The 115343-nt window shown below is 71.1% G+C and carries 101 protein-coding genes, 3 pseudogenes and 2 riboswitches; of the genes and pseudogenes, 69 read left to right on the forward strand and 35 right to left on the reverse strand.

Annotation, left to right across the window (positions count from 1 at the left end):
• Positions 1-41 precede the first annotated feature (41 nt).
• Together ACWGJ5_RS22765 and ACWGJ5_RS22770 are read right to left on the reverse strand one after the other, a co-directional pair.
• The gene (locus ACWGJ5_RS22765; protein ID WP_453311515.1) at positions 42-1673 is read right to left on the reverse strand and encodes a hypothetical protein; all 1632 of its coding nucleotides are present in this window, start codon (positions 1671-1673) and stop codon (positions 42-44) included.
• 102 nt (positions 1674-1775) lie between these two features.
• Positions 1776-1997, reverse strand: coding sequence for a hypothetical protein (locus tag ACWGJ5_RS22770; RefSeq protein ID WP_453311516.1), 222 nt, complete (start codon positions 1995-1997; stop codon positions 1776-1778).
• A gap of 184 nt (positions 1998-2181) precedes the next feature.
• On the opposite strand from ACWGJ5_RS22770, the gene ACWGJ5_RS22775 reads away from it, so the two are divergent.
• Complete coding sequence (locus ACWGJ5_RS22775) at positions 2182-3156, forward strand: carbohydrate kinase family protein (protein ID WP_453311517.1); 975 nt, start codon at positions 2182-2184, stop codon at positions 3154-3156.
• 67 nt (positions 3157-3223) lie between these two features.
• On the opposite strand, the gene ACWGJ5_RS22780 is transcribed toward ACWGJ5_RS22775, so the two are convergent.
• A complete protein-coding gene (locus tag ACWGJ5_RS22780) occupies positions 3224-4600 on the reverse strand; it encodes an aminotransferase class V-fold PLP-dependent enzyme (protein WP_453311518.1) in 1377 nt (458 codons plus the stop codon).
• A 304-nt stretch (positions 4601-4904) separates the two neighbouring features.
• Here ACWGJ5_RS22780 and ctaC point away from each other — a divergent pair, with 304 nt between their 5' ends.
• From ctaC to ACWGJ5_RS22800, 4 genes are all read left to right on the forward strand, one after another.
• Entirely contained in the window at positions 4905-5864 is a 960-nt protein-coding gene (gene ctaC, locus ACWGJ5_RS22785) for an aa3-type cytochrome oxidase subunit II (protein WP_453311519.1), read from the forward strand.
• On the forward strand, positions 5861-7594 hold the full coding sequence (ctaD, locus tag ACWGJ5_RS22790) for an aa3-type cytochrome oxidase subunit I (protein ID WP_453311520.1): 1734 nt from the start codon (positions 5861-5863) through the stop codon (positions 7592-7594). Before ctaC ends, ctaD begins: the two co-directional genes overlap by 4 nt.
• Positions 7591-7989 (forward strand): cytochrome c oxidase subunit 4, encoded by a 399-nt coding sequence (locus ACWGJ5_RS22795; RefSeq protein WP_453311521.1) that lies wholly within the window; start codon positions 7591-7593, stop codon positions 7987-7989. Before ctaD ends, ACWGJ5_RS22795 begins: the two co-directional genes overlap by 4 nt.
• 169 nt (positions 7990-8158) lie before the next feature.
• Positions 8159-9418, forward strand: coding sequence for an Ig-like domain-containing protein (locus tag ACWGJ5_RS22800; protein ID WP_453311522.1), 1260 nt, complete (start codon positions 8159-8161; stop codon positions 9416-9418).
• A 107-nt stretch (positions 9419-9525) separates the two neighbouring features.
• Here the strand turns inward: ACWGJ5_RS22800 and ACWGJ5_RS22805 are convergent, their stop codons facing one another.
• Complete coding sequence (locus ACWGJ5_RS22805) at positions 9526-9930, reverse strand: response regulator (protein WP_228626903.1); 405 nt, start codon at positions 9928-9930, stop codon at positions 9526-9528.
• 166 nt (positions 9931-10096) lie between these two features.
• Here ACWGJ5_RS22805 and ctaE point away from each other — a divergent pair, with 166 nt between their 5' ends.
• The 7 genes from ctaE to ACWGJ5_RS22840 all read left to right on the forward strand — a co-directional run bounded on the left by ctaE (position 10097) and on the right by ACWGJ5_RS22840 (position 18091).
• Positions 10097-10717 (forward strand): aa3-type cytochrome oxidase subunit III, encoded by a 621-nt coding sequence (ctaE, locus tag ACWGJ5_RS22810; protein ID WP_361251881.1) that lies wholly within the window; start codon positions 10097-10099, stop codon positions 10715-10717.
• 63 nt (positions 10718-10780) lie between these two features.
• Entirely contained in the window at positions 10781-11593 is an 813-nt protein-coding gene (qcrC, locus tag ACWGJ5_RS22815; protein WP_453311523.1) for a cytochrome bc1 complex diheme cytochrome c subunit, read from the forward strand.
• Positions 11590-12648 carry a cytochrome bc1 complex Rieske iron-sulfur subunit gene (gene qcrA, locus ACWGJ5_RS22820; RefSeq protein ID WP_453311524.1) on the forward strand — a complete coding sequence of 353 codons (1059 nt, stop codon included), beginning with the start codon at positions 11590-11592 and terminating at the stop codon, positions 12646-12648. Before qcrC ends, qcrA begins: the two co-directional genes overlap by 4 nt.
• Positions 12645-14282, forward strand: coding sequence for a cytochrome bc1 complex cytochrome b subunit (qcrB, locus tag ACWGJ5_RS22825; protein ID WP_453311525.1), 1638 nt, complete (start codon positions 12645-12647; stop codon positions 14280-14282). Before qcrA ends, qcrB begins: the two co-directional genes overlap by 4 nt.
• Positions 14283-14400: 118 nt before the next feature.
• The gene (trpD, locus tag ACWGJ5_RS22830) at positions 14401-15465 is read left to right on the forward strand and encodes an anthranilate phosphoribosyltransferase (protein WP_453311526.1); all 1065 of its coding nucleotides are present in this window, start codon (positions 14401-14403) and stop codon (positions 15463-15465) included.
• A gap of 75 nt (positions 15466-15540) precedes the next feature.
• A riboswitch (SAM riboswitch) is annotated at positions 15541-15657 on the forward strand.
• Positions 15658-15815: 158 nt separating this feature from the next.
• On the forward strand, positions 15816-17177 hold the full coding sequence (locus tag ACWGJ5_RS22835) for an aminotransferase class V-fold PLP-dependent enzyme (RefSeq protein ID WP_453311527.1): 1362 nt from the start codon (positions 15816-15818) through the stop codon (positions 17175-17177).
• A gap of 443 nt (positions 17178-17620) precedes the next feature.
• Complete coding sequence (locus tag ACWGJ5_RS22840) at positions 17621-18091, forward strand: hypothetical protein (protein WP_453311528.1); 471 nt, start codon at positions 17621-17623, stop codon at positions 18089-18091.
• A 144-nt stretch (positions 18092-18235) separates the two neighbouring features.
• On the opposite strand, the gene ACWGJ5_RS22845 is transcribed toward ACWGJ5_RS22840, so the two are convergent.
• Together ACWGJ5_RS22845 and ACWGJ5_RS22850 are read right to left on the reverse strand one after the other, a co-directional pair.
• A complete protein-coding gene (locus ACWGJ5_RS22845; protein WP_453311529.1) occupies positions 18236-18517 on the reverse strand; it encodes an Lrp/AsnC family transcriptional regulator in 282 nt (93 codons plus the stop codon).
• Complete coding sequence (locus tag ACWGJ5_RS22850) at positions 18514-19257, reverse strand: rhomboid family intramembrane serine protease (RefSeq protein ID WP_453311530.1); 744 nt, start codon at positions 19255-19257, stop codon at positions 18514-18516. Before ACWGJ5_RS22850 ends, ACWGJ5_RS22845 begins: the two co-directional genes overlap by 4 nt.
• Before the next feature lie 155 nt (positions 19258-19412).
• Here ACWGJ5_RS22850 and ACWGJ5_RS22855 point away from each other — a divergent pair, with 155 nt between their 5' ends.
• From ACWGJ5_RS22855 to ACWGJ5_RS22875, 5 genes are all read left to right on the forward strand, one after another.
• Positions 19413-19652: a hypothetical protein gene (locus ACWGJ5_RS22855; protein ID WP_352348351.1), complete on the forward strand. Its 240-nt coding sequence runs from the start codon at positions 19413-19415 to the stop codon at positions 19650-19652.
• Between the two features lie 42 nt (positions 19653-19694).
• Positions 19695-21038 (forward strand): NYN domain-containing protein, encoded by a 1344-nt coding sequence (locus tag ACWGJ5_RS22860; protein ID WP_453311531.1) that lies wholly within the window; start codon positions 19695-19697, stop codon positions 21036-21038.
• A gap of 220 nt (positions 21039-21258) precedes the next feature.
• On the forward strand, positions 21259-22293 hold the full coding sequence (locus tag ACWGJ5_RS22865) for an NlpC/P60 family protein (protein WP_453311532.1): 1035 nt from the start codon (positions 21259-21261) through the stop codon (positions 22291-22293).
• A gap of 247 nt (positions 22294-22540) precedes the next feature.
• Positions 22541-23587 (forward strand): NlpC/P60 family protein, encoded by a 1047-nt coding sequence (locus ACWGJ5_RS22870; RefSeq protein WP_453311533.1) that lies wholly within the window; start codon positions 22541-22543, stop codon positions 23585-23587.
• A gap of 28 nt (positions 23588-23615) precedes the next feature.
• On the forward strand, positions 23616-24809 hold the full coding sequence (locus tag ACWGJ5_RS22875) for a hypothetical protein (RefSeq protein ID WP_453311534.1): 1194 nt from the start codon (positions 23616-23618) through the stop codon (positions 24807-24809).
• Positions 24810-24833: 24 nt separating this feature from the next.
• On the opposite strand, the pseudogene ACWGJ5_RS22880 reads toward ACWGJ5_RS22875, so the two are convergent.
• Positions 24834-25175, reverse strand: a pseudogene (locus ACWGJ5_RS22880) (PadR family transcriptional regulator); the annotation flags it as partial.
• A gap of 2 nt (positions 25176-25177) precedes the next feature.
• On the opposite strand from ACWGJ5_RS22880, the pseudogene ACWGJ5_RS22885 reads away from it, so the two are divergent.
• Positions 25178-25666 (forward strand): annotated as a pseudogene (locus ACWGJ5_RS22885) (MATE family efflux transporter); the annotation flags it as partial.
• 291 nt (positions 25667-25957) lie between these two features.
• Here the strand turns inward: ACWGJ5_RS22885 and ACWGJ5_RS22890 are convergent.
• Positions 25958-27193 carry a glycosyltransferase 87 family protein gene (locus ACWGJ5_RS22890; protein WP_453311535.1) on the reverse strand — a complete coding sequence of 412 codons (1236 nt, stop codon included), beginning with the start codon at positions 27191-27193 and terminating at the stop codon, positions 25958-25960.
• A gap of 117 nt (positions 27194-27310) precedes the next feature.
• Here ACWGJ5_RS22890 and ACWGJ5_RS22895 point away from each other — a divergent pair, with 117 nt between their 5' ends.
• On the forward strand, positions 27311-28453 hold the full coding sequence (locus tag ACWGJ5_RS22895) for a glycosyltransferase family 4 protein (RefSeq protein WP_453311536.1): 1143 nt from the start codon (positions 27311-27313) through the stop codon (positions 28451-28453).
• 177 nt (positions 28454-28630) lie between these two features.
• Positions 28631-30253: a GMC oxidoreductase gene (locus tag ACWGJ5_RS22900; RefSeq protein WP_453311537.1), complete on the forward strand. Its 1623-nt coding sequence runs from the start codon at positions 28631-28633 to the stop codon at positions 30251-30253.
• A 19-nt stretch (positions 30254-30272) separates the two neighbouring features.
• On the opposite strand, the gene ACWGJ5_RS22905 is transcribed toward ACWGJ5_RS22900, so the two are convergent.
• The gene (locus tag ACWGJ5_RS22905) at positions 30273-32069 is read right to left on the reverse strand and encodes an AMP-dependent synthetase/ligase (protein ID WP_453311538.1); all 1797 of its coding nucleotides are present in this window, start codon (positions 32067-32069) and stop codon (positions 30273-30275) included.
• Positions 32070-32365: 296 nt separating this feature from the next.
• Here ACWGJ5_RS22905 and ACWGJ5_RS22910 point away from each other — a divergent pair, with 296 nt between their 5' ends.
• From ACWGJ5_RS22910 to ACWGJ5_RS22940, 7 genes are all read left to right on the forward strand, one after another.
• Positions 32366-33163, forward strand: coding sequence for a metallophosphoesterase family protein (locus ACWGJ5_RS22910; RefSeq protein WP_453311539.1), 798 nt, complete (start codon positions 32366-32368; stop codon positions 33161-33163).
• 133 nt (positions 33164-33296) lie between these two features.
• Positions 33297-33737 (forward strand): SRPBCC family protein, encoded by a 441-nt coding sequence (locus ACWGJ5_RS22915; protein WP_228622765.1) that lies wholly within the window; start codon positions 33297-33299, stop codon positions 33735-33737.
• A 132-nt stretch (positions 33738-33869) separates the two neighbouring features.
• Positions 33870-35045: an ArsA family ATPase gene (locus ACWGJ5_RS22920; protein WP_453311540.1), complete on the forward strand. Its 1176-nt coding sequence runs from the start codon at positions 33870-33872 to the stop codon at positions 35043-35045.
• A 60-nt stretch (positions 35046-35105) separates the two neighbouring features.
• Positions 35106-35606 carry a DUF5304 domain-containing protein gene (locus ACWGJ5_RS22925; protein ID WP_453311541.1) on the forward strand — a complete coding sequence of 167 codons (501 nt, stop codon included), beginning with the start codon at positions 35106-35108 and terminating at the stop codon, positions 35604-35606.
• A 67-nt stretch (positions 35607-35673) separates the two neighbouring features.
• Positions 35674-36627, forward strand: coding sequence for an ROK family glucokinase (locus ACWGJ5_RS22930; protein WP_453311542.1), 954 nt, complete (start codon positions 35674-35676; stop codon positions 36625-36627).
• A 69-nt stretch (positions 36628-36696) separates the two neighbouring features.
• Positions 36697-37452, forward strand: a complete 756-nt coding sequence (locus ACWGJ5_RS22935) for an endonuclease/exonuclease/phosphatase family protein (protein ID WP_453311543.1) — start codon at positions 36697-36699, stop codon at positions 37450-37452.
• Positions 37453-37555: 103 nt separating this feature from the next.
• Entirely contained in the window at positions 37556-38920 is a 1365-nt protein-coding gene (locus tag ACWGJ5_RS22940) for a serine hydrolase domain-containing protein (RefSeq protein ID WP_453311544.1), read from the forward strand.
• Between the two features lie 50 nt (positions 38921-38970).
• Here ACWGJ5_RS22940 and ACWGJ5_RS22945 read toward each other — a convergent pair whose 3' ends face one another.
• Genes ACWGJ5_RS22945 through ACWGJ5_RS22955 form a run of 3 tightly spaced genes read right to left on the reverse strand, consistent with a single transcriptional unit; the run spans position 38971 to position 41045 of the window.
• Positions 38971-39663, reverse strand: coding sequence for a TetR/AcrR family transcriptional regulator (locus tag ACWGJ5_RS22945; RefSeq protein ID WP_453311545.1), 693 nt, complete (start codon positions 39661-39663; stop codon positions 38971-38973).
• 40 nt (positions 39664-39703) lie between these two features.
• Positions 39704-40273 (reverse strand): hypothetical protein, encoded by a 570-nt coding sequence (locus ACWGJ5_RS22950; RefSeq protein ID WP_453311546.1) that lies wholly within the window; start codon positions 40271-40273, stop codon positions 39704-39706.
• Entirely contained in the window at positions 40266-41045 is a 780-nt protein-coding gene (locus tag ACWGJ5_RS22955; RefSeq protein WP_453311547.1) for an alpha/beta hydrolase, read from the reverse strand. Before ACWGJ5_RS22955 ends, ACWGJ5_RS22950 begins: the two co-directional genes overlap by 8 nt.
• Positions 41046-41219: 174 nt before the next feature.
• On the opposite strand from ACWGJ5_RS22955, the gene ACWGJ5_RS22960 reads away from it, so the two are divergent.
• The 4 genes from ACWGJ5_RS22960 to ACWGJ5_RS22975 all read left to right on the forward strand — a co-directional run bounded on the left by ACWGJ5_RS22960 (position 41220) and on the right by ACWGJ5_RS22975 (position 45025).
• A complete protein-coding gene (locus ACWGJ5_RS22960) occupies positions 41220-41960 on the forward strand; it encodes a lysophospholipid acyltransferase family protein (RefSeq protein WP_453311548.1) in 741 nt (246 codons plus the stop codon).
• 25 nt (positions 41961-41985) lie between these two features.
• Complete coding sequence (macS, locus tag ACWGJ5_RS22965) at positions 41986-43191, forward strand: MacS family sensor histidine kinase (RefSeq protein ID WP_453311549.1); 1206 nt, start codon at positions 41986-41988, stop codon at positions 43189-43191.
• Complete coding sequence (locus ACWGJ5_RS22970; protein ID WP_351609962.1) at positions 43188-43865, forward strand: response regulator transcription factor; 678 nt, start codon at positions 43188-43190, stop codon at positions 43863-43865. Before macS ends, ACWGJ5_RS22970 begins: the two co-directional genes overlap by 4 nt.
• A 131-nt stretch (positions 43866-43996) precedes the next feature.
• Entirely contained in the window at positions 43997-45025 is a 1029-nt protein-coding gene (locus tag ACWGJ5_RS22975; protein WP_453311550.1) for a 6-phosphofructokinase, read from the forward strand.
• A gap of 47 nt (positions 45026-45072) precedes the next feature.
• Here ACWGJ5_RS22975 and ACWGJ5_RS22980 read toward each other — a convergent pair whose 3' ends face one another.
• Both ACWGJ5_RS22980 and ACWGJ5_RS22985 read right to left on the reverse strand, forming a co-directional pair.
• The gene (locus ACWGJ5_RS22980; protein WP_453311551.1) at positions 45073-46950 is read right to left on the reverse strand and encodes an anthranilate synthase family protein; all 1878 of its coding nucleotides are present in this window, start codon (positions 46948-46950) and stop codon (positions 45073-45075) included.
• A 93-nt stretch (positions 46951-47043) separates the two neighbouring features.
• Positions 47044-47100, reverse strand: a complete 57-nt coding sequence (locus tag ACWGJ5_RS22985) for a trp operon leader peptide (RefSeq protein WP_073894098.1) — start codon at positions 47098-47100, stop codon at positions 47044-47046.
• A gap of 107 nt (positions 47101-47207) precedes the next feature.
• Between ACWGJ5_RS22985 and ACWGJ5_RS22990 the strand changes: the two genes are divergently transcribed.
• Both ACWGJ5_RS22990 and ACWGJ5_RS22995 read left to right on the forward strand, forming a co-directional pair.
• Entirely contained in the window at positions 47208-48560 is a 1353-nt protein-coding gene (locus ACWGJ5_RS22990; protein ID WP_453311552.1) for a class II 3-deoxy-7-phosphoheptulonate synthase, read from the forward strand.
• Between the two features lie 148 nt (positions 48561-48708).
• Complete coding sequence (locus tag ACWGJ5_RS22995) at positions 48709-48933, forward strand: (2Fe-2S)-binding protein (RefSeq protein ID WP_385314758.1); 225 nt, start codon at positions 48709-48711, stop codon at positions 48931-48933.
• Here ACWGJ5_RS22995 and bfr read toward each other — a convergent pair.
• Positions 48930-49409 carry a bacterioferritin gene (bfr, locus tag ACWGJ5_RS23000; RefSeq protein ID WP_453311553.1) on the reverse strand — a complete coding sequence of 160 codons (480 nt, stop codon included), beginning with the start codon at positions 49407-49409 and terminating at the stop codon, positions 48930-48932. The genes ACWGJ5_RS22995 and bfr overlap by 4 nt on opposite strands.
• Before the next feature lie 185 nt (positions 49410-49594).
• Here bfr and ACWGJ5_RS23005 point away from each other — a divergent pair, with 185 nt between their 5' ends.
• Positions 49595-50227 (forward strand): sulfite oxidase-like oxidoreductase, encoded by a 633-nt coding sequence (locus tag ACWGJ5_RS23005; RefSeq protein WP_228622748.1) that lies wholly within the window; start codon positions 49595-49597, stop codon positions 50225-50227.
• A 15-nt stretch (positions 50228-50242) separates the two neighbouring features.
• Here ACWGJ5_RS23005 and ACWGJ5_RS23010 read toward each other — a convergent pair whose 3' ends face one another.
• The 5 genes from ACWGJ5_RS23010 to thiO form a co-directional block, all read right to left on the reverse strand.
• Positions 50243-51136 (reverse strand): deoxyribonuclease IV, encoded by an 894-nt coding sequence (locus ACWGJ5_RS23010; protein ID WP_453311554.1) that lies wholly within the window; start codon positions 51134-51136, stop codon positions 50243-50245.
• 502 nt (positions 51137-51638) lie between these two features.
• Positions 51639-53555, reverse strand: a complete 1917-nt coding sequence (pknB, locus tag ACWGJ5_RS23015) for a Stk1 family PASTA domain-containing Ser/Thr kinase (RefSeq protein ID WP_453311555.1) — start codon at positions 53553-53555, stop codon at positions 51639-51641.
• Positions 53556-54308: 753 nt separating this feature from the next.
• Positions 54309-55103 (reverse strand): thiazole synthase, encoded by a 795-nt coding sequence (locus ACWGJ5_RS23020; protein ID WP_228622744.1) that lies wholly within the window; start codon positions 55101-55103, stop codon positions 54309-54311.
• Between the two features lie 3 nt (positions 55104-55106).
• On the reverse strand, positions 55107-55325 hold the full coding sequence (thiS, locus tag ACWGJ5_RS23025; RefSeq protein ID WP_453311556.1) for a sulfur carrier protein ThiS: 219 nt from the start codon (positions 55323-55325) through the stop codon (positions 55107-55109).
• Complete coding sequence (gene thiO, locus ACWGJ5_RS23030; RefSeq protein ID WP_453311557.1) at positions 55322-56494, reverse strand: glycine oxidase ThiO; 1173 nt, start codon at positions 56492-56494, stop codon at positions 55322-55324. Before thiO ends, thiS begins: the two co-directional genes overlap by 4 nt.
• A riboswitch (TPP riboswitch) is annotated at positions 56492-56603 on the reverse strand. Its footprint overlaps the gene before it by 3 nt.
• A gap of 53 nt (positions 56604-56656) precedes the next feature.
• Here thiO and ACWGJ5_RS23035 point away from each other — a divergent pair.
• The 6 genes from ACWGJ5_RS23035 (at position 56657) to ACWGJ5_RS23060 (ending at position 61517) form a co-directional block, all read left to right on the forward strand.
• Positions 56657-57007: a hypothetical protein gene (locus ACWGJ5_RS23035; RefSeq protein WP_453311558.1), complete on the forward strand. Its 351-nt coding sequence runs from the start codon at positions 56657-56659 to the stop codon at positions 57005-57007.
• A 32-nt stretch (positions 57008-57039) separates the two neighbouring features.
• The gene (locus ACWGJ5_RS23040; RefSeq protein WP_453311559.1) at positions 57040-58272 is read left to right on the forward strand and encodes an NAD(P)/FAD-dependent oxidoreductase; all 1233 of its coding nucleotides are present in this window, start codon (positions 57040-57042) and stop codon (positions 58270-58272) included.
• Positions 58273-58337: 65 nt separating this feature from the next.
• Entirely contained in the window at positions 58338-58703 is a 366-nt protein-coding gene (locus tag ACWGJ5_RS23045) for an Rv2175c family DNA-binding protein (RefSeq protein ID WP_030742629.1), read from the forward strand.
• A gap of 96 nt (positions 58704-58799) precedes the next feature.
• Positions 58800-59447: a thiamine phosphate synthase gene (gene thiE / locus ACWGJ5_RS23050; protein ID WP_453311560.1), complete on the forward strand. Its 648-nt coding sequence runs from the start codon at positions 58800-58802 to the stop codon at positions 59445-59447.
• A 145-nt stretch (positions 59448-59592) separates the two neighbouring features.
• Entirely contained in the window at positions 59593-60516 is a 924-nt protein-coding gene (gene metF, locus ACWGJ5_RS23055; RefSeq protein WP_453311561.1) for a methylenetetrahydrofolate reductase [NAD(P)H], read from the forward strand.
• A 56-nt stretch (positions 60517-60572) separates the two neighbouring features.
• The gene (locus tag ACWGJ5_RS23060) at positions 60573-61517 is read left to right on the forward strand and encodes an SCO2102 family sporulation regulator (RefSeq protein WP_453311562.1); all 945 of its coding nucleotides are present in this window, start codon (positions 60573-60575) and stop codon (positions 61515-61517) included.
• 47 nt (positions 61518-61564) lie between these two features.
• Here the strand turns inward: ACWGJ5_RS23060 and ACWGJ5_RS23065 are convergent, their stop codons facing one another.
• The 4 genes from ACWGJ5_RS23065 to ACWGJ5_RS23080 all read right to left on the reverse strand — a co-directional run bounded on the left by ACWGJ5_RS23065 (position 61565) and on the right by ACWGJ5_RS23080 (position 67049).
• Entirely contained in the window at positions 61565-63076 is a 1512-nt protein-coding gene (locus tag ACWGJ5_RS23065) for a phytoene desaturase family protein (RefSeq protein ID WP_453311563.1), read from the reverse strand.
• 373 nt (positions 63077-63449) lie between these two features.
• Complete coding sequence (locus tag ACWGJ5_RS23070) at positions 63450-64079, reverse strand: TetR/AcrR family transcriptional regulator (RefSeq protein WP_453311564.1); 630 nt, start codon at positions 64077-64079, stop codon at positions 63450-63452.
• Positions 64080-64126: 47 nt separating this feature from the next.
• Positions 64127-66211 carry a YhgE/Pip family protein gene (locus ACWGJ5_RS23075; RefSeq protein WP_453311565.1) on the reverse strand — a complete coding sequence of 695 codons (2085 nt, stop codon included), beginning with the start codon at positions 66209-66211 and terminating at the stop codon, positions 64127-64129.
• Positions 66198-67049: an ATP-binding cassette domain-containing protein gene (locus tag ACWGJ5_RS23080; protein WP_453311566.1), complete on the reverse strand. Its 852-nt coding sequence runs from the start codon at positions 67047-67049 to the stop codon at positions 66198-66200. The genes ACWGJ5_RS23075 and ACWGJ5_RS23080 overlap by 14 nt, the downstream gene beginning before the upstream one ends.
• Before the next feature lie 165 nt (positions 67050-67214).
• Here ACWGJ5_RS23080 and ACWGJ5_RS23085 point away from each other — a divergent pair, with 165 nt between their 5' ends.
• The 3 genes from ACWGJ5_RS23085 to ACWGJ5_RS23095 all read left to right on the forward strand — a co-directional run bounded on the left by ACWGJ5_RS23085 (position 67215) and on the right by ACWGJ5_RS23095 (position 69379).
• A complete protein-coding gene (locus tag ACWGJ5_RS23085) occupies positions 67215-67778 on the forward strand; it encodes an SAV_6107 family HEPN domain-containing protein (RefSeq protein WP_385314789.1) in 564 nt (187 codons plus the stop codon).
• A gap of 166 nt (positions 67779-67944) precedes the next feature.
• Complete coding sequence (locus ACWGJ5_RS23090; RefSeq protein ID WP_453311567.1) at positions 67945-68715, forward strand: methyltransferase; 771 nt, start codon at positions 67945-67947, stop codon at positions 68713-68715.
• 277 nt (positions 68716-68992) lie between these two features.
• On the forward strand, positions 68993-69379 hold the full coding sequence (locus tag ACWGJ5_RS23095; RefSeq protein WP_453311568.1) for a DUF3040 domain-containing protein: 387 nt from the start codon (positions 68993-68995) through the stop codon (positions 69377-69379).
• An 88-nt stretch (positions 69380-69467) separates the two neighbouring features.
• Here ACWGJ5_RS23095 and ACWGJ5_RS23100 read toward each other — a convergent pair whose 3' ends face one another.
• The 4 genes from ACWGJ5_RS23100 to ACWGJ5_RS23115 all read right to left on the reverse strand — a co-directional run bounded on the left by ACWGJ5_RS23100 (position 69468) and on the right by ACWGJ5_RS23115 (position 75055).
• On the reverse strand, positions 69468-71855 hold the full coding sequence (locus ACWGJ5_RS23100; RefSeq protein ID WP_453311569.1) for a transglutaminase TgpA family protein: 2388 nt from the start codon (positions 71853-71855) through the stop codon (positions 69468-69470).
• Positions 71852-73213 (reverse strand): DUF58 domain-containing protein, encoded by a 1362-nt coding sequence (locus ACWGJ5_RS23105; protein ID WP_453311570.1) that lies wholly within the window; start codon positions 73211-73213, stop codon positions 71852-71854. Before ACWGJ5_RS23105 ends, ACWGJ5_RS23100 begins: the two co-directional genes overlap by 4 nt.
• A complete protein-coding gene (locus ACWGJ5_RS23110; RefSeq protein WP_453311571.1) occupies positions 73213-74253 on the reverse strand; it encodes an AAA family ATPase in 1041 nt (346 codons plus the stop codon). Before ACWGJ5_RS23110 ends, ACWGJ5_RS23105 begins: the two co-directional genes overlap by 1 nt.
• 253 nt (positions 74254-74506) lie before the next feature.
• Positions 74507-75055 carry a beta-class carbonic anhydrase gene (locus ACWGJ5_RS23115; protein WP_453311572.1) on the reverse strand — a complete coding sequence of 183 codons (549 nt, stop codon included), beginning with the start codon at positions 75053-75055 and terminating at the stop codon, positions 74507-74509.
• Between the two features lie 421 nt (positions 75056-75476).
• Here ACWGJ5_RS23115 and rsmH point away from each other — a divergent pair, with 421 nt between their 5' ends.
• The 18 genes and pseudogenes from rsmH to ACWGJ5_RS23205 form a co-directional block, all read left to right on the forward strand.
• Complete coding sequence (gene rsmH, locus ACWGJ5_RS23120; RefSeq protein WP_453311573.1) at positions 75477-76433, forward strand: 16S rRNA (cytosine(1402)-N(4))-methyltransferase RsmH; 957 nt, start codon at positions 75477-75479, stop codon at positions 76431-76433.
• A gap of 72 nt (positions 76434-76505) precedes the next feature.
• Complete coding sequence (locus tag ACWGJ5_RS23125) at positions 76506-77147, forward strand: septum formation initiator family protein (protein WP_453311574.1); 642 nt, start codon at positions 76506-76508, stop codon at positions 77145-77147.
• 214 nt (positions 77148-77361) lie between these two features.
• Entirely contained in the window at positions 77362-79323 is a 1962-nt protein-coding gene (locus tag ACWGJ5_RS23130; protein ID WP_453311575.1) for a penicillin-binding transpeptidase domain-containing protein, read from the forward strand.
• A gap of 28 nt (positions 79324-79351) precedes the next feature.
• Positions 79352-81007, forward strand: coding sequence for a UDP-N-acetylmuramoyl-L-alanyl-D-glutamate--2,6-diaminopimelate ligase (locus ACWGJ5_RS23135; protein WP_453311576.1), 1656 nt, complete (start codon positions 79352-79354; stop codon positions 81005-81007).
• Between the two features lie 28 nt (positions 81008-81035).
• On the forward strand, positions 81036-82442 hold the full coding sequence (locus ACWGJ5_RS23140) for a UDP-N-acetylmuramoyl-tripeptide--D-alanyl-D-alanine ligase (protein WP_453311577.1): 1407 nt from the start codon (positions 81036-81038) through the stop codon (positions 82440-82442).
• Positions 82439-83512 carry a phospho-N-acetylmuramoyl-pentapeptide-transferase gene (gene mraY / locus ACWGJ5_RS23145; RefSeq protein ID WP_365191056.1) on the forward strand — a complete coding sequence of 358 codons (1074 nt, stop codon included), beginning with the start codon at positions 82439-82441 and terminating at the stop codon, positions 83510-83512. The genes ACWGJ5_RS23140 and mraY overlap by 4 nt, the downstream gene beginning before the upstream one ends.
• Entirely contained in the window at positions 83494-84930 is a 1437-nt protein-coding gene (gene murD / locus ACWGJ5_RS23150) for a UDP-N-acetylmuramoyl-L-alanine--D-glutamate ligase (RefSeq protein ID WP_453311578.1), read from the forward strand. Before mraY ends, murD begins: the two co-directional genes overlap by 19 nt.
• 95 nt (positions 84931-85025) lie before the next feature.
• A complete protein-coding gene (gene ftsW, locus ACWGJ5_RS23155) occupies positions 85026-86393 on the forward strand; it encodes a putative lipid II flippase FtsW (protein ID WP_453311579.1) in 1368 nt (455 codons plus the stop codon).
• A gap of 6 nt (positions 86394-86399) precedes the next feature.
• Positions 86400-87488: an undecaprenyldiphospho-muramoylpentapeptide beta-N-acetylglucosaminyltransferase gene (murG, locus tag ACWGJ5_RS23160; protein ID WP_453311580.1), complete on the forward strand. Its 1089-nt coding sequence runs from the start codon at positions 86400-86402 to the stop codon at positions 87486-87488.
• 26 nt (positions 87489-87514) lie between these two features.
• Positions 87515-88309, forward strand: coding sequence for a cell division protein FtsQ/DivIB (locus tag ACWGJ5_RS23165; protein ID WP_453311581.1), 795 nt, complete (start codon positions 87515-87517; stop codon positions 88307-88309).
• A gap of 279 nt (positions 88310-88588) precedes the next feature.
• Positions 88589-89794, forward strand: coding sequence for a cell division protein FtsZ (ftsZ, locus tag ACWGJ5_RS23170; RefSeq protein ID WP_453311582.1), 1206 nt, complete (start codon positions 88589-88591; stop codon positions 89792-89794).
• Positions 89791-90519, forward strand: coding sequence for a peptidoglycan editing factor PgeF (gene pgeF / locus ACWGJ5_RS23175; protein ID WP_453311583.1), 729 nt, complete (start codon positions 89791-89793; stop codon positions 90517-90519). Before ftsZ ends, pgeF begins: the two co-directional genes overlap by 4 nt.
• A gap of 6 nt (positions 90520-90525) precedes the next feature.
• Positions 90526-91245 (forward strand): YggS family pyridoxal phosphate-dependent enzyme, encoded by a 720-nt coding sequence (locus tag ACWGJ5_RS23180; RefSeq protein ID WP_453311584.1) that lies wholly within the window; start codon positions 90526-90528, stop codon positions 91243-91245.
• Between the two features lie 129 nt (positions 91246-91374).
• Positions 91375-92016 (forward strand): cell division protein SepF, encoded by a 642-nt coding sequence (locus ACWGJ5_RS23185; RefSeq protein WP_228622713.1) that lies wholly within the window; start codon positions 91375-91377, stop codon positions 92014-92016.
• Between the two features lie 61 nt (positions 92017-92077).
• Complete coding sequence (locus ACWGJ5_RS23190; RefSeq protein WP_055707297.1) at positions 92078-92365, forward strand: YggT family protein; 288 nt, start codon at positions 92078-92080, stop codon at positions 92363-92365.
• Positions 92366-92420: 55 nt separating this feature from the next.
• Positions 92421-93617, forward strand: a complete 1197-nt coding sequence (locus ACWGJ5_RS23195) for a DivIVA domain-containing protein (protein WP_453311585.1) — start codon at positions 92421-92423, stop codon at positions 93615-93617.
• 134 nt (positions 93618-93751) lie between these two features.
• Positions 93752-94135 carry a hypothetical protein gene (locus ACWGJ5_RS23200; protein WP_453311586.1) on the forward strand — a complete coding sequence of 128 codons (384 nt, stop codon included), beginning with the start codon at positions 93752-93754 and terminating at the stop codon, positions 94133-94135.
• A 406-nt stretch (positions 94136-94541) separates the two neighbouring features.
• A pseudogene (locus ACWGJ5_RS23205) lies at positions 94542-94766 on the forward strand (IS30 family transposase); the annotation flags it as partial.
• 77 nt (positions 94767-94843) lie between these two features.
• Here the strand turns inward: ACWGJ5_RS23205 and ileS are convergent.
• The gene (gene ileS / locus ACWGJ5_RS23210; RefSeq protein ID WP_453311587.1) at positions 94844-97987 is read right to left on the reverse strand and encodes an isoleucine--tRNA ligase; all 3144 of its coding nucleotides are present in this window, start codon (positions 97985-97987) and stop codon (positions 94844-94846) included.
• 604 nt (positions 97988-98591) lie between these two features.
• Here ileS and ACWGJ5_RS23215 point away from each other — a divergent pair.
• The 6 genes from ACWGJ5_RS23215 (at position 98592) to ACWGJ5_RS23240 (ending at position 104575) form a co-directional block, all read left to right on the forward strand.
• Positions 98592-99857, forward strand: coding sequence for a TraR/DksA C4-type zinc finger protein (locus ACWGJ5_RS23215; RefSeq protein WP_453311588.1), 1266 nt, complete (start codon positions 98592-98594; stop codon positions 99855-99857).
• Positions 99858-99916: 59 nt separating this feature from the next.
• Positions 99917-100549 carry a signal peptidase II gene (gene lspA, locus ACWGJ5_RS23220; protein ID WP_453311589.1) on the forward strand — a complete coding sequence of 211 codons (633 nt, stop codon included), beginning with the start codon at positions 99917-99919 and terminating at the stop codon, positions 100547-100549.
• A 73-nt stretch (positions 100550-100622) separates the two neighbouring features.
• Entirely contained in the window at positions 100623-101567 is a 945-nt protein-coding gene (locus tag ACWGJ5_RS23225) for an RluA family pseudouridine synthase (protein WP_228622708.1), read from the forward strand.
• Positions 101564-102031 (forward strand): GNAT family N-acetyltransferase, encoded by a 468-nt coding sequence (locus tag ACWGJ5_RS23230; protein WP_453311590.1) that lies wholly within the window; start codon positions 101564-101566, stop codon positions 102029-102031. The genes ACWGJ5_RS23225 and ACWGJ5_RS23230 overlap by 4 nt, the downstream gene beginning before the upstream one ends.
• A 96-nt stretch (positions 102032-102127) precedes the next feature.
• Positions 102128-103714, forward strand: coding sequence for a Na+/H+ antiporter (locus ACWGJ5_RS23235; protein ID WP_453311591.1), 1587 nt, complete (start codon positions 102128-102130; stop codon positions 103712-103714).
• A 120-nt stretch (positions 103715-103834) separates the two neighbouring features.
• On the forward strand, positions 103835-104575 hold the full coding sequence (locus tag ACWGJ5_RS23240; RefSeq protein ID WP_453311592.1) for an SDR family NAD(P)-dependent oxidoreductase: 741 nt from the start codon (positions 103835-103837) through the stop codon (positions 104573-104575).
• Here the strand turns inward: ACWGJ5_RS23240 and ACWGJ5_RS23245 are convergent.
• Positions 104531-105619 carry a mechanosensitive ion channel family protein gene (locus ACWGJ5_RS23245; RefSeq protein ID WP_453311593.1) on the reverse strand — a complete coding sequence of 363 codons (1089 nt, stop codon included), beginning with the start codon at positions 105617-105619 and terminating at the stop codon, positions 104531-104533. The two genes, ACWGJ5_RS23240 and ACWGJ5_RS23245, sit on opposite strands and share 45 nt — an antisense overlap.
• Positions 105620-105723: 104 nt before the next feature.
• Between ACWGJ5_RS23245 and ACWGJ5_RS23250 the strand changes: the two genes are divergently transcribed.
• Positions 105724-106302 (forward strand): dienelactone hydrolase family protein, encoded by a 579-nt coding sequence (locus ACWGJ5_RS23250; RefSeq protein WP_453311594.1) that lies wholly within the window; start codon positions 105724-105726, stop codon positions 106300-106302.
• Positions 106303-106386: 84 nt separating this feature from the next.
• On the opposite strand, the gene ACWGJ5_RS23255 is transcribed toward ACWGJ5_RS23250, so the two are convergent.
• From ACWGJ5_RS23255 to ACWGJ5_RS23275, 5 genes are all read right to left on the reverse strand, one after another.
• Positions 106387-106746: a hypothetical protein gene (locus ACWGJ5_RS23255; protein ID WP_453311595.1), complete on the reverse strand. Its 360-nt coding sequence runs from the start codon at positions 106744-106746 to the stop codon at positions 106387-106389.
• Between the two features lie 86 nt (positions 106747-106832).
• A complete protein-coding gene (locus ACWGJ5_RS23260; RefSeq protein ID WP_453311596.1) occupies positions 106833-108503 on the reverse strand; it encodes an alkaline phosphatase D family protein in 1671 nt (556 codons plus the stop codon).
• A 94-nt stretch (positions 108504-108597) separates the two neighbouring features.
• Positions 108598-109407 carry a thioredoxin domain-containing protein gene (locus ACWGJ5_RS23265; RefSeq protein WP_453311597.1) on the reverse strand — a complete coding sequence of 270 codons (810 nt, stop codon included), beginning with the start codon at positions 109405-109407 and terminating at the stop codon, positions 108598-108600.
• 80 nt (positions 109408-109487) lie between these two features.
• Complete coding sequence (locus tag ACWGJ5_RS23270; RefSeq protein WP_453311598.1) at positions 109488-110177, reverse strand: hypothetical protein; 690 nt, start codon at positions 110175-110177, stop codon at positions 109488-109490.
• A 68-nt stretch (positions 110178-110245) separates the two neighbouring features.
• Positions 110246-111571, reverse strand: coding sequence for a DUF2252 domain-containing protein (locus ACWGJ5_RS23275; RefSeq protein ID WP_453311599.1), 1326 nt, complete (start codon positions 111569-111571; stop codon positions 110246-110248).
• Between the two features lie 200 nt (positions 111572-111771).
• Here ACWGJ5_RS23275 and dnaE point away from each other — a divergent pair, with 200 nt between their 5' ends.
• Positions 111772-115311, forward strand: a complete 3540-nt coding sequence (gene dnaE / locus ACWGJ5_RS23280) for a DNA polymerase III subunit alpha (RefSeq protein ID WP_453311600.1) — start codon at positions 111772-111774, stop codon at positions 115309-115311.
• The last annotated feature ends 32 nt before the right edge of the window (positions 115312-115343 follow it).

Genomic DNA, 115343 nt, shown 5'->3' on the forward strand with positions numbered 1-115343 from the left:
CCCCTGCGAGGGGGCCGCCGCCTTCGTCGTGTCCCGGGAGGCTAGCGGGCCTGTGCCGAGAGGTCCGGCCGGAGGGCGCCCGGCTTGGCCTGGGGGATCCGGTTGCCGTCGGCGCCGACCACCGCCCGTCCGTCCAGCGGCGCAGCCAGCCGTACGGTCTTCACGTACTCCTTGGCGATCAGCACGCACACCTTGTCCGGCCAGGGGTGCTCGGTCACGGTCACGGTCACCCGCTCGCCGCTCTCCTTCGCCGCCACCGTGTAGTCGGCGCACACCCCGCCGTAGAAGCTCACGGTCAGGACCCGGCCCTCGGCCATGTAGCCGGTCACCTTCACGTTCCGGGCCGCCGCGGACGCGCTGGGCGCCGAGGGCGTGGCCGCCGACGCCAGGTAGCGGGGGTCGACCGCCGGGTACGACACCGTCGACGCGCCCTGGCCGGCCGGCCCCTGCACCTCGAACAGCCAGGACGGCACGAGCGTCTGCCGCCCGGCGACGGAGTGCGCGGCCAGCCCGAACACCGCCTTCTCCACGGTGACCGTGTCCCTTCCCGCGTCCGCCCCCAGCTTCGGCACCCCCGCGGACGCGCCCGCGGTCGCACCGCACGGCTGCTCCAGCCGGTCCTTCATCGGCACCGGACTGGCGCAGCCGCCGATCCCCATGCGGTGGTCGCTCCTCGGCGCCGCGTTCATCAGCTTCAGCGTCTTAGCGGCGCTCAGCACGGGATACGTGTCGCCCTTCACCGGCGCGCCGAGCAGCCCGTGCCCGCCGACCAGCTCGCCCTGCCGGTCCACGGTCAGGCCGGTCGTCCAGCCGTCCGTCGGCAGCCCGCCGACCACCGGGTCGGCGTTCACGACCCGCGCGCTCCCCATGGCCTGGCTCGCGTCGATCTTCGCGTCGTCCAGCCCCGCCGCCTTCAGTACCGGCGCGGCCGCCTCGGTCGCCTTCCGCACGCTCACCGGGGCGCCGGTCGGGCCCATCGGGTCGTGCGTGCACAGGACTCCCTTCCTGCAGTCGTCGGTGCCCGGCGCGTACCGGCTGAACGTCCAGCTGCCCGGGGCGTCCCGGTTCACCGTCAGGCTCGGCCCGGAGCCGTCCCTGCCGCCGCCGACCCGCCAGATCCGGCCCTCGGGCACCGGCGTGCCGTCGATGCCCAGCGCCTTGGCCAGCCGGGCCACCGCGTCCTTGCCGACCTCGCCTTTCGGCACGTACACCGGCGCGGCGCCGGGTCCGGCCGGCAGCTCGCCCCGGGCGACGTACGTGGCGCCGTACGGGTCCGGCTCGCCCGGAGCGATGCCGCCCGTGCCGGTCCAGCCGTCCAGCCGGAGCGGCGGGGGAGTGGCGCCGGAGTCGGCCGCGCCCCCTCCGCCCGTACGGCCGCCGGTGTCGCTGCTCGCCGCGAGGTAGGCGCCACCGCCGCCGACCAGCAGCACGGCGGCGGCGACGGAGACGACGGCGAGCCGCGACCGCCGCCGGCCCGCCTGCCCGTCCTCCGTGTCGTCGGCACCCTCCGCCGCGGCGGGCACCGGCTCAGGCTTCCCCGGGTCCTCGACACCCTCCTGGCTCCCGGCGTTCCCGGCGCTCTGGACGCTCTCGGTGCTCTCGGCGTGCTCGGTGCTCTCGGCGTGCTCGGAGCCCTCGGGGTGCTCGCGGTTCTCGGGTCGCTCGGTGTTCACCGCATCGCTCCTCGCTGGTCGTATCCCGCATCCCCCGCCTGGGGGACGGCGATGGGACGCGGGAGGGGAGCGTGCGGTTCCCTGCCGAATGCGCCCCGCGTGTCAGTCGCCGTAGTCGGACATCGCGTCCAGCAGCCGCGCGGACCGCGTCGGCACGGTCACCCCGTGGATCAGTGACGGCGGCACCGGCCGGGGCTCGGCGTGCTCGGTGACCGCCCAGTGCGGAGCCATCCGGGCGCAGTCGCCGCGCAGCGCGGCGAGGTCGCCCTCCAGGTCACTCCCGAGGTCGGCGGGGGCGGTGTGGCGGAACTTGAGGTTCGTCATGACCGCACGGTAGGCCTGCTCCGGGTCGCGAAGAAAGATCTACTATCGGGTAGTTTCGCCAGCTACAGCGTGAGCGGCCGAGCGGGTAGCGTGAACTGTCAACCCGCCCTCCCGTCTCCCACCACCACCCTTCCCACGAGCGCTAACGCGCGCACCTTCTTATTTCCGCAGGAGAGTCCCCGTCGTGCGCATCGCAGTCACCGGCTCCATCGCCACCGACCACCTCATGACCTTCCCCGGCCGCTTCGCCGACCAGTTCGTCGCGGACCAGCTGCACACGGTTTCGCTCTCCTTCCTCGTCGACAACCTGGACGTCCGCCGGGGCGGCGTCGCCGCCAACATCGCCTTCGGCATGGGCCAGCTCGGCACCAGGCCGATCCTGGTCGGTGCCGCCGGCTTCGACTTCGACGAGTACCGGGCCTGGCTCGACCGGCACGGCGTGGACACCGACTCCGTCCGGATCTCCGAGACCCTGCACACCGCCCGCTTCGTGTGCACCACCGACGCCGACCACAACCAGATCGGCTCGTTCTACACCGGCGCGATGAGCGAGGCCCGCCTCATCGAGCTGAAGACCGTCGCCGACCGCGTGGGCGGCCTGGACCTGGTCCTCATCGGCGCCGACGACCCGGAGGCGATGCTCCGCCACACCGAGGAGTGCCGCTCCCGCGCGATCCCCTTCGCCGCCGACTTCTCCCAGCAGATCGCCCGGATGGACGGCGAGGAGATCCGGGTGCTGCTGGACGGGGCGACGTACCTGTTCTCCAACGAGTACGAGAAGGGTCTCATCGAGACCAAGACCGGCTGGAGCGACGCCGAGATCCTCGCCAAGGTCGGCCACCGCGTCACCACGCTCGGCTCGCGCGGCGTACGCATCGAGCGGGTCGGCGAGGACCCGATCGAGGTCGGCGTCCCCGAGGAGGAGCGCAAGGCCGACCCCACGGGCGTCGGCGACGCCTTCCGCGCGGGGTTCCTGTCGGGGCTGGCCTGGGGCGTCTCGCACGAACGCGCCGCTCAGGTGGGCTGCATGCTGGCGACGCTCGTCATCGAGACGGTGGGTACGCAGGAGTACCGGCTGCGGCGGGGGCACTTCATGGATCGGTTCGTGAAGGCGTACGGGGACGAGGCCGGGGAGGAAGTGCGGGCTCACCTCGGCTGAGGCCGGCTCGACCACTCGTCCGCCTCGGCTTCACTTCGTCGACTGCGGGTGCGTGGGGGCAGGGTGCTCAGCTCACCCGGCGGATCAGGTACGCCGTACCCCTCTCCGCCGGTTCCTCCCCCACGTACTCCTGCCCCCGCATCTCGCACCACGCCGGAATGTCCAGGCGGGCCGCCTCGTCGTCGGACAGCACCCGCACCGTCCCGCCCACCGGCACGTCACCGAACACCTTCGCCAGCTCGATGACCGGGATCGGGCACCGCTTGCCGAGGGAGTCGACGACCAGTTCCTCGGCCTGGACGGCCGTCTCGGGCACCGGTGCGCCCAGTTTCTCCCGGATCCCCGCCACCGCCCCCGGCAGCACCTCCAGGAACCGCTCCACGTCCTCCTCGGCCGTCCCCGCCGGCAGGGACACCCGTACGTTCCCCTCGCTCAGCACGCCCATCGCCTTGAGCACATGGCTGGGCGTCAGCGTGCTGCTCGTACAGGAGGAACCGGAGGAGACGGAGAAGCCCTCCCGGTCCAGCTCGTGCAGCAGCGCCTCGCCGTCGACGTAGAGGCAGGAGAAGGTGACGATCCCGGGCAGCCGGCGCCCGGGGTCGCCGACGACCTCCACGTCCGGCACCAGCCGCGGCACCCGCGTCCGGATCCGCTCCGTCAGCTCCCGCAGCCGTACCGCTTCCTGGGCCGCCTCGGCCCGCACCGCCCGCAGGGAGGCCACGGCCGCCACGATCGCCGGGAGGTTCTCGAAGCCGGGCGACCGCCCCGACTCCCTTTCGTCGGCGGGCCCTTGGGCGGCGAACCGCACCCCCTTGCGCACGACGAGCAGCCCGACCCCGGACGGCCCGCCCCATTTGTGCGCGCTGGCCGTGAGCACCGACCAGTCGCCCCCGACCGGCCCCCACCCCAGCGACTGCGCCGCGTCCACCAGCAGCGGCACCCCGGCGGCCCGGCACACCTCGGCCACCTCGGCGACCGGCTGCACGGTCCCCACCTCGTGGTTGGCCGACTGCAGACACGCCAGAGCGGTGTCGGGGCGCAGGGCACCCGCATAACCCGACGGCTCCACGGCACCCGCCCGGTTCACCGGCACCTGGGTCACCGTGCCGCCGTCGGCCTCGAACACCTCCGCCGAATGGAGCACGGAGGAGTGTTCGACGGACGACACGATCAGGTGGCGTCCGACCCGGCGCCTACCGGCCAACGCCCCAGCGACGCCCGTGTGTACGGCCCGCGTCCCCGAGGAGGTGAACACCACCTCGTCGGCCCGGCAGCCGACGGCCTCGGCAGCCGCCTCCCGGGCGGCGTCCAGCAGCATCCGGGCCTTGCGCCCTTCCCGGTACAGGCGAGCAGGATCGGCCCATCCTTCGTCCAGGGAGGCCAACAGGGCTTGACGGGCTACGGGATGCAGGGGAACGGCGGAGGCGGCGTCAAAGTAGGACACAGGGCAACGTTAGAACCTGGTGAGGGGCAGCGGACCTCAGGGGCGCGGGGAACTGCGCGAGAACCTGTCGAGCACCCGCACCCGCCACTCAAACCCCCACAACCCGAGCTATTGGGCGCCCGTTCCAACCCCAACCGAGTGACAGGCGACGCGTATGCCCCCCTCCCCGCGAACCCCCGGAGGGCGTCGGCTAGGGTTTGGTCCGCATAAACATCCAAACCCCTGCCCGACGCAGGGCGGCGACCGACCAGCGAGAAGACGGCCGCAGCCGACCGCGCGGGCGAGACTCTCGGGAAGGCGCTACGTGAGTCCCAACGGCTCCGACCGCTCGCCGCGGCGCCCGATGCGGCGGAAGCTGCTGCAGGCACTGACCGCGGGCCTGGTCCTGGCGACCGCAACCGGTTGCACATACAAGGACTTCCCCCGCCTTGGCATGCCCACCCCGACCACGGAAGAGGCTCCGCGGATCCTCTCCCTGTGGCAGGGCTCCTGGGCTGCCGCGCTCGCCGTCGGCGTGCTGGTGTGGGGCCTGATCCTGTGGAGCGCCATGTTCCACCGGCGCAGCCGCACCAAGGTCGAGGTACCTCCGCAGACCCGGTACAACATGCCGATCGAGGCCCTGTACACGGTGGTCCCGATCATCATCATCTCGGTGCTCTTCTACTTCACGGCCCGGGACGAGACGAAGCTCCTCAGCCTCGACAAGAAGCCCGACGTCACGATCAACGTGGTCGGCTTCCAGTGGAGCTGGGGCTTCAACTACGTCGAGAACGTCCCCGGCGTCTCCGGCAACGCCAAGACCGACGCGAACCTGAACGCCATTCCGGACCGGTTCAAGAACCAGTTCCCGGCGAACGCCGGTGGTGTCTACGACGTCGGTACGCCGGCCACGCGGAACCCGCAGACCGGCAACCCCGGTCCGACGCTCTGGCTGCCCAAGGGCCAGACCGTGCGCTTCATCCTCACCTCGCGTGACGTCATCCACTCCTTCTGGGTGGTGCCGTTCCTGATGAAGCAGGACGTCATCCCGGGCCACACCAACGCCTTCCAGGTGACCCCGAACCATGAGGGCACCTTCCTCGGCAAGTGCGCCGAGCTCTGCGGCGTCGACCACTCGCGCATGCTGTTCAACGTGAAGGTCGTATCCCCGGCGGCGTACCAGAAGCACCTCCAGGACCTCGCCAAGAAGGGGCAGACCGGTTACATTCCCGCCGGCATCGCGCAGACGAGCCACGAGAAGAACCGGGAGACGAACAACCTGTGAGCATCCTCAACGAACCCCAGGGTGCCGCGGCAGCTGAAGGCGCGTTCGCGGACGAACTGCCGGTCAGGCGCAAGCAGCCCGGCAGCGTCGTGGTCAAGTGGCTGACGACCACCGACCACAAGACGATCGGCACGCTCTATCTGGTCACCTCGTTCGCGTTCTTCCTGATCGGTGGCGTGATGGCGCTGCTGATGCGCGCCGAGCTGGCCCGTCCGGGCCTGCAGATCATGTCGAACGAGCAGTTCAACCAGGCGTTCACGATGCACGGCACGATCATGCTGCTGATGTTCGCGACGCCGCTGTTCGCCGGCTTCACGAACTGGATCATGCCGCTGCAGATCGGCGCGCCCGACGTGGCGTTCCCGCGGCTGAACATGTTCGCCTACTGGCTCTACCTGTTCGGCTCGCTCGTCGCGGTGGGCGGCTTCATCACCCCGCAGGGTGCGGCCGACTTCGGCTGGTTCGCCTACTCCCCGCTGTCGGACGCCGTCCGCAGCCCGGGTGTCGGCGCCGACATGTGGATCATGGGTCTGGCCTTCTCCGGCTTCGGCACCATCCTCGGCTCGGTCAACTTCATCACCACGATCATCTGCATGCGTGCCCCGGGCATGACCATGTTCCGCATGCCGATCTTCGTGTGGAACGTGCTGCTCACCGCGGTCCTGGTCCTGCTGGCCTTCCCGGTCCTGGCGGCCGCGCTGTTCGCCCTGGAGGCGGACCGCAAGTTCGGTGCCCATGTCTTCGACGCCACCAACGGCGGCGCACTACTGTGGCAACACCTCTTCTGGTTCTTCGGCCATCCAGAGGTGTACATCATCGCGCTACCGTTCTTCGGCATCATCTCCGAAGTGATCCCGGTGTTCTCCCGTAAGCCGATGTTCGGCTACATGGGTCTGGTCGCCGCGACCATCGCGATCGCCGGTCTGTCCGTGACCGTGTGGGCGCACCACATGTACGTCACCGGTGGTGTGCTGCTGCCGTTCTTCTCCTTCATGACGTTCCTGATCGCCGTACCGACCGGTGTGAAGTTCTTCAACTGGATCGGCACGATGTGGAAGGGCTCGCTGTCCTTCGAGACACCGATGCTCTGGGCGACCGGCTTCCTGATCACCTTCACGTTCGGTGGTCTGACCGGTGTCATCCTGGCCTCGCCGCCGATGGACTTCCACGTCTCCGACTCGTACTTCGTGGTGGCCCACTTCCACTACGTGGTCTTCGGTACGGTCGTCTTCGCGATGTTCTCCGGCTTCCACTTCTGGTGGCCGAAGATGACCGGCAAGATGCTGGACGAGCGCTTGGGCAAGATCACCTTCTGGACGCTGTTCGTCGGCTTCCACGGCACCTTCCTGGTCCAGCACTGGCTGGGCGCCGAGGGCATGCCGCGCCGTTACGCCGACTACCTGGCGGCCGACGGCTTCACCGCCCTGAACACGGTCTCCACCATCTGCTCCTTCCTGCTCGGCCTGTCGATCCTGCCGTTCCTCTACAACGTCTGGAAGACGGCCAAGTACGGCAAGCCGGTCGACGTGGACGACCCGTGGGGCTACGGCCGTTCGCTGGAGTGGGCGACCTCCTGCCCGCCGCCCCGGCACAACTTCCTCACCCTGCCGCGGATCCGCAGCGAATCCCCGGCGTTCGACCTGCACCACCCTGAGATCGCCGCGCTCGAGCAGCTCGCGCACAGCGGTCACGGCACCGCCATCGCGGGCAGCAAGGAGGCCGGCAAGTGAGGATCCAGGGTCGGATGTTCGTCTGGCTGAGCGTCTTCATGCTGATCATGGCCATCGTGTATGGCGTGTGGTCGAAGGAGCCGGCCGGTACCACCGCACTGTTCCTGGCCTTCGGCCTGAGCATCATGATCGGCTTCTACCTGGGCTTCACCGCCCGGCGGGTCGACGCGGGCGCCCAGGACGACAAGGAGGCCGACGTCGCGGACGACGCGGGCGAGCTGGGCTTCTTCAGCCCGCACAGCTGGCAGCCGCTGCTGCTGGGCTTCGGCGGTGCGATCGCCTTCCTCAGCATCGCTGTCGGCTGGTGGCTGATCTACTTCTCCGCCCCGTTCATCGTGGTCGGTCTGTTCGGCTGGGTGTTCGAGTACTACCACGGTGAGAGCCGCACCCAGTAGCACACGAGCAGTACGCACCGGCAAGCCCGGACGCTCCCTCAGGGGCGTCCGGGCTTGCCGGTTTTTTTCCACAGGACGTCCGAATGCGGTCGTTCCTTTGCCGCAGTGTCGGTCGCTCGTACGGGTTACCCACCGCGCCAATGGGCTCAGCGCCTCATAGCGTGATCGTATGAACCACACTCCGCGGACCCGCACCGTCGTCAGCTGCACCCTGCTGGTGACCGCGCTCGGCGCGGGCGTCACCGCCTGCGGTTCGGACGGCAACCCCCTGTCGGCCAAGCCGTACGACGCGGCGGGCGAGATCTCCGTCAACGGCCCGGCCGAAGCGGGGGAGCGGGCCGACCCGGACAAGCCCCTGGAGATCACCGCCACCGGTGACGACCGCATCACCGACGTCACCGCCCAGGACTCCGCAGGGCGCTATGTGGCGGGCGAACTCGCCGCCGACGGCAGCAGATGGCACAGCACCGCCCCGCTGGCCGCCAACGCCCACTACACGGTCACGGTGAGCACCGAGGACGACGGCGGCGCGCCCGGCCGCAAGGTCCTCACGTTCGACACCAGCAAGCCCACCAGCAAGAAGCGACTGACCGTGACCCTCGGGCCGAAATCGGGCCAGTACGGCGTCGGACAGCCCATCACCGCCCAACTCGACCAGGAGGTCAAGGACAAGGCGCAGCGCGCCGTCGTGGAGCGCGGCCTCCGCGTGGACTCCACGCCGGCGGTGGAGGGCTCCTGGTACTGGGTGAGCGGCAAGGAACTCCACTACCGGCCCAAGGAGTACTGGCCCGGCCACGCCACCATCACGGTGCACAGCAACCTGGACGGCATCAGGATCGGTGACCGGCTGTGGGGCGGCCCGTCGAAACCGCTGAAGATCACCACGGGTGACCGGATCGAGGCCGTCACGGACGCCGCCGCGCACCAGCTGACGTTCTACAAGAACGGCGAGGCGCTCAAGCGGATCCCCGTCACCACCGGCAGGCCCGGGTACGACACCCGCAACGGCATCAAGGTCGTCCTGGAGAAGGCGTACGTCGTCCGCATGCGCGGCACCACGATCGGCATCGCCGCGAGCAGCTCCGACTCGTACGACCTGTCGGTCTACTACGCCACCCGGGTGACCTGGTCCGGTGAGTACGTGCACGCCGCGCCCTGGTCCGTGGGCTCACAGGGCTACGCCAACGTCAGCCATGGCTGCACGGGCATGAGCAACGGCAACGCCGCGTGGTTCTTCGACAACATCCATCAGGGCGACATCGTCAGGGTCGTCAACTCCCACGGCCACCAGATGGAGGACTTCGGCAATGGCTTCGGCGACTGGAACGTCGACTGGAAGAAGTGGGGCAAGGGCAGCGCCCTCGTCAACGGCAAGCCCGACGGCCCGTCCGAGGCGGACACGGTGAAACTCCAGCCGGCGGCACTGTAAGCGTGCCCCGTAGGGGCGCGGGGCCGAGTCCGGCATGCGGCTACCGCCGCGTGGGCGCGAAGAGGACCCACCGGCCCGCACTCGCGCCCGAGACCACGCGCCCCGCGCTACTGGGCGCCCACCAACCGCCTCTGACGCAGCAAGGAGGCCAACGCGGACGAAAACTCCACAGGATCCACCGGAAGAGTCACAGCAGCGTCAGCCCGGCTCCACGTGGCCAGCCACGCATCCTGCGGTCGCCCCATCAGCACCAGCACCGGCGGACAGTTGAACACCTCGTCCTTGATCTGCCGGCACACCCCCATACCCCCCATCGGCACGGCCTCGCCGTCCAGCACGCACACATCGATCCCGCCCCTGCCCAGCTCACGCAGCACCGCGTCGGGTGTCGCGCACTCCACGAACTCGACAAGGGGGACGTCGGGAGCGGGCCTGCGGCCGGCGGCCAGCCGTACTTGCTCGCGGGTGTTGGAGTCGTCGCTGTAGACCAGCACCGTGGCGGTCGGCTGCATTGTTCCTCCGGGACGTCGGCGTCGTACGGACGGGACGGACAAGGCCGTTCGGGCGGAGCTTACTCCCGTGGAAGTCCCCATGAACACCACGTCAACACCGGTTCGGCGGGTGGCAACACTCCGAACGGCACCCCCCGGAGTGAGGGCGGGATAAGCGACCGACATAATGTCGGTCGTGGCGACAGCAACGACAGTAGAAACCGGGCACGCGCACCCGTCGGTCAACCGGCCGAACCTCACCAGCGTCGGAACCATCATCTGGCTGAGTTCCGAGCTGATGTTCTTCGCGGCCCTCTTCGCGATGTACTTCACCCTGCGATCGGTGACGGGTCCGGCGCACTGGAAGCACATGGCCGACGCGCTCAATGTGCCCTTCTCCGCGACGAACACCACGATCCTGGTGCTCTCCTCGCTCACCTGCCAGCTCGGCGTGTTCGCGGCCGAGCGCGGGGACGTGAAGAAGCTCCGCGGGTGGTTCATCCTCACCTTCATCATGGGTGCGATCTTCATCGGCGGTCAGATCTACGAGTACACGAGCCTGGTGAGGGACGACGGCATCTCGCTCTCCTCCGACCCGTACGGCTCGGTGTTCTACCTGACCACCGGTTTCCACGGCCTGCACGTGACGGGCGGTCTCATCGCCTTCCTGCTGGTCCTCGGGCGCACCTACATGGCCAAGAGGTTCACCCACGAGCAGGCGACCGCCGCCATCGTCGTGTCCTACTACTGGCACTTCGTCGATGTGGTCTGGATCGGCCTTTTCGCCACGATCTACCTGATCAAGTAGCCGGGACCGGCTCCCGCACATCCAGAACCACCGACGCAGAAGATCCTGACACCGGGGTAATCCGTGAAAAAGCTCTCCGCACGACGACGCCATCCGCTGGCGGCGGTCGTCGTCCTACTCCTCGCGCTGGCGGCCACTGGGGGGCTGTACGCCGCGTTCGCACCCGCGGGCAAGGCGCAGGCCGATGATTCCGCCCAGTCCCTGACCATCCAGGAGGGCAAGAAGCTCTACGAGGTCGGCTGCGCCAGCTGCCACGGCACCGGTGGCCAGGGCTCCTCCGACGGGCCGAGCCTGGTCGGTGTGGGTGCCGCGGCCGTCGACTTCCAGGTCGGCACCGGCCGTATGCCGGCCGCCACCTCGCAGGGCGCCCAGGTCCCGCGCAAGAAGGTCGTCTACAACCAGACGCAGATCGACCAGCTCGCCGCGTACATCGCCTCGCTGGGCGCCGGCCCGAACGTGCCCACCAAGGACCAGTACGGCCCCGCCGGCGCGGACATCGCCAAGGGTGGCGAGCTGTTCCGCACCAACTGCGCGCAGTGCCACAACTTCACCGGCAAGGGCGGTGCCCTGACCAAGGGCAAGTTCGCTCCCACGCTGGAGGGTGTCGACCCGAAGCACATCTACGAGGCCATGCAGACCGGCCCGCAGAACATGCCGTCCTTCCCCGACACCACGCTGTCCTCGAAGAACAAGAAGGACATCATCGCGTACCTGCACGCGGTCGACAGCAGCGATACGACGAACCCCGGCGGTCTGGAGCTGGGCGGCCTCGGGCCGGTCAGTGAAGGTCTGTTCGCCTGGATCTTCGGTCTCGGCGCGCTGATCGCGGTCGCCGTCTGGGTCGCCGCTCGGACCGCAAAGGCCAAGAAGTCATGAGTAGCCAAGACATTCCAGAAGAGAACCTGCCCGCTGAGCAGGACCACGCGCACGGCGCGGTAGGGGTCGCGGACGAGGTAAACCCGTTCGCGGACCCGGGGCTGCCGCCTCACGAGCACCGCATCCAGGACATCGACGAGCGGGCCGCCAAGCGGTCCGAGCGCGCGGTCGCCCTGCTGTTCACGGTGTCGATGCTGGCCACCGTCGGCTTCATCGTCTCGTACGTGACGATCCCGCACGACAAGAGCATCTTCGTCTTCCCGATCGGGCACCTCAGCGCGCTGAACTTCGCGCTGGGTCTGACCCTCGGCGCGGCCCTGTTCTGCATCGGCGCGGGCGCGGTCCACTGGGCCCGCACCCTGATGTCCGACGTGGAGGTCGCCGACGAGCGGCACGCCATCGAGGCACCGGCCGACGTCCGCGCGAAGGTCCACGCGGACTTCCGTCAGGGTGCCGCCGAGTCGGTGCTCGGCCGTCGCAAGCTGATCCGCACCACGATGTTCGGCGCGCTGGCCCTGGTGCCGCTCTCCGGCGTCATGCTGCTGCGCGACCTCGGTCCGCTGCCCGGCACCTCGCTGCGGCACACCATGTGGGCCAAGGGCAAGCGTCTGGTGAACACGAACACCAACCTGCCGCTGCGCCCCGAGGACGTCGCCGTCGGCTCCCTCACCTTCGCCAAGCCCGACGGGCTGGAGGAGACGAGCGAGGACTTCCAGACGGAGATCGCCAAGGCCGCGCTGATGATCGTCCGGCTGCAGCCGGGCAACATCAAGGACAGGCGCGAGCTCGACTGGTCGCACGAGGGCATCGTCGCGTTCTCCAAGATCTGCACCCACGTCGGTTGCCCGATCTCGCTGTACGAGCAGCAGACGCACCACGTGCTGTGCCCGTGCCACCAGTCCACCTTCGACCTCTCCGACGGTGCCCGAGTGATCTTCGGCCCCGCCGGCCACGCCCTGCCGCAGCTGCGCATCGGTGTGGACAGTGAGGGTTACCTCCAGGCGCTCGGCGACTTCGAGGAGCCCGTCGGTCCTGCATTCTGGGAGCGCGGATGAGTACTGCAGCGAACGAGACGCCCCGCTCGCGCGGGAAGGCACCGGCCGGCGAGCGGATCGCCGACTGGGCCGACGGCCGGCTCGGGATCTACTCCCTGGCCAAGTCCAACATGCGCAAGATCTTCCCCGACCACTGGTCGTTCATGTTGGGCGAAGTGTGCATGTACAGCTTCATCATCATCATCCTGACGGGTGTCTATCTGACGCTGTTCTTCCACCCGTCGATGAACGAGGTGGAGTACCACGGCAGCTACGTCCCGCTCCAGGGGCAGCTGATGTCCGAGGCGTTCAGCTCGACCCTGCACATCTCCTTCGACGTGCGCGGTGGTCTGCTCATGCGGCAGATCCACCACTGGGCCGCGCTGATCTTCCTCGCCGGCATGTTCGTGCACATGATGCGCGTGTTCTTCACCGGCGCGTTCCGCAAGCCGCGTGAGATCAACTGGCTGTTCGGCTTCCTGCTGTTCGTCCTGGGCATGTTCACCGGCTTCACCGGTTACTCGCTCCCGGACGACCTGCTCTCCGGCACCGGTGTCCGCTTCATGGAGGGCGCGATCCTGTCCGTGCCGATCGTCGGCACGTACCTGTCGTTCTTCCTCTTCGGCGGGCAGTTCCCCGGCCACGACTTCGTCGCCCGGTTCTACTCGATCCACATCCTGCTGCTGCCGGGCATCATGCTCGGCCTGATGGTGGGCCACCTGATCCTGGTCTTCTACCACAAGCACACGCAGTTCGCGGGTCCGGGCAAGACCAACAAGAACGTCGTCGGCATGCCGCTGCTGCCGGTCTACATGGCCAAGGCCGGAGGCTTCTTCTTCCTGGTCTTCGGTGTCATCGCGGTCATCGCGGCGGTCGCCCAGATCAACCCGATCTGGGCCATGGGCCCCTACCGTCCGGACCAGGTGTCCACCGGCGCCCAGCCCGACTGGTACATGGGCTTCTCCGAGGGTCTGATCCGCTTCATGCCGGGCTGGGAGATCAACTTCTGGGGTCACACGCTCGTCCTGGGCGTGTTCATCCCCCTGGTGATCTTCCCGCTCGTCCTGGTGGCGATCGCGGTCTACCCGTTCATCGAGTCCTGGGTCACCGGCGACAAGCGCGAGCACCACATCCTGGACCGCCCGCGCAACGCCCCGACGCGCACCGGTCTCGGCGTCGCCTGGATGACGCTGTACCTGACGCTGCTGGTCGGCGGTGGCAACGACCTGTGGGCCACGCACTTCCACCTGTCGATCAACGCCGTGACCTGGTTCGTCCGGATCGCCTTCTTCGTCGGCCCGGTCATCGCGTTCCTCGTCACCAAGCGGATCTGCCTGGGTCTGCAGCGCCGCGACCGCGACAAGGTGCTGCACGGTCGCGAGACCGGCATCATCAAGCGTCTGCCGCACGGTGAGTTCATCGAGGTGCACGAGCCGCTCAGCCAGGAGCAGCTGCACACCCTCACGGCTCACCACCAGTACGAGCCGGCCGAGATCGGCCCGACGGTCGACGAGAACGGTGTCGAGCGCAAGGTGCCGGCCTCGGAGAAGCTCCGGGTGAAGCTGTCCAGCGCCTACTACGGCGAGGACAACCAGATCCCGAAGCCGACCGTCGACGAGTACAAGGAGATCACGAGCGGCCACGGCCACCACTGATCCCCGCGTCGCCACGCCACACCGAAGGGCCCCGTCCGGGTTACGGACGGGGCCCTTCGCCCTGCCCGGGGCTGGATAGGCTGGGATCACACTGTTCTCACGACACCAGGAGCGGCTGATGAGCGCTGTGACCCCCGCTGGAGGCGACACCGCGGCGGGCCGTTCCTGGCCCGCGGTACTGAACGCCCTGCTGGAGGGCCGCGACCAGAGCGCGGACGCCACGGCATGGGCGATGGACCGGATCATGCGCGGAGAGGCGACGGACGCGCAGATCGCGGGATTCGCCGTGGCCCTGCGGGCCAAGGGTGAGACGGTGGAGGAGATCACCGGGCTCGTCCGCGCGATGTACGAGCACGCGAACGTCATCGAGGTGCCGGGGGAGACCGTCGACATCGTCGGCACCGGTGGTGACGGGGCCAAGACGGTGAACATCTCCACCATGTCCGCGATCGTCGTCGCCGGCACCGGCGCGAAGGTCGTCAAGCACGGCAACCGGGCCGCTTCCTCGGCGTCGGGCGCGTCGGACGTACTGGAGAAACTCGGCGTCAATCTGAACCTCCCGCTGGAGCGGGTCCCGCTGGTCGCCGAAGAGGCCGGGATCACCTTCTGCTTCGCGGTGAAGTTCCACCCGGCACTGCGCCATGTGGCCGCGGCCCGTGGCCAGTTGGGCATCCGCACGACCTTCAACGTCCTCGGTCCGCTGACCAATCCGGCGAAGGTCCGCGCCCAGGCCGTCGGCGTGGCGGATCTCCGGATGGCCCCGATCGTGGCCGGCGTCCTCGCCGAGCGCGGCAACTCCTCGCTGGTCTTCCGCGGCGACGACGGCCTGGACGAGCTGACGACGACCGCCACCTCGCGGGTGTGGATCGTCCGGGACGGCAAGGTCGCCGAGGAGACCTTCGACCCGCGGGACGTCGGCATCGACCTCGTCCCCGTGGAGGCGCTGCGCGGCGCGGACGCGTCGTACAACGCGGAGGTCGCCCGCCGCCTGCTCGACGGCGAGAAGGGGGCCGTACGGGACGCGGTGCTGCTGAATTCGGCGGCGGCACTCGTGGCCCTGCACCCGACGGACGCCCCGCTCGCCGACCAGCTGCGGGCCGGCATGGCCAGGGCCGCCGAGTCCATCGACTCCGGCGCGGCGAAGCGGGCGCTGGAGCGGTGGGTGGCGGCGAGCAACGCCTAGCGGTCACCGACGGTCGTCCCGCGATCCGGACGCGGGTTGCGGGACGGCGATCTTTTCCCGTACGTTCCTGAACCAGGTCATGAGTGACAGCCATTCGGCCCCGGCCGGCTGTCCGGCAACCCTCCGTCCGTGGCGGGGTGCCCCGGGTGAGGACCAGGCCGTAGGCAGCGAGGTCTACGGCAAGCGCGGACCCCTCGCGTGCTTTTCGAGAGCGCGGGACCAGGGGTCCTGGTCATCGAGGGAGCCTTCCGTGAGCAAGCGAATGCGATAGGGCCGCCGAGCCCCGTCTCCGCGCACCCTTTTCTCTTCTTCCTGCGCCCTCCGGGCGTATGTCCTCACGGGAGTTCCCCATGTCCGTCTTCACCGCTGCCGCCGACCAGTCTGTTTGTGCCCCGCTGCCCGTTCTGGGCAGGGATGTCACCGTCCCGCTCGTGACCGGCGGCGAGGTCACCTACGCGGCCCTCGACTACGCGGCCAGCGCCCCCGCCCTGCAGCGCGTCTGGGACGACGTGGCCGCCTACGCGCCGTACTACGGCAGCGTCCACCGGGGCGCCGGCTACCTCTCCCAGCTCTCCACCGACCTGTTCGAGAACGCCCGCAGGACGGTCGCCGACTTCCTCGGCTGCCGCGCCGACGACCAGGTGATCTTCACCCGCTCGACCACGGACTCCCTGAACCTCCTGGCCCGTGCCCTCCCGGCCGACTGCCAGGTCTTCGTCTTCGAGACCGAGCACCACGCCTCCCTGCTGCCCTGGCAGGACGCCCGTGTCACCTACCTGAACGCACCGCGCACCCCGCAGCAGGCCGTCACGACCCTGGAGCGGGCCCTGGCCGGCCGCGACCCGTACGGACCGGCGCTGGTCTGCGTCACCGGCGCCTCCAACGTCACGGGCGAGTTGTGGCCGGTACGGGAGCTGGCGGCGGCCGCGCACGCGCAAGGCGCCCGCATCGTCCTGGACGCCGCCCAGCTGGCCCCCCACCACCCCGTGTCCCTCCGCGACCTGGACGTCGACTGGGTCGCCTGCTCGGGCCACAAGCTGTACGCCCCCTTCGGCTCCGGCGTCCTGGCCGGCCGTGCCGACTGGCTGCGCGCGGCCGAGCCGTACCTCGCGGGCGGCGGCGCCAGCCGCAGGGTGACCCGGCGTCAGGACGGCGGTGTGGACGTGGAGTGGCACGAGAGCGCCGCGCGGCATGAGGCGGGGTCGCCCAACGTGATCGGCGCGTACTCCATCGCGTCGGCCTGCAACGCGCTGACCGAGGCCGGCTGGGACGCCCTGGTGGCCCGCGAGCAGCACCTGGTCGCCAGGGTCCGCGCGGGCCTGGCGGAGGTCCCCGAGGTGAAGATCCTCTCGCTCTTCGGCGACGACGCCCCGCGCGTCGGTGTCATCTCCTTCGTCGTCGAGGGCTGGAACAGCTCCCACTTCGCCGCCGCGCTCTCCGCCGAGTACGGCATCGGCGTCCGCGACGGCCTCTTCTGCGCCCACCCCCTGGTCCGCACACTCCTCGGCACCGACCCCCAGACCCAGGGCGAGTGCGGCGCCCCCGAGGCCGCGCCGGGCGAGAAGTCCCTCAACGCCATCCGCGTCAGCTTCGGCGCGGGCACCCCCGACGAGCATGTCGACCGGTTCGTCACCGCGGTGCGCGAACTCGTCACCGAGGGTGCGAAGTGGACGTACCGGACGGAGGACGGCCGCTGCGTACCGGCGGTGTGATCAGCCCCTGAGGTGCGGCGGCTCACGGATTCCGGGGAACGGCACGTGTTCCCGGCGCCGAAGAGGTACCCGTCCCGGTGACGATCCCGCGCGACGGCGCGTTCTTGCGGGGCCGTCGAGGCACTCGGGTCGGTGGCGATCGCGCGCGTCGGTGCGGTCTTCTGGTGTCCGTCGAGGCACCGGGGCCGTTGGCGATCGCGCGCGTCGGCGTGTTCTTGCGGGGCCGTCGAGGCACTCGGGTCGGTGGTGATCGCGCGCGTCGGTGCGGTCTTCTGGTGTCCGTCGAGACCCCCGGGCCGGTGGTGATCGCGCGCGTCGGTGCGGTCTTCTGATGTCCGTCGAGACCCCCGGGCCGTTGGCGATCATGTGCGACGGCGTGTTCTTGCGGGGCCGTCGAGGCACCCGGGGTCGGTCACGATCGCGCGCGTCGGTGCGGTCTTCCGGTGTCCGTCGAGGCACCCGGGCCGTTGGCGATCCCGCGCGACGGCGGGTTTCCCGGTGTCGTCGATGCGTCCGGGGCGGTCACGACCACGCGGCGGCAGCGCGACGGCGGCGGCACCGGCTCCCCGGATGCCCCCTGCCGCACACACCTCCGGCGCCGGAGGTCCGGCTCGGCGACGAGGTCGACCCGGTCCTGCGTGGGCGGCTTGCGCGCCGACGACGCGCGCAGGCTGATCACGGTGAGCCCGCCGGGCAGCCCGCAGCGGACCCGCACGCCCGGCACCCGGAACCGAGCCGCGCCGGTCCTGCCGGGCGCCGACGTGTCCGTGTCGACCGGCAGCCCGGACTCGGGCGGGCTGCGCCGCCGCGCCGCCGACGGCAGTACCCCGGGCCCGCCGTCACTCCCGTCGTCGCGGGGCGCCCGGGACGGGGCGCGGACGTGGCAGGTGGCCGGGGCGCCGATGCGCCGGTGACGGTTCTGGCGGGCACCCCGGTTCACCGGCTCGGCCGCCCTGTGCGGTGGCGGCCGGCGCAAGCGTGCAGGGACGTCTCGGATCAGTTGCGGACCCCGGACCCGCGCCCCCCGGCACCGGTATCGCCGCGGTCGAACCGTCCGTCTAGTTGTCCAGGCCGATCGAGAACGCCGCTTCCAGGTCGTGCTGGGAGTAGGTGCGGAACGCGACGTGCGTGTCGGTGGCCTCCACGCCGGGGATCTTGCTGATCCGGCCGGGGATGACATCGGCCAGGTCCTCGTGCTGCTGGACCCGGACCATGGCGATCAGGTCGTAGGTGCCGGTGACCGAGAAGACCTCGCTGACGCTCTCCAGCGCGGCGATCTGCTCCGCGATCTCGGGGATCCGGTCCACGCTGGTCTTGATGAGGACGATCGCGGTGATCACGGCTGGTTCTCTCCCTCGGGTGCCGGAGCTGGGGCGCACTTCACTCTAGTCGTACGGCCGTACCGGACCCACGCGTAGCCGAAGCCCAGGCCGAAGCCGACGAGGTGGGCCAGATACGCCACCCCGGGACCGTTGGAACTCTGCTCCGCCGCCGCCCACTGCAGCGCCGCCCAGAACGGCAGCACGACCCACGCCGGGAACCGCAGTGGCAGGAAGAACAGGAACGGCAGAAGACTGGTCACACGGGCCCGGGGGAACAGGTAGAGGAACGCTCCGAGGACCGCCGAGATCGCCCCGGAGGCGCCCACCAGCGACTGCTCGGAGGCGGCGTTGGCGGCCGCGTAGCCCAGCAGGGCGAGACAGCCGCAGCCGAGGTAGAAGAGGGTGAACTCGACCCGGCCCATCCGTTCCTCGGTCATCGTGCCGAAGACGAAGAGGAAGAGCATGTTGCCGAGCAGATGCACCCAGCTGCCGTGCACGAACAGGGCCGTGGCGGGAGTCAGGGCCGCGCGCACCGGCCTGGCGAACAGCTCGGCCGGCACCACCCCCCAGCGCCGGAAGTACGCCCGCTGCGCGGCCAGCAGGCCGTCCCCGGAGCCGTATCCCGGTGTGAGCCCCGAGGCCGGGCCCAGGACGAAGAGCAGACAGCACAGGGCGATGAGGCCGTACGTCACGGGCGCCGGTGCGCTCCGGACCGCTCTGAAGGCCCTGCCGGCCGCCGTGCTCCACTCGCTGATCATGAATACAGAGCATGACGTAACGGGACGCAAGCTCACAGACCGCCTCGCCGCCTTGGAGGGACCAGCGGCGAGTCGTCGCCAGGCCGTAGGGTTACGGCCACACCCGTCCGCCCGCGGCGCGGTGAGCGACTACGAGAAGGAAGCGGACAGCCACGATGACGGTTCCCCTGCCGACCGCCACCACCCGATGGCGCTGCACGCTGTGCGGCAACCTCACCCGGTTCGACGTGACGCGTTCCTCGAAGGTCGTCGAGTACGTCCACCTCGATCTGGCCGGCGAGCCGAGCGTGGAGGAGCGCGAGGTGGTCAGTGAGACCATCGAGTCGGTGCGGTGCCGCTGGTGCAACGCGGTGGACCAGGTGGAACTCGTGGACAGGCCGGGTGCCGGCTCCTGAGCGGAGCGGCCCCGAAGAAGTCGAAGTAGTGGGGTGTGACGGATGGCGGAGACCGCAGGCGGGGGGCCGGGCGACGGCACCGCTGAGGTGCTTGACCGTCCGCTGCCCGACGGAGTGCGCCGCCGGGTCGTCCAGATCGTCTCGGACGGCTTCGGCAGCCTGACCGTGGCGGAACTGCCCGCCCAGCTCAGGCAGTACGCCCGGTTCGCCCCCAACCGCCGGGCGAAGTTCGCCGGGAACGCGATGGCGGCGGCACTGGAGACCGACGCGCTGTTCCGGCAGCGGATCGGGGAGAAGTTCAGAGAGGCGGAGCCGGAACTCGCCGGCGCCCTCGACTCCGGCTCGCCGCTCCCGGCCGCGGACCCGCTCGACGTGGCGGCCGCGGCCTATGTACTGCGCCCGGCGGGCTGGGTGAAGCTGGTCACGGCGGCCGGCGAGGAGGTCCAGCGCGCGGACGCCGAGCGCGCCGACGAGGAGAGCCGGGCCGAGCTGGAGCGGCTGCGCGCCGAGCTGGCCCAGGCCCGCGAGCACACCCGCGCCGAGACCGAACGGCTGCGTACGGAGCTGGAGTCGGCGAAGAAGGAAGCGGAATCCCTGCACCGCAAGCTCCGGGCCGCGCTCAGCGACGTCAAGCGGGGCGAGGCCGCCCTGCGCAAGGCCCAGGCCGAGATGGACGCCGTACGCGCAGAGGCGCACCGGCAGGTGTCGGCCGCCGAGAGCGAGTCCCGCCGGCTCAAGGCCCGCCTCGGCGAGGCCGAGGCCGCGCTGGAGGCCACCCGCCGCGCCGCCCGCGAGGGCCGCAGCGTGGAGGACATGCGGGTGCGGCTGCTGCTCGACACCCTGCTGGAGGCGACCCAGGGCCTCAGGCGCGAACTCGCCCTGCCACCCGTGTCCGTACGGCCCGCCGAGACCGTGGACGCGGTCGAACCGGGACGAATGACACCGAAGGACATCGCGGCGCGCGCCCTGTCGGAGCACGATCCGGCCATCCTCGACCAGTTGCTGGCGCTGCCGCAGGTCCATCTGGTGGTCGACGGCTACAACGTCACCAAGACCGGCTATCCGCAGATGCCGCTGGAGAAGCAGCGGCTCAGGCTCCTCGGTCAGCTCTCGGCGCTGGCCGCGCAGACCGGCGCCGAGGTGACCTGTGTCTTCGACGGCGCCGAACTGGCCGCCCCGGTGCTGCTCGCGCCGCCGCGCGGGGTCAGGGTGCTGTTCTCGAAGCCGGGCGTCACGGCCGACGAGCTGATCCGGCAGCTCGTGCGCGCGGAGCCCCCGGGCCGTCCGGTCATCGTCGCCTCCACCGACCGCGAGGTGGCCGACGGGGTCGCCAGGGCGGGTGCCCGTCCCGTCGCCTCTGCGGTGCTTCTCAAGCGACTGTCCTGAAGGCCCAACGGGCATATGCAATGCCCGAATTGGCCGGATCGTCACGCAACGTAGTGTCGATCGCACATCACCGCATGTGAGTTCTGTGCAAAGAATGCATTGCGTGATGGGATTTTCTGGTGAGAGGATTTGAACTGATCACAACTGGGTCACTAGGGTCTGGGCTCGAACCTCCGAACGGGTGATCACTCACTCACTCACAAGAAGGAGTTCGTCCTCCGTGGCGTCCCACCGTCGACCCAAGCAGCAGAGTCGCGCCCGCGTGACCGTGCTGACCACCGCAGCAGCGGCCGCCGTCGTCCTGAGCGCGAACGCCGCCAACGCCGCGCCGAGCCAGAAGCTCACCAAGGACCAGGTCAAGGCCAAGGTCGACAAGCTCTACGAGGAGGCCGAGCAGGCCACCGAGAAGTTCAACGGGGCGAAGGAGAAGCAGCAGAAGCTGCAGAAGGAAATATCCACGATCCAGGACAACGTCGCCCGGGGCCAGCAGGACCTCAACAAGCTGCGCGACGGCCTCGGTTCGCTGGCCACCTCGCAGTACCGCTCCGGTGGCATCGACCCCTCGGTCCAGCTCTTCCTGTCCTCCAACCCGGACGACTTCCTCGACAAGGCCTCCACGCTCGACCAGCTGAGCGCCCAGCAGGTCGACGCGCTGAAGAAGATTCAGGACAAACAGCGCGAACTCGCCCAGGAGCGCGCCGAGGCCGCCCAGAAGCTCAAGGACCTCTCCTCCACGCGCACCCAGCTGGAGCAGAAGAAGGAGGAGGTCCAGGGCAAGCTCGCCGCGGCGCAGAAGCTCCTCAACACCCTGACGGCCAAGGAGAAGCAGGAGCTGGCCGACCAGCAGGCGCGCGCCGACCGCTCCTCCAGTCAGCGGGTGAACCTCGGCGACGCCCCGCCGGCCTCCGGCCGTGCCGCGGCGGCCTTCTCCGCCGCCCAGGCCCAGCTCGGCAAGCCGTACGTCTACGGCGCCACCGGCCCCTCCTCCTTCGACTGCTCGGGCCTGACCTCCTACGCCTACGCCCAGGCCGGCGTCTCCATACCGCGCACCTCCGAGGCGCAGGCCACCATCGGCACCCGCATCTACGACCAGAGCCAGCTCAAGGTCGGCGACCTGGTGTTCTTCTACAGCGACATCCACCACGTCGGCCTGTACGCGGGCAACGGCCAGGTGCTGCACGCCCCGCACACCGGCGCGGTGGTCCGCTACGAGACGATGTCCGACATGCCGTTCCAGTTCGGCGTCCGGGTCTGATACCCGCGCGAGCCCCGGGAAACGCCCGCACGGGGGCGCCCGAACGGGCGAATCCCGTGGACCGGAACTGACTCCACGCCCCGCCAATGACCTGGGTCAGCGGCGGGGCGTCACCGTATGTTGCCGCCACGGCCGTTGGTCCGGCCCCTTCCGCACGGCTACTGTCTGCCGCGTTTCCCCGGCGCCGGGGTCTCCCCGTCCCCAGGCGCCGGGGAAGCAGTCTCTGTCCGCCAGCAGAAGGACTGCCGTGGGGTCTCACCGTCGCTACGCCTCTTCCGGATTCGACCGGGGCGCCGTCGCCCTGTGCGTGCTGTCGGCCGCGACCGCCGCGCTCGGCGCCGTACCGGCGCAGGCCGCACCGCACGCCGACGGCCGGACCGAGGTGGACCGGCTCTACCAGGAGGCCGAGCAGGCGACCCAGGCCTACGACAGGGCGAGGGAGCGGGAGAGCACGCTGCGCCGCGAGGTGCGCGAGGCCCAGGACCTCATCGCCCGACGGCAGCAGCGCATCAACACCCTGCGTGAGCGGCTGGGTTCGCTGGCCGGTGCCCAGTACCGCGCGGGCGCCCTCGATCCGGCCGTCGCGCTGCTCTTCTCCGAAGACCCCGACGACTATCTCGACAAGGCGTCCACCCTCGACCGCATCACCTCCCAACAGGCCGGACAGCTGCGGGAGTTGCAGTCGGCGATGCGGGATCTCGCCCAGGAGCGCACGGAGGCGGCCGGGAAGCTCGCCGAGCTGGAAAGCAGCCGCGAGGCCGTGTCCGCGCAGAAGCACACCGTGGTGCAGAAACTCGCCAGGGCCCGGCAGCTGCTCAACGAGCTCCCGCCCGCCGCACGCGTCGCCTTCGGCCGGGCCTCGCGCGACGACGGCTCCGGCCGCCTCGCCCTGCCCGACCTGTCCGGTCTGACCGGCGTCCTCGCCCCCGGGACCGCCGACGCCCCCGACGCCCGCGCCGCCGCCGCGGTGGCCGCCGCCCGTTCCGCCCTCGGCCGGCCGTATGTGTGGGGCGCCAGCGGCCCCTCCGGCTTCGACTGTTCGGGCCTGATGCAGTGGTCGTACGCGCACGCCGGGGTCCAGCTGCCGCGCACCTCGCAGGAGCAGCGCTTCGCCGGCCGGCAGGTCCCGCTCTCCCAGGCCCGCCCCGGCGACCTGGTCGTCTACCGCTCCGACGCCAGCCATGTGGGCATGTACGTCGGCAACGGCCAGGTCATCCACGCGCCCTATCCCGGAGCGGCGGTGCGCTACGACCCGGTCGGGATGATGCCGGTCACCTCCGTCACCCGGCCCTGAACGCGCCGCTCGCCGTTACGATCGGGAAGTGGCTGGTAGCAGGCGGGCGTGGAGTATCGGGGCCGTGGGGCTCGGGCTGCTGCTGCCCCTGGCCGGCTGCGGCGGCACGCCGGGGGACTCCGCCCGCGCCGAGGTGCAGCATCTGCTCGACCGGCGCTCGGCCGCGCTCCTCGGCCACGACGAGACGGCGTACGGGGCGACGGGCACCCGCACGGAGTACACCCGGCTGCGCGCCCTGCCGCTGGCCTCCTGGGCCTACCGGGTCACCGCCGTGCACCCCACCTCCGCCGGCGCCACCGCCGACGCCGACCTCAGCTACCGCGTCGCCGGGTACGACAGGGCCCCGGTCGACGCCCGCCGCACCCTGGCCCTCGGCCGCACCGCCGACGGCAAGTGGTACGTCACCGCCGACAGGCCCGCCGAGGACGCCGGGCAGCAGCTGTGGGACCAGGGCCCGGTGACCGCCGTCAAGGGCGCGCACAGCCTGGTGCTGGGCACCGGCCGGACCGCCGCCCAGCTGCGCGGATACGCCACGCTGGCCGACCGCGCCGTACCGGCCGTCTCCCGGGTCTGGGGCACCGACTGGGCCCGCCATGTCGTCGTCCTCGTCCCGCGGTCCCTTCAGGGGATGGGGGGACTGCTCGGCTCGCCCGCCGCGAACTACCGGGGCATCGCCGCCGTGACCACCGGCGAGGCGGGCGGTTCGGGCCGGGCGCCGGCGGACCGGGTGGTCGTCAACCCGGAGGCGTACGTCATCCTCGGTGACCTCGGCAAGCAGGTGGTGCTCACCCACGAGACCACCCATGTGGCCACCCGCGCGCACACCACCGCCGCGACCCCGCTGTGGCTCTCCGAGGGCTACGCGGACTGGATCGGCTACCTCGGCACCGGCCGCACCCCCACCGAGGCCGCGCCGGAACTCACCCGCGCCGTCCAGGACGGCCACCCGCCCGCCGAGCTCCCCACCGACGGGGACTTCGGCTTCACCAGCGACCCGGCCGAGCTCGCCCGGGCCTACGAGGGCGGGTGGCTGGCCTGCCGGATGATTGCCGACCGCTGGGGCGCGGCCCGGCTCGACGCCTTCTACCGCGCCGTCGGCTCCCACGAGAAGCGGGCGGGCGCGGTCGAGGACGCGCTGAAGAGGGTGCTGGGGACCACGCCGGGGGAGTTCACCGGGCAGTGGCGGGCGTATGTGAGGGCGCAGCTGACCCGGACCGAGTGACGGCCGGTTTGCCTGTCCGGCGCGTCAGCCGGACCCTTCCAGCGCCGCGATGGCCTCGCGCAGCCAGGCCCGCTCCGCCGTCCCGGTGGCCCGGGCGACCCGCAGCATCCCCGCGCGGAACAGGTCCCCGGCCTCCTCCGCGCGCACCGGCTCGCCCTGCCGGTGGAAGAAGCTCGCCGGGGTCTCGAGGAAGTCCAGCCGGCGGCGCAGCACCGCGGCCTGCTCGCCGGGGTCGTCCAGATGACGCAGGAAGGCCAGGAGCGTGTTGAAGCGGACCTGGTCGGTGATCTCCGCCGGCTTGGGGTCGCGCAGCCGCGCGAGCAGCTCCTCCCGGCCCCTGTCCGTCAGGGACAGCACCCGGCGCGGGGGCCTTCTACGCGGTACGGCAGGCCGCCGCGATCCACACCGCGCACACCCGGGGCGCGGGCGCGGACGCGCGGCGGGACATCGGCCGGCAGGCGGTGCTGGTCTCCGGCGCCCTGGGCCTGACCGCCGCCGCCGTGTTCGCCGCGACGGCCCCCTGGATCATGGCCGCCTTCGGCGCCGGACCCGAAGTCGCCCGCCAGGGCGCGCTGTTCCTGCGCTGCATCGGCCCGTACCTGCTGCTGATGGCCTGCTTCATCGCGTTCGGCGGGGTCTTCGAGGGCAGCGGCGGAGCACCCGCCCTGCTCCGGATCGCGCTGCTCGGCACGGCCGTCCAGCTACCCCTGGCCTACGCCCTCGGCGGCCTCGGCCTGCCCGGCGTCTGCCTGGCCCTGGCGCTCGCGATGTCCGTGCAGTGCGCGGCAGTGACGGCGCTGCGCCGAAGTACCGGCCACCGCGAGCAGGCCGGTCGGCCCCTGGCCCGCACGAAGTGAGCCGGGAGGGGCGGCAGCGGTGCCGGCGGCACGGTCGAGGGCCGACGAGGCCATCGGGGTGGTGTTCCTGGCGGTGACGGGTGAGCCGGGAGCAGGGTCGGGGCGCGCGGCCCGGTCGGTGGGGCGGCGGTCCACGGCGCGGCGGCCGAGTTCTCCCGGCGGCCGGGGCTGCTGTGGCCTGCCGGGTGTTGTGTCGGGACCGGCGAGGTCTTCGTGGGCGCCGGGACGCGGTCGCGTGGCCTCTCGGGTGTCATGAGTCGGCCGGCCTGTCCTCGGTGTGGGGCGGCCGGGTCAGGGGGACACCTTGGTCTGTCGTGGCCGGGACGGCTGGGGCGGCAGCGGTGCGGCGGGAGCCGGTGGCGCGGTCGAGCGCCACAGCCGGCGGGCCGCCGTGAGCGAGGCCGCGACCAGCAGGCCGTTGCGCACCGCCAGCAGCAGAACGCCGTACCGGTCGCTGACCACGATGTGCGAGAAGCCGAGCGGGAACTCCAGGACCGTCACGAAGGACGCGGCCACCACCATCAGCGCGGGCGCCCCCATCCGGCTCGCGCGGTACGACACGCAGACCGCGGCCAGACCGATCAGCCACACCAGGTACTGCGGGCTGATCACCCGGCTGGTCACCGTGAACAGCAGGACCGCGGTGAAGGCCGCCTCCGCGAGCGTGTGCGGCGCCCTGCGGGCCGCGCGCAGCCGCCACAGGAGCAGCCAGCCGAACGCGGCCGCGGTCAGCGCCAGCGCCGCCGCGCTGACCTGGTCCACGTGCGGGCCGAGGAACTCGAGCGACCCGTAGTTCAGCAGCACCTGGCCCTGCCAGCCGAAGTGCCGGGCCACATGGAAGACCAGGGCGCCCAGCGACTCCACCTCGGTGCCCCGCTCCCGCTGGAAGGTCAGGAAGGCGAAGGCCCCCGGCATGGCCACCGAGAACAGCGCCGAGAGCCCCGCCGCGGTCACCGCCGCCGACCACCACGCCCGTGCCCGCAGGGCACCGACCAGCAGCAGCGCCGGCCACACCTTCAGCAGCGCCCCGAACGCGGTGAGCGCGCCCATCACCCGCGGATGCCGGGCCCCGGCGACCAGCGCCGCCACGGTCACCGCGGTCACCATCACGTCGTAGCGGGCGTACACCGTCGGCCCGAGCAGCGGCACGCCCGCGACCCACACCCAGGCGCCGCGCAGGGACCGGCCGGGGCGCCGGCTCGGATACAGCAGCAGCGCGAGGACCACCACGTCGGCGAGGAACGCCAGCACGAAGAAGGCGTGCGCGTACGACAGGAAGGGCAGGGCGGCGGGGGCGAGCACCGGGAGGGCGGCGGCCGGCGGGTACTGCCAGGTCACGTCGTCCAGCGGAAACGTTCCCTGGCGCAGCACCTCGTACCAGCCCCGGTAGATCACCGACACGTCCGAGGTGACGTCCGGGCCCGGGAAGACGTACACCTGGAAGACGAACAGCAGCAGCATCACACGGGTGACGCCCCAGGTCGCGAGCAGACATGCCAGGGACCGCCCGGCACCTTTGGTCTCCACGTGATCCCCTGCCGTTCGATTTCGGGTCGTGGACCATGATGTCGTGCCCGTCCGTGTGCATGCCACAGACTCGGCCGCACGCGGCTCCGGACGGAGGATTGGGTAGGGTCGGCCGCGATGCACAAGACCCTGATCGTGACCAACGACTTCCCGCCCAGGCCGGGCGGCATCCAGGCCTTCCTGCACAACATGGCCCTCCGCCTGGACCCCGGCCGGCTGGTCGTCCACGCCTCCACCTGGAAGCGAAGCCGGGAGGGCATCGAGGCCACGGCCGCCTTCGACGCCGAGCAGCCCTTCACCGTCGTACGCGCCCGTACGACCATGCTGCTGCCGACCCCGCAGGCGACCCGGCGGGCGGTCGGGCTGCTGCGTGAGCACGGCTGCACCTCGGTGTGGTTCGGGGCGGCGGCGCCGCTCGGCCTCATGGCCCCGGCGCTCCGCAAGGCGGGTGCCGAGCGGCTGGTGGCCACCGCCCACGGCCACGAGGCCGGCTGGGCCCAGTTGCCTGCCGCCCGCCAACTGCTGCGCCGGATCGGGGAGTCGACGGACACGATCACCTATCTGGGCGAGTACACGCGGTCCAGGATCGCCACCGCGCTGACGCCGGAGGCGGCGCGCCGCATGGTCCAGCTGCCGCCCGGCGTCGACGAGAAGACCTTCCATCCCGGCTCCGGTGGCGACGAGATCCGCGCCCGCCTCGGCCTGACCGACCGCCCGGTCGTGGTCTGTGTCTCCCGGCTGGTCCCGCGCAAGGGCCAGGACACCCTCATCCGGGCCATGCCCCGCATCCTCGCCGCCGAGCCGGACACCGTGCTGCTGATCGTCGGCGGCGGGCCGTACGAGCGGGATCTGCGGCGGATGGCCGCCGAGACCGGCGTCGGCGACTGCGTCCGCTTCACCGGCCCCGTGCCCTGGTCCGAACTCCCCGCCCACTACGGCGCCGGCGACGTCTTCGCCATGCCCTGCCGAACGCGGCGAGGCGGCCTGGACGTGGAGGGCCTGGGCATCGTCTACCTGGAGGCCTCGGCGACGGGCCTGCCGGTGGTGGCGGGCGACTCCGGCGGCGCACCGGACGCCGTACTCGACGGCGAGACCGGCTGGGTCGTCAGGGGAGGCTCCCCCGAGGAGGCGGCCGAACGCATCGTGCCTCTGCTGCAGGACCCCGAGCTGCGTCGCAGGATGGGGGAGCGAGGCAGACAGTGGGTCGAGGAGAAGTGGCGCTGGGACCTGCTCGCCGAGAAACTCAAGGACTTGCTGTAGGACAGACGGGCCCGAAGGGGCGCGGGGCTGTACCGATATGCGGCTCCGCCGCGTGGGCGCGGTCAACCACGAACGACCCGCAGCCGCCGTCAAGGCCAACTCCGTTCCCCAGATGGCGTCTTCACCCTTGGCGGAACCCCATAATCCGCCCATGCTGCGCCCATGACACCAAACCTGATGAGACGTCAGCTGACAAGGCGTCACATACTCGGTATGGCCGCACTCCAGACCGCGGCCGCCCTGGGCTTCACCCGCATAGGACTCCAGTCGGCCCGAGCGGCGCAGCCCGACGCAGTCGAGTCCGCCCCGGCGATAGTCATCGGCTCCGGCTACGGCGGTGCGGTAGCCGCCCTCCGCCTCGGCCAGGCCGGCATCCGTACCCTCGTCCTGGAAATGGGCCGCCTGTGGAACACCGCGGGCAGCGACGGCAAGATCTTCTGCTCCACCGCCGCCCCCGACCAGCGCTCCATGTGGTTCCGGACCCGCACCGAGGCCCCGCTCGCCACCTTCCTCTGGCTGGACGTGGTCAACAAGGACATCGGCGCCTATCCCGGAGTGCTCGACCGCGTGCACTACGACGCCATGTCCGTCTACGTCGGCCGGGGCGTCGGCGGCGGCTCCCTCGTCAACGGCGGGATGGCGGTCACGCCCCTGAAGTCGTACTTCGCCGAGCAGTTCCCGACCGTGGACGCCGACGAGATGTACGGCACCTACTACCCCCGCGCCCGCACCATGCTCGGCGTCAACACGATCGACCCGGCCTGGTTCGAGTCCACCGACTGGTACCGGTTCGCCCGCACCTCCCGGAAGGCCGCCAGCAACGCGGGCCTGAGGACCACCTTCGTGCCGAACGTCTACGACTTCGGCTACATGCAGCAGGAGGCCGCCGGCACGGCCACCAAGTCCGCGCTCGCCGGCGAGGTCATCTACGGCAACAACCACGGCAAGCGCAGCCTCGACAAGACCTATCTGGCCGCCGCCCTCGGCACCGGCAACGTCACCATCCACACCCTGGAGAAGGTGAGGTCCGTCAGCCGGGCGGCCGACGGGTCGTACGTCCTGACCGCCGACCGGATCGACGCCACCGGCGCGGTCGTCGAGACCAAGAGCTACGGCTGCACGTATCTCTTCCTCGGCGGCGGCAGCCTCGGCACCACCGAACTCCTCGTCCGCGCCCGGGACACCGGCACCCTGCCGGACCTGAACCCCGCCGTGGGCGCGGGCTGGGGCACCAACGGCAACACCATGCTCGGGCGCGCCAACCACGTCTGGGACACCGTCGGCGCCGACCAGGCCACCATGCCCGTCATGGGCATCGACGACTGGGCCAACGCCGACAACCCCGTCTTCGCCGAGATCGCCCCGCTGCCCATGGGGTTCGAGCACTGGGTCAGCCTCTACCTGGCGATCACCAAGAATCCCGAACGGGCCTCCTTCACCTACGACTCCGCCTCCGGCGCGGTGAAACTCGGCTGGACTGCCGCCCAGAGCGCGGTCTCCGTGAGCATGGCCAAGAAGCTGTTCGACCGCATCAACCTGGCCAACGCGACCATCTACCGCTACGACCTGTTCGGCTCCACCAGCAAGGTCTTCGCCGACGACTTCACCTACCACCCGCTGGGCGGCTGTGTGCTGGGCAAGGCGACGGACGACTACGGCAGGGTGAAGGGGTACGACCGGCTGTACGTCACCGACGGCTCGCTCGTGCCCGGCAACATCGGCGTGAACCCCTTCGTCACCATCACCGCGCTCGCCGAACGCACGATGGCGCGGGTCCTCGCCGAGGACACCGCGCCATGACACCCCGTCAGGAGGCGTGCTACTTCGCGTAGATCGCCTCGATCTCGGCCGCGTAGTCCTTCGCCACCACGTTCCGCTTGAGCTTCAGCGACGGGGTGAGGTGGCCCGACTCCTCCGAGAACTGGGAGGACAGAATGCGGAACTTCCGCACCGATTCCGCCTTCGACACCGCGGCGTTGCCGTCGTCGACCGCCGCCTGGATCGCCGCGATCAGATCCGGGTCGTCCTTCAGCGACGCCGCGGTGGCACCCGCCGGCTTGCCGTGCTCGGCCGCCCAACGGCCCAGGAACTCCTCGTCGATGGTGACCAGCGCGCCCACGAACGGCCGCCCGTCGCCCACCACCATGCACTCCGCGACCAGCGCGTGCGCCCGGATCCGGTCCTCGATCACCGCCGGGGCCACGTTCTTGCCGCCCGCCGTGACGATGATCTCCTTCTTGCGGCCGGTGATCCTGAGGTAGCCGTCCTCGTCCAGGGTGCCGATGTCACCGGTGTGGAACCAGCCGTCGGCCAGCGCCTCAGCCGTCGCACCCGGGTTGTTCCAGTACTCCTTGAACAGGTGCTCGCCGTGCAGCAGCACCTCGCCGTCGTCCGCTATCCGGATCACCGAGCCGGGCAGCGGCTGCCCGACCGTGCCGATCTTCTGCCGGTCCCAGGGGTTGAACGCGGTCGCCGCGCAGGACTCGGTCAGGCCGTAGCCCTCCAGCACGGTGAAGCCGATGCCCCGGAAGAAGTGGCCGAGCCGCTCGCCCAGCGGGGCGCCGCCGGAGATGGCGTACTCGCCCCGGCCGCCGAGGACCGCGCGCAGCTTGCTGTACACCAGCCTGTCGAAGACCTTGTGCTTGACCTTCAGGCCGAACGCCGGGCCGGAGGCGCTGTCCAGCGCCTTGCTGTAGGCGATCGCGGTGTCCGCCGCCTTGTCGAAGATCGCGCCCTTGCCGTCCGCCTGCGCCTTGGCGCGCGCCGAGTTGTAGACCTTCTCGAAGACGCGCGGGACACCGAGGACCAGCGTCGGCCGGAAGGCGGCCAGTTCGTCGGTGAGGTGCTTGATGTCCGGGACGCAGCCCAGCTTGATCGGCGCCATCATCGGCGCGATCTGCACCAGACGGCCGAAGACGTGCGCCAGCGGCAGGAAGAGCAGGACCGAGCACTCGCCGGTACGGAACAGCGGGCGCAGCCGCTCCACGATGTTGCCGCACTCGGCGAAGAAGCTGCGGTGGGTGAGCACACAGCCCTTGGGGCGGCCGGTCGTACCGCTCGTGTACACGATGGTGGCCGGGTCGTCGGCCTTGGCGAGCGAGCTGCGCTCCTCGACCGTCTCGTCCGACACGTCCTGCCCGAGCCGCCCGAGCTCCTCCACACCGCCGGCCTCGATCTGCCAGACGTGCTTGAGGGCGGGCAGCGACTCGCGCACCGACTCCACGGCCGCCGCGTGGTTCTCCAGCTCCACGATGCAGGCGGTGGCGCCCGAGTCGGACAGGATCCACTGCACCTGCTCCGGCGAGCTGGTCTCGTACACCGGCACGGTGACCGCGCCCGCGCTCCAGATCGCGAAGTCGAGCAGGGTCCACTCGTAACGGGTGCGGGACATCAGGCCCACCCGGTCGCCCGGCTGGACCCCGGAGGCGATGAGGCCCTTGGCGGCGGTGTGCACCTCGGCCAGGAACTCCCGGGCCGTCACGTCCTGCCAGGCACCGCCCACCTTGCGGGCGATGACGGCGACGTCGGGATGCTGCGCGGCGTTTCTGCGGACGATGTCGGTCAGGTTGCCGTCCGCAGGGACCTCGTACAAAGCCGGAAGGCTGAACTCGCGCAAGACTGCTGCTCCTCATAGGGCGCCGGCGCCACGACACTGTGTGATGCGACGGTGCGGTCCAAGGCTCGGGCAGGTGCTCGGGAATCCAGCTGTTGAAATCCAGAGCACGACTGGACTGCCCGGACGTTACCCGCCGGTATGGCTTTCCCGACAGGGGTTCCCGGTGAGATGTTCGCTGCGTCACACATGTTGGCGTTCCTTCGCGCACAGTAGTCCACGGCTGAACCGACCGGCGAGTAACCGCAGGCCGGACCGACACTGTTCACGCAGACCGCACACGCCTACCCTTGATCACCATGGCACCCACACCCTCCGGCAACCGAAGGACCCGCGTCCACGTCGTCAGCGACGTGCACGGCAACGCCCGGGACCTGGCCCGGGCCGGGGAGGGTGCCGACGCCCTGGTCTGCCTGGGCGACCTCGTGCTCTTCCTCGACTACGCCGACCACTCGCGCGGCATCTTCCCGGACCTGTTCGGCAGGGAGAACGCCGACCGGATCGTCGAGCTGCGCACCGCCCGGCGCTTCGAGGAGGCCCGGGATTTCGGCGCCCGGCTGTGGGCCGGCATCGGCACGGACCGGGCCGCGGCCATCGAGAAGGCGGTGCGCAAGCAGTACGCCGAGCTGTTCGCCGCGTTCCCGACCCCGACGTACGCCACCTACGGCAATGTCGACATGCCGCCGCTGTGGAAGGAGTACGCCCATCCCGGCACCACCGTGCTCGACGGCCAGCGGGTGGAGATCGGCGGCTGGACCTTCGGGTTCGTCGGTGGCGGCTTGCGCACCCCCATGCGGACGCCGTACGAGATCAGTGACGAGGAGTACGAGGCGAAGATCGAGGCGGTCGGCGAGGTCGACGTGCTGTGCACGCACATCCCGCCGGAGGTCCCCGAGCTGGTCTACGACACCGTGGCGCGCCGCTTCGAGCGGGGGAGCCGCGCCCTGCTGGCCGCGATCCGCCGCACCAGGCCCCGCTATTCGCTCTTCGGTCACGTCCACCAGCCGCTCGCACGCCGTATGCGGATCGGCGCGACCGAGTGCGTGAACGTGGGCCACTTCGCCGGGACGGGCCGCCCCTGGGCACTCGAATGGTGATGCGTCGGTGACCGGCCGGCGCTGTGTGGGACATGGGGTGAAGGCGGCTGGTCGGCGGCGCGGTAGCCTTCACGCTGCACACACGTGCGCACGACGACCTCTGTACCGGCCCGCATCTGGAGGAGCCACGGCGATGGCGGAACACACCAGCTCGAGCATCACGATCGAGGCGGCACCGGCCGACGTCATGGGGGTGATCGCCGACTTCGCCCGCTACCCGGACTGGACGGGCGAGGTGAAGGAGGCGGAGGTTCTCAAGACCGACGACCAGGGCCGCGCCGAGCAGGTCCGGCTCGTCATGGACGCCGGCGCCATCAAGGACGACCAGACCCTCGCCTACACCTGGACCGGCGACAACGAGGTCTCCTGGACCCTGGTCAAGTCCCAGATGCTCCGCTCCCTCGACGGCTCCTACATCCTCAAGCCCACGGGTCCCGCCACGACGGAGGTCACCTACCTTCTCACGGTGGACGTCAAGATCCCCATGCTCGGCATGATCAAGCGCAAGGCGGAGAAGGTCATCATCGACCGCGCTCTGGCGGGCCTGAAGAAGAGGGTCGAGTCCGACCAGTAACCCCCAGCCCCGCCCACCACATCCCGCCCAGCCACGCTTGGCCGCGTGCGGCACGGGGGTGTCGTCCACCGGCGTCGCTCCGGGGCACCGGTCAACGCCCCGCGCCCCCGGCCTCCGTTACCGTTCAGCCTCATGCGCACCATCCTGATCACGGGCCCGGGCGGCAGCGGTCGTACCACCGTCGCTGCCGCCACCGCACAGCGCGCCGCAGGCGAAGGCGTCCGCACGCTTGTGCTGAGTGCCGACCGCACCGACACCCTCGGCGCCGCGCTGGGCTCCGCGACGGGACCGGTGCCGGAGGCAGCCGCGGCGAACCTCACCACCTGGCGGCCCGATGCCGTCGACCGCTTCCGGCAGGACCTCACCCGCTTCCAGAGCCGCGCGGCCACCGTCCTCGACCTGCTCGGCGCCGCCCGGCTGGACGCCGAGGAGGTCACCCCGCTGCCCGGCGCCGAGGAGCTGTCCTTCCTGCGGGCCCTCCGGGACGCGGCGCTGTCCGAGCGCTACGACCTGCTCGTCGTGGACCTTCCGCCCCTCCAGCAGGCCCTCGCCCTGCTCGGCCTCCCGGGGGAGCTGCGCCGCTATCTGCGCCGCCTCCTCCCGCCCGAGCGGCAGGCGGCCCGCGCCCTGCGCCCGGTCCTCGGCCGGCTGGCCGGCGTGCCGATGCCGTCCGACTGGCTGTACGAGACGGCCGCCCGCTGGGACGTCGAACTCGCCGCCGTCGAGGCCGTGCTCAGTGACCGGAACACCGCCGTACGCCTGGTCGCCGAACCCGGCCCGGCCGCCGCCGACGCCGTACGGAACGCCGGCCTCGGCCTCGCCCTGCGCGGCCTGCGCACCGAGGTACTGATCGCCAACCGCACCCTGCCCGAGACCGATCCCGACAGCCTGCTCGTCGGGCTCCTCGCCCAGCAGCGCAAGGCACTCGCCGACTGGCAGGAGCAGCCGTACGACGTTCACCCCGTCCCGCACCTCGGCCACGACCCGCGCGGCGCCGACGACCTCGCCGCCCTGGCCGTACCCCCCGTCAACCCGGCACCCGCCCCGGTCGAGTGGCCCGTCACCGACCGCAGGAGCGACGACGGCGTACTGGTCTGGCACATCCCGCTGCCCGGCGCGATACGGGACGAGCTGGACCTGATCCGGCGCGGCGACGAGCTCGTGATCACCGTGGGCCCGTTCCGGCGGATCGTCCCGCTGCCCTCCGCCCTGCGCCGCTGCACCGTCGCCGGGGCCGGCCTGCGCGAGGGCGAGCTGCGCGTCCGTTTCGCCCCGGACCCCGACCTGTGGCCCGCCACCGGACGGTGATGATCCGGGTACGCCCGTTCGGGTAACGTCGTAAAGGCGAACCGTAGTCAGGAGTCCGCCATGAGCGAAGAGCGTCCCGCATCCGACTCGCATGAGGGATATGAGGAACAGCGGCGGGCGACCGACGCCGACGCCTGGTCCACGGCCTGCGCCGAGGACCTCGCCGCCGAGAAGGCCCGCCGCCGCGCCGAGTACGGCCCGCAGCCGGGCTCGGCCGCGGAGGAGCTGAAGAAGCTCGTGGACACGGTGGCCGAAAAGCTCTCCGGCCTCCCGTCACCGCTCCTCGGCAGCCTCGCCGGACCCGCCGCCCAGCAGGCGGTGCGCCAGGTCGTCCAGCAGGCCAAGGCCGCCGTCGAGCCCGTCATGGACCGCAACCCCGACGTCTTCGACCACCTGGCCGCGGCCGGCAGCGAACTGCTCGCCGCCTACCGCTCCGCCGTCCAGGCCCAGGAGCGTCGCTGGACCGCCCGTACCGCCGACGACCTGACCCACGAGGCCCAGGACGACCGGCGGGACAAGGGCGAGGGCACCGGCCCGGGGGAGCGTATCGACCTGGACTGAAGCGCTTTCCCGGCAGGGCCTCGGGTACGGTTGGCCGTAGCGGGGCTCGACCGAAACTGAGGGATTCATGGGACTCACCATCGGCGTCGACATCGGCGGCACCAAGATCGCGGCCGGCGTGGTCGACGAGGAAGGCAACATCCTCTCGACCTTCAAGGTGCCGACCCCCACCACGCCCGAGGCCATCGTGGACGCCATCGCCTCGGCGGTGGAGGGTGCGCGCGCCGGGCACGAGATCGTCGGCGTGGGCATCGGTGCGGCCGGTTACGTCAACCGGCAGCGCTCGACGGTGTACTTCGCGCCGAACATCGACTGGCGCCAGGAGCCGCTCAAGGAGAAGGTCGAGGCCCGCGTGGGCCTCCCGGTCGTGGTCGAGAACGACGCCAACGCCGCCGCCTGGGGCGAGTACAAGTTCGGCGCCGGCAAGGGCCACCGCAACGTCATCTGCATCACGCTCGGCACCGGCCTCGGCGGCGGCATCATCATCGGCAACAAGCTGCGCCGCGGCCACTTCGGCGTGGCCGCGGAGTTCGGCCACATCCGGATGGTCCCGGACGGCCTGCTGTGCGGCTGCGGCAGCCAGGGCTGCTGGGAGCAGTACGCGTCGGGGCGGGCCCTGGTGAGATACGCCAAGCAGCGCGCCAACGCCACCCCCGAGAACGCGGAGCTGCTGCTCTCGCTCGGCGACGGCACCCCTGACGGCATCGAGGGCAAGCACATCTCCATGGCCGCCCGCCAGGGCGACCTGGTGGCCGTCGACTCCTACCGCGAGCTGGCCCGCTGGGCCGGTGCGGGCCTCGCCGACCTGGCCTCCCTCTTCGACCCGTCCGCGTTCATCGTCGGCGGCGGCCTCTCCGACGAGGGCGAACTGGTGCTCGACCCGATCCGCAAGTCCTACAAGCGCTGGCTGGTCGGCGGCAACTGGCGCCCGGTGGCCGACGTGATCGCCGCCCAGCTCGGCAACAAGGCGGGCCTCGTCGGCGCGGCCGACCTGGCCCGCGAGCCCGACCCGATCATGTAGTGGGGTCGTACGACAGTGCCCGCCGCGTCCGGTCCCGGGACGGGCGGGCATCGTCGTATGTTGATCGGCATGGCGACCAGCACGCTGCTTCCCAACTCCCGTACCGAACCCGACGGTTCACCCCTCATCCGCGTTCTGAGCTACAACGTCCGCTCGATGCGCGACGACACCGACGCCCTTGCCAGGGTGATCACCGCCTGCGGCCCCGATGTGGTCCTGATCCAGGAAGCCCCCCGCTTCTTCCGCTGGCGCAAGAAGCTCGCCCGCCTCGCCGCGGCCTCCGGCCAGGTCATCCTCACCGGCGGAGCCACCGCGGCCGGCCCGGCGATCCTCTGCTCGCTCCGCGCCACCGTCGAGCGCACCGAGGACGTACTGCTGCCGCTCACCCCCGGACTCCACCGGCGCGGCTTCGCCACGGCCGTGGTCCGTATCGGCGCGGCCAGGCTGGGCGTGCTCAGCTGCCATCTGAGCCTGCAGAAGGACGAACGCCGCGCGCAGGCCGCCCTGCTCCTCGACCGCCTCGCCGGTCTGGGCGTGGAGCACGCCATCGCCGGCGGCGACCTCAACGAAGGCCCCGACGGCCCCGCCTTCCGCCTGCTCTCCGCGAGCCTCCAGGACTGCCGGGCCGTGGCCCCCTGGGGTGGTGCGGACACCTGGCCGCACAGCGAGCCCCCGCAGCGCATCGACGCCGTCTTCGCGACCAAGGGCATCGAGGTGCTCGGCTGCGGGGTGCCCCTCGACCAGCCGGGCGTCACCCGGGCCGACCTGACCGCCGCCACGGACCATCTCCCGGTCCTCGCGGCCCTGCGCGTACCGGTGGCGTGAGGTCTGCTTGAACTAAGTACAGGAAAGCTCTTGCGGGCCCCGCGAAGGGCGCTTACAGTGTCTCCTGTACTTAGTTCAAGTACCCACCAGGAGGGGGAACCTGATGTCCGGTGAGCGTGAATCGCTGGCCGCGTTCGTGGAGACCGCGGCGAAGGAGTTCGGGGTGCCGGGCGCCGCCGTGGCCGTACTGAACGGCGGCGAGGAGATCCATGTCGGCCACGGTGTGACGAACGTGGAACACCCCCTGGCGGTCGACGAGCACACGCTCTTCCACGTGGCCTCGGTCAGCAAGAGCTTCACGGCGACCGTGCTGATGCGCCTGGTCGAGCAGGGCAGGGTGGACCTCGACGCGCCGGTCCGCCGGTACGTGCCCGAGCTGCGCCTCGCCGACGAGCGGACCGCCGCCCGGATCACCGTGCTGAACCTGCTCAACCACACGGCGGGCCTGGACTGGAACCTGGTCGACGCCGACGAGGGCGACGGCTCGCTCGCCGCGTTCGTCGGACAGCTGGACCGATTGCCGCTGATCGGCGCGCCCGGCGCCCGCGCCTCCTACAGCCAGGCCGGATACAACCTGCTCGGCCGGGTGGTGGAGAACGTCACCGGCCTGCCGTTCGAGCAGGCGCTGACCGAACTGGTCCTGGAGCCGCTGGGCCTGTCCGACACCGTCTTCGACCTGGACGACGTCGTGGTTCGCCGCTTCGCCGTCGGTCACAACCGCGCCGAGGACGGCTCCCTCACCCTCGCCCGCCCCTGGAAGTCGCGGCGGGCCGGGCTGCGCGGCAACAACCCCGGCGGCGGTGTCGTCTCCTCGGCGAGCGATCTGCTGCGCTGGGCGCGGTTCCAGCTGGGCGACGGAGAGGGGGTGTCGGCCGCCGGGACGCTCGACCGCATGAAGGAGCCGACCGCCGAACTGCGGGGCAGCACGCTCGGCGACGCCTTCGGCATCGGCTGGTTCCTGCGGGACGTGGAGGGTGTGCGCACCGTCGGTCACGGGGGTTCGGGCAACGGGCAGTTCGCCGAGCTGCTGCTGGTGCCGGAGCGGGACTTCGCCGTCGTCTCGCTCGCCAACCTGGGCCCGGACGGCTACCAGTTCAACCAGGCGGTCCTGAAGCGGGCGCTGGAGCTGTTCCTCGGTGTGGTCGAGCGGGAGCCGGAGCCGCTGCCGTACGACGAGGAGCGGGCGCGGGAGGTCGCCGGGCGGTACGAGATCGACGCCCTGAATCTCGACATCGCCGTGGAGGGCGGCCGGCTCACGCTGGCGGTCGGCATCAAGCCGGAGATCCGCGCGGCGTCGGACGCGCAGATGCCGCCGGACCATCCGGCGGCGGGGATCGGCTTCCTGCCGGGGGACGAATACATCGTGGTGGAGGGTGGCCTGAAGGGGCAGCGGGGCTACTTCTCCCGCACGCAGGACGGCAGGGTGACCGGGGTCGACCTGGCCGGGCGCCTCTTCAGCCGGGTCTGACACCCCGTAGGCGCCGCGGCACCTCTCGGCGAGCAGCGCCCGTCGTTCGTTCAGGCAGTACCGGGCGCGGTGTCCGTACCGCCCGGCCGCAGCCCGTCGAGCAGCGCCCGCAACCCCGCCGCGTAGCTGCCGTCGGGCGCCTCCCCGTACTCCGTGGCCGCCGACGTCCCCAGCCGCTCCCGCAACCGCGGAAACGGCTCCGCCGCCTCCGCCGCCCTGGCCAGGGTCTCCGAGACCATCGCCTCGGCATCCTCCCCGGCCCGTCGCAGCCTCCGCGTCAGGGAGGCGGCGGCAGCGGCGCCGAGCGCGTTGCCCAGGACGTACGTCACCACCGCTCCGGCGGCCCGGTCCGCCTCCTGCGGTGTGAACCCCGCGGTCTCGAAGACGCCGAGGAGATGGTCGTCGTAACGGGCCTTGCCGGTGCCGTAGAGGAGATGGGAACCGATCGCCTGCACCAGCCACGGATGCCGTACGAGCATCGCGTGCAGCCGGTCGGCCATCACCGTGGCCGTGCCCCGCCAGTCGTCCGTGTCGAGCGCCGGCAGGTCGACCTCGTGCCACACCCGGTCCGCGGCGAGCAGTACGAGGTCGTCCTTGTTCTTCACATGCCAGTAGACGGCGGTCGCCGCGGCCCCCAGCAGCTTGCCCAGGCTGCGCATGTTGAGGCCTTCGAGGCCCTCGTCGTCCAGCAGTCGCACGGCCGTCCGGACGATCTGTTCCTGGGTGAGCGTGTCGCGCGGCATGGGCTCACCCTAGGTGAGCCCCGCGGCACTTGTACAAAGTTCAGACCACCGCGCCCCGCCCCGGGTCGTCGTCCTCCTCGTCCGTGCGCATCCGCATCACCAGCGTGGCGATGCCGCCGAGGAAGCCGCCGATGCCGAGGGTCGTCAGCCACCAGGTCATGTCCCAGCCGAGCAGCACCGCCAGCAGCAGCAGGATCGGCCCGCCGACGACGCCCAGCCAGGCGAACTTCGCGGTGGTGTCGGCCTCCGGCAGCGGCGGATCCGGCGGGACGAAGTGGCCCTCGTCGTCCGCGTCGAAGTCGTCCTCGGAGGGCTCGGGCGGGTCGTAGTCGCGCGGGCCGACCCCGGGCGCGAAGGAGACCGAGCTGCCCAGCGGCCGGACCGGCGCCTTGTCGGTGTCGCTCGTGGTGTCCTTCTCGGTGTCCTTCTCCGGCTCCGGCAGTGCCAGGTCCTCCACCGGCTTGAAGGGCCTGGCGCCCGGCGGGTCCGGCGGCTCCTCGCCGTACCCCGCGACGATGGCCCGCCAGGCGGCGTCCTCGTCGAAGGGCACCTTCTGCTCGTCCGGCTCGGGGCCCTCGCGGCCCTCGCGGTCGGACTCGTGCTCAGCCACCTGTGGCCGTCCCTTCCTTGCCGAGACTGGGTGCGAGCCGGCCCATGAAGGCGAGGCTCTCCTCGAAGATCCGGTCCGCATCCTGGTCCAACGTCGCCACGTGGTAGCTGTGTTCCAGCACGATCTCCGTCACGTCCGTGGACGACACCCGGCTCAGCACCCGGGCCGAGTCGGCCGCCGGCACGACATGGTCCTGGGCGCTGCGCAGCAGCAGCAACGGCTGGGTGACCTGGGGCAGCTCACCGTCCAGCCGGCGCAGGAACACCCGCAGCGAGTGCGCCGCGTGCAGCGGCACCCGGTCGTAGCCCAGCTCGGCCGCGCCCTCCTTGGCGATGTCGCTGGCGATGCCCTTCGTCGTCCGCACGAGATGCCGGGCCACCGGAAGGGCGTACGCCGACAGGCCGTGCACCCTGTTCGCCGGGTTGACGACCACCGCGCCCGTGACGCGCCCGCCGTGCCGGGCCGCCAGCCTGAGCGCCAGCGCGCCGCCCATCGACAGGCCCGCGACGAACACCTGGGAGCAACGCTCGGCGAGGAGGCGCAGCTCGCGGTCCACCGCCGCATACCAGTCCTGCCAGCCGGTGACCTGCATGTCCTCCCAACGGGTGCCGTGGCCGGGCAGCAGGGGGAGCGACACGGTCAGGCCGTGCGCCGCGTGGTGCTCCGCCCAGGGGCGCAGCGACTGGGGCGAGCCGGTGAAGCCGTGGCAGAGGAGGACCCCCACCTCCCCGCCCTCGTGGCGGTACGGCTCGGCTCCGGGGAGGACCGGCACCTTCGACGCTCCTGTTCCTGAAGAGAGCCCCCATCCGGTGACCGGTGGCGGCGTGAGGGAAACGTGCGGATGTGCTTCACCGTACGCGACGGCACTGACACCGACCAGGGCCGTCGGGGCCTTTGACGGTCCCGACGGGTTAAGGTCTGTTCGACGGAAACAGGAGGCACGCGGGTGTTGTACGGCACGATGAAGGTCGCCATCGGTGGGCCGCTGAAGGTCGCCTTCAGGCCCTGGGTGGAGGGACTGGAGAACATACCGGCCGAGGGGCCCGCCATCCTGGCGAGCAATCACCTGTCCTTCTCGGACTCGTTCTTCCTGCCCGCAATCCTGGACCGCAAGGTCACCTTCATCGCGAAGGCCGAGTACTTCACCACCCCCGGGGTGAAGGGCCGGCTGACCGCCGCCTTCTTCAAGGGCGTCGGACAGCTCCCGGTGGACCGCTCCGGGGCGCGCGGCGCCGGCGAGGCCGCGATCAAGAGCGGCATAGAGGTGCTGGAGCGCGGCGAGCTGTTCGGTATCTACCCCGAGGGCACCCGCTCGCCGGACGGCCGGCTGTACCGGGGCAAGCCCGGCGGCCTCGCGCGCGTGGCGCTCGCCACCGGCGCGCCGGTCATCCCGGTGGCGATGATCGACACCGAGAAGATCCAGCCGCCCGGCAAGGTGATGCCGAAGCTGATGCGGCCCGGCATCCGCATCGGCAAGCCGCTGGACTTCGGCCGCTACCACGGCATGGAGCACGACCGTTTCGTGCTGCGCGCCCTGACCGACGAGGTCATGTACGAGATCATGAAGCTGTCCGGCCAGGAGTACGTCGACATGTACGCGACGGCGGCCAAGCGGCAGATCGCGGAGGCGGCGAAGGCGGCCAAGGAAGCCGACAAGAAGGAAGCCGAGAAGAAGACAGAGGCTTGACGGAGGGCCGGGGGAACGGGGGGACATGCCCAGGCGCGAGCGCGTGATGAGGATGTCGGTCGAGCTGCCGCTGTGGCGCGCGCTCGCCGGCTACCGCGTCCTGACCATGCTGTACGCGATCGGCCTGGGCGCCACCAGGCACGACCTCTTCACGCGCCCCTGGGTCGCCGTCGGCTACTTCGCCGTCCTGTTCGTCTGGACCCTCGCCACCCTGCCGAGGGTGCGCAACGCGGCGAGCTGCACCAAGCGCTTCCTGGCCGTCGACCTGACCATCGCCCTCACCGGCGTACTGATCACCCCGCTCGCCGACAGCCACCAGCGGATCGCGGGCGGCCCCACGCTGCCGTCGATATGGACCGGCGGTGCGGTGCTGGCCTTCGCGATCAAGGGCGGCTGGCGCTGGGCCGCCACCGCCTCCACGCCGGTCGCGCTGGCCAACCTGGTCGAACGCGGCCATCCCGCCCGGGACACCGTGCACAGCCTGATCCTCGTCTGGGTGGCCTCGATCGCGATCGGCTACGTCGTGGAGGTCGCCCGCGCCTCCGAGCGCACCCTCGCCCGCGCCCTGGAGATAGAGGCCGCGACCCGGGAACGGGAGCGGCTGGCCCGGGACATCCACGACGGCGTGCTCCAGGTGCTGGCGATGGTGCAGCGGCGCGGCGCGGTCATCGGCGGCGAGGCGGCGGAGCTGGGGCGGCTCGCGGGGGAGCAGGAGGTGGCGCTGCGCACGCTGGTCTCCGGCGGTCTGCTGCCGGTCTCCCGGGTGTCGGAGGACGCCTCCGCGGGAGCCGTCGTGCGCGCGGTGGAGGAGCCCGACGACGACGGACCGGTCGACCTGCGCACCCTGCTGGCGCCCTACGCGGGTGCCCGGGTGAGCCTGGCCGAGCCCGGCGCGCCGGTCGAGCTGTCCCGGCCGGCCGCGCGGGAACTGGCCGCCGCGGTCGGCGCCGCCCTGGACAACGTGCGCGAGCACGCGGGCGAGCAGGCCCGGGCCTGGATCCTGGTCGAGGACGAGCCGGACGAGGTCCTCGTGACCGTCCGGGACGACGGCCCCGGCATCCCCGAGGGCCGGCTCGCCCAGGCCGAGGGGGAGGGCCGCCTCGGCGTGGCCCAGTCGATCCGCGGGCGGCTGCGCGACCTGGGCGGCAGCGCCGAATTCGTCTCCGTCCCCGGGCAGGGCACGGAAGTGGAACTGAAGGCACCGAAGAACGCGAAGGCGGGGCGTCGATGAGCGAGCAGCAGGACCCGATCAAGGTCATGGTGGTGGACGACCACCCCATGTGGCGCGACGCGGTCGCCCGGGACCTGACCGAGTCCGGCTTCCACGTGGTCGCCACTGCCGGAGACGGCGAGCAGGCGGTCCGCCGCGCCAAGGCCGCCGTCCCCCACGTCCTCGTGCTGGACCTCAACCTGCCCGCCAAGCCCGGCGTCCAGGTGTGCAAGGAACTGGTCGCCCACAACCCGGCGTTGCGCGTCCTCGTCCTGTCGGCGAGCGGTGAGCACGCCGACGTGCTGGAGGCGGTGAAGTCCGGCGCGACCGGCTATCTGCTGAAGTCGGCCTCCACCGAGGAGTTGCTGGACGCCGTGCGCCGTACCGCCGTCGGCGACCCGGTGTTCACGCCCGGCCTCGCCGGACTGGTCCTCGGCGAGTACCGCCGGCTGGCCGCCGAGCCCGCCCCGGCCCCGGAGGCCGACGAGCCCGGCGCGCCCCGGCTGACGGACCGGGAGACGGAGGTGCTGCGGCTGGTCGCCAAGGGCCTGAGCTACAAGCAGATCGCCGAACGCCTCGTCATCTCCCACCGCACGGTGCAGAACCATGTCCAGAACACCCTGGGCAAGCTGCAGTTGCACAACAGGGTCGAGCTGGTGCGGTACGCCATAGAGCGCGGACTGGACGACGAGTAGCGCCCGCCGACGAACAAGGTCGGGCTTCGAAGCCGTACACGCCGGAATCACCCTTCCCGCCTCTCCCGATGTGACGTGAATCACCATTAGCGTGACTCTCTGTCAGGGAACCGCGGTGAAGGGACTTTTCCATGCGGGTGGGAGTACTGACCGGAGGCGGCGACTGCCCCGGGCTCAACGCCGTCATCCGGGGCATCGTCCGCAAGGGCGTGCAGGAGTACGGCTATGACTTCGTCGGCTTCCGGGACGGCTGGCGAGGTCCCCTCGAGGGCGACACCGTCCGTCTCGACATCCCCGCGGTGCGCGGCATCCTGCCCCGCGGTGGCACCATCCTCGGCTCCTCGCGCACCAACCCCCTCAAGGCGGAGAACGGCATCCGCCGGATCAAGGACAACCTGGCCAAGCTGGACGTGCAGGCCCTCGTCGCGATCGGCGGCGAGGACACCCTGGGCGTGGCCGCGCGGCTGTCCGACGAGTACGGGGTGCCCTGCGTAGGGGTGCCCAAGACCATCGACAACGACCTGTCCGCCACCGACTACACCTTCGGCTTCGACACCGCGGTCAACATCGCCACCGAGGCCATCGACCGGCTGCACACCACCGCCGAGTCCCATATGCGGGTCCTGGTCGTGGAGGTGATGGGCCGGCACGCCGGCTGGATCGCCCTCCACTCCGGCCTGGCCGGTGGTGCCAACGTCATCCTCATCCCCGAGCAGCGCTTCGACGTCGACCAGGTCTGCGCCTGGGTGACCTCCCGCTTCCGGGCGTCGTACGCGCCGATCGTGGTCGTCGCCGAGGGCGCCATGCCGAAGGACGGCGACATGGTGCTCAAGGACGGGTCGCTGGACTCCTTCGGGCATGTGCGCCTGTCCGGAGTCGGCGAATGGCTGGCCAAGGAGATCGAGCGCCGCACCGGCAAGGAGGCCCGGACCACGGTCCTCGGCCACGTCCAGCGCGGCGGCACACCCAGCGCCTTCGACCGCTGGCTCGCCACCCGCTTCGGCCTGCACGCCATCGACTGCGTCCACGACGGCGACTTCGGCACGATGGTCGCCCTGCGCGCCACCGACATCGTCCGGGTCCCGATCTCGGAGGCCACCGCCAAGCTGAAGACGGTGAACCCGAAGCTGTACGAGGAGGTCGGGGTGTTCTTCGGCTGACACTCCGGTCCGGGCCCGGGGACCGAGCGGTCCCCGGGCCCGTCCGCTCACCCCGCCCTGCTCGCCCCGCGCAGCTGACCGACCAACTCCCGCACCACCGCGGCCCCGTTCAGGCTGAGGACCGACTCCGGGTGGAACTGCACGCCCGCGAAGCCCGGACCGCGCATCGCGTGGACCTCGTCGTTCGCCGCCCGGCTCACCTCGATGCCGTGCGCGGCCAGCTCCCGGGCCGTCTCCTCGTCGCAGCGGGCGACGAAGCTGTTGTAGAAGCCGACGGTCTCGGGCCGCCCGAACAGGTCGACCGCGGTCTGCGCCCCCTGGTACGGCACCTCCTTGCGGACGACGTCCAGCCCCAGCTCGGCCGCGATCAGCTCATGGCCCAGGCAGACGCCCAGCACCCCGTGCCGGTGCTCCCGGACCACGGTGGCGGTCAGCTCCCGCAGGAACCGCATCTTCGGGTCGGCGAGGTCCGCCGGGTCGCCCGGGCCGGGGCCGAGCACCACCGGCCCCTCGTGCGCGAGCACGGCCGCCCGCAGCCCGGGCTCGTCGTACCGCCGCACGGTCACCTCCAGGCCGCCCGAGCGCAGCACATGCGCCAGCATCGCCGTGAAGGTGTCCTCGCCGTCGACGACCAGGGCGTGGCCGGTCAGCTCCCGTGCCGGCTGCTGCATCCGCAGCCAGAACGGCGCGAGCGCGGCCCGCCGCCCGTCCAGCGCGGCCCGCACCCGCGGGTCGTCGGCCAGCCGGGGCCGCTCGCGCTCCTCGCGCGGCCGGGACGGCCGTACGCCGAGGGCCGCCAGCACCCCCGCCGCCTTCGCGTGTGTCTCCGCGACCTCGCCCGCCGGGTCCGAGCCGCGCACCAGGGTCGCTCCGACCGGCACGCGCAACTGTCCCCGGGAGGAGATGTCGGCGGTGCGGATCAGGATGGGGGAGTCCAGGGTCTGCGCGCCCCCGGAGTCCCGGCCGAGCAGCGCCAGCGCGCCCGCGTAGTAGCCGCGCCCGACACCGTCCCGCCCGAGGGGTTCGTAGCGCTCGATGACCCGGCAGGCGTTCTGCACCGGCGAGCCGGTCACCGTCGCCGCGAACATGGTCTCCTTCAGCACCTCCCGCGCATCCAGGGAGGACTTGCCGCGCAGCTCGTACTCGGTGTGCGCGAGGTGCGCCATCTCCTTCAGCCGCGGCCCGACGACCACCCCGCCCATGTCGCCGACGGTGCACATCATCTTCAGTTCCTCGTCGACCACCATCGACAGCTCCTCGATCTCCTTGCCGTCGGCGAGGAAGGAGAGGAGATGCTCCGGGGTCGGGCCCTCGGCGGGATAGCGGTAGGTCCCGCTGATCGGGTTCATGACGACCGTGCCGCCGGACATCCGCACGTGCACCTCGGGGCTGGCCCCGACCAGCGTCCGTTCGCCGGTGTGCACGACGAACGTCCAGTACGCGCCCCGCTCGCCCTCCAGCAGCCGCCGGAACAGCGCGAGCGCGTCGGCGCGGCCGAACCCCGGGATGTCGCCCTCGTACGTGCGCCGGATCACGAAGTTCGCGCCCTCGCCCCGGCCGATCTCCTCCGCCAGCACGCGTCCGACGATCTCGCCGTACTCCTCGTCGCCGACGTCGAAGCCGCCCCCCTCGACCCGCACCTCGTGCGCCGGGAGCTGCGCCAGCGCCACGTCGAGCGGGAGCTCGTACGACTCCTCGGGGGTCAGCACCAGCAGCGGGGTGCCGTCGTCGCGGACGTCGAAGCCGCGCTCGCGGATCTGCCGGAACGGGACGAGTGCGAGCCCCTCGTCGGGGAGATCGGCGAGCCGGTCGCAGCAGTTCACCGGGCCGAGCAGCACCTCCACCGGGTGCTCGTCGCGGCCCGGGGTGCTGCGGCGGAGCAGGGCGAAGGGGCGGTCGTCGTGCAGGAGCTGTGCCAGGTCCATGGGTCCTCTTCCGTCGATGTCGGTGAGGAACGACCCCGGACACGCCGAAGGCCGCCCCTCGGGCGGCCTTCGCGAAGTCTTGCGTACGCGCGATCAGTGGGCCGCCGGAGAAGCGGTCCACCACCAGTTCTGGATCGAAAGCGCGAACACGGCCCAAACACTACCGCACCCGTCCCCCGGTCCACAGGACAACCGTCGCGTCTCACCCTTCGAGCCAGAAGATGGGGCATGCGACGCGACCCCGTAATGTTTACGAGGTGACCGTGAACGCTAAGACCAGCCCGAGCGCTGGCAACACCTGGCGAAACCTGCCCGCGGCGCAGCAGCCCGAGTACCCCGACCCCGAGGCTCTGCGCGCAGCGATCGCGGACCTCGAGTCGTATCCGCCGCTCGTCTTCGCGGGCGAGTGCGACCAGCTGCGCGCCCGGATGGCGGCCGTCGCCAAGGGAGAGGCGTTCCTCCTCCAGGGCGGCGACTGCGCCGAGGCCTTCGACGCGGTGTCCGCGGACCACATCCGCAACAAGCTGAAGACGCTGCTCCAGATGGGTGCCGTCCTCACCTACGCGGCCGCCGTGCCCGTGGTGAAGGTCGGCCGCATCGCCGGGCAGTACTCCAAGCCCCGCTCCAAGCCGACCGAGACCCGCGACGGCGTGACGCTCCCGGTGTACCGGGGCGACTCCGTCAACGGCTTCGAGTTCACCGAGGCGTCCCGCATCCCGGACCCCGAGCGTCTCAAGCGGATGTACCACGCGTCGGCGTCCACGCTGAACCTGGTGCGCGCCTTCACCACCGGCGGTTACGCGGACCTGCGCCAGGTGCACGCCTGGAACCAGGACTTCGTGAAGACCTCGCCGTCGGGCCAGCGCTACGAGCAGCTCGCCCGCGAGATCGACAGCGCGCTGAACTTCATGCGGGCCTGCGGTACGGACCCGGAGGAGTTCAAGACCGTCGAGCTGTACTCCTCGCACGAGGCGCTGCTGCTGGACTACGAGTCCGCCCTCACCCGGGTCGACTCGCGCACCGGCAAGCTGTACGACGTCTCCGCGCACATGGTGTGGATCGGTGAGCGCACCCGGCAGCTGGACCACGCGCACATCGAGTTCGCCTCGCAGATCCGCAACCCGCTCGGCATCAAGCTCGGCCCGACCACGACGGCCGAGGACGCACTGAAGTACATCGACCGCCTCGACCCCGACCGGGAGCCGGGCCGGCTGACCTTCATCGTCCGGATGGGCGCCGACAAGATCCGCGACAAGCTCCCCGAGCTGGTGGAGAAGGTCACGGCGTCCGGCGCGACGGTGGCCTGGGTGACCGACCCGATGCACGGCAACACCTTCGAGGCGGCCTCCGGGCACAAGACCCGCCGCTTCGACGACGTGCTCGACGAGGTCAAGGGCTTCTTCGAGGTCCACAAGGGGCTCGGCACCCACCCGGGCGGCATCCACGTGGAGCTGACCGGCGACGACGTCACCGAGTGCGTGGGCGGCGGCGACGAGATCTTCGTCGACGACCTGCACCAGCGCTACGAGACGGCCTGCGACCCGCGGCTGAACCGCAGCCAGTCGCTGGACCTGGCGTTCCTGGTCGCGGAGATGTACCGGGACCAGTAGGACCTGTGGGCGATCTGGGGCGCGGATCACATCCGATCCGCGCCCTTGCCCACTTTTGCAGGCCCGGTGAGGCGGGTAAGGTTAGGTTTGCCTCACCGATAACGGGGATGGCAGTCAAGAGAGCGACCCCGCCGGGAGGTGAATCCGCGTGTACGTCTGCAGCTGCTTCGGCATCACCGAGGCCCAGGTCAAGCAGCACGCGGAGGACGGTGCCTGCACCCCCCGCCAGATAGCCTCCGCCTGCAAGGCGGGCACGGACTGCGGCTCCTGCGTCCGCCGGATCCAGGCCCTCCTCGGCCGCGGCGCCTGCCCCCGGCGTGAACTGGCCGACCAGGGCAAGCCGGTCCTCTCCGAGTTCCCGGAAGCCGCCTAGCTCTCCGGCTGCTCGATGACCTGGGAGATGTAGAGCGCCTCGCCCAGCTTCTCCACCAGGTCCAGCTGGGTGTCGAGGTAGTCGATGTGGTGCTCCTCGTCGGCGAGGATGTCCTCGAAGATGTTGGCGGACGTGATGTCGCCCTTCTCGCGCATCACCTTGATGCCCCGGCGCAGCCGGTCGATCGCCTCGACCTCGATCTGCCGGTCGGCCTCGAACATCTCCTTCACGGTCTGCCCGACGCGCACGTGGAACAGCCGCTGGTAGTTCGGCAGCCCCTCCAGGAACAGGATCCGGTCGGTGAGCACCTCGGCGTGCTTCATCTCGTCGAACGACTCGTGCCGTGTGTACTTGGCGAGCTTGTACCACCCGTTGTTCTCCTGCATCTTCGCGTGCAGGAAGTACTGGTTGATCGCCGTCAGCTCGCCGGTGAGCTGCTCGTTGAGGAACTCGATGACCTCGGGGTCGCCCTGCATCGCAGCGGCTCCTTCCACACGGGGAACACGGGGGTGTGCGGCCGCATGATTGCACCGGCGACGAAGATCGTCCAGTAAGTGGGTACTTAGTAAGTAAGTGCTTGCTTGATGTGAATTGTCCGGTCCGTGGGCTCATGGTCGGCTCATGGTCAAGGGCACTGCCCGGGGTCTGTCAGGATGGATACATGGGTCATCCGGTGGAGCGAGAGTCTGGAGCAACGGCAGGGTCCGAGCTTCCGCCGGGTCAGCGTCTCCAGCGTGGCTGGCCGGTCACGCACTACGGCCCCGTACCGAAGTTCCGCCCCGAGCGCTGGGAGTTCCGGGTCTTCGGCGCCACCGCCGACGGTGACAAGCACCTGTGGAACCACGAGGAGTTCACGGCCCTGCCGTACACCACCGTCGTGGCCGATCTGCACTGTGTGACCAAGTTCAGCATGGTCGGCGCGGAGTGGGGCGGCATCCCCGCCCGTACCATCCTCGAGCTGGCCCCGCCGGCGCCGGACGTCACCCATGTGATGGTCTGGGCCGAGTACGGCTTCAGCTCCAATCTCCGCCTGTCGGACTTCGCCTCCGCCCGCACGATCTTCGCCACCCACAAGGACGGCGAACTGCTCACCGCCGAGCACGGCTTCCCCGTCCGCCTGATCGTGCCCCACCTGTACGCCTGGAAGGGCCCGAAGTGGGTCCGCGGCGTCGAGTACATGACCGCCGACCGCCGCGGCTTCTGGGAGGAACGCGGCTACCACAACATCGGCGACCCGTGGAAGGAACAGCGGTACTCCTATCAGGAGCAACCGGGGGAGGGGCCGGAGCTGTGAACCGGCCGGGCGCTGTCAGCCGTCCCTGAGCTTCTTCAGTCGTTCCACGTCCGCCGCGTGTCCCGCCCTGCCGCCGGGTGTCTCGATGATCAGCGGTACGCCCTCGGTCGCCGGGTGGGTCATCAGGGCCCGGAACGGGTCCTCGCCGATGTGGCCGGCGCCGATGTTCTCGTGGCGGTCCTTGTGGGCGCCGACGACGTCCTTGGAGTCGTTGGCGTGGATCAGCTTCAGGCGGCCCTCGCCGACCGTGTCCACGAGCAGGTCCAGGGTCTGGTGCATGCCGCTCGGGCCGGTCAGGTCGTGGCCGGCGGCGAAGATGTGGCAGGTGTCCAGGCAGACCCCGAGCCTGGGGTGCGCGTCCAGCGCCTCGAAGTACGGGCCGAAGTCCCAGGTGCGGGAACACAGGGAAGCACCCTGCCCGGCCGTCGACTCCAGGAGCAGAAACGGGTCGTCGTCGTGCGTCAGCTCGTCCAGCAGCGGCAGCATGTGCGCGCGCACCTGCTTCAGCGCCACCTCACGGGCCCGCCCGCCGGTCGCGCTCCCGGTGTGCACGACCACACCCAGCGCACCGATCTCCCGCCCGCGCCGCAGGGAGTGCCGCAGCGACTCCACCGACCGCTCCACCGTCGCCTCGGTGTGCGAGCCGAAGTTGATCAGGTAGGGGGCATGGACGTACGCCGGGATCGACTCCTCGGCGCAGGCGGCGCGAAAGGCCTCGTCCTGCCGGGGGTTCCCGGCGGGCGTGGCCCAGCCGCGCGGATTGGCCACGAAGACCTGCACGGTCTCCGCCCGCAGCTCACGGGCGTACGACAGCCCCACGGAGTGCAGGCCGCCGGCCACGGGGACATGGCCGCCGACGGGGTTGCGCGCAAGGGCGGCCGGGAGCGAGGGGGAAGATGGTGAGGTCATGGCTCACCCAGCATGCCAGGACGTGTGGAGACGCCCCCGTTCAGGGTACGACTGCACCGGCGCACCTGCGCGGACGCCAGGACAGGGTGGACATGGGGGACGTCGTCCGCTTCTCGCTGCCGGACGGGGGCAGGGGCCTCTTCGAGCCGGTCGAGAGGACGTCTCCGGCCTGGAGGAGATCTCGGTCAACGGCGGCACGGCCGTCAGGCGTGCCCGGGAGGGCCTCGGCGAGGCGCTCGACGGTGGCCGGCGGATGGCCGGTCCTGGTCAGGGCGACCGGTGAGGCCCACCTGGTCGTCCGGGCCGTGCGGGAGAAGCAGCGGGGCCCGGCGCGGCCGCGGCCGAGGTGCCCGGATCCGACGCAGCGTGCGTGCGGCCTTCTCCCGCAGTCGGGGGATACGCTCGCCATGGCAGCGGCCTCGGCGGGGGCGGGCGGAGGGGGTAACGGACCGTCATCGGCGGCCGGTTGACACTGGTGCCGATGAGTCCGAAGGTGCCCCGGTCACCGGATGGTGATCGTGATGGTCGCCCCCTTGGGCGCCTTGTCGCCGCCCTGCACCGACTGCTTCTTCACGGTGTCGCCGAACAGCCCGAGCAGGCCGCGGTCCTCCTCCACCTTGAACCCGGCGCCCTCCAGCGCCTTGTGGGCGTCGTCGACGCTGTCGCCGACCACGTCCGGCACGTCGACCATCTCCGGGCCCTTGGACAGCGTCAGCGTCACCGTGTCGCCCTCGGCGGCCTGGCTGCCGTCGCCCGGGGACTGCTGGGCCACCTTGCCCTTGTCGTACTCGGAGTTGACCTGCTGGGACGCGATCTTCACCTTCAGCCCGGCGTCCGTCAGCTCCTGCCTGGCGTCGGCCGGATCGTCACCGGTCACGTCCGGCACGTCGACCGGGCGGCCCTTGCTGACGGTCAGCGCGATCGCCGACCCGGCGTGCCGCTCGGTGCCGACCTTCGGTGTGGTGGCGATCACCGAACCCCGGGCGACGTCCTCGCTGAACTCTCGCGTGACCATGCCCGGTTCCAGCCCGTCCGCCTTCAGCCGGGCCCGCGCCTCGGCCAGGGGACGGCCCGCGATGTCCGGCACCTTCACCGTCTCCGGGCCCAGGGAGATGGTCAGCGTCACCGAGTCGTGGTCGCGGATCCGGGCGCCGGGCGCCGGGTCGGTGCCGATGACTGTGCCCCGCTGGACGGTGTCGTTGTACTCGCGCTTGACCTGCCCGACCTCCAGCCCGGCCGACTCCAGCCGGTGCCGGGCCTGCGCCTCGGTCTTCGACAGCAGCGGAGGGACCTTCGTGAACTGGCCGGAGTTGATGTACCAGACCCCGGCGCCCACGCCGAACACCACCAGCACGGCGGCGACGATCGTCAGCACCAGCCGCTTCGAGCGGCGGGGCGGAACCGGCGGCGCCTGCAGCCGGGTGGTGTGCCGTACGGCTCCCTCGGCCGACTCCTCCTCGTTGACGGGCAGCGGCCGGGGCACGGTCAGCGAGCGCGGTATCACGCTCGTACGGTCGCCGGCGTTGTCGTGCTCCGCGGCGATCGCCTGCGGCGGCACCGCGTCCAGCTGCTCGTCGCTCAGCCCGCGGCGCGCCTCGCGCACCTGGGCGAGCAGTGCCACGGCGTCGTACGGCCGGATCTCCGGGGTGCGCGCGGTCGCCGAGGCGACCAGCTCGTCCAGCTCGTACGGCAGCCCCGGCACCAGCGTCGAGGGCGGCGGCACGTCCTCGTGGATGTGCTTGTAGAGGACCTGGGCGGGGGAGTCCCCGGAGTGCGGCTTGCCGCCGGTCAGCATCTCGTAGAGCACGACACCGCACGCGTAGACGTCGACGCGCGGATCGGCGGTGCCCGTCTCTATCTGCTCGGGCGCGAGATACGAGACGGTCCCGAGCACGGTGCCGGTGGTGCTGGTCTGGGTGTCCACGGACCGCACGAGCCCGAAGTCGGCGACCTTGACCCGACCGTCGTCGCCTATCAGTACGTTCTCGGGCTTCATGTCCCGGTGCACGAACCCGGCCCGGTGCGCGGCGCCGAGCGCGGCGAGGACGGGTTCGAGGATGTCCAGGGCCGCGCGGGGCTGCAGCGCCCCGCGCTCGCGCAGCACGTCCCGCAGGGTGCACCCGGCGACGTACTCCATCGCCAGGTACACGTACGACCCGTCGGTCCCCTGGTCGAAGACCTGCACCACGTTCGGGTGCGCCAGCCGGGCGACGGACTTCGCCTCCCGTATGAACCGCTCCACGAACGATCCGTCGGCCGCGAGCGTGGGGTGCATCACCTTCAGCGCGAGCACACGGTCCAGACGGGTGTCCAGGGCCCGGTAGACCGTGGCCATCCCGCCGACCGCGATCCGCGCGTCGACGCGATAACGGCCGTCGAGCACCTGCCCGACGAGGGGGTCCTGAAGGGTCGTATCCACGCAGGGGAGTCTACGAGGACGTACCGACACTTCCCCCGCCGAGACCGCTTTCCCCCAGGCACTGAAGCCGACCTGTGACGCGACACACGACCCCACCCCACGATCCCCGGCCCAATGACGGCGCTGGCGTTCCGCTGCCGCCGCCCGGACCGCCCGCTGCCGCCCGCAACCACCCGTGCAGTTCGCCGACCGCCCCGGACCCGTGTCGCCCGCCCGCGCCTCCATGACTCGCGGCGGTTGACGGCGAAGACGTTCCGCCGGCCGCTCCCTGCAATCCCGTGCCGGTCGCCCGCGCCCCCGGACCCGCGTCGACGGCGCGCGTTCCGCTCGCAGCGCCCTACGACCCGTGCCGGTCGCCCGCGTGCCCACGCTCCGTGCCGACAGCCGGCGCTCCCACACCCGACGGCCCACGCGACCGCCGGCGCCTCGCACGGCCCACGCGACAGCTGACGCTCCCCCGACTCCGTGCCGACAGCCGGCGCCCCGCGCCCGACGGCCCCACGCGACCGCCGGCGCCTCCCGCGGCCCACGCGACCGCAGACGCTCCCACGCCCCACGCGGCAGCTGACGCTCCCACGATCCGTGCCGGCAGCCGGTGCCCCGCGCCCCACGTCCTGCCGATCGCTGTCGCGCCCCCTCCCCGCGACCCGCGGCCGCCGATGGTGAATGCGCCCCACGGGAAAGTCCAGCCCTCCAGTGGGCGGTGACGGGTGGTGCGTGGGTGGGAGTGCGGTGGGTGGCTGCAGCGACGGGTCAGAACGCGGGGCGCTCGGGATCCAGCACGGCCAGGCCCTCCGCAGGAGACGACGCCTCGGCGAAGTGCCTGCGTGGAATCCGCCCCGCCAACCGAGCCAGCCGACCCCCCTCCACGGCATGCCGCATCGCCGCCGCCATGAGCTCCGGCTCCTGCGCCCGGGTCACGGCGGAGGCCAGCATCACTCCCGCACACCCCAGCTCCATGGCCAGCGCGACGTCGGACGCCGTACCGGCCCCCGCATCCAGAATCACCGGCACACGCGCGTGCTCGACGATCAGCTGGAAGTTGTGGGGGTTGCGGATCCCCAGCCCGGACCCGATCGGCGACCCCAGCGGCATGACGGCGGCACAGCCCACGTCCTCCAGCTTCCGCGCCAGCACAGGATCGTCATTGGTGTACGGCAGCACCGTGAACCCGTCGTCGACCAGCGTCTCCGCCGCCTCCAGCAGCTCCACCGGATCCGGCAGCAGCGTCCGCTCGTCGGCGATGACCTCCAGCTTGATCAGATCCGTGCCCAGCGCCTCCCGCGCCAGCCGCGCGGTCAGCACGGCCTCGCCCGCAGTGAAACAGCCCGCCGTGTTCGGCAGCACCCGGATGCCCAGCTTCTCCAGCACCGACAGCACCGAACCGTGCACGGAGGGGTCCACCCGCCGCATCGCGACCGTCGTCAGCTCCGTACCGGAGGCGACGAGCGCCCGCTCCAGCACCTCCAGGCTGGGCGCACCGCCCGTCCCCATGATCAGCCGCGACGAGAAGGTCGTACCCCCGAGAACCAAGGGATCGTCGGCCATGGCTCAGCCCCCCTGCACGGCGGTGAGGACTTCGACCCGGTCGCCCTCGGACAGCGCCGTGGTCGCCCACTGCGCGCGCGGGACGACGGTCTCGTTGACGGCGGCGGCCACCCCGGAGGGCGCCGACACCAGCGACCGTACGACGTCGTCGAGAGCGGTACCCGGAACGATCTCCCGGCGCTCTCCGTTGACGGAGACGGACACAGTGGCGGAGATGCTCATGTGGGCTGCTCCATGAGGACGGCGGCGTCGAAGCGCCGCGGTGTGAAGGGACGGGCTTCTTCGGGGAGCCGGCCACTGGCCAGTACCTCGGCCATCGCATCCCCGGTGACCGGCGTGAGCAGCACGCCGTTGCGGTAGTGCCCGGTGGCCAGCACCAGCCCGTCGAGCCCGGACGGGCCGAGCAGCGGCGCGTTGTCGGGGGAGCCGGGGCGCAGCCCGGCCCGGGTCTCGGTGAGCGGCAGTTCGGTGATGCCCGGCACCAGCTCATGGGCGTCGCGCAGCAGCTCGTACACCCCGCCGGCGGTGACCGTCGTGTCCCAGCCCAGTTCCTCGCTGGTCGCGCCGACGACGAGTTCGCCGTTCTCCCGGGGCACCAGATACACGTGGCCGCCGCGCACGATGGCCCGCACGGTACGGCTCAGGAAGGGCGCGTACCGGCGCGGCACCGTCAGCCGCAGCACCTGCCCCTTGACCGGCCGTACCGGCGGCAGCAGCGCCTCCGGCACGCCCGCGAGCCGCCCGCTCATGCTGCCGGCCGCGAGCACGACCTGCTCCGCGCGCAGCCCGGTGCCGTCCGCGAGCGTGACCCCGGCGGCCCGGTCCCGTACGACGTCCAGCCGCTCGGCCCACGTGCGGTGGAACACCACGCCGGCCCGTTCGCACGCGGCCACCAGGGCCGCTGCCAGCCGCCGCGGGTCGATCTGGTGGTCGCCGTCGACCCGCAGCCCGCCGCGCACCCCGGGCGCCAGCATCGGCTCCAGTCGCCGGCACTCCCGCCCGGACAGCCACTCCGACTCCAGGCCGCAGCGCCGCTGCAACGCGTGCAGTTCGCGCAGGTGCGCACGGTCGTCGGCGTCGAGCGCGACCTGGAGGGTGCCGCAGCGGCGGTAGCCGAGGTCATGGCCGGTCAGCTCGGTCAGCTCGGCCGCGAAGTCCGGGTAACGGCGGGCCGATTCCAGGTTCAGGGCGAGCAGCTGCACCTCGCCGTAGTGCAGTTCGGTGACCGCGGCCAGCATCCCGGCTGCGACCCGCGCCGCCCCGCCGCCGGGCTCGGGGTCCACCACGGCGGTCACGAGCCCGCGCTGCGCCGCGCGCCAGGCCGTGACCAGGCCGATGATTCCGCCCCCGATGACGAGGACGTCGGATGTATCGGACGTACGTGACGACATGGGCGTCCAGCCCCTCCCTTCGCCGGCATGACCCGGATCAGGTTCGTACGGTCGGAGGCCGCCAGCCTCCCTCTCAGCCCGGTGCGTCCGGGCTCCCGCGAGTGCTTGTACGGTGGCCACCCTAGCCCGCCCCCCTCGTCACCCGTAAGGGAGCCCTCGCCCGTGGCCCGGTCGCTCGACGGACTGATCCTCGCCCCCGTGGCGGACCAAGCCCCAGGTCAGGTGGGCACCCGCACCCGGTTCGCGTACCACGAGAAGGATGGCGAGATCTGGGCGGAGTACGCGGGCGGCGATGTCGTACGCGGCCATCTGGTCGGCACCCGCGAGGGTGACCGGCTGGACTTCCGCTATGTCCAGCTGAAGACCGACGGGACGACGTCCTCGGGGCACTGTGTCTCCACGGTCGTACAGCTGCCGGACGGGCGGGTGCGGCTGGAGGAGACCTGGGAGTGGGAGTCCCGGGCGGGCGCCGGTACGAGCGTTGTGGAACAGGTCACCGGGCACGCCCGCTGACTGACGCGTTGTCACGTGTCTATGGTGATCGGGTGAGCGAGCAGACAGCGCAAGGGGGCACGTCGGCGAGGCGGCGCGTGGTCGTGGTCGGCGCGGGCATGGCCGGTGTGCAGACCGCGGTCGCGTTGCGGGAGCAGGGCTACAAGGGCCCCGTCACCGTGATCGGCGCGGAGCCGCACCAGCCGTACGACCGGCCGCCGCTGTCGAAGGCCGTGCTGCTCGGCAAGGCCGAGGACTCCGCCTTCGACGTGGACTTCGAGTCCCTCGGCGTCGAGCTGCGGCTCGGCTGCGAGGTGCTGGGCCTGCGCCCCGCCCAGCGTGAACTGGACACCGAGGCGGGCCCGGTGCCGTACGACGTCCTGGTCCTCGCCACCGGTGCCGAGCCGATCACCCTGCCGGGCACCGAGGGGGTGCCCGGCGTGCATCTGCTGCGCACCCTGGACGACGCCGAACGGCTCAAGCCGGTCCTCGCCCGCCAGCACGAGATCGTGGTCGTCGGGGCCGGCTGGATCGGCGCCGAGTTCGCCACCGCCGCCCGCGAGGCCGGCTGTGCGGTGACCGTCGTGGAGGCCGCCGACCGGCCGCTCGCCGGCGCCCTGCCCGCCGAGGTCGCCGCACCCATGGCCGTCTGGTACGCCGACGCGGGCGTCGAACTGCGCACGCACGCGCGCGTGGAGCGCGTCGAGCCCGGAGAGGTCGTCCTCGCCGACGGCACCCGGCTGCCCGCGGGGGCCGTCGTCGTCGGCATCGGAGCCCGCCCCGCCACGGCCTGGCTGGCCGGCTCCGGCGTCGAGCTGGGCCCGCACGGGGACGTCCTCGTCGACGACCGTCTGCGCACCTCGGTCGAGGACGTGTACGCCGTCGGCGACTGTGCCTCCTTCCCCTCCGCCCGCTACGGCGAGCGGCTGCTCGTGCACCACTGGGACAACGCCCTGCAGGGCCCGCGCACGGTGGCCGCGAACGTCCTCGGCGAGACCCCGGCGGTCTACGACCCGGTGCCGTACTTCTGGTCCGAGCAGTTCGGCCGCTTCGTGCAGTACGCCGGCCACCACGTCGCCGCCGACCGTCTGGTGCGGCGCGGCGACCCGACGGGCCCTGCCTGGACGGTGTGCTGGCTGCGCGAGGACCACCTGGTGGCCCTCCTGGCGGTCGGCCGCCCGCGTGATCTGGCGCAGGGGCGCCGGCTGATCGAGGCGGGCCGCCGCATGGACACGCAGGCCCTGGCCGACCCCTCGAAGCCCCTGAAGGACGCCACGGCCGACTAGCCTGGTCTTCCCGGCCGGACCTGCCTGACTTCCGACTGTCAGTGGGGGATGGCAGGCTTGTTCTCGTGACCGAGATTGACGCAAAAATCGATGCTCTCGTCCCCGCCTGGCTCACCCTCCCCGACATCGCCGAACAGCTCGGCGTCGAGGTGACGCGCGTGCGGCAGCTGGTCAAGGAGGGCCAGCTCATCGCCGTACGCCGAGGTGAGAACCGCGCACTGCACGTCCCCGCCGCCTTCATCGACGGGGACAAGGTCGTCAAGGGCCTGTCCGGCACCCTGACGCTCCTGCGGGACGACGGCTTCACGGACGAAGAGATGATCGAGTGGCTCTTCACCCCCGACCCGACCCTGCCCGGCACCCCTGCACAGGCCCTGAGCGAGAATCGCGGCACGGAGGTGAAGCGCCGCGCCCAGGCGCTCGCCGTCTGAACCGAATCGCACACGAAGGGGTGGTGTGCGGGCCGTCGTAGCCCGTACGCCACCCGCCGAAGCCGTCAGGGACACCGACCCAGGGGGGACCCACGTATGTCCGACACCGCACGCGCCGCGCTCGCCGAGGCCCGCCTGTACCTGTGCACGGACGCGCGCACGCGCCAGGGTGACCTCCCCGAGTTCCTGGACGCGGTCCTGGCCGGCGGTGTCGACATCGTGCAGCTGCGCGACAAGGGCATGGAGGCCGCCGAGGAGCTGGCGCATCTGGAGGTCTTCGCGGAGGCCTGCGCCCGGCACGGCAAGCTCCTCGCGGTGAACGACCGCGCGGACGTCGCCCACGCCGCCCGCGCCGATGTGCTGCACCTCGGCCAGGGCGACCTGCCGGTCCCCGCGGCCCGCGCCGTCCTCGGCCCCGAGGTGTTGATCGGCCGCTCCACGCACGCCGAGTCCGAGGCCGCCGCGGCCGCAGTGCAGGAGGGCGTGGACTACTTCTGCACCGGCCCCTGCTGGCCCACCCCGACCAAGCCCGGCCGCCATGCGCCCGGCCTCGACCTGGTCCGGTACACGGCCGGCCTGGGCACCGACCGCCCCTGGTTCGCGATCGGCGGGATCGACCTCGCCAACCTCGACCAGGTGCTGGACGCGGGTGCCCGCCGGGTGGTCGTGGTGCGCGCGATCACCGAGGCCGACGACCCGGGGGCGGCCGCGGCCGAGTTCGCGAAGCGGCTGCGGCAGGGCTAGCGGCGCCGGCGGGGAGCCCCTGCCCCCTGTCTCGGCTCGTGCTTCTGTCCGTGTTTTTGTCCAAGGCGTGGACAGGAGGGCGACAATTCGGGCAAATGTCCGTCGTCCGGTTGGGGGACCGCCCGCCCCTGGCTAACCTGCCCGTATGGCCCTCGGAACCCCCTCCACCAGGACTGATCGCGCACGCACCGTGCGCGACATGCTCTCCACCGGCAAGGCGACGTACTCGTTCGAGTTCTACGCGCCGAAGACCCCTCAGGGCGAGCGGAACCTGTGGAACGCGCTCAGGAGGGTCGAGGCCGTCGCGCCCGACTTCGTCTCCGTCACCTACGGCGCCGGCGGTTCCACGCGCACGACCACGGTCCGCGAGACGCAGCAGATCGTCGTGGACACGACGCTCACACCCGTCGCCCACCTCACCGCGGTCGACCACTCGATCGCCGAACTGCGGAACATCATCGGCCAGTATGCGGACGCCGGGATCCGCAACATGCTCGCCGTCCGGGGCGACCCGCCCGGCGACCCGATGGGCGAATGGGTGCCGCACCCCCGGGGACTGACGTACGCGGCCGAGCTCGTCCGGCTCATCAAGGAGTCGGGTGACTTCTGCGTGGGCGTCGCCGCCTTCCCGGAGATGCACCCCCGCTCCGCGGACTGGGACACGGACGTCGCCCACTTCGTGGACAAGTGCCGTGCGGGCGCGGACTACGCCATCACACAGATGTTCTTCCACCCGGAGTCGTATCTGCGGCTGCGCGACCGCGTGGTGGCCGCGGGCTGCGAGACGCCCGTCATTCCCGAGGTTCTGCCGGTCACGAGCGTAAAGATGCTGCAACGGCTGCCCAAGCTCAGCACCGCCCTGTTCCCCGACGCCCTGAAAGAGCGGATCCTCACAGCGAAGGACGATCCGGCGGCGGTACGCTCCATCGGTATCGAGTTCGCCACGGAGTTCTGTGCTCGGCTGCTCGCCGAGGGAGTGCCCGGACTGCACTTCATCACGCTCAACAACTCCACGGCGACCCTGGAAATCTACGAGAACCTGGGCCTGCACCACCCACCGCAGGCCTAGACCGGCCGCACCGTGATACGACACACTGCGTAGCGGTTACTGGGAGAGGGGCGTACATGGGCTGGACGGTCCTCTACATCGCGTTCGGCATCGTCGCACTGTGGTTGCTGGGCGAGGTGCTGCTGCAGTACAAGGCGCGCCTGCGCTGGCGGCTGCTGGCGTTCGCCGGCTTCCTCGGAGTCGTGGTCGGCGTGCTGATGCCGTCCGTGATCGTGATCGGCGTCGGCGCCATCGCCTTCGCGGTCGGCCAGACCTATGTCACGCTGTCGTTCCGCCGCGGCTTCGCCGCCGGCTGGGCGGTCAAGCGCCCCGACGCCGGGGCCGAGGCCGCGAGCGGCAGCAAGCGCCGCCGCGGCAAGGCCGACTGGCACGACCCGGCCCTGGACGACACCGACCTCGGGCCCGTCGGCCCGGAGGACGACCGGGACGCCGACCCCGCCGGCTACGGCCAGGGGCCGGGCGACTACGACGACTACGACCGCGACGACGTCTTCGCCCCGTCCGGCCGTCCGGCCGCGGAGCCCACCGCGGCCGAGACCAGCACCGTCTATGAGCCGCAGCCCATCCCCGAGGACACCGGCTCCTACGGCGTCTACGGCGACACCGCCTACGCGGCCGCGGCCCAGTCCCAGAACGCCGAGCAGCAGAACTACGCCTACGACTACTCGGGCTACGCCCAGCAGGGGTACGGCTACGACGCCGGCGCCCAGCAGGGCTACGCCAACTACTCCGACCCGTACATCGGCAGCCAGTCCTACGGCGACGCCACGTACGGCACCGGCTACTCCGGCCAGTACGCCCAGCAGGGCTATGCCCAGGCCCCGTACGGCGGTGGCTACGGCGAGACCCCATCGGGCGGGGTGTGGGTGCCCCAGCAGCGCACCGACGAGACCTACGGCGGCGAACTCCCGCAGGAGCAGCCGTACCCGTACCAGAACCAGGGGCACGGGCAGGCCCCGCAGCAGCCCGGTGCCGGGTACGACGAGCAGTACCGTTTCTGAAGCCGTATCGCTTCTGAGGCGTACCGTTTGCGAAGGCCGGGCTCGGCTCACTGGGAGCCGCGGAACTCCGGGCCCTCCACGATCAGCCCCGCCACCAGCGCGCCCGACATGCCCGCGTGCGGCAGCCCGCCGCCGGGGTGGGACCAGCCGCCGACCCGGTACAGACCGGGCAGCCGTGTGGTGTTCGACGGGTGCAGGAAACGGCCCCGGCCGGCGGCCAGTGAGGGGGCCGGCACCGCGCCGAGGAAGGCACCCGTCTCGTCGTCGGAGTTGTCGGGTGTGCGCACCTCCTGCCACAGGACGCGGTCCCGCAGATCCGGTATCGCGGCCTCCGCGGCTTCGAGGAGATGCTCGGTGTAGTGCCGGACCATGCTCTCCTCGTCCCAGTCGGCGGCGCTCGGCACCACCGCGGACAGCACCACGGACTCGTGCCCGTCGTCCGGTCTGAGCGCGGGGTCGTCCGGGCGCAGCACGGTCACCGTGGGCGGTGGCGGCTGGTCCCCGTCCGCCGAGGCCAGGAAGTCCAGCTCGGACTCCGGGTCCGGCGCGTGGACGACCGTGCGGTGTGCGGCACCGGCCTCGCGCCCGCCGCGCAGGGCCAGCAGCAGGACGAACCGCCCCGGACGGGTCATGAAGGGATCGGCCCGCACATCCCCGTTCTCGTCCAGCGGACGGTCCGTCAGCGCCTTCAGCCACGCCGGGTCCACGTCCGCCACGACATGGTCCGCCTCGGCCACCGTGCCGTCTCTCAACTCCACGCCCGAGGCCCGGCCGTCCTTGTCCAGGATGCGCATGACCTCCGCGTCGAAGACGAACTCGACCCGCCGCTTCAGACATCGCTCGTAGACCGCACGCGCCAACTCCCTTGTGCCGCCGCGCACATACCACGTGCCGAAGGCGTGCTCCATGTAGGGCAGGACGGCCGCGCTCGCCGGAGCGGTGCGCGGATCGAGGCCGTGGGCGAGCGCGGAACTGTGCAGCAGGGCGGCGAGCCGCTCGTCGCACAGCTCCCAGGTGCCGATCTCGGCCGGCGTGCTCGCGCGCCGCGTGCGCAGCAGACGCTTGTGCGGGACGGCCGGATACGGCTCCTTCTCGGCCAGCACCCGCCAGTTGGGCCACAGCGGCTCCTCCAGCAGCGGCCTGCGGGTGCGGTCCCAGGCCTCCCGGGCCCGCACCAGGAACTCGCCCCAGCGCTCGCCCGCGCCTGCGCCCAGCGCCTCGTCCAGGGCCGCGACCACACCCGCGCGCGAGGCGTTCGGCAGCGACACCTCGGTGCCGTCCGCGAAGAGGTGCCGCGAGGACGGATCGACCTGGACCAGCTCGACGCAGTCCTCCAGCGGCTCCTTGCCGGTCTTGACGAACAGATCGCGGTACACGGCGGGCAGCGTCAGCAGTCCCGGGCCGGTGTCGAAGCCGAACCCGTCCCGCTCGAAGCGGCGCACCGCACCGCCGTACGTGTCCGTGCGCTCGTACACCACCACCCGGTGGCCCGCGACGGCCAGCCGGGCGGCGGCCGCCATCGCGCCCATCCCGGCGCCGATCACCGCAATCCGTGCCATGCCTGTGACTTTATCGACCGCCACTGACAACCCGCCCCGCGGGAGGCCGGGGCGCCCGCGAGGCCGGCCGGAAGTGTGGGCACGCGTGCGCACGGCTGAGTATCCGTACCTAGGTCGCGAGATGAGTACGCGCACGGATGGGCCGCGGCCTCGGCGAACGGGACAGTGGAGGCACGGCAAGGGGGCGCGGCCCGGCACCGCCGACACGGGGCGGCGGAACGGCGCCCGCCACCCGGCCGCTCCTTCCGCCGATCCGTCGGCGGAAGCGAGCCGGGGGACCCGGGGACGACCACCCACGGGGGACCACAGGGGGAGTACGGGGGAGTGGGAGGGCGCCGGTCCGGCAGCGGACCGGCGCCCTCCTCGTACGTGCTCAGCCCTTGCCGCTCACGCGCCCCTGCAGCAGCCGCGACAGGGCCGCGTGGACGTCGTCCAGCGACCGCTCCGGCTGGAAGGACTTCCAGTCCAGCGCGGCCACCAGGACCATGCCGACCAGCGCGGCCGCCGTCAGCTGGACGTCGATCTCGTCGCTGAACTCTCCGGCCGCCACGCCCTCGCGCAGCACCTGCTCGACCACCGCGACGGCCTCCTGCCGGACCACCATCAGCGTGGACTGCCAGGCCCGGTTGGTGCGCCACAGCTCGGCCACGTACAGCTGGGTGAAGGCCGGGTAGCGGTCGATGAAGACCAGGCCCGCGCGGACCATCGCGTCCAGTGCGTCCACCTTGCTGCCGCCGGCCCGCGCGGTCTGCTCTGCCGCCTCCTGCAGAGAGGCGGTGAGCAGGCCCACCCCGTGCCGCAGCAACTCCTCGAAGAGGACCGACTTGCTCGCGAAGTTGTAGTAGACCGTCCCCTTCGCGACCCCCGCCCGCTCCGCGATCTCGTCCACCGTGGTGGCGGAGAAGCCCTGCTCGGCGATGAGCGTGACGGCCGCCTCGTAGAGCTTCTGCCGGGTGGCCTCGCGGCGCGTGCTGCCGCCGGACCTGGCGCTGCTGCTTTCCATGGCCCTGATTCTCACAGGTACGCGCGCGTGCGGGGCATCCCCCTCGATCACAGGCTCAGCTCCGGGTGCAGCCGGTCCAGGGTCCACACCTGGCGGCGTCGGGCCGCGAGGGCGGTCAGCGCGAGCGCGCCCGCGGTGAACGCGGCCAGCACACCGCATGCCTGCCAGACCGGGCCGAGCCCGCCGCCGGTGATCAGCCGGCGCAGCGCCTCCACGATGTAGCTCATCGGCAGGAACGGGTGGATCGCGTTGAAGAAGCCCGGGCTGGTCTGTACCGGGTAGGTGCCGCCCGCCGAGGTCAGCTGGAGCATCAGCAGCGCGAGCACCAGGATCCGGCCGGCCGCGCCGAAGCGGGCGTTCAGCCACTGCACGATCGCCCCGAAGCACGCCGTGACCAGGCACAGGAAGCCGATCGTGCCGGCCGCGCGGAGCATCTGCAGACCGATCGCCCAGTGCAGTACGGCCATCAGCGCGGCCACCTGGAGCGCGCCCACGGCGACCACCGGCAGCCAGCCGGCGAGCGCGATCCGCCAGGCCGGCGAACCGGCCGCCAGGGCGCGCCGGTTGAGCGGCGGGATGAGCATGTAGGCGACCATCGCGCCCACCCACAGGGACAGCGGGATGAAGTACGGGGCGAATCCGGTGCCGTAGTTCGGCGCCTTGTGCAGGTCGTGCGAGGCCAGCTGGACCGGGTCGGCCATCACACCGGTGCGCCGGTCGCGGTCCTTCTTGTCGTAGTCCGGGATCTTCCCGGCGCCGTCGTGCAGTCCGCCGGCGAGCTTTCCGGAGCCGTCGGACAGCTTGTACAGGCCGCCGTTCAGGGTCGTGGCGCCCGACGCGGCCGTCCCGATGCCGTTGTCCAGCGTGGTCGCGCCGGTCTGTGCGGTGCCGAGCCCGGTGTGCAGCTTCTTGGCGCCGTCGGCGACCTTCTGAGCACCGGTGTTCAGCTTGTCGATCTTCTTGACGGCGTCCTCGACGTCCTCGTACAGGTGCGGTGCGCGCTTTTCGAGGGCCGTGGCCTGCTTCTGGAGGGTGCCGAGGTTGTCCCGCATCGTCTTCAGGCCCCCGTCCTGGTCCGCGATCAGCGTGTTGAGGCCGTCGGCGACGGTGGCCACCTCGGCGGCGGCCGTCTTGGCCCGCTTCAGCTGGGGGCAGTACGGGTCGGGAACGGCCGCGGTCTCGCAGCGCGCCTTGTAGATCTCCTCCAGGACGGCGGAGTTCGTGTGGGCGGTCTTCGCGGCGCCCGGGGCGAGCTTCACCAGGACGTCGAGGTTGTCCTTGACGGTCTTGGCCGAGTCGGCGACCAGGCGCGCGGTGTCCCCGATGGTCTTCTCGTTGTCCTTGAGGTAGGGGCCTGCCTTGTCGTGGACGCCGTCGACCTTGTCGGCGAGCGCCTGGGTGCCGTCGGCGACCCCGCGGGAGCCGTCCTGGAGGTCACCGGCGCCCGTGTTCAGCTTCTTCAGGCCCTTGACCAGCTTGCCGCTGCCGCTCTTGGCGTCCTTCAGCCCGTCGGCCAGGTTCTCCGAGCCCTTCTCGGCCTTCCCTATGCCGGTGTTCAGCCGGTCGGCGCCCTCGGCGGCCGTGACGGTCTTGTCGTGGATGTCGGAGAACGAGACGAAGATCTTGTCCAGGAAGGTCCGGGAGGCCTTGGCGGAGGCGGCCGAGCGGACCTCGTGGAAGACTGTCCGGGAGATCTGGCCGACGATGTAGTTGTTCGCGTCGTTGGTGCGCACCTGAAGGGCGCCGGTCTCCGGGGAGTCGCCGGAGCTGGAGGCGATCCGCCGGCTGAGGTCCGCCGGCATGGTCAGCGACAGGTAGTAGGTGCCGTTCTCGACGCCCTCGCGGGCCTCCTCGTCGCTCACCTCGTGCCACTCGAAGCTCCGGCTGTCGCGCAGTCCGTCCACGATGTCGTCGCCGGCGGTGATCCTCTTCCCGCCCGCGGTGGCACCCTTGTCGTCGTTCACCAGGGCCACCGGGATGCGGTCCAGACGGCCGTACGGGTCCCAGAAGGACCACAGGTACAGGGCGCCGTAGAGCAGCGGCAGCACGAGCAGCGCGACCAGGGCGGCGCGCGGCAGCCGCCCGCGCCCGAAGCGCCTCAGCTCGAGCACGGCCAGCCTAGGCGAGCGCATCGACGTCCTCCTTCGGATCGCTCTTTACGTGCGGGTCGCCCTTCTCGCTCCCGTCGCCCGTGCCGGCCTCGGCTTCGGTGTCCTGCGCATCGCCCGTACCGGCCTCCGCCGGGGCTTCCTCGTCGGCCGTGCCGGCCTCTGCGCCCGTGTCCCTCGGCCCGGTCGGTACGACGACGCAGTCGCCGGGGGCCGTGCGGCAGACAACTGCCACCGTCGTCCCCGCGCGCGTGAGCGAGCGCAGCAGCTCCCACAGTTCGGCGCGCTCGGCGTCCGACAGCTTGGTGTCGATGTCGTCGACGCCGAGCAGTCCGGGCCTGCCGAGCAGCGCCAGGGCGATGGACAGGCGCAGTTCCTGCGGCCGCTCCAGGTCGCGCACGGCCGTCCGGGAGCCCTTGGGCAGCGTCTCCAGGTCGAGTCCGGCGGCGGCCAGGGCCGCGTCGACGCGCAGCCGTGCCTCGTACACGCGCTGGGTGCGCGGGCGCAGCAGTTCGCGCAGGGAGTCGCCGAAACGGCTCTGCAGCAGGGCCCGTTCGCGCAGGTGCTCGCCGACGGTCAGGGCCGGCTCCAGATCGGTCACCCCGGCCACGTTGGCCACCGCGCTGACTCGGCGCAGCCGGGCCATGTGCCTCGGGAGCCGGAAACCGCCGACGGTGGCCGTGCCCGCGGTGGGCTTCATCCGTCCGGTGAGTGCGAGCAGCAGGCACGTGCGCCCGGAGCCGGACGGTCCCTCGATCGCGATGAGTGAGCCGGGCCCCGCCTCGAGGGTGACGCCGCGGAAGGCCCACCCCCGCGGTCCCTTGAGGCCAAGGCCCTCGGCCCTGACGTGCACACCGTCCACAAGCCCCCCTGCGGCTTCGTGTTTTTGAACTGACTGGTCAGTGCAAAAGTACGCCCGAACCTACGATCGAGGCAAAGTCCCAGGTCAGAACGGATTGTCAGTGCCATACCTCACGATGGGCACATACGGCACCCGTGCCGTCACCCAGACGACAGGAGGTTCGTCATGGCCAACCCGTCCGCAGCCGCCGCCCGCCGGCGCCGCGCCACCGGCCCTGCCCCCTCACTGACCGGCCCGGCGAGCGACGTGCACCCCGTGCTCCGCCGGACCACGGCCCCGCCCGCCGCCCTCGACCTGCTCGCCCAGGCCCGTGCCGCACTGGATGAGGCCACCGTCCTGGAAACACCGAACGAGCGCTATGCGACGGCCCACCTCGCCGCCCTGCGCACCGCCGCCGCCGTGCTCGCCGCCCGCGGCCGCCCCGAGACCTCCCCGCGCCGCCGCGCCCGGATCCGCAGCGCCTGGGAGGTACTGCCCGAGATCACCCCCGAACTGACCGAGTGGAGCGCGCTGTTCGCCTCCGGCGCCGCCCGCCGCGCCCGCGCCGAGGCCGGCATCCAGGGCGCGGCGAGCCGCCGCGACGCCGACGACCTGATACGGGACGTGGCGATGTTCCTGCGCATCGTCGAGCGGATGCTCGTCCTCCAGCCGGTCCTGCCCCAGCCCCGCCAGGACCCCGGAGAACCGGACGGCCCGAGAGCGCGCGGTGACCTTCCGGACGCGGGCTGACCACCGGCCAGGAGCGGCCCCGCAGGCGAGCGGAGGGAAGGGTCGTCCGGCGTGCGAGACGCGGACGGCGGTACCCGCCCGCGGTGACCGGGTACGGCAGTCAAGGCAATAGGGTGGAGGACGTCTGAAGCCTTCAGCCTTCCGCCCTGCCGAGGAGTCAACTGCCGTGTCGGACCCGATGCGCCCCCGCGCCTCCCTGCGTACCGCCGTGGTCTGGGAGGTCCTCCAGGACGCCCTCGACCGCCGGGTCAAGGCCACGGGCCGGGAGTCGCTGGACGTCCTCGACACCGGAGGCGGCAGCGGCAACTTCGCCGTGCCCGTCGCCCGGCTCGGTCATCGCGTCACCGTCGTGGACCCCAGCCCCAACGCGCTGTTCGCGCTGGAGCGCCGGGCCGCCGAGGCCGGCGTCGCCGAGCGCGTCCGGGGCGTCCAGGGCGACGCGCACGGCCTGTTCGACGTGGTCGAGCGAGGTGGCTACGACGTCGTACTGTGCCATGGCGTCCTGGAGTACGTGGACGACCCGGCCGAGGGCATCCGCAACGCCGTCGCCGCGCTGCGCTCCGAGGGTGTCCTCAGCCTGCTCGCCGCCGGCCTCGGCGGCGCCGTGCTCGCCCGCGCCCTCGCCGGCCACTTCACGGAGGCCCGGCAGGCGCTGCAGGACCCCGAGGGCCGCTGGGGTGCCGGCGACCCGATGCCGCGCCGGTTCACCGCCGAGCAGCTCACCACGCTGGTGGAGGGCGCGGGCCTGAAGGTCGGCGCCGTGCACGGCGTGCGGGTCTTCGCCGACCTGGTCCCCGGCGTCCTCGTGGACACCGAGCCCAGTGCCCTGGACGCGCTCCTCAAGCTGGAGGCCGCCGCGGCCGAGCAGCCCGCCTTCCACTCCGTCGCCACCCAGCTGCATGTGCTCGGTGAGACGCCGGGTGCCGCCGAGGCCTGAGCGGACGACCGTGACCCGCCGCTGATCAGGGCCTCGGCGGCGGATGGAGTACGCCACAAGACCCCCGATCGAGGGGTTTGCGCCGTATGATCGAGGTACACCACCCGGCATGACGGGTCGGCCGCCGGGGAATGGAAGCCTCAGCGAGCCGGGACGGCCATGACGGATTCCGGTTGGCCAATTGGCGTAGAGGGGCGGGTTTCACGGGGGCGATTCCCTGCCTATCCTGAAGGGACCCCCCGGGTCGCCCCGGCGACTGCACGATGAGGAGGACTCCGTGCCGCTCTCGGAGCACGAGCAGCGCATGCTCGAGCAGATGGAGCGAGCGCTGTACGCCGAAGATCCCAAGTTCGCGTCAGCGCTTGAGGGAAACGGGCTGCGGACGTACACCCGGCGGCGGGTCTACCAGGCGGTTGCGGGCTTCCTCATTGGTATCGCGCTCCTCATGACCGGAATGGTCATGCAGCTGATCTGGGTCAGTGTGGTGGGTTTCCTCGTCATGCTGGGCTGTGCCGTACTCGCCGTCACCGGCTGGCGCAAGGCCCCGAAGCCGGGCGAGCAGCCCGCGGCGGGTGCCGTTCGTCGCCAGGTGCGGCCGAAGCGTTCCATGATGGAGCGGATCGAGGAGCGCTGGCAGCGCCGCCGGGACGAACAGGGCCACTGACCTCCGGTCGTTTCCGCGGACGCGGGCGACGACGACAGACAACGGACGAGGGGCGACCATCGCCGGTGGTCGCCCCTCACCCATGCTCTCAGCCCTGCTGCTGCGACGGCCGGCGCACACCGTTGGGCCGGGCCCCCGCCACCCGCGCCCTGAGCGCCGACCAGCGGGCCGACACCGCCCACAGCACACGCACCGACGAGCGGGGCAGGAACAGCGCCCGCAGCCGCGTGCCGGTACTCGCCGTGCCCCGCAGCCCCTCGATCAACCGGCGCACGTCCGCCGCCGTACCCGCCACCGGGCGCGGCCGGGGCGCGTACAGCACCTGCTCCACCGCGTCCGCGACCCGGTGCACCGCGGCCCCGGTAACCGGGTCCAGCCGACCCAGCTCGACGATCCGCGCGGCCGCCCGCCGCGGGGTCAGCGACTCGTCCGGCGCGATGCCGTGGTCCCAGGCGCTGTCCGTCAACTCCCGCCAGGCGCCCAGGGTGTGCGCCGCCGCGCCCTGCTCGGTCCGGGCGTGCCCGCCGAGCCGCACCGAGCGCACCCGCATCCGCCACAGCAGCGGCGACAGCGGAAGCGCCAGGACCACCAGCGCGGCCACACCGATCAGCAGATACCACCACGGGCCCGGGCCACCGCCGCCGCTGTGCGGGGCCGCCGCGGCGGACGCGGTGTCGCAGCCCTGCAGCTTGACCAGCTCGGGCGTGCAGCTCTGGCTGGAAGAGGCCGACGCCGAGGGCGCCGCGGACGACTGGTGCGACGGCAGGTCCTGGTCCGGCAGCGAGGTACCGGGCGTGTCCGACTGGGTGTACGACGGCATGGTGCCGCGGGTCGGGGTCGGCTCGAAGCGCGTCCACCCCACACCCTCGAAGTACAGCTCGGGCCAGGCGTGGGCGTCCTTCTGGTTCACCGCGATCGTGCCGTCGGCCTGCGGGGTGCCGGGCGCGAAGCCCACCGCGACCCGGGCCGGGATGCCCAGGGTGCGGGCCATCGCCGCCATGGCGAAGGAGAAGTGGACGCAGAAGCCCTCCTTCTTCTTCAGGAAGTTGGCGATGGCGTCGGGGCCGCGGCCGACCTCGACCTGGGTGTCGTACTGGAAGCCGCCCGTGACGGAGAAGTAGTCCTGGAGTTTGACGGCCTCCTCGTAGTGGCTGCGTGCGCCCGCCGTGATCTCCTTGGCGGTCTTGGCCACCACCTTCGGCAGCGCGGACGGCACCTTCGTGTACTCGCGCTTCAGGGCCGCCGGCGGTTCCGGCGCGCTGGACAGCTGCTCGGCGGTCGGCTGCACGTCCAGGCTGGTCACCTGGTAGGTCTCGCCACGCGTGGTCTGGTCGCGGTCCCCGACCAGGGTCATACCGACGGGCTCGTAGCGCCACCGGCCGCCGATCTTCACACCGCTCGGCGGATACGGCATCGGCAGCCAGTCCTGGGCGTACCAGTCCGACGCCGTGACCGTGGTCGTCACCGTGCCGCGTTTGACGTCACCGCCGAGGCCGATGGGCGTGGGGAACTGCGTCGGCACGCCCACGATGTGCCGCTGGGCCGGTTTCCAGGTGGTGCCGTCGAAGTCGTCCAGGGAGACGATCCGCAGATACAGGTCCGAGATGTCGTCCGTGCTGGTCTTGAGAGACAGCACCTGGCGGTCGTTGTTCGTGTTCAGGCTGTCGCGCAGCGACACCAGCGGGTTCACCGCGGAGATCGTGCCGCCGTTGCCGTCGCCGACCCCCACGCCCGTGCCGGCGGTGTCCAGCAGGCCTCCCTGCATCGCGGGCAGGACGAGCGGCACCACCAGGGCCGCACCGAGCGCGACCGCGCCGATCCGGCGCCCGGTGCGCACCGGGGCAACCGCGCCGCCCTCCGGGGAGGCCGGGGAACGCGGAGCGCCGCCGAAGACCCGGCCCCACTGCGCCAGCCGGTCCCTGCCCTCCGCCAGCAGCAGCATCAGATAGCCGGCCGCGGCCACCAGGAACCACAGCCAGTCGGCCCCGCCGTCGGACAGCCCGGCGGCCACGGAGTACAGCGCGAGCAGCGGCAGCCCGGCCGGGGCCGCGCTGCGGAAGGTCACCGCGAGCGTGTCCACCAGCAAGCCGATCAGCAGCACGCCACCGATCAGCATCAGCTTGATGCCGTCGGTCAGCGGCGCCGGTATCGCGTACTCGCTGACGTCGTTCGAGCCCTGCTGGAGCAGGTCGGTCAGGTACCGGAAGGCGTCCGGGCCGGGGATCAGCCCGATGACCGCGTGCTCCCGGGCGAAGACCAGGGTCAGCAGCACCAGGGTGACCAGCGCCTGCGCCGCCACGGTCAGCGGCCGGCCCAGCGGCACCCGGCGGGCCGCCGCGCCCACCCCGGTCTGCACGGCCACCAGCGGGACCAGTTGCAGCAGCCAGGTCGGCTCCGCCACCAGGGGCAGCAGCGCGCTGGACGCCATCAGCGTGGCCGCGGCCGCGCACAGTGCCAGTCGTGCCCGCCCGCTCATCGCACCGCCTCCCCGCCGACTGCGGCCAGGCCCGAGCGCTCCCGGTCCGCCTGCTGCCACAGCCCGTTCAGCGCGGCGCCGCGCGGCACGCTCAGCGCCGTCCAGCCCGCCTCGCGCAGCATCCGCAGCCGCTCGGCGTGCCGGTCGCCCGGCTGCGGCACATCGGTCGCCTCCCGTACCCAGGTGTCCGGATCCAGCACGAAGGCGACGGCACCGCCGCTGCGCCGGCTCATCTTGGCGACCGTCGCGGCCTGCTCCTCGTCCAGGTCGCCCAGGAAGGCGATCAGCAGCCCCTCGTTGCCGCCGCGCAGCACGTCGTACGCCCGGGACAGGCCCGTGCCGTCGGAGTGGTCGATCACCGCGAGGGTGTCCATCATCAGCCCGGCCGCCTCCGCGGTCTCCTGGCCGGTGCCCGCGAACCCGTCGGCGCCCGCGCCGGGCACCACGCTGCCGCTGTCGGTCAGCAGCCGTACCGAGAAGCCGTGTTCGAGCATGTGCACCAGCACCGAGGCGGCACCGGAGACGGCCCACTCGAAGGCCGAGTCGGGGCCCGCGCCCTCGAACGCGCCGCCCCGGGTGTCCAGCAGGACGGTGCAGCGGGAGCGCCGGGGCTGCTCCTCACGGCGCACCATCAGCTCGCCGTAGCGCGCGGTGGACCGCCAGTGCACCCGGCGCAGGTCGTCGCCGTAGCGGTAGCCGCGCGGGATCACGTCGTCCTCGCCGGCCAGGGCCAGTGAGCGCTGCCGCCCGTCGCCGTAGCCCTTGGCCTCACCGCTGAAGCGGACCGGGGCGAGCGGCTCCACGCGCGGGATGACCGTGAGGGTGTCGAACGCCGAGAAGGAGCGGGTGAGTTCGCACATCCCGAAGGGGTCCGTCAGCCGCAGCTGCAGCGGGCCCAGCGGATAGCGGCCACGCAGGTCGGAGCGGACCCGGTAGGAGACCTCGCGGTGGCCGCCCGGCTCCACCCGGTCCAGCACGAACCTGGGGCGCGGCCCGAGGACGTACGGCACGCGGTCCTGGAGCATCAGCAGGCCGGTGGGCAGCCGGGAGACGTTGTCCATCCGCAGATGCACCCGGGCCTCGCTGCCGGCCGGCACGCGCGCGGGGGAGAGCCGGCGGGTGCCGACCACCCGGTAGCGCGTGCGGTACACCACGGTCGCGCAGATCACCGGCAGTGCGGCCAGCAGCAGCCCGACCCGCAGCAGATCGCTCTGGCCCAGCACGTACGCGCAGATCGCCGCCGCGATCCCGGCCGCCAGGAAGGAGCGACCGCGGGTCGTCAGGCCCGCCAGGGCGGTACGAACACCGCCGCTCTCCCCGCGGTCGGCCTCCGCCTGCCCCGTCCCCCCGGCACTCATCACAGACTCCGCGGGGGCTGCTGGGGATACGCCGGAACGCCCTGTCCGAGGCCGCCGAAGCCGCTGTGCGGGCCCGGTGCCGCGGGCACCGGGGTGTGCTGGAGGATCTCCCGCACGACCTGCTCGGCGGTACGGCGGTTCAGCTGGGCCTGGGCGGTGGGCAGCAGGCGGTGCGCGAGGACGGCGACGGCGAGTGCCTGGACGTCGTCCGGCAGCGCGTACTCCCGGCCGGCGAGGGCCGCGGACGCCTTCGCGGCGCGCAGCAGATGCAGCGTCGCGCGCGGGGAGGCGCCGAGTCTGAGGTCGGGGTGGGTGCGGGTGGCGGCGACCAGCTCCACCGCGTACCGCCGGACCGGCTCGGAGACGTGCACGGTGCGCACGGCCTCGACGAGTTTCACGATCTCGTGGGCGTGCGCCACCGGCTGCAGGTCCTCCAGCGGGCTCACCCCGCCGTGGATGTCGAGCATCTGCAGCTCGGCCTCCACGCTCGGGTAACCGACGGAGACGCGGGCCATGAAACGGTCGCGCTGGGCCTCGGGCAGCGGGTAGGTGCCCTCCATCTCGACCGGGTTCTGCGTGGCCACCACCATGAAGGGGCTGGGCAGTTCGTACGTGTGCCCGTCGATGGTGACCTGCCGCTCCTCCATGGACTCGAGGAGCGCCGACTGGGTCTTGGGCGAGGCGCGGTTGATCTCGTCGCCGATCACGATCTGCGCGAAGATGGCGCCCGGCTTGAACTCGAAGTCCCGGCGCTGCTGGTCCCAGATGGACACACCGGTGATGTCCGAGGGCAGCAGGTCGGGCGTGAACTGGATGCGCCGCACCGAGCAGTCGATGGACCGCGCCAGCGCCTTGGCCAGCATCGTCTTGCCCACCCCGGGGACGTCCTCGATCAGCAGGTGGCCCTCGGCGAGCAGCACGGTCAGCGCGAGATGTACGACCTCGGGCTTGCCCTCGATCACGCCCTCCACCGAACCGCGCACCCGCTCCACCGTGGCGGTCAGATCAGTGAGGCTCGCTCGATCGTCATAGGTCGTCACCCGGCCCTCCTCGGCCCGTTCTTTCCGGGCCGACGCTGCCTGCGAAACCGGCCCACCCCGAAACACGGACACCACGCGGGAAAAGTTCCGCGTGACGCCACACCCGCATTCTTGCTGCCGTTACCGATTCGTGTCACTCGCCTGTGGACAACTGCCCGCACGATGTCGGTCTTACATCTTTTTCGACCGTATTTTCGATGCGGTGATACGGCGATGGCGGGATGATTCCGGGGCGGCCGGCCGGTGTGCCCGGTCAGGCCGGGTCGACCTCACGCAGCAGACCGGTGCGTACGTCGAACACGAAACCGCGCACGTCGTCGGTGTGCACCAGGAACGGCGAGGTACGCACGCGCTGCATGGACTGGCGCACGTCCTGGTCGACGTCCCGGAAGGACTCCACCGCCCAGGCCGGCCGCTGGCCGACCTCCATCTCCAGGTCGTGCCGGAAGTCCTCGGTGATGCTCTCCATGCCGCACCCGGTGTGGTGGATGAGCACGACGCTGCGGGTGCCGAGCGCCCGCTGGCTGATGGTCAGGGAGCGGATCACGTCGTCGGTGACGACACCGCCCGCGTTGCGGATGGTGTGACAGTCGCCGAGCTGCAGGCCGAGCGCGGCGTGCAGGTCGAGACGGGCGTCCATGCAGGCCACGACCGCGACCTTGAGAACGGGACGGGCGTCCATCCCGGGGTCGGTGAATTCGGCGGCGTACGCCTGGTTGGCCTCGACCAGGCGTTCCGTCACGGTGCCGCCATTCGTTATGGCGTCTTCGGATCCAGTGGGAACTGCTGCGGAAGTCGTCATACTCATGACGTTACTGGTCACCCCCGGTCCCGTCCTCCTGTGAGAGCGGGACAAAAAACGTCATCGTGGCTTGTTGTGAGCTATCCCATAGGGAGGACAAACCTGTCCCGGGCGGGTGAATCCCGTCGAATTGCGGCGCCTGCCGTGATGCGGTAGGCGACGCGCAGGCCGGTTGATTGACCGCGAGACAGGGTGGACTAAAGTGACGCGAAGCGGGAGACGCGGCTCTCCCTGCTGGTGAAACCCCCCGGAGACCCCGGCTCACCCCGGACCGTCTCCCCACGTGCGCGGCGCGTACGTACGGCTCGGCCTCCTCCCGCTCCCGGTCCGGCTGACGCTTCCGGCGCCGGCAGTCCCGACCCTCCACGAGCCGGCGGGGACCCGGCGGTGCGTACGGCCCGCCGGAAGATGAGAGGCCCCCTTGAGCCAGAGTCGACACGTCCCGGTGATGCTCCAGCGGTGCCTGGACCTGCTGGCGCCCGCCCTGGAGCGCCCGGGAGCGGTGGTCGTCGACTGCACTCTCGGCCTCGGCGGACACAGCGAGGCGCTGCTGACGAGGTTCCCCGAGGCGCGGCTGATCGGCCTCGACCGGGACAAGGAGGCGCTGCGCCTGTCGGGCGAGCGGCTGGCGCCCTACGGTGAGCGCGCCACCCTCGTGCACGCCGTCTACGACGAGCTGCCCGAAGTACTGCAAAAGCTCCGCATCGCGCGCGTGCAGGGCGTTCTGTTCGACCTCGGGGTCTCCTCCATGCAGCTGGACGAGGCCGACCGCGGCTTCGCCTACGCCCAGGACGCGCCGCTGGACATGCGGATGGACCAGACGAGCGGCATCAGCGCCGCCGAGGTCCTCAACACCTACCCGGCGGGCGAACTCGTGCGGATCCTGCGCGCGTACGGCGAGGAGAAGCAGGCCAAGCGGATCGTGTCCGCGATCGTGCGCGAGCGCGAGAAGGAGCCGTTCAGCAACAGCGCGCGGCTCGTCGAGCTGATCCGGGACGCTCTCCCGCAGGCCGCCAAGCGCACCGGCGGCAATCCCGCCAAGCGCACGTTCCAGGCGCTGCGCATCGAGGTCAACGGCGAACTGTCCGTCCTGGAGCGGGCGATCCCGGCGGCGGTGAAGGCCCTCGACGTGGGCGGCCGCATCGCCGTGCTGTCGTACCACTCGCTCGAAGACCGGCTGGTCAAGCAGGTGTTCGCGGCCGGGGCAGCGTCCACCGCGCCGCCCGGCCTCCCGGTCGTGCCGGAGCGCTACCAGCCGCGGCTCAAGCTGCTCACCCGGGGTGCCGAACTTCCCACCGAGGAAGAGGTCGCCGAGAACCGCCGGGCCGCACCGGCCAGGCTGCGCGGCGCCGAACGCATCAGGGAGGACGCCGAGTGACGGACACGGGCCGGTTGGATTCCCGAACTCACCGGGAGCGCCGCGAGGGCCTCCGGACCGACTGGGGGAGCCGTGAGTAGGACACCCGTACTGAGGGGGCGGGCCGCGCGGCTCGCCCGGCTCTTCCCGGCCGGCCGTGCCAGGGCCGCCCGCACCCCGTTCGTCCTGCTCGTCGTCCTGCTCCTCGGCGGCGGCCTCATCGGACTGCTGGTGCTCAACTCCGCGCTCAGCGAAGGCTCGTTCAAACTCGCCGACCTGCAGAAGCAGACGAAGAACCTCACCGACGAGGAACAGGCCCTCCAGCGGGACATCGACGCCTACTCCGCTCCCGACGCCCTCCAGCGCCGCGCCCACGAACTCGGCATGGTCCCCGGCGGCGACCCGGCCTTCCTCGGCTCGGACGGCAAGATCAAGGGCGTCCCGGGCGCCGCCGGCCCGGAGTCCGCCGCCCTGACCGACCCGGTCGCCCCCGAGTCCCTGACCCCGGCAACGGCCTCCTCCACGACCCTGGCCACGCCCACCACCCCGGCCTCAGCCACGCCCACCGTCCCGACCCCCGCCGCGCCCGCCACCCCGGCCCCGGCCACGCCGTCGCCGGCCGCCCCGCTACAGGGACAGCCCCAGTCCGCTGCCGTCGCCTCCGACCCCGCCTCGGCCGTCCCTGCGCCCCCCTCCCTCCCCCAGCCCACCCCCACCCCGACTCCCGGCAGGTGACGGAAGTGTCCGACAGGGAACCGCGCCGTCGTGTGCCCGGGCCGGTGTGCGCGCTTGGCCCGGGTGGCGGAAGGGGCGGTCGCCGGTCCGGGGTCGGTGCGGTCCGGCTCGTGCCGCGTCGGCGTCCGGCCCCGGTCGCCGTCCCGGAAGGTGTCGTGGCGCCGTTTTCGATGTCCCAGCCCATTCCGACCCCGACTCCCGGCAGGTGACGGAAGTGTCCGACAGGGAACCGCGCCGTCGTGTGCCCGGGCCGGCCAGACCGCCGCGGCCGAGCAGTGCCGTGCGGCGGCAGCCCGGGCCCGGTGCGCGTCCGGCGCGACGACCGAGTGGTGCCCGGCCGCCGGCCCAGCGGCCGCTCCGGCTCGGCAGCCCGCGGCCCCGGCTGCGCCTGGTCAGCCTCACGCTGACCCTGGTCCTGATCGCCTTCGTCGTACGGCTGCTCCAGGTGCAGGCCGTCGACGCCAGCGCGTACGCCGCGCGGGCCGAAGAGAACCGGTATGTCGTGCACACGCTGGCCGCCGAGCGCGGGGGTATCACCGACCGCGACGGCGTGGCCCTCGCCATCAGTGAGGACGCGTACGACATCACGGCCGATCCGACGATGTTCAGCAGGAAGCAGCTGAACATCGGCGACGGCCCGGAGCAGGCCGCCGCGCTGCTCTCGCCGATCCTCGGGCAGAGCCAGGCCGACATCGTGAAGAAGCTGCGGCCCCAGAACACGAACTCCCGGTACGCCCGGCTCGCCACCCGGCAGACCCCGCAGGTCTGGAAGCAGATCAAGGACCTGAAGAGCGCACTCGCCAAGAAGGCGGAGACGGACAAGACCGCCGTCAACGTGCTCGCCGGCGTCTTCGCCGACCCGAGCAGCCAGCGGGTGTATCCCAACGGCGACCTCGCCGCCGGGATACTGGGCTGGGTCAACGCCGACGGTCAGGGCGGCGGCGGCATCGAGCAGGAGCTGAACAAGCAGCTCACCGGGAAGGACGGCAAGATCCGTTACGCCCAGTCCGGCGGGCGTGAGGTGCCCACGGCGGGATCGACGGAGACGCCCGCCGTGCCCGGTTCCGACGTCGAGCTGACCATCGACCGCGACATCCAGTGGGCCGCGCAGAACGCCATCACCGAGCAGGTGGCGAAGTCCAGGGCCGACCGCGGCTACGTCGTCGTCCAGGACACCCGCACCGGGCAGATCCTGGCCATGGCCAACTCGCCCGGTTTTGACCCCAACGACCTGTCGAAGGCCGACGGCGAGGCCCTGGGCAACGCGGCCCTCCAGGACGCGTACGAGCCCGGCTCCACCGCCAAGCTGATGTCCATGGCGGCCGTGCTCCAGGAGAACGCGGCGACCCCGCTCACCCACGTCGTCGTACCCAACCGGCTGCACCGCGGCGACCGGCTCTTCCAGGACGACGTCGACCACGACACCTGGTACCTCACGCTGAACGGCGTCCTCGCCAAGTCCAGCAACATCGGCACCATCCTGGCCACCGGCCAGCTCGGCAGGACGCAGTCCGAGGCCGACAAGGTGCTCTACTCGTACCTGCGCAAGTTCGGCATCGGCAGCTACACCGGGCTCGGTTTCCCCGGCGAGACCCGCGGCATCCTCGCGCCGTACCAGAAGTGGTCCACCTCGCAGCAGTACACGATTCCTTTCGGCCAGGGCTTCTCCATCAACGCCGTACAGGCCGCCTCCGTGTACTCGACCATCGCCAACGGCGGGGTCCGGATCGAGCCGACCCTGGTGCGCGGCACCAAGGGGGCCGACGGGCGCTTCACACCCGCGCACAAGCCAAGGCAGACCCGGGTCGTCAGCGAGAGGACGGCCAGGACTCTCGCGCAGATGCTGGAGTCCGTGGTGGACGACGAGCAGGGCACCGGCATCAAGGCCCGTATTCCCGGCTACAACGTCGCCGGCAAGACCGGCACGGCCAACCGCGTGGATCCGGCCACCGGCAGGTACCGCGGCTACACGTCGTCGTTCGCCGGTTTCGCGCCCGCCGACAACCCCCGCATCACCGTCTACTGCGCCATCCAGAACGCCACCTCCGGCAGCTACTACGGCGGCCAGATCTGCGGTCCCATCTACAAGCAGGTGATGGAGTTCGCCCTGAAGACCCTCCAGGTCCCGCCGACCGGTGCGCCGGCCGCGAACCTGCCCGTCGACTACAAGCCCTGATCAGCACCGGAACACCAGGAATCGACTCGTGACAACGATCACCCCCGACGCCGGGAACCAAGAGGCCGAGAACCCCTCGCTTCGCTCCGGAGCGGGTACGCCCGGTACGCTCACCGCCGTGCCACACGCTGATCAGTCCCAAACCACCCAGAAGGGCGCTTCCGTGACATATCCGGGACCGCCGCGACCGGTTCAGGTCTCCGCCACACCCCTCGCGGAACTGGCCGATCAGCTGGGTGCCGCCGCTCCTGACGCCGCCGCCGAGGTCACGGGGATCACCCACGACTCGCGCGCCGTCCGCCCCGGCGACCTGTACGCCGCCCTCCCGGGCGCCCGCCTGCACGGCGCCGACTTCGTCACCCAGGCCGCCGGCCTCGGCGCGGTCGCCGTGCTCACCGACCCGACGGGCGCCGAGCGTGCCGCCGCGACCGGACTGCCGGTCCTGGTCGTCGACGACCCGCGCGGACGGATGGGCGAGCTGGCGGCGACGATCTACGGCCACCCCGGCCGCGACCTGCTCCAGATCGGCATCACCGGCACCTCCGGCAAGACCACCACCGCCTACCTGGTCGAGGGCGGGCTCAGGACCGCGAAGGCCACGGGCCTCGTCGGCACCGTCGAGATGCGCATCGGCGACGAGCGCATCAAGTCCGAGCGCACCACCCCCGAAGCCACCGACCTGCAGGCGCTGTTCGCCGTCATGCGCGAGCGCGGCGTCGAGGCCGTCGCCATGGAGGTCTCCAGCCACGCCCTGGTCCTCGGCCGGGTCGACGGCTGTGTCTTCGACATCGCCGTGTTCACCAACCTCAGCCCGGAGCACATGGAGTTCCACTCCGACATGGAGGACTACTTCCGGGCCAAGGCGCAGCTGTTCACGCCGGAACGCAGCAGACTCGGCGTGATCAACGCCGACGACGCGTACGGCCGCCGGCTCGCCGAGGAGGCCACGGTCCCGGTCGTCACGTTCTCCGCCGAGGGCCACCCCGACGCCGACTGGCGTGCCGAGGACGTCCAGGTCGGCCCCATGGACTCGACGTTCACCGTCGTGGGCCCGAACGGCGAGCGCGTACACGCCAAGTCGCCGATCGCCGGTCCCTTCAACGTGGCGAACACCCTCGCCGCCCTTGTCGCCCTCGCCGCCGCCGGTCTCGACCCGCAGACCGCCGCCGACGGCATCGCCGCCGTCCCGGGTGTCCCCGGCCGCCTGGAGCGCGTGGACGCCGGGCAGCCCTACCTCGCGGTCGTCGACTACGCCCACAAGACCGACGCCGTCGAGTCCGTGCTCAAGGCGCTGCGCAAGGTCACCAAGGGCCGCCTGCACATCGTCCTCGGCTGTGGCGGCGACCGCGACCAGACCAAGCGCGCCCCGATGGGTGCCGCCGCGGCCCGGCTCGCCGACACGGCCGTACTGACCTCCGACAACCCCCGCTCCGAGGACCCCCTCGCGATCCTCGCGACGATGCTCCAGGGCGCCGCCTCCGTGCCCGCGCACGAGCGTGGCGAGGTGCTCCTGTTCGAGGACCGGGCCGCCGCGATCGCCGCCGTCGTGGGCCGCGCCCAGGCCGGCGACACCGTGCTGGTCGCGGGCAAGGGGCACGAGCAGGGCCAGGACATCGCCGGTGTGGTCCGTCCCTTCGACGACCGCCAGGTGCTCCGCGAAGCCATCCAGAAAACCCAGGGATGAAAATCCAGAAGACCCAGGGGATGAACTTGTGATCGCCCTCTCCCTCGCCGAGATCGCAGCAGTCGTCGGCGGGCAGACGCACGACATACCGGATCCGTCCGTCGAGGTCACGGGACCGGTCGTCCGGGACTCCCGCGAGGTGGTGCCCGGCGGCCTGTTCGCCGCCTTCGTCGGCGAGCGCGTGGACGGCCACGACTACGCACCGCAGGTGATCGAGGCGGGCGCGGTCGCCGTACTGGCGTCGCGCCCGGTCGGCGTGCCCGCGATCGTCGTCGACGACGTCCAGACCGCGCTCGGCGCCCTGGCCCGGCACGTCGTACGCCGGCTCGGCGCGACCCTCGTCGCCCTGACCGGCTCGGCGGGCAAGACCAGCACCAAGGACCTGATCGCGCAGGTGCTCCAGCGCAAGGCGCCGACCGTGTTCACGCCCGGCTCGCTGAACAACGAGATCGGGCTGCCGCTGACCGCCCTGTCCGCCACCGAGGAGACGCGGTTCCTCGTGCTGGAGATGGGCGCCCGCGGCATCGGGCACATCCGCTACCTCACCGACCTCACGCCCCCGAGGATCGGCCTGGTCCTCAACGTCGGCACCGCCCACATCGGCGAGTTCGGCGGCCGGGAGCAGATCGCGCAGGCCAAGGGCGAGATCGTCGAAGGCCTTCCGGAGGACGGCGCCGCGATCCTCAACGCCGACGACCCGCTGGTGCGCGCCATGGCCTCCCGTACCAAGGCGAAGGTGGTCCTTTTCGGAGAGTCGGCCGAAGCGGACGTACGCGCCGAGAACGTGCGACTCACGGACAGCGGACAGCCTTCCTTCAGGCTTCTCACACCCTCCGGTGCAAGCGATGTGACCATGCGCCTGTACGGTGAGCATCACGTGTCGAACGCGCTCGCCGCGGCCGCCGTCGCCCATGAGCTGGGCATGTCCGCGGAAGAGATCGCCACCGCGCTCTCCGAGGCGGGCTCCCTCTCCCGCTGGCGGATGGAGGTCACCGAGCGCCCGGACGGCGTGACCATCGTCAACGACGCCTACAACGCCAACCCCGAGTCCATGCGGGCCGCCCTCCGGGCGCTCGCGGCCATGGGCAAGGGGCGCCGCACGTGGGCGGTGCTCGGCAAGATGGCCGAGCTGGGGGACGAGGCGCTCGCCGAGCACGACGCCGTCGGACGGCTCGCCGTCCGGCTCAACGTCAGCAAGCTCGTCGCCGTCGGGGGGATTGAGGCCTCCTGGCTGCAACTGGGCGCATATAACGAGGGTTCGTGGGGTGAGGAGTCGGTGCACGTGTCCGACGCACAGGCGGCGATCGACCTGTTGCGCAGCGAGTTGCGCCCGGGGGACGTGGTCCTCGTGAAGGCGTCCCGTTCGGTGGGTCTGGAGGGCGTTGCCCAGGCGCTCGTCGAGACCGGTGCCGAGGGCGAGGTTGCCGCCCGATGATGAAGCAGATCCTGTTCTCAGGAGTCATTGGCCTCTTCCTGACGCTGATCGGCACCCCGCTGCTGATCAAGCTCCTGGCCCGCAAGGGCTACGGCCAGTACATCCGCGACGACGGTCCGCGCGAGCACGCCAGCAAGCGCGGTACGCCGACCATGGGCGGTATCGCCTTCATCCTGGCGACGATCGCCGCGTACTTCCTGAGCAAGCTCATCACCGGTTACCCGCCCACCTACTCCGGCATCCTGGTCCTCGGCCTGATGTTCGGCATGGGCCTGGTCGGCTTCCTCGACGACTACATCAAGATCGTCAAGCGGCGTTCGCTGGGTCTGCGGGCCAAGGCGAAGATGGCCGGCCAGCTGATCGTCGGCATCTCCTTCGCGGTGCTGTCGCTGATGTTCGCCGATGCCCGCGGCAACACCCCGGCCTCCACCAAGCTGTCGTTCATCACCGACTTCGGCTGGACGATCGGCCCGGTGCTGTTCGTCGTCTGGGCGCTGTTCATGATCCTCGCGATGTCGAACGGCGTGAACCTCACCGACGGTCTGGACGGCCTGGCCACCGGCGCCTCGGTGCTGGTCTTCGGCGCCTACACGTTCATCGGCGTCTGGCAGTTCCAGGAGTCCTGCGCCAACGCGCAGACCCTGACGAACCCGGCCGCCTGCTACGAGGTGCGCGACCCGCTCGATCTCGCCGTGGTCGCCTCCGCGCTGATGGGCGCCTGCCTGGGCTTCCTGTGGTGGAACACCTCGCCGGCGAAGATCTTCATGGGTGACACCGGTTCGCTCGCGCTCGGCGGCGTCCTCACCGGTCTGGCCATCCTCTCCCGCACGGAGCTGCTGGTGGCCATCATGGGCGGTCTGTTCGTCCTCATCACCATGTCGGTCGTCATCCAGGTCGGCTCCTTCCGGCTCACCGGCAAGCGCGTCTTCCGGATGGCACCACTCCAGCACCACTTCGAACTCAAGGGCTGGTCCGAAGTCCTGGTGGTGGTCCGATTCTGGATCATTCAGGGAATCTGTGTGATTGTCGGACTTGGCCTCTTCTATGCAGGATGGGCAGCGGAAAAGTGACCTCCACCTCGGAGCTCTACGACTTCCAGGGCAAGCACGTCACCGTCGCCGGGCTCGGTGTCTCCGGCGTCCCGGCGGCCAAGGTGCTGCACGCGCGCGGGGCGGTCGTCACGGTCGTCAACGACGGCGACGACGCACGCGCGCGTGAGCAGGCCGCGGAGCTCGAGGCGCTCGGCATCACCGTGCGCCTCGGCGACGGGGCGACCCTGCCGGAGAGCACCGAGCTGATCGTCACCGCGCCGGGCTGGAAGCCCGACAAGCCGCTGTTCCTGGCGGCGGCCGAAGCGGGCGTGCCGGTCTGGGGCGACGTCGAGCTCGCCTGGCGCCTGCGCGGCCCCGACGCCGCGCCCTGGCTGGCCGTCACGGGCACCAACGGCAAGACCACGACCGTGCAGATGCTCGCGTCCATCCTGAAGGCCGCGGGCCTGCGCACGGCCGCCGTCGGCAACATCGGCGTCTCCCTGCTGGACGTCGTGCTCGGGGACGAGGAGTACGACGTCCTCGCCGTGGAGCTGTCCAGCTACCAGCTGCACTGGGCGCCCTCGCTGCGCGCCCACTCGGCAGCCGTCCTCAACCTTGCCCCGGACCACCTCGACTGGCACGGCTCCATGGAGGCGTACGCCAGGGACAAGGGCCGTATCTACGAAGGCAATCGCGTCGCCTGCGTCTACAACGTGGCCGACAAGCTCACCGAGGAGCTGGTGCGCGAGGCCGACGTCGAGGAGGGCTGCCGGGCCATCGGCTTCACCCTCGGCAGCCCCGCGCCCTCCCAACTCGGCGTCGTTGACGGCATCCTGGTCGACCGCGCCTTCGTGGAGAACCGGCAGAAGAACGCCCAGGAGCTGGCCGAGGTCTCCGACATCGACCCGCCGGCCCCGCACAACATCGCCAACGCCCTTGCCGCGGCGGCCCTCGCGCGCGCCTTCGGGGTGCCCGCCCAGGCCGTACGGGACGGCCTCAAGGCCTTCCGCCCGGACGCGCACCGCATCGAGCACGTTGCCGACCTCGACGGCGTCGCGTACGTGGACGACTCCAAGGCGACCAACACCCATGCCGCGGAAGCCTCGTTGGCGGCATATGAGTCGATTGTATGGATTGCGGGTGGTCTGGCGAAGGGCGCGACCTTCGAGGAACTGGTCGCCAAGTCGGCAAAACGACTTCGCGGTGCCGTTCTGATCGGCGTCGACCGGGCGCTGATCCGCGACGCCCTCGCGCGACACGCCCCGGAAGTACCCGTGGTCGACCTCGACCGGACCGACACTGGGGCGATGCTCCAGGCGGTGACGGAGGCGAGGCGGCTCGCTCAGCCCGGCGACACGGTGCTGCTGGCCCCGGCCTGTGCCTCCATGGACATGTTCACCAACTACAACCAGCGCGGTGACGCGTTCGCGGCGGCGGTCCGCGAACTCGAAGCCTGACCCCGGCCGCCCGCCGGGCGGATCTTGGGAGGGACGCGTGGGACGGTCGACGTTCAAGGGACGCGTGGGACGGTCGACGTTCAGTGGAGGCGCCGATGCCCAGTAGCCGTACCGGGAAGCCGCCCGTGCAGCGGACGTCCCGGCGTCCGCGTCCCGCCGTCGCCCGGCCCTCGAGCGAGAACCCCGTACAACGGCTCTACGGCCGGGCGCGCAAGGCCTGGGACCGGCCGCTGACCGCCTACTACCTGATCGTCGGCGGCAGCGTGCTGATCATCGTGCTGGGCCTGGTGATGGTCTACTCGGCCTCCCAGATCACCGCGCTGCAGATGTCACTGCCGGGGTCGTACTTCTTCCGCAAGCAGCTGCTGGCCGCCGTGCTGGGCGGCGTACTGCTGTTCGTGGCCTCCCGCATGCCGGTGAAACTGCACCGGGCGCTGGCCTACCCGATCCTCGCCGCCGCCGTCTTCCTGATGGCCCTGGTGCAGGTGCCCGGGATAGGGATGGCGGTCAACGGCAACCAGAACTGGATCGCCCTGGGCGGTTCCTTCCAGGTCCAGCCCAGCGAGTTCGGCAAGCTCGCCCTGGTGCTGTGGGGCGCGGACCTGATCGCGCGCAAGCAGGAGAAGAGGCTGCTGACCCAGTGGAAGCACATGCTGGTGCCGCTGGTGCCGGTCGCCTTCCTGCTGCTCGGGCTGATCATGCTCGGTGGCGACATGGGTACCGCGATCATCCTCACGGCGATCCTGTTCGGCCTGCTGTGGCTCGCGGGGGCGCCCACCCGGCTGTTCGCCGGGGTGCTGACGATCGCGAGCCTGATCGGCGGCGTCCTCATCAAGACCAGCCCCAACCGGATGGCCCGGCTCGCCTGCATCGGCGCCACCCAGCCCAAGTCGGGGATCGCCGACTGCTGGCAGGCCGTGCACGGCATCTACGCCCTCGCCTCCGGCGGAATTTTCGGCTCCGGTCTCGGTGCGAGTGTGGAAAAATGGGGCCAACTCCCCGAAGCCCACACCGACTTCATCTTCGCGGTCACCGGTGAGGAACTGGGCCTGTCGGGGACGCTGTCGGTGCTCGCCCTGTTCGCGGCTCTAGGCTATGCGGGTATCCGCGTGGCCGGACGCACGGAGGACCCCTTCGTGAGGTACGCCGCGGGAGGCGTGACGACCTGGATCACCGCCCAAGCGGTGATCAACATCGGTGCGGTGCTCGGTCTGCTGCCGATCGCCGGCGTCCCCCTCCCGCTGTTCTCCTACGGAGGGTCCGCCCTGCTGCCGACCATGTTCGCCATCGGGCTGCTGATCGCCTTCGCACGTGACGAGCCCGCTGCGCGGGCGGCGCTTGCCATGCGGCAACCTCGCTTTGGTAGAAAGCGGGCGGGAGGCTCCGGCGGTGCGCGGGGGCCTCGGAGATGGAACACGATGCGACGGCGTGCCTCGGTGGCGCGTTCGTCCGGAGAGCGGTGAATTTCGGTGCATGTCGTACTCGCCGGTGGGGGGACCGCCGGCCACATCGAGCCCGCGCTCGCCCTCGCGGACGCCCTGCGCAGGCAGGACCCGACCGTGGGGATCACGGCCCTGGGCACGGAGCGCGGCCTGGAGACCCGGCTCGTCCCGGAGCGCGGCTACGAGCTGGCGCTGATCCCGGCGGTGCCGCTGCCCCGTAAGCCGACCCCCGAGCTGATCACCGTCCCGGGCCGGCTGCGCGGCACCATCAAGGCCGCCGAGCAGATCCTGGAGCGCACCAAGGCGGACGCGGTGGTCGGTTTCGGCGGTTACGTCGCCCTGCCCGGCTACCTGGCCGCCAAGCGCCTCGGCGTGCCCATCGTGATCCACGAGGCCAACGCCCGCCCGGGCCTGGCCAACAAGATCGGCTCGCGGTACGCGGCCCGGGTCGCCGTCTCCACGCCCGACAGCAAGCTGCGCGACGCGCGCTACATCGGCATCCCGCTGCGCCGTTCCATCGCCACCCTGGACCGTGCGGCCGCCCGCCCCGAGGCACGCCACCGCTTCGGCCTCGACCCGAACCTGCCCACGCTGCTCGTCTCCGGCGGCTCCCAGGGCGCCCGGCGCCTCAACGAGGTGGTCCAGCAGGTCGCTCCGTGGCTCCAGCAGGCCGGCATCCAGATCCTGCATGCGGTCGGCCCGAAGAACGAACTGCCGCGGGTGCACCAGATGCCGGGAATGCCCCCCTACATCCCGGTAAGTTACCTGGATCGGATGGATCTCGCGTACGCCGCGGCCGACATGATGCTCTGCCGCGCGGGCGCGATGACCGTCGCCGAACTCTCCGCCGTCGGACTCCCGGCCGCCTATGTCCCGCTGCCCATCGGCAACGGCGAACAGCGGCTCAACGCCCAGCCGGTGGTGAAGGCCGGCGGCGGGCTCCTCGTCGACGACGCGGAACTCACGCCCGAGTGGGTGCAGCAGAACGTCCTGCCCGTGCTCGCCGATCCGCACCGGCTGTACGAGATGTCCCGCGCGGCAAGCGAGTTCGGCCGCCGGGACGCCGACGAGCTGCTCGTCGGCATGGTGTACGAGGCGATCGCCTCGCGCCGTTAGGACCGTATGACGAAAGGGCAGTGAGCGTGGCCGGACCCTCCACCGCCGAGCGCGGTGAACGCCAGCAGGAGTCGTCCGGCCCGCCGCCCGTCCGCGGGCTCAGCAGACGGCGCCTTCGTACGATCGTCATCCTGGCCGCGCTCGCCGTGCTCCTCGGGGCCGGTGGCACCTGGGTGTTGTACGGATCGACATGGGTGCGCGTCGAGCACGTCTCGGTGTCCGGCACGCGCGTGCTGACCCCCGCCGAGGTGCTGGACGCGGCGGCCGTACCGGTCGGGGCGCCGATGATTTCGGTCGACACGGACGGCATCGAAGCCCGACTTCGCCGGAAACTGCCCCGAATTGACACGGTTGATGTGGTCCGTGCGTGGCCCCATGGAATCGGCCTGAAAGTGACCGAGCGCACTCCGGTTCTGCTGAGCCGAAATGGCCGGGACTTCGTCGAAATCGACCACGAAGGTGTCCGGTTCGCCACGGTTTCGCAGGCACCGAATGGCGTTCCGGCACTGGAATTGTCCGTCCCCCGCACCGGTTCCGCCGCCGCGAGCTTCCGGCGCTTCGGCGCCGACCGGCTGGTGCGCGAGGCGGTCCGGGTCGCGGGCGAACTGCCGGCCGCCGTGGCGGCGGACACCCGGACCGTCCAAGTCCGTTCCTACGACGCCATCTCGCTGGAGTTGGCCGACGGCCGCACGGTCGCGTGGGGCAGCAGCGAGAACGGCCGGGCCAAGGCACGGACCCTCGCAGCTCTCATGAAAGCAGCTCCCGGCGCGCGGCACTTCGACGTCAGCGTTCCCACCGCCCCTGCGTCATCGGGGAGTTGACGCGCATCAGTGCAGGCCAGCACCCTGGTTGGGCACTGCTATGGCTGATCACATAGGGTGAAAAGAAAAACGGGAGGTTCGGCGTGTTCGTTGAACGGGCGCCACTTGTCGACTTAGTGTCCTGTTCAGAAGACTCCAGGGAACAGACACACTGGTAACCCTAAACTTCAGGGTTAGGGTTCGGGTCGGCGTTACGGACCGTCCCATTCGGCATCCGTCGTCCCGGCGCGGGGCACCGCACGGCGGCGACAACGTAATTCGAGGCGAGAGGCCTTCGACGTGGCAGCACCGCAGAACTACCTCGCAGTCATCAAGGTCATCGGTGTCGGCGGCGGTGGTGTCAATGCCATCAACCGGATGATCGAGGTCGGTCTCAAGGGTGTCGAGTTCATCGCCATCAACACCGACGCACAGGCGCTGTTGATGAGCGACGCCGACGTCAAGCTCGACGTCGGCCGCGAACTCACCCGCGGACTCGGCGCCGGAGCCAACCCGGCCGTCGGCCGCAAGGCCGCCGAGGACCACCGCGAGGAGATCGAGGAGGTCCTCAAGGGGGCCGACATGGTCTTCGTGACGGCCGGTGAAGGCGGCGGCACCGGCACCGGCGGCGCGCCCGTCGTGGCCAACATCGCGCGCTCGCTGGGCGCCCTGACCATCGGCGTGGTGACGCGCCCGTTCACCTTCGAGGGACGGCGCCGCGCGAACCAGGCCGAGGACGGCATCGCCGAACTGCGCGAAGAGGTCGACACCCTCATCGTCATCCCCAACGACCGGCTGCTGTCCATCTCGGACCGCCAGGTCTCGGTCCTGGACGCCTTCAAGTCCGCCGACCAGGTCCTGCTCTCCGGTGTCCAGGGCATCACCGACCTCATCACCACCCCCGGCCTGATCAACCTCGACTTCGCCGATGTGAAGTCGGTCATGTCCGAGGCCGGTTCGGCCCTCATGGGCATCGGCTCGGCCCGCGGCGACGACCGTGCGGTGGCCGCGGCCGAGATGGCCATCTCCTCGCCGCTGCTGGAGGCGTCCATCGACGGCGCCCGCGGCGTGCTGCTCTCCATCTCCGGCGGCTCCGACCTGGGCCTGTTCGAGATCAACGAGGCCGCCCAGCTGGTCAGCGAGGCCGCCCACCCCGAGGCCAACATCATCTTCGGCGCGGTCATCGACGACGCCCTCGGCGACGAGGTCCGGGTCACCGTGATCGCGGCCGGCTTCGACGGCGGCCAGCCCCCGGCCCGCCGGGACAACGTCCTCGGTTCGGCCTCGGCGGGCTCCCGCCGCGACGAGCCCGCTCCGTCCCGGCCGAGCGAGCCCAGCCGTCCGTCCTTCGGCTCGCTGGGCAGCGTCAAGCCCAAGGAGGAGCCGGAGCCGGCGCCCGAGCCGGTGGCCGACATCCCGGCCGCCCCGCCGGTGACGCCGGCGCCCCGCACCTCCTACGCGGACAGCGCGGCCGAGGAGCTGGACGTGCCGGACTTCCTCAAGTGATAGGAACGCGCGAGGGCGTGAGCGGCGCGCACTTCGCCTTCACCGACCGGTGGGGCGGGGTGAGCGCCGCTCCGTATGAGGAGCTGAACCTCGGCGGCGCGGTGGGCGACGACCCGGAGTCCGTACGGGCCAACCGGGACATCGCGGCCAAGTCGCTCGGCCTCGATCCGGGCCGGGTCGTCTGGATGAACCAGGTGCACGGCGCCGACGTGGCCGTCGTGGACGAGCCCTGGGGAGAGCGGCCGGTGCCGGAGGTCGACGCGATCGTGACCGCCCGCCGCGGACTCGCCCTCGCCGTCCTCACCGCCGACTGCGTGCCGGTACTGCTGGCCGATCCCGTCGCCGGGGTCGTGGCGGCGGCGCACGCGGGCCGGCCCGGCATGGTCAGGGGCGTCGTCCCGGCCGCCGTACGGGCCATGGCCGAACTCGGCGCGGAGCCGGGCCGGATCGTCGCCCGCACGGGCCCGGCCGTGTGCGGGCGGTGCTACGAGGTGCCGGAGGCGATGCGCGCCGAGGTGGCGGCCGTCGAGCCGGCGGCGCACGCTGAGACGGGCTGGGGTACGCCGGCGGTCGACGTGAGCGCCGGGGTGCACGCGCAGCTCGACCGGCTCGGGGTGTGCGACCGGGCGCAGTCGCCGGAGTGCACGCTGGAGTCGGGCGACCACTTCTCGTACCGCCGCGACCGCACCACCGGGCGGCTCGCGGGCTATGTCTGGCTGGACTGATGGGGCATGACGGACCGTAAGACCGAACTCGCCGCAAACCTGGCGAAAGTGGAGGAGCGCATCGCCGCCGCGTGTGTGGCGGCCGGGCGCGAGCGGGAGGAGGTGACCCTGATCGTGGTCACCAAGACCTACCCGGCGAGCGATGTGCGGATCCTGTCGGAACTCGGTGTGCGCCATGTCGCCGAGAACCGTGACCAGGACGCGGCGCCGAAGGCCGCGGCATGTGCGGACCTGCCCCTCAAATGGCACTTTGTCGGTCAGTTGCAGACCAACAAAGTCCGTTCCGTGGTCGGTTACGCGGATGTCGTGCAGTCCGTGGACCGTCCCAGGCTCGTCACGGCCCTGTCGAAGGAGGCCGTGCGGGCGGGGCGCGAGGTGGGCTGCCTCGTCCAGGTGGCGCTGGACGCGGGGGCGAGCGGCAGGGGCGAGCGTGGAGGCGTCGCCCCGGACGGAATCGAAGAGTTGGCCGACCTCATCGGCGAGGCTCCGGGACTGCGGCTCGACGGGCTGATGACCGTCGCTCCGCTCACCGGGGAGTACGCGGGACGCGAACAGGCGGCGTTTGAACGGCTCGTGGATTTGTCGACTGACCTGCGCCGAGCCCATCCGGCTGCAACCATGGTGTCAGCAGGGATGAGTGCGGACCTCGAACAGGCCGTGGCCGCCGGGGCGACACATGTGCGCGTCGGCACTGCGGTACTCGGAGTCCGCCCTAGGCTCGGGTAACGTCGCCAAGAAGTCGGACCACAGCAGAAAATATGGTCAATGCCCATTGAAAGCGGGCACAACGACCTCGTGGATCGCGGGCACTTGGCAGTCGTCAGCCGATCCACCACAGAGCGGAGGACTCAGAGCATGGCCGGCGCGATGCGCAAGATGGCGGTCTACCTCGGCCTCGTGGAGGACGATGGGTACGACGGCCGCGGATTCGACCCCGACGACGACTTCGAGCCCGAGTTGGACCCGGAACCCGAGCGGGATCACCGACGGCATGAATCTTCACACCAATCGCACGGCGCACATCAGTCCCAAAGGGACGAAGAGGTGCGAATCGTGCAACCGCCCGCGCCGCGCGAGCCGGTGGCCCGTTCGACTGCACTCGCCGCGGAATCCGGACGTCCGGCGCGGATCGCGCCCGTGGCATCCATCACACAAGAACGTCAGTCCCTCGAGAAGAACGCACCGGTGATCATGCCCAAGGTTGTGTCCGAGCGAGAGCCTTACCGGATCACCACGCTTCACCCCCGGACCTACAACGAGGCCCGTACCATCGGGGAACACTTCCGTGAGGGCACCCCGGTGATCATGAATCTGACTGAGATGGATGACACAGACGCGAAGCGACTTGTCGACTTTGCGGCCGGTTTGGTGTTTGGTCTTCACGGCAGCATCGAGCGGGTGACGCAGAAGGTGTTCCTGTTGTCTCCTGCTAACGTCGATGTCACGGCGGAGGACAAGGCCCGCATCGCAGAGGGCGGGTTCTTCAACCAGAGCTGAGACGCAACAACCGGATCGAGGCTCGGAAGAGCATGGAACAGGGGAGAGGGAAGCGCAGGCCATGAGCGTGTTCGTCACGGTGGTCCACACCGCGCTGCTGGTGTTCCTCGCCGTGCTCATCTTCCGGCTGGTCATGGATTACGTGTTCCAGTTCGCCCGCTCGTGGCAACCCGGCAAGGCGATGGTGGTCGTACTGGAGGCCACCTACACTGTCACCGATCCACCGCTGAAGCTTCTGCGGCGGTTCATCCCGCCGCTGCGTCTCGGGGGCGTGGCGCTCGACCTGTCCTTCTTCGTACTGATGATCATCGTCTACATCCTCCTCTCCATCACGGGGAGCTTCATGTGATGAGGGTGGACGATACGGTCTTGCCGACTGCCGATGACTACGTTGAGGTGAAGAGATGCCGTTGACCCCCGAGGACGTGCGGAACAAGCAGTTCACGACCGTCCGCCTCCGAGAAGGCTATGACGAGGACGAGGTCGATGCCTTCCTCGACGAGGTCGAAGCCGAACTGACCCGTCTGCTTCGCGAGAACGAGGACCTGCGCGCCAAGCTGGCCGCGGCGACCCGTGCGGCCGCGCAGAACCAGCAGAACATGCGCAAGGGCCCGCCGGAGCAGGACCAGCAGCCGCACCCGCAGCAGCAGGGCATGCCTCAGCAGGGCATGCGAGGTCCCGGCGCTCCGGTGCCCGCCGGCATATCGGGCCCGCCGCAGCAGCAGATGGGCGGCCCCATGGGTGGCCCGCCCCAGCTGCCGAGCGGCGCCCCGCAGCTGCCCGCCGGTCCCGGCGGTCAGGGCGGCCCGCAGGGTCCCGGCCCGATGGGTCAGGGTCCCATGGGCCAGGGTCCGATGGGTCAGGGTCCCATGGGCCAGGGTCCGATGGGCCAGGGTCCGATGGGCCAGGGTCCGATGGGCGGCCAGCCGCCCATGCAGCAGATGGGTGGCCCGATGGGCGGCCCCATGGGCGGTCCGATGGGCGGCCCCGGTCAGGGCCCCGGCGGCGACAGCGCCGCCCGAGTCCTCTCGCTGGCCCAGCAGACCGCCGACCAGGCGATCGCCGAGGCCCGCTCCGAGGCCAACAAGATCGTCGGTGAGGCCCGCAGCCGCGCCGAGGGTCTGGAGCGTGACGCCCGTGCCAAGGCCGACGCCCTGGAACGGGACGCGCAGGAGAAGCACCGCGTCGCGATGGGCTCTCTGGAGTCCGCCCGCGCCACGCTGGAGCGCAAGGTCGAGGACCTGCGCGGCTTCGAGCGCGAGTACCGCACGCGCCTGAAGTCGTACCTCGAGTCCCAGCTGCGCCAGCTGGAGACCCAGGCCGACGACTCCCTGGCCCCGCCGCGCACCCCGGCCGCCGCGTCCCTGCCGCCGTCCCCGGCGCCCTCCATGGCACCGGCCGGCGCGAGCGCCCCGTCCTACGGCGGCAACCAGACGATGGGCGGCAACTCCGCTCCGTCCGCCCCGTCGTACGGCGGCCAGCAGCAGATGACGCCGGCCATGACCCAGCCGATGGCGCCGGTCCGCCCGCAGGGCCCGTCCCCGATGGGTCAGGCACCCTCGCCGATGCGCGGGTTCCTGATCGACGAGGACGACAACTGAGCACCGGGCACTAGTACGACAACGGCGTCGGCAGCGCTCAACAAGGGCGGGCCCTCTGGACTTCGGTCCCGGGGGCCCGCCCTTTTTACGCGGGTTGACGGAGGTGTCGGCGGCGGGTTGCAGCGTGCGGGGCCATGGGAGAACAGACGTACTACGGCTTCGAGCGCGCGGACGCCGAGACGCTGCACCGCCGACAGGTGTGGGCGGGCGAGGTCCGGACGCAGCTCGCGGCGGCGGGGCCGCCGGTGCAGGCGGAGCACATGGACGTGGCGGTGAGCGGCGGCGTCGAGGTGACCGCCGATCCCGGAGCCGACGAGGCGGGCGGCGTGTACGTCGGCCGGCACCCGGCGCCCGCGCTGCGGACGGCCTCGATGCGGGCCGCGCAACGGCAGGACGCCCAGGACCCGGCGCTGCGGTACAGCGGCGCGGTCGGCGGCGCGACGATGGCCGCGATCCGGGACATCCTCACGGCAGGGGGGCACGGCGGGGGAGCGCCGCCCGAACGACCTGGTGCCTGAGCAGCTGTACGTACTACGCCCCCACCAGAGCCGCTGCTGCGACGGCTGGGCGTCGACGTCCTGCCCGGCACGGGCGAGGGCGGTGGCCTCCGACCGAACCCATGAGGGAAGGGCCCGGCCTCCTCACCTTCCGTTCTAGTGGTTGTCGCAACACCCCAGTTCAGGGGATGCGATGGACTTCGAGGTCCGGAAGGTGCGGAGCCCTCAGGGCCGCGAGAAGCTCTCTGTTGAGCGGGCCGCATACTTCCAGCTCATGCAGCAGGGTGTGAGCAACGAGGAAGCGTGCCGGATCGTCGGGGTGAACTCGAAGACCGGCAGGCGCTGGCGCAACGGCCGTAGACCGTCCGGTCTGAACAAGGCGGCACCACCGGTTCGTCCGGTGGTGCCGCCTTCAGGCGGCACCACCACCGACGTCCCGGTCTACTTCTGTGACCCTGCCAGTCCCTGGCAGCGCGGCTCGAACGAGAACACCAACGGCCTGCTGCGGCAGTACTTCCCCAAAGGCACCGACCTTTCGGTCCACACCCGCGAGCACCTGTCGGCCGTCGCCGCCGAACTCAACGGCCGCCCACGCAAAACGCTCGGCTGGGAGACCCCAGCCGAGCGCCTGCATAAACTGCTCGCGGCCTGATCAACACGACCCCGTGTTGCGACGATCTCTAGAAACCGCCCACCGGAGACCGGGCCCTTTCTCGAACCGCTCGGCGCTTACGCCTTCCGCAGCCGGAACGTGAGAGACAGCCCCTCGTCGGTGAACGGCTCACCAAAGCCGTCGTCGCCCTCACCCTGCCCGAAGTCGGTCGACAAGACCTCCTCGGCGATCAACTCGCTGTGCTCAGCCAGCGCGGCGACCACCGCGGGGTCGGTCGACACCCAGCGCAGCGCGATCCGGTCGGCCACGTCCAGACCGCTGTTCTTGCGGGCCTCCTGGATCAGCCGGATCGCGTCACGGGCGAGGCCCGCCTGCCGCAGCTCCTCGGTGATCTCCAGGTCCAGCGCCACCGTGGCACCGGAGTCGGAGGCCACCGACCAGCCCTCGCGCGGGGTCTCGGTGATGATCACCTCGTCGGGAGCGAGGGTTACCGTCTCGCCGTCGACCTCCACCGAGGCCGTGCCCGCACGCAGCGCGAGGGACAGCGCGGCCGCGTCGGCAGCGGCGATCGCCCTGGCCACGTCCTGCACCCGCTTGCCGAACCGCTTGCCCAGCGCGCGGAAGTTGGCCTTGGCGGTGGTGTCCACCAGGCTGCCGCCCACCTCGGAGAGCGAGGCCAGCGAGGAGACGTTCAGTTCCTCGGTGATCTGCGTGTGCAGCCCGGGGTCCAGGGACTCGAAGCCGGTCGCGGCGATCAGCGCGCGGGACAGCGGCTGACGCGTCTTGACGCCCGACTCCGCGCGCGTGGCGCGGCCCAGCTCCACCAGCCGGCGGACCAGGACCATCTGCTGCGACAGCTCGGGGTCGATGGAGGACAGGTCCGCCTCCGGCCAGGAGGCCAGGTGCACGGACTCCGGCACGCCCGGGGTCACCGGCACGATCAGGTCCTGCCACACCCGCTCGGTGATGAACGGGGTGATCGGCGCCATCAGCCTGGTGACCGTCTCCAGCACCTCGTGCAGCGTGCGCAGCGCGGCCTTGTCGCCCTGCCAGAAGCGGCGCCGGGAACGGCGGACGTACCAGTTGGACAGGTCGTCGACGAACGCGGACAGCAGCTTGCCGGCGCGCTGGGTGTCGTACGCCTCCAGCGCCTGCGTCACCTGGTCGGTCAGCGCGTGCAGCTCCGACAGCAGCCAGCGGTCCAGCACCGGGCGCTCGGCCGGGGCCGGGTCGGCCGCGCTGGGCGCCCACTGGGACGTACGGGCGTACAGCGCCTGGAAGGCCACCGTGTTCCAGTACGTCAGCAGCGTCTTGCGGACGACCTCCTGGATGGTGCCGTGGCCGACCCGGCGGGCCGCCCACGGGGAGCCGCCGGCCGCCATGAACCAGCGCACCGCGTCCGCGCCGTGCTGGTCCATGAGCGGGATCGGCTGCAGGATGTTGCCCAGGTGCTTGGACATCTTGCGGCCGTCCTCGGCGAGGATGTGACCCAGGCAGACGACGTTCTCGTACGACGTCTTGTCGAAGACGAGCGTGCCGACGGCCATCAGCGTGTAGAACCAGCCGCGGGTCTGGTCGATCGCCTCGGAGATGAACTGCGCCGGGTAGCGGCTCTCGAACAGCTCCTTGTTCTTGTACGGGTAGCCCCACTGCGCGAACGGCATCGAACCCGAGTCGTACCAGGCGTCGATGACCTCCGGCACGCGCGTGGCCGTCTTGCCGCAGCCGTCGTGCCGGCAGGCGAAGGTGACCTCGTCGATGTACGGCCGGTGCGGGTCGAGACCGGACTGGTCGGTGCCGGTCAGCTCGGTCAGCTCCGCGCGGGAGCCGACGCAGGTGAGGTGGTCGTCCTCGCAGCGCCAGATCGGCAGTGGGGTGCCCCAGTAGCGGTTGCGGGACAGCGCCCAGTCGATGTTGTTGTTCAGCCAGTCCCCGAAGCGGCCGTGCTTGACCGTGTCCGGGAACCAGTTGGTCTTCTCGTTCTCCTGGATGAGGCGGTCCTTGATCGCCGTGGTGCGGATGTACCAGGAGGGCTGCGCGTAGTAGAGCAGCGCGGTGTGGCAGCGCCAGCAGTGCGGGTAGCTGTGCTCGTACGCGACGTGCTTGAAGAGGAGGCCGCGCTGCTGCAGGTCCGCGGTGAGCTGTTCGTCCGCCTTCTTGAAGAAGACGCCGCCGACCAGCGGGACCTCCTCCTCGAAGGTGCCGTCCGGGCGGACCGGGTTCACCACCGGCAGGCCGTACGCCCGGCAGACCTTGAGGTCGTCCTCACCGAAGGCGGGGGACTGGTGGACCAGACCCGTACCGTCCTCGGTGGTCACGTAGTCGGCGTTCACCACGTAGTGGGCCGGCTCCGGGAACTCCACGAGCTCGAACGGACGTTGATACGTCCAGCGCTCCATCTCGGCGCCGGTGAAGGTCTGGCCCGTGCTCTCCCAGCCCTCGCCGAGCGCCTTGGCGAGCAGCGGCTCGGCGACGACGAGCTTCTCCTCGCCGTTGGTCGCGACGACGTAGGTGACCTCGGGGTGCGCGGCGACCGCCGTGTTGGACACCAGGGTCCAGGGGGTCGTCGTCCACACCAGGAGCGCGGCCTCGCCGGCGAGCGGACCGGAGGTGAGCGGGAAACGGACGTACACGGAGGGGTCCACGACCGTCTCGTAGCCCTGCGCCAGCTCGTGGTCGGACAGGCCGGTGCCACACCGCGGGCACCAGGGCGCGACCCGGTGGTCCTGGACGAGGAGGCCCTTGCCGAAGATCTCCTTCAGCGACCACCAGACGGACTCCACGTACTCGGGGTCCATGGTCCGGTAGGCGTCGTCCAGGTCGACCCAGTAGCCCATGCGGGTCGTCAGCTCGGCGAAGGCGTCGGTGTGCCGGGTCACGGACTCGCGGCACTTGGCGTTGAACTCGGCGATGCCGTACGCCTCGATGTCCTGCTTGCCGGAGAAGCCCAGCTCCTTCTCGACGGCCAGCTCGACGGGCAGGCCGTGGCAGTCCCAGCCGGCCTTGCGGGCCACGTGGTAGCCGCGCATGGTGCGGAAGCGCGGGAAGACGTCCTTGAAGACGCGCGCCTCGATGTGGTGGGCGCCGGGCATGCCGTTGGCGGTGGGCGGGCCTTCGTAGAACACCCACTCCGGTCGGCCCTCGGACTGCTCCAGGCTCTTGGCGAAGATCTTCTGCTCGCGCCAGAAGTCGAGCACGGCGTGCTCAAGAGCGGGCAGGTCGACCTGTGCGGGCACCTGGCGGTACGTCGGCGCTGTCATCTGCGAGCATCCTCCAACGGACTTGCTGCCTTCCGTCGGAGGGACGAGAGCCTTCGATCCTGTCTACGCCGTGTGCGGCGCGCTCCCGCGGTACCACCCTCCTTGGCTCTCCGTCGCGCCGTACGCGCCGGTGAGCCCCCTCATTGGGGTCGCGAAGCCGGTTCTACTCGCCTGGCCTGCTGGCTGCGGCTTTCTTCCGGCGGCTCCGGGGTGATCTTCACGTCGCGCTCGCCCCCGGGCTCACACCGTCCCCGGGTCGCTCTGGGCTGCGTACGCCGCTACTCGTCCCCATCCACGCTTTTCGCTCCGCCCAGTGTACGGCGCCGCGCGGACAGCGGCCGACCGGTTTTCCGCGCGGTGCGCCCGCCGCCCGCGTGAGGGGCCGGGATGACCCGAATGGCCAGGGGGCAGGCGTACGGGTCCGCGCAGGCCGGGCGCGGCGGATTACCCGGCGGGGAGCTGGGCACAACGGATGCAGGCCCGCTGCGCGGGGGGTGCGGGCGGGCGAATCGGGCGGTGTGCCCCGTTGCCGCGGGACTCAAGTCGATTTATCGTCCCAGCACGATTCGCGAGCAACATCACAGTACGTGAAGGGGTCGCGGCAATGGTGGCGAAAAGGACCGCCGTACAGCAGCCGGCGACCGGTCGGCGCGGGGGCGCGGCCGTCTCCGGAGCTGCGGCTGCCTCCGGCGGCGAGGCCAAGGGAGCGGGCGGGACGAAGAGGTCCACCGGAGGGAGGGACGCGGAGCCGGCCGCGAGGAATGCGGTGCCGAGAGAGCCGACCGCGAAGGAGCCCGCCGGCAGGAGGACAGCAGCGAAGGAGCCGGCCGCCGAAGAGAAGGCTGCCAGGAAGTCCGCGGCCAGGGTGACGACGGCCGAGGAGGAGGCGGCCGGCAGGAAGACGGCTGCCACGAGGACGGCCGCCGGGAAGACGGCTGCCAAGAAGTCCACGCCAAAGACGTCCACGACCAAGGAGCCGGCTGCCAAGAAGGCGGCCGCGAAGGAAGAAACGGCACCGAAGAAGGCCGTCGCCAAGAAAACGGCCGGTACTGCCGGGAAGGCGGCCGGTAAGGAGACCGCCGCCAAGGAGAAGCCGGGCACGAAGGCCGCCGCCAAGGAGATCACGAAGGCCGCCGCCAAGAAGACGTCGGCCGAAAAGGCGGTCGCCGGTGACGTGGCCGAGGCGGCCCCGAAGAAGGCGGTGGCCAAGAAGGCCGGCGGGAAGAAGCCGGCGGCGAAGGGAGCGGTGCAGGAGACGGCCGTCAAGAAGGCGTCGGCCGGGAAGGCCGGCGGCAGGAAGGCGGCCGCGGGAGGCGTCTCCGCGGAGGCGGCCGACACGAGCAGGGCCAAGAAAGCGGGCGCGGCGCGGGCCGCGAAGCAGACGGGAGCCACGACAGTGGTTGCGAAGAAGACTCCTGGCACGGCCACGGCGGAGACCGCCGTTCCCAAGGCACGGGTCGCCGCGGCGGAGCCCGGCGAGCTGGCGGTGCGCCCCGGCGAGGACCCCTGGACCCCGGAAGAGGTCGCCGAGGCCCGTGCCGAGCTACTGTCCGAGGTGGAGCGGCTGCGCGCCGAGATCAGCTCTTCCGAGGCGTCCCTCGCGGGCCTGATGCGGGACTCCGGGGACGGCGCGGGAGACGACCAGGCCGACACCGGCACCAAGAACATCACGCGCGAGCACGAGCTGGCGCTCGCCGCCAACGCGCGCGAGATGCTGGTCCAGAACGAGCACGCACTGGAGCGGCTGGACGCGGGTACCTACGGCCTGTGCGAGAACTGCGGCAACCCCATCGGCAAGGCCCGGATGCAGGCCTTCCCCCGGGCCACGCTGTGCGTCGAGTGCAAGCAGAAGCAGGAACGCCGCTCCTGACTGTGCGGGGCGGTGCCGTAGTCTCGTCCTCAGCCAGGCACCTAGGTTGAGGGACTCACGTGGCAGAGGCGGAGCGCATCATCGGTACGCCGGACACCCCGGATGACGGCGAGCAGGCGGCGGCCGGAGCGGCCGCCCGGTCCGGCGCGCCCGCCCCGGCCCCCGCGTCCGGCACGGGCGAGCAGCAGGCCCAGCCGCGGGGCCCGCGTGGGCGCCGGATCGCCCTGCTGTTCGCGGTGGCCGCGTTCGCGTACTCCCTCGACCTGATCAGCAAGCTGCTGGTGGTCGCCAAGCTGGAGGGCCGCGAGCCGATCAGGCTCGTCGGTGACTGGCTGGAGCTGAACGCCACCCGCAACCCGGGCGCGGCCTTCGGCTTCGGCGCGGCCTTCACGATCATCTTCACCCTGATCGCCGCGGCCGTGATCGTGGTGATCATCCGCCTGGCCCGCAAGCTCTACAGCTATCCCTGGGCCATCGCGCTCGGCCTGCTGCTCGGCGGCGCCCTCGGCAACCTCACCGACCGCATCTTCCGGTCGCCCGGGGTATTCGAGGGCAAGGTCGTGGACTTCATCGCGCCCAAGGGCTTCGCCGTGTTCAACCTGGCCGACTCGGCCATCGTGTGCGGCGGCATCCTGATCGTCCTACTGTCCTTCCGGGGCCTGGATCCGGACGGCACGGTCCACAAGGACTGAGACCGCCCCCGTCCACAGGCGGTTTTCCACAGGCTCGTGAGGGCCGGTTCCACCCGTCCGGCATACTCGACGGGTGAGCACGCTTCCCGAGATCCGTACCCTGCCCGTGCCCGACGGCCTGGAGGGCGAGCGCGTCGACGCCGCCATCTCCCGCATGTTCGGCTTCTCCCGCACCAAGGCGGCGGAGCTGGCCGCGGCCGGCAAGGTCCAGGTGGACGGCTCGGTGGTCGGCAAGTCCGAGCGCGTGAGCGGCGGCGCCTGGCTCGAGGTCGAGATGCCGCAGGCGCCCGCGCCGGTGCAGGTGGTCGCCGAGCCGGTCGAGGGCATGGAGATCGTCCACGACGACGAGGACGTGGTCGTGATCGTCAAGCCGGTCGGCGTGGCCGCGCATCCGTCGCCGGGCTGGAGCGGCCCGACCGTCATCGGCGGTCTCGCCGCCGCCGGGTACCGGATCTCCACCTCCGGCGCCGCCGAGCGCCAGGGCATCGTGCACCGCCTGGACGTCGGCACCTCCGGCCTGATGGTGGTCGCCAAGTCGGAGCGGGCGTACACCTCGCTCAAGCGCCAGTTCAAGGAGCGCACGGTCGACAAGCGCTACCACACCCTGGTCCAGGGCCACCCGGACCCGACGAGCGGCACCATCGACGCGCCCATCGGCCGCCACCCGAACCACGACTACAAGTGGGCGGTCACGGCCGACGGCAAGCCCTCCGTCACGCACTACGACCTCATCGAGGCCTTCCGCGCCGCCTCCCTGCTGGACGTGAAGCTGGAGACCGGCCGCACCCACCAGATCCGCGTCCACATGTCCGCCCACCGCCACCCCTGCGTCGGTGACCTCACCTACGGTGCCGACCCGACCCTCGCCAAGCGGCTGCGACTGACCCGCCAGTGGCTGCACGCCGTGCGCCTCGGCTTCGAGCACCCCGGGGACGGCCAGTGGGCGGAGTTCGAGAGCGCCTACCCAGAGGACCTGCAGAAGGCCCTCGACCAGGTCCGCGAGGAGACGTACGCGTGAGCGCGCCGTACACCGTCCGGCTCGCCGAGGACCCCGCCGACCGCGAGGCCTGCTTCGCGGTCCGCAAGGAGGTCTTCGTCGTCGAACAGGGCGTCGACGAAACCATCGAGTACGACGCCCACGACGCGGTCGCCGTGCATGTGCTGGCGATCCGCGAGGACGGTGTGCCGCTCGGCACCGGCCGGCTGCTGCACGGCGAGGCCGCGGCGGCGAAGACCGGCGCGGACGCCTCGGTGGGCTCCCTGGGGCGGCTCGCCGTCGTCCGCGAGGCCCGCGGGCTCGGCGTCGGCGTGGCCCTGGTGCGGGCCATCGAGGACGCGGCACGCGCGCGTGGCCTCACCGCGGTGGACCTGCACGCACAGACCCACGCGCTCGGCTTCTACGAGCGGCTCGGCTACGCGGCGTACGGCCCGGAGTTCCCGGACGCCGGCATCCCGCACCGGGCGATGCGCCGCGCCCAGTAGGCCTTCGCGTCGCGCCGCCTCGGCGGCGGGCGTTGCCGCCGGTCGGATGGCAGGCTTGAGGCCTGCTGTGTGATCGTCGACCCCGGAGCACCGGCCGTGGATCAGTTGGCTCTGTTGTTCGTCCTGCTGCTCGGGGCCCTGGTGAGCGTCCCGGTGGGGGACCGGTTCAAGGTGCCGGCGCCGGTGCTGATGACCCTGTTCGGCGGTGCTCTCGCGGTGGCCGACTTCGTGCCCAACGTGAACATCCCGCCCGAGCTGATCCTGCCCGGGCTGCTTCCGCCGCTGCTCTACGCCGCCGTACGGCGCACCTCCTGGCGGCAGTTCGCGGCCAACCTCCGCCCGATCCTCCTGCTGGCCGTCGCGTTGGTGTTCGTCACGATGGTGTGCGTGGCGTTCGTCGCCAACGCGATCGTGCCGGGGCTGCCGATCGCCGCCGCCTTCGCGCTCGGCGCGCTGATCGCCCCGCCCGACCCGGTCGCCGCGACCAGCGTCGCCGGGCAGCTCGGGCTGCCGCGCCGCCTGGTGTCGATCCTGGAGGGCGAGGGGCTCTTCAACGACGTCACCGCCATCGTGCTGTACCACGTGGCGATCGCCGCGGTCGTGACCGGCTCGTTCTCCGCGTGGCAGGCCGGCCTCGACCTCGTGCTGTCCGCCGTCGTCGCGCTGGCCGTGGGTCTGGGGCTCGGCTGGGGCGCGAACAAGGTCATGGACCTGCTGGGCGATCCGACCCTGCAGATCGGCATGACCCTGCTGGTGCCGTACGCCTCCTATGTGCTCGCGGAGAAGCTGCACGGCTCGGGGGTGCTTGCGGTGCTCACCACGGCGCTGTTCCTCGCCGAGTACGCAACGGACGCCGATGACGTGATGACCCGGCTGGCCGGGCACACCTTCTGGGACATCATCGACACCCTGGTCACCGGGGTGGCGTTCGGGCTCATCGGCCTGGAGCTGCACAACGCCATCCGCACGGCCCAGGGGCGCTGGGGCGAGCTGCTGGGCTGGGCCACCACCGTGGCGGGCGTGGTGATCGTCGTACGGCTGGTGTGGCTGCTGCCGGCGACCTGGCTGACCAAGCGGCTGCACGCGCGGCGGGACTACGACGAGGAGATCCCGGTCAGCTGGCGGGAGACCGTCGTGATGTGGTGGTCCGGAATGCGCGGGGTGGCCTCGGTGGCGCTGGCGCTGGCCATCCCGCTGAGGACCGACGCCGGCTTCCCGTTCCCCGACCGGGACGAGATCGTCTTCGTCGCCTTCGGGGTCATCATCGTCACGCTGGTCCTGCAGGGGCTCACACTGCCGTCCCTCGTGCGGCGGCTCGGTGTGCGGGCCGACTCCGAGCGGGAGAAGGAGTTCGAGAAGGAGCTGGCGGTGCGGGCCGCGAAGGCGGCCAAGCGCAGGCTGCGGGAGATCGAGCAGGTGGAGGACCTGCCCGAGGACCTGTTCGAGCAGATGCTGCGGCGGGCCTTCGACATCGGGATCCGGATCAGTCCCGACATGGGGGAGGAGGAGCGGCGCGAGGCGCAGCACCAGCGGGTCAGGCGGCTGCGGCGGGTCCGGAACATCCAGAACGAGATGCTGAGCGCGGCGCGGCACGAGGTCCTGGCGGCGCGGAGCGAGCCGGGGGCGGATCCGGAGATCGTGGACCGGGTGCTCAGGCATCTCGATGTGCGCAGTCTGCGGTGACCCCCTGTGGATGAACGGCCCCTGTGGATGAACGGCCGCAGTGCGCAAATAGTCGTACAAACATGCCGAACCTGTGGATGAATCCCGGCACCTTCGGCGGTTCGCTCCTACCCTCGGATCATGACTCGCAACATCGTGATCAGTGGTGGCGGTACGGGCATCGGGCTGGCGGCGGCGCAGACGTTCGCGGCGGACGGCGACCGGGTGCTGTTGCTGGGGCGGCGCGCGGAGATGCTGGGGAAGGCCGCGGTGCCCGGGGCGCTCACCTGTGCGGCAGACCTCTCCGAGCCCGATCAGGTACGGCGTGTGGCCCGGTTCGTCGCCGACGAGCTCGGCACGGTGGACGTTCTCGTGCACGGTGCGGGCGGCGCAGGGCAGCTGGAGGCGCCGGCCGACAGCGACGACCCGCTGGACCGGGTGGCCCACGACTGGACCGTCAACTTCCGGCAGAACGCGCTGACGGCCGCGCTCCTCACCGAGGCGCTGAAGGACCGCCTCGCCGAGCCCGGCGGACGGGTGCTGTTCATCTCGTCCATCGCCGCCTACCGGGGTTCGGGCAGCGGCGCCTACGCGGCGGCCAAGGCCGGGCTGCATCCCTACGCTCACGACCTGGCCCGGCAGCTGGGACCGCGCGGCATCACCGTGAACGTGGTCGCGCCGGGGTTCGTCGAGGACACCGAGTTCTTCGGGGACACCATGGACGAGGCCCGGCGGGCACGGCTCATCGCCGACACGCTCACCGGCCGCGCCGGGATACCGGGAGACGTGGCCGCGACCCTGCACTGGCTGGCCTCGCCCGGCGCCGCGCACGTCACCTCACAGGTCATCCAGGTCAACGGCGGTGCGGAGCGCGGTCACTGACGGGCTCCGCGGGGGCCGCACCGCGTCGGCGGTGTTGACCCGGGGCAGCGCGTAGGGGTGCTCCGCCGCCAGCCAGGTGATCATCTGCTCGCGGACGGTGACCCGTATCGTCCAGATGTCGTCGGAGTCCTTCGCGGTCATCAGGGCCCGCACCTGGACGGTGTTCGGGGTGCTGTCCGTGATCACGAGGCCGTAGGCGCGGCCGTCCCAGGCGGGGCTCTCGCGCAGGATGTCACGCAGCTTCTCGCGCATCGCCTCGATGGGTGCGCAGTGGTCGAGGTGCCAGAAGACGGTCCCGGTCATCTGCGGGGTGCCCCGCGACCAGTTCTCGAAGGGTTTGGAGGTGAAGTACGACACCGGCATGGTGATCCGCCGCTCGTCCCAGGTCCGTACCGTCAGAAAGGTCAGGGTGATCTCCTCGACGGTGCCCCACTCGCCGTCCACGACGACCGTGTCACCGATGCGCACCATGTCGCCGAAGGCGATCTGCAGCCCGGCGAACATGTTCGACAGGGTCGACTGGGCGGCGACACCGGCCACGATGCCGAGGATGCCCGCCGAGGCCAGCAGCGAGGCTCCGGCCGCGCGCATCGCCGGGAACGTCAGCAGCATGGAGGCGATCGCCACGACGATGACGATCGCGGACACCACCCGCATGATCAGCTCCACCTGGGTGCGCACCCTGCGCACCCGGGCCGGATCCCGGTGCGCGCGGGCGTAGCGGCTGTAGGTGGTCTCGACGATCGCCGCGGCGATCCGTATCACCAGCCAGGCGGCGGAGCCGATCAGCACCAGCGTCAGCGTCCGGCCGATGCCGACCTGGTGCCGCTCCAGCAGCTTGGCCTGGTCGTACGACCCGCGGAGCAGGGCGGCGCACAGCACGAGCTGGTAGGGGATGCGGCCGCGGCGCAGCAGCTCCCACAGCGGCGAGTCGTGGTCGCGTTCGCCGGCCTTGCGCAGCAGCCGGTCGGTGGCCCAGCCGATCGCAAGCGTGAGCAGCACCGAGCCGCCGATCACGATCACAGGGCGGACTAGGTTCTCCATGCCTGCGCTCCTAACCGGTGCCACGCGGGCATGAACATGTGAGTTCGGCGTGTTCCCGGGTACGGGGGCTCCGGCGGTGTCGCACCGGCTGGCACCATGGCCTCATGAACATCATGCTTTTTCACTCGACCTACGGCCTCAGGCCCGCGGTGCGCGAGGCCGCGGACCGGCTGCGCGCAGCCGGCCACGAGGTGTGGACGCCGGACCTCTTCGAGGGGCGGACGTTCGGCACCGTCGAGGAGGGCATGGAGTTCAAGGAGTCGATCGGCAAGGAGGAGTTGCTGAAGCGGGCCGTGCTGGCGGCGGCGCCCTACTCGGACCGAGGGCTGGTGTACGCCGGGTTCTCGCTCGGCGCCTCGATCGCCCAGACCCTCGCCCTCGGCGACGACAAGGCGCGCGGGCTGCTGCTCCTGCACGGGACGTCGGACATCGCGCCGACGGCGCACGTGGACGAGCTGCCGGTGCAGCTGCATGTGGCCGAGCCGGACCCGTTCGAGACGGACGACTGGCTGACCGCCTGGTATCTGCAGATGGGCCGGGCCGGAGCCGACGTGGAGGTCTACCGCTACGCCGGCGCCGGGCACCTCTACACCGACCCCGGGCTGCCGGACTACGACGCCGAGGCCGCCGAGGCCACCTGGCGGGTGACGCTCGGCTTCCTCGACGGTCTGCAGGCGGCGTAGGGACAGGCCGGCCCGGGCCGCGCGCGCATGGCCCGGGCCGAGTGCCCGGCTGCGGCTGCCGGCGCTGTGCCGGTGCCGGGAACCTCAGCCCGGGAAGCACTCCTTGGGCGGGTGGACCAGCGACTGGAAGTGCCCGGACCACACCCAGGCCGTCGGCTGGGAGTCGTAGATCCTGAACCACCGAGCGCCCGACGGGGTCTTGGTGGTCGAGCACTGGATCCGCAGGGTGGTCCCGGACCTCTCCACGCCGTACCGGTGCGACGAGTCCCTGGGCTCGGCGTATATCGGTGCGCCGTTGTGGTCCAGCACGGTCAGGTTGACGAACGCGGGTGCTGCCGAGGCCTCCTGCGCCTGAGCGACGGAGGCGAGTCCGGCGAGGGTCATGGCAGCCGCGAGCGTCGCGGTCTTCTTCAGGGCACCGTGGGGGTGGCCATATGTCTCCAATCACGGTCATGGTGACGGTCTGTCACTTAACCGTCTGATGTAGGAATTCTGCTGCGGGTTGCCTCCGGACCAGCAGGAACGGACGGCTACACCGGGTCGTAGGTCCGCTCGACCTTCTGCGTGCCGCTGCGGGTGCGGTAGGAGCGCACCCACTTGGAGGTCGCGCTCGCGTCCGTGCGGTCGGAGAGGACGTAGTAGTCCATCTGCGCCCGGTCGTTGGTGATGTCGAGCACGCCGTAGCCGTGCCGGTCGGTGTCCACCCAGTGGACGTGCCGGTTGGCGGCCTCGATGAGCGGCGCGGCGACCGCGGACACCGTGCCCTCGGGCACCTTGACGATGTCGTCGAGGTTGTCGGAGGTCACCGAGGTGATGACGAACTCGGTGGCCGCCGACGGCGACAGCGGGTAGGTGCCCGCGTCCACCGGCACGTCGTTGGCCCAGGACATGTGGATGTCGCCGGTCAGGAAGACGGTGTTCCCGATGGCGTTCGAGCGCAGGTGGTCCAGGAGTTCGCGGCGGTCGTGGGTGTAGCCGTCCCACTGGTCGGTGTTGACGCCGATGCCGTCCTGCGGCAGGCCGAGCAGCTTGGCGAGCGGCTTGAGCAGGTCGGCGGTCAGGGAGCCGATGACGAACGGCGCGATCATCACCGAGTTGCCGACCAGCCGCCACTTGGTGTCGGAGGCCTTGAGCCCCGCCTTCAGCCAGTCGAGCTGGGCCCGGCCGGTGATCGTCCGGTTCGGGTCGTCCACCGAGCCGCTGCCGGCGGACGCCTGCTGGGAGCGGAAGGAGCGCAGGTCCAGCAGGGACAGGTCGGCGAGCCTGCCGAAGCGCAGCCGGCGGTAGGTGGTGCCCTCGATCGCGGTACGGACCGGCATCCACTCGAAGTAGGCCTGCTTGGCGGCCGCCTTGCGGGCGGTCCAGGTGCCCTCGGCGCCCTCGGTGTGGTTGACCGCGCCGCCCGACCAGGCGTTGTCGGCGAACTCGTGGTCGTCCCAGATCGCGATGACCGGCGCCTTCAGGTGCAGGGCCTGAAGATCGGGGTCGGTCTTGTACTTGCCGTGCCGGATCCGGTAGTCGGCGAGCGTGATGATCTCGTTGGCCGGCGCGTGCGGGCGGACGACCGTGCCGCGCGCCGCGTACTCGCCGGACTTGTACTCGTAGATGTAGTCGCCGAGATGCAGCCAGGCGTCCAGGTCGCCGCGGGCCGCGAGATGGCGGTAGGAGGCGAAGTAGCCGGCCTCCCAGTTGGCGCAGGTGACCACGCCGAAGCGCAAGGAGGACACGTTCGCGTCCGCCGCGGGCGCGGTGCGGGTGCGCGCCACCGGGGAGTCGGTGCCGCCGGCCGAGAACCGGAACCAGTAGTCGGTCGCCGGCTCCAGGCCGCGGACGTCGGCCTTCACGGTGTGGTCGGAGGCCGCGGTCGCGGTGACGGAGCCCTTGGCGACGATGCCGGTGAACGCCTTGTCCCTGGCGACGACCCAGCTCACCTCGGTGTCCGGGCCGACGCCCGAGCCGGGTGTCGCGTCCGCGGTCGGGGTCACCCGGGTCCACAGCAGGACACCGTCGGGCAGCGGGTCACCGGAGGCGACACCGTGCAGGAAGGCGGGGGCTTGGTCTGCGGCGCGCGCCGGAAGGGAGGCGGCGAGCGGGCCGGCCAGGACAGCGGTCGCCGCCGCGGCCTTGACGACCGTACGGCGGCGGGGAGAGAGGGAGTCACGGCCTTCAGTGGCCGAAAGTGATCTTTTTCGACTGGTCACGACCGATCAGGTTACTGACCGGTATGAGCCCAAGAGCGGGCGAACTCTCAATGTTCGCCCGCTCTTCACGGGAAGGTTTTATTCCGCCGGGGCGTCAGCCCTTGAGGGCCGCGTCCACCACCTTGTCGAAGTCGGCCACCGTCAGCAGCGGGGTGCCGCCGTTGAGCTGCTTGCCGTCCATGACGAAGCCCGGCGTGCCGGTCACGCCGTCCTTGTTGTCGTCGAAGGTCTTCGACATGTGCATCGCCCAGGCGTCGTAGGTGCCCTTCTTGACCGCGTCCTGGAACTTGGCGTTGTTCTTCAGGGCCGGGACGGTGTCCGCGACCTGGATGAGGTAGCTGTCGTCCTTGAACTTGTCGACCGTCTCGTCCGGGTGCCACTTCGTCGAGTACAGCGCGGACTTGTACTCGAGGAACGCCTCCGGGCTGACGTTCAGCGCGGCGCCCAGGGCGCTCAGCGCGTTCTTGGAACCCTGGCCGTTGTCCTTCAGGTCGATGAAGGTGGCGCCGACGTACTGGAACTTGAACTTGCCGTCGTCGATGTCCTTCTTCACGGTCGCGCCGACGTTCTGCTCGAACTGGGCGCACACGGGGCAGCGCGGGTCCTCGTAGATCTTGAGGGTCTTCTTGGCGCTGTCCTTGCCGATGACGACCGTGGTGCCGTCCTTGCCGGTGGTGTTGGCCGGCGCGACGACGGCGGCGGTCTTCATGCCCTCCCAGTAGCTGGGCTTGTTCGCCTGGACGACGGCATAGCCGATGCCGCCGGCCGCTGCCAGCACGGCCACGACCGAGGCGGCCACTATGACCTGCCGCCTGGCCTTGTCGCGCTTGGCCTGGCGCTCGCGCTCCTCGCGCAGCCGCTCCCGGGCCGCCGTCTTCGCCGACTGGCTGTTCCGCTTGCTCATGTTGATGATCTCCGTGTGGGACGCGCACATGCCGTACGCGGGATACGTGTGGGGGACTGGGAGTGCTCAGGTCTCGCCGCTCAGCCGGCGGCGAGGGCGGGCGAGCACGGCGGTCCACGCCGTCCCAGGGAGTGCACGAGAAGCCGGTCGCGGGCGGCGGCGCGGCGCGGGGCCGGGCGCGGCAGCCGACGGGCCGGGGTCAGCCGGACGGCTACCGCGGCGGCCGCGAGCAGCAGCGGCCGGAAGGTGGTGGCGGCGACCACGCGCAGCAGCTGCACCAGCGCCCGCTCGCCCCGGCGCAGCCAGGCGGCGGCCAGCAGGCCCACGCCGACGTGCGCGGCGAGCAGCAGCCAGGCGGCCGCCGGACTGGCGTGCGCGAGCAGCGCCCCGGGGCGGCCGTGGGCCCCGGCCATCTGGGCCAGCGGGGAGCCGACGGCACCGCCCTGGCACAGCACGTCGAAGCCGAACGTGTGCAGCGGGCCGGCGACCGGGCCGCCCGCCCTGCCGTAACAGGTGTTCTGTCCGGTGGTGAACACCGTGTCGGCGGCCAGTTCCAGCGGAATCAGCAGGGCGGCGATCCGGCCGAAGCCGCGCTCGCGGCCCGCCAGCGCATACGCGGTGGCGAACACCGCGGCGGCGACCGCGAGCACGGTCGCCACCGGCAGCGGGGCCCGGGACAGCAGTACGTGCGACGCGGTGCTGAGCGTCACGACGACGGCCGTGAACAGCGCCGCGCGCACGGCTCTGAGCTGGGTCCCGGATATGTCCATAGCGAGAGAAGAGTGTGACACGTAAGCGGTTAAGAGACCCCTAAGGGGAGCCTGTGAGTCCGCGAAGGTTACAGTCCCGGAATCCGGCCGTTGCGGAACAGGTCGACGAAGATCTGGTGGTCGGCACGCGCGCGTGCGCCGTAGGCGTGCGCGAAGTCCACCAGGAGGGGCGCCAAGCCCTGCTCGTCGGCGGCGATGGCCGCGTCGATGGCGCGCTCGGTGGAGAACGGCACCAGGGACTCGCCGGAGGTGTCGTCGGCCGCCGCGTGCATGGTCGCCGTGGCCCGGCCCAGGTCGGCGACGACCTGCGCGATCTCCTCCGGGTCGTCGATGTCGCCCCAGTCCAGGTCGACCGCGTACGGCGAGACCTCGGCCACCAGCTGGCCCGCGCCGTCCAGCTCGGTCCAGCCCAGCCACGGGTCGGCGTGCGCCTGCAGGGCGCGCTGGGAGATCACCGTGCGGTGGCCCTCGTGCTGGAAGTAGCCGGCGATGGCCGGATCCGTGATGTGCCGGGAGACGGCCGGGGTCTGGGCCTGCTTGATGTAGATCACGACGTCGTTCTCCAGGGCGTCGCTGTGACCCTCCAGGAGGATGTTGTACGACGGCAGGCCGGCCGAGCCGATGCCGATGCCGCGGCGGCCGACGACGTCCTTCACGCGGTAGGAGTCCGGGCGGGCCAGGGAGGAGTCCGGCAGCGTCTCCAGGTAGCCGTCGAAGGCCGCGAGGACCTTGTAGCGGGTGGCCGCGTCCAGCTCGATGGAGCCGCCGCCCGGCGCGAAGCGGCGCTCGAAGTCCCGGATCTCCGTCATCGAGTCCAGCAGCTCGAAGCGGGTCATCGAGCGGGCGGCGCGCAGGGCGCCCAGCAGCGGGCCCTCGGCGGTGTCCAGGGTGAAGGGGGGCACCTCGTCGCTCTTCGCGCCGGTGGCCAGCGCGTGGATGCGCTCGCGGTACGCGCCCGCGTAGACGCGCACCAGCTCGGTGATCTGCTCGTCACTGAGTGCCTTCGCGTACCCGACGAGGGCGATCGACGCCGAGAAGCGCTTCAGGTCCCAGGTGAACGGGCCGACGTAGGCCTCGTCGAAGTCGTTGACGTTGAAGACCAGGCGGCCGTTGGAGTCCATGTACGTGCCGAAGTTCTCCGCGTGCAGGTCACCGTGGATCCACACGCGCGAGGTGCGGTCGTCCAGAAATGGACCACCGCGCTTCTCGGCGTCGAGGTCGTGGTAGAAGAGGCACGCCGTGCCCCGGTAGAACGCGAAGGCCGAGGCCGCCATCTTCCGGAACTTCACCCGGAACGCGGCCGGGTCGGCGGCCAGGAGCCGGCCGAAGGCGGTGTCGAAGACGGCGAGGATCTCCTCGCCGCGCTGCTCGTCGCTGAGCTGGGGTGCCGACATCGCTGGGTGCCTCCTGGTGCATTACCTGTACGACAGCGTTTCTACCGTCTCCAACGGGCGACGCCACGCGGGAGTGCCCGGTTCCCGCATGAAGGTACGCGCGGATCCCCCGCGAGTGTCAGTGCCGGGGCATAGACTTCGACGCTGACCCCAGAACTGTCCCACGCCCGCCGCCCAGTGTTTCCGTTGGAGGCCATACCGTGTCAAAGCCGCCCTTCACGCACCTGCACGTCCACACCCAGTACTCCCTGCTGGACGGTGCCGCGCGGCTCAAGGACATGTTCAACGCCTGCAACGAGATGGGCATGACGCACATCGCCATGTCCGACCACGGCAACCTCCACGGGGCTTACGACTTCTTCCATTCCGCGAAGAAGGCCGGAGTCACCCCGATCATCGGGATCGAGGCGTATGTCGCCCCCGAGTCCCGGCGCAACAAGCGCAAGATCCTCTGGGGCCAGCCGCACCAGAAGCGGGACGACATCTCCGGTTCCGGTGGTTACACCCACAAGACGATGTGGGCCGTGAACAAGACCGGCCTGCACAACCTCTTCCGCCTGTCCTCGGACGCCTACGCCGAGGGCTGGCTGCAGAAGTGGCCCCGGATGGACAAGGAGACCATCGCCCAGTGGTCCGAGGGCATCGTCGCCTCCACCGGCTGCCCCTCGGGCGAGGTGCAGACCAGGCTGCGCCTCGGACACTTCGACGAGGCCCTGAAGGCCGCCGCCGACTACCAGGACATCTTCGGCAAGGACCGGTACTTCCTGGAGCTGATGGACCACGGCATCGAGATCGAGCGCCGGGTCCGCGACGGCCTGCTGGAGATCGGCAAGAAGCTCGGCATCCCCCCGCTGGTCACCAACGACTCGCACTACACCTACGCGCACGAGGCCGGCGCCCACGACGCGCTGCTGTGCATCCAGACCGGCAAGAACCTCTCCGACCCGGACCGCTTCAAGTTCGACGGCACCGGCTACTACCTGAAGTCCACGGACGAGATGTACGCCATCGACTCCTCGGACGCCTGGCAGGAGGGCTGCGCCAACACGCTGCTCGTCGCCGAGATGGTCGACACGGACGGCATGTTCGAGAAGCGCGACCTCATGCCCAAGTTCGACATCCCCGAGGGCTACACCGAGGTCACCTGGTTCAAGGAGGAGGTCCGCCGCGGCATGGAGCGCCGCTTCCCCGGCGGTGTCCCCGAGGACCGTCAGAAGCAGGCCGACTACGAGATGGACGTCATCATCTCGATGGGCTTCCCCGGCTACTTCCTCGTCGTCGCCGACTTCATCATGTGGGCCAAGAACAACGGCATCGCGGTCGGCCCCGGCCGAGGCTCCGCGGCCGGCTCGATCGTCGCCTACGCCATGGGCATCACCGACCTCGACCCGATCCCGCACGGCCTGATCTTCGAGCGCTTCCTCAACCCCGAGCGCATCTCGATGCCCGATGTCGACATCGACTTCGACGAGCGCCGGCGCGTCGAGGTGATCCGGTACGTGACCGAGAAGTACGGCGCCGACAAGGTCGCCATGATCGGCACCTACGGCACCATCAAGGCCAAGAACGCGATCAAGGACTCCGCGCGCGTGCTGGGCTACCCGTACGCGATGGGCGACCGCATCACCAAGGCCATGCCCGCCGACGTCCTCGGCAAGGGCATCCCGCTGTCAGGCATCACCGACCCGCAGCACCCGCGCTACAGCGAGGCGGGCGAGGTCCGCGGGATGTACGAGAACGAGCCGGACGTGAAGAAGGTCATCGACACCGCGCGCGGTGTGGAGGGCCTGGTGAGGCAGATGGGCGTGCACGCCGCCGGCGTGATCATGTCCAGCGAGACCATCACCGAGCACGTCCCGGTCTGGGTCAGGCACACCGACGGCGTGACCATCACCCAGTGGGACTACCCGAGCTGTGAATCGCTCGGCCTGCTGAAGATGGACTTCCTGGGCCTGCGCAACCTCACGATCATGGACGACGCGGTCAAGATGGTGAAGGCCAACAAGGGCCTCGACATCGACCTGCTGTCCCTGCCGCTCGACGACCCCACGACCTTCGAGCTGCTCCAGCGCGGCGACACCCTCGGCGTCTTCCAGTTCGACGGCGGCCCCATGCGGTCCCTGCTGCGGCTGATGAAGCCGGACAACTTCGAAGACATCTCCGCCGTGTCGGCCCTGTACCGCCCGGGCCCGATGGGCATGAACTCCCACACCAACTACGCCCTGCGCAAGAACGGTCAGCAGGAGATCACGCCCATCCACCCCGAGCTGGAGGCGCCGCTCAAGGAGGTCCTGGACGTCACCTACGGCCTGATCGTCTACCAGGAGCAGGTGCAGAAGGGCGCCCAGATCATCGCCGGCTACTCGCTCGGCGAGGCCGACATCCTCCGCCGCGTGATGGGCAAGAAGAAGCCCGAGGAACTGGCGAAGAACTTCACCATCTTCCAGGCCGGCGCCCGCAAGAACGGCTACAGCGACGAGGCGATCCAGGCCCTGTGGGACGTGCTGGTGCCCTTCGCCGGTTACGCGTTCAACAAGGCGCACTCCGCCGCGTACGGCCTGGTCTCCTACTGGACCGCCTACCTGAAGGCCAACCACCCCGCCGAGTACATGGCCGCGCTCCTGACCTCCGTCAAGGACGACAAGGACAAGTCCGCGGTCTACCTCAACGAGTGCCGCCGCATGGGCATCCGCGTCCTCCCGCCGAACGTCAACGAGTCCGAGTCCAACTTCGCCGCCCAGGGCGACGACGTGATCCTCTTCGGCCTCTCCGCCGTCCGCAACGTCGGCACCAACGTGGTCGAGTCGATCATCAAGTGCCGCAAGGCGAAGGGGAAGTACGCCTCCTTCCCCGACTACCTCGACAAGGTCGAGGCCGTGGTCTGCAACAAGCGCACCACGGAATCGCTGATCAAGGCCGGCGCCTTCGACACCATGGGGCACACCCGCAAGGGGCTCACGGCGCAGTACGAGCCGATGATCGACAACGTGGTCGCGGTCAAACGCAAGGAGGCCGAGGGGCAGTTCGACCTCTTCGGCGGCATGGGCGAGGACACCTCCAGCGAGCCCGGCTTCGGACTCGACGTGGAGTTCTCCACCGACGAGTGGGACAAGACCTACCTGCTCGCCCAGGAACGGGAGATGCTCGGTCTCTACGTCTCCGACCACCCGCTCTTCGGCCTGGAACACGTCCTCGCCGACAAGGCCGACGCGGGCATCTCCCAGCTCACCGGGGGCGAGCACGCCGACGGCGCGGTCGTCACCATCGGCGGCATCATCTCGGGCCTGCAGCGCAAGATGACCAAGCAGGGCAACGCCTGGGCGATCGCCACCGTCGAGGACCTCGCCGGCTCCATCGAGTGCATGTTCTTCCCGGCGACCTACCAGCTCATCTCGACCCAACTCGTCGAGGACGCCGTGGTGTTCGTCAAGGGCCGCCTCGACAAGCGCGAGGACGTGCCCCGGCTCGTCGCCATGGAGCTGATGGTCCCGGACCTGTCCAACGCGGGCACCAACGCGCCGGTGATCCTCACCATCCCGGCCACCAGGGTCACCCCGCCCATGGTCAGCCGCCTCGGCGAGATCCTCAGCCACCACAAGGGCGACAGTGAGGTCCGCATCAGGCTCCAGGGCCCGCGCAAGACCACCGTGCTGCGCCTGGACCGGCACCGGGTCAAGCCCGACCCCGCGCTCTTCGGCGACTTGAAGGTGCTGCTCGGCCCGTCCTGCCTGGCCGGCTGACGCCGCACCACGCCGTGGCACGCGCGAAGGGG

The sequence above is a fragment of the Streptomyces sp. NPDC054783 genome (genome assembly GCF_053611725.1).

Excerpts from the sequence above, each read along its gene's own strand:
- ACWGJ5_RS23265 (WP_453311597.1), bottom strand. The coding sequence starts at position 109,407 with ATGAGCAAGCGGAACAGCCAGTCGGCGAAGACGGCGGCCCGGGAGCGG.
- ACWGJ5_RS23010 (WP_453311554.1), bottom strand. The coding sequence starts at position 51,136 with ATGACCTCACCATCTTCCCCCTCGCTCCCGGCCGCCCTTGCGCGCAAC.
- ACWGJ5_RS22940 (WP_453311544.1), top strand. The coding sequence starts at position 37,556 with ATGTCCGGTGAGCGTGAATCGCTGGCCGCGTTCGTGGAGACCGCGGCG.
- ACWGJ5_RS22975 (WP_453311550.1), top strand. The coding sequence starts at position 43,997 with ATGCGGGTGGGAGTACTGACCGGAGGCGGCGACTGCCCCGGGCTCAAC.
- ACWGJ5_RS22895 (WP_453311536.1), top strand. The coding sequence starts at position 27,311 with ATGCACAAGACCCTGATCGTGACCAACGACTTCCCGCCCAGGCCGGGC.
- qcrA (WP_453311524.1), top strand. The coding sequence starts at position 11,590 with ATGAGTAGCCAAGACATTCCAGAAGAGAACCTGCCCGCTGAGCAGGAC.
- ACWGJ5_RS23245 (WP_453311593.1), bottom strand. The coding sequence starts at position 105,619 with ATGGAGAACCTAGTCCGCCCTGTGATCGTGATCGGCGGCTCGGTGCTG.
- ACWGJ5_RS23100 (WP_453311569.1), bottom strand. The coding sequence starts at position 71,855 with ATGAGCGGGCGGGCACGACTGGCACTGTGCGCGGCCGCGGCCACGCTG.
- thiE (WP_453311560.1), top strand. The coding sequence starts at position 58,800 with ATGTCCGACACCGCACGCGCCGCGCTCGCCGAGGCCCGCCTGTACCTG.
- ACWGJ5_RS22970 (WP_351609962.1), top strand. The coding sequence starts at position 43,188 with ATGAGCGAGCAGCAGGACCCGATCAAGGTCATGGTGGTGGACGACCAC.
- ACWGJ5_RS22945 (WP_453311545.1), bottom strand. The coding sequence starts at position 39,663 with ATGCCGCGCGACACGCTCACCCAGGAACAGATCGTCCGGACGGCCGTG.
- ACWGJ5_RS23270 (WP_453311598.1), bottom strand. The coding sequence starts at position 110,177 with ATGGACATATCCGGGACCCAGCTCAGAGCCGTGCGCGCGGCGCTGTTC.
- ftsW (WP_453311579.1), top strand. The coding sequence starts at position 85,026 with ATGCCCAGTAGCCGTACCGGGAAGCCGCCCGTGCAGCGGACGTCCCGG.
- ACWGJ5_RS23115 (WP_453311572.1), bottom strand. The coding sequence starts at position 75,055 with ATGACGACTTCCGCAGCAGTTCCCACTGGATCCGAAGACGCCATAACG.
- ACWGJ5_RS23190 (WP_055707297.1), top strand. The coding sequence starts at position 92,078 with ATGAGCGTGTTCGTCACGGTGGTCCACACCGCGCTGCTGGTGTTCCTC.
- ACWGJ5_RS22835 (WP_453311527.1), top strand. The coding sequence starts at position 15,816 with ATGTCCGTCTTCACCGCTGCCGCCGACCAGTCTGTTTGTGCCCCGCTG.
- bfr (WP_453311553.1), bottom strand. The coding sequence starts at position 49,409 with ATGCAGGGCGACCCCGAGGTCATCGAGTTCCTCAACGAGCAGCTCACC.
- ACWGJ5_RS23020 (WP_228622744.1), bottom strand. The coding sequence starts at position 55,103 with ATGGCCGACGATCCCTTGGTTCTCGGGGGTACGACCTTCTCGTCGCGG.
- ACWGJ5_RS23105 (WP_453311570.1), bottom strand. The coding sequence starts at position 73,213 with ATGAGTGCCGGGGGGACGGGGCAGGCGGAGGCCGACCGCGGGGAGAGC.
- ACWGJ5_RS23215 (WP_453311588.1), top strand. The coding sequence starts at position 98,592 with ATGGTGGCGAAAAGGACCGCCGTACAGCAGCCGGCGACCGGTCGGCGC.
- ileS (WP_453311587.1), bottom strand. The coding sequence starts at position 97,987 with ATGACAGCGCCGACGTACCGCCAGGTGCCCGCACAGGTCGACCTGCCC.
- ACWGJ5_RS23070 (WP_453311564.1), bottom strand. The coding sequence starts at position 64,079 with ATGGAAAGCAGCAGCGCCAGGTCCGGCGGCAGCACGCGCCGCGAGGCC.
- ACWGJ5_RS23275 (WP_453311599.1), bottom strand. The coding sequence starts at position 111,571 with ATGTCGGCACCCCAGCTCAGCGACGAGCAGCGCGGCGAGGAGATCCTC.
- trpD (WP_453311526.1), top strand. The coding sequence starts at position 14,401 with ATGAGCGCTGTGACCCCCGCTGGAGGCGACACCGCGGCGGGCCGTTCC.
- thiO (WP_453311557.1), bottom strand. The coding sequence starts at position 56,494 with ATGTCGTCACGTACGTCCGATACATCCGACGTCCTCGTCATCGGGGGC.
- ACWGJ5_RS23180 (WP_453311584.1), top strand. The coding sequence starts at position 90,526 with ATGACGGACCGTAAGACCGAACTCGCCGCAAACCTGGCGAAAGTGGAG.
- ACWGJ5_RS22980 (WP_453311551.1), bottom strand. The coding sequence starts at position 46,950 with ATGGACCTGGCACAGCTCCTGCACGACGACCGCCCCTTCGCCCTGCTC.
- murD (WP_453311578.1), top strand. The coding sequence starts at position 83,494 with ATGGGCAGCGGAAAAGTGACCTCCACCTCGGAGCTCTACGACTTCCAG.
- ACWGJ5_RS23185 (WP_228622713.1), top strand. The coding sequence starts at position 91,375 with ATGGCCGGCGCGATGCGCAAGATGGCGGTCTACCTCGGCCTCGTGGAG.
- ACWGJ5_RS23005 (WP_228622748.1), top strand. The coding sequence starts at position 49,595 with ATGGGTCATCCGGTGGAGCGAGAGTCTGGAGCAACGGCAGGGTCCGAG.
- ACWGJ5_RS22920 (WP_453311540.1), top strand. The coding sequence starts at position 33,870 with ATGCGCACCATCCTGATCACGGGCCCGGGCGGCAGCGGTCGTACCACC.
- ctaE (WP_361251881.1), top strand. The coding sequence starts at position 10,097 with ATGTCGGTCGTGGCGACAGCAACGACAGTAGAAACCGGGCACGCGCAC.
- ACWGJ5_RS22930 (WP_453311542.1), top strand. The coding sequence starts at position 35,674 with ATGGGACTCACCATCGGCGTCGACATCGGCGGCACCAAGATCGCGGCC.
- qcrB (WP_453311525.1), top strand. The coding sequence starts at position 12,645 with ATGAGTACTGCAGCGAACGAGACGCCCCGCTCGCGCGGGAAGGCACCG.
- ACWGJ5_RS22855 (WP_352348351.1), top strand. The coding sequence starts at position 19,413 with ATGACGGTTCCCCTGCCGACCGCCACCACCCGATGGCGCTGCACGCTG.
- ACWGJ5_RS22860 (WP_453311531.1), top strand. The coding sequence starts at position 19,695 with ATGGCGGAGACCGCAGGCGGGGGGCCGGGCGACGGCACCGCTGAGGTG.
- ACWGJ5_RS23085 (WP_385314789.1), top strand. The coding sequence starts at position 67,215 with ATGGCCAACCCGTCCGCAGCCGCCGCCCGCCGGCGCCGCGCCACCGGC.
- metF (WP_453311561.1), top strand. The coding sequence starts at position 59,593 with ATGGCCCTCGGAACCCCCTCCACCAGGACTGATCGCGCACGCACCGTG.
- ACWGJ5_RS23200 (WP_453311586.1), top strand. The coding sequence starts at position 93,752 with ATGGGAGAACAGACGTACTACGGCTTCGAGCGCGCGGACGCCGAGACG.
- ACWGJ5_RS22900 (WP_453311537.1), top strand. The coding sequence starts at position 28,631 with ATGAGACGTCAGCTGACAAGGCGTCACATACTCGGTATGGCCGCACTC.
- macS (WP_453311549.1), top strand. The coding sequence starts at position 41,986 with ATGCCCAGGCGCGAGCGCGTGATGAGGATGTCGGTCGAGCTGCCGCTG.
- ACWGJ5_RS22805 (WP_228626903.1), bottom strand. The coding sequence starts at position 9,930 with ATGCAGCCGACCGCCACGGTGCTGGTCTACAGCGACGACTCCAACACC.
- ACWGJ5_RS22770 (WP_453311516.1), bottom strand. The coding sequence starts at position 1,997 with ATGACGAACCTCAAGTTCCGCCACACCGCCCCCGCCGACCTCGGGAGT.
- ACWGJ5_RS23240 (WP_453311592.1), top strand. The coding sequence starts at position 103,835 with ATGACTCGCAACATCGTGATCAGTGGTGGCGGTACGGGCATCGGGCTG.
- ACWGJ5_RS22925 (WP_453311541.1), top strand. The coding sequence starts at position 35,106 with ATGAGCGAAGAGCGTCCCGCATCCGACTCGCATGAGGGATATGAGGAA.
- thiS (WP_453311556.1), bottom strand. The coding sequence starts at position 55,325 with ATGAGCATCTCCGCCACTGTGTCCGTCTCCGTCAACGGAGAGCGCCGG.
- ACWGJ5_RS23250 (WP_453311594.1), top strand. The coding sequence starts at position 105,724 with ATGAACATCATGCTTTTTCACTCGACCTACGGCCTCAGGCCCGCGGTG.
- ACWGJ5_RS22800 (WP_453311522.1), top strand. The coding sequence starts at position 8,159 with ATGAACCACACTCCGCGGACCCGCACCGTCGTCAGCTGCACCCTGCTG.
- ACWGJ5_RS22935 (WP_453311543.1), top strand. The coding sequence starts at position 36,697 with ATGGCGACCAGCACGCTGCTTCCCAACTCCCGTACCGAACCCGACGGT.
- ACWGJ5_RS22915 (WP_228622765.1), top strand. The coding sequence starts at position 33,297 with ATGGCGGAACACACCAGCTCGAGCATCACGATCGAGGCGGCACCGGCC.
- ACWGJ5_RS22850 (WP_453311530.1), bottom strand. The coding sequence starts at position 19,257 with ATGATCAGCGAGTGGAGCACGGCGGCCGGCAGGGCCTTCAGAGCGGTC.
- ACWGJ5_RS23065 (WP_453311563.1), bottom strand. The coding sequence starts at position 63,076 with ATGGCACGGATTGCGGTGATCGGCGCCGGGATGGGCGCGATGGCGGCC.
- ACWGJ5_RS22910 (WP_453311539.1), top strand. The coding sequence starts at position 32,366 with ATGGCACCCACACCCTCCGGCAACCGAAGGACCCGCGTCCACGTCGTC.
- ACWGJ5_RS23060 (WP_453311562.1), top strand. The coding sequence starts at position 60,573 with ATGGGCTGGACGGTCCTCTACATCGCGTTCGGCATCGTCGCACTGTGG.
- ACWGJ5_RS23075 (WP_453311565.1), bottom strand. The coding sequence starts at position 66,211 with ATGCGCTCGCCTAGGCTGGCCGTGCTCGAGCTGAGGCGCTTCGGGCGC.
- ACWGJ5_RS23195 (WP_453311585.1), top strand. The coding sequence starts at position 92,421 with ATGCCGTTGACCCCCGAGGACGTGCGGAACAAGCAGTTCACGACCGTC.
- mraY (WP_365191056.1), top strand. The coding sequence starts at position 82,439 with ATGATGAAGCAGATCCTGTTCTCAGGAGTCATTGGCCTCTTCCTGACG.